This is a genomic window from Alteromonas sp. ABH4_452 (genome assembly GCF_056311825.1).
Genome location: NZ_CM149973.1, coordinates 3,397,199 through 3,512,541 on the forward strand (window position 1 = coordinate 3,397,199; position 115,343 = coordinate 3,512,541).

100 protein-coding genes, 4 tRNA genes and 1 pseudogene (2 of these 105 running past the window's edge) are annotated in these 115,343 nt (G+C 43.1%); 41 read left to right on the forward strand and 64 right to left on the reverse strand.

The genetic code is table 11. The features are described 5' to 3' along the window. A protein-coding gene (locus ACYX4N_RS14585; RefSeq protein WP_476054530.1) for a GNAT family N-acetyltransferase crosses the window boundary here: on the reverse strand, nucleotides 1-158 show its 5' portion. Its footprint begins 370 nt before the window's first position; the window shows 158 of its 528 coding nt (coding positions 1-158); its start codon is at nucleotides 156-158; the stop codon falls past the left edge of the window. A gap of 125 nt (nucleotides 159-283) precedes the next feature. Next, nucleotides 284-1,252 (reverse strand): GTP 3',8-cyclase MoaA, encoded by a 969-nt coding sequence (moaA, locus tag ACYX4N_RS14590; RefSeq protein ID WP_476054531.1) that lies wholly within the window; start codon nucleotides 1,250-1,252, stop codon nucleotides 284-286. A 323-nt stretch (nucleotides 1,253-1,575) separates the two neighbouring features. Between moaA and ACYX4N_RS14595 the strand changes: the two genes are divergently transcribed. From ACYX4N_RS14595 to ACYX4N_RS14605, 3 genes are all read left to right on the forward strand, one after another. Further along, nucleotides 1,576-3,387 carry an ABCB family ABC transporter ATP-binding protein/permease gene (locus ACYX4N_RS14595; protein ID WP_476054532.1) on the forward strand — a complete coding sequence of 604 codons (1,812 nt, stop codon included), beginning with the start codon at nucleotides 1,576-1,578 and terminating at the stop codon, nucleotides 3,385-3,387. A 3-nt stretch (nucleotides 3,388-3,390) separates the two neighbouring features. Continuing rightward, nucleotides 3,391-3,606, forward strand: a complete 216-nt coding sequence (locus ACYX4N_RS14600) for a DUF3820 family protein (RefSeq protein ID WP_025254677.1) — start codon at nucleotides 3,391-3,393, stop codon at nucleotides 3,604-3,606. 246 nt (nucleotides 3,607-3,852) lie between these two features. Beyond that, the gene (locus tag ACYX4N_RS14605; RefSeq protein WP_476054533.1) at nucleotides 3,853-4,170 is read left to right on the forward strand and encodes a hypothetical protein; all 318 of its coding nucleotides are present in this window, start codon (nucleotides 3,853-3,855) and stop codon (nucleotides 4,168-4,170) included. Between the two features lie 56 nt (nucleotides 4,171-4,226). On the opposite strand, the gene ACYX4N_RS14610 is transcribed toward ACYX4N_RS14605, so the two are convergent. The 4 genes from ACYX4N_RS14610 to ACYX4N_RS14625 form a co-directional block, all read right to left on the reverse strand. Further along, nucleotides 4,227-5,570 carry a class II 3-deoxy-7-phosphoheptulonate synthase gene (locus ACYX4N_RS14610; RefSeq protein ID WP_474807783.1) on the reverse strand — a complete coding sequence of 448 codons (1,344 nt, stop codon included), beginning with the start codon at nucleotides 5,568-5,570 and terminating at the stop codon, nucleotides 4,227-4,229. A 176-nt stretch (nucleotides 5,571-5,746) separates the two neighbouring features. Beyond that, nucleotides 5,747-6,508 carry an ATP-binding cassette domain-containing protein gene (locus tag ACYX4N_RS14615; protein ID WP_476056453.1) on the reverse strand — a complete coding sequence of 254 codons (762 nt, stop codon included), beginning with the start codon at nucleotides 6,506-6,508 and terminating at the stop codon, nucleotides 5,747-5,749. A 142-nt stretch (nucleotides 6,509-6,650) separates the two neighbouring features. Continuing rightward, the gene (locus ACYX4N_RS14620; protein WP_476056454.1) at nucleotides 6,651-7,598 is read right to left on the reverse strand and encodes a FecCD family ABC transporter permease; all 948 of its coding nucleotides are present in this window, start codon (nucleotides 7,596-7,598) and stop codon (nucleotides 6,651-6,653) included. 126 nt (nucleotides 7,599-7,724) lie between these two features. Further along, entirely contained in the window at nucleotides 7,725-8,201 is a 477-nt protein-coding gene (locus ACYX4N_RS14625; protein ID WP_476054534.1) for a low molecular weight protein-tyrosine-phosphatase, read from the reverse strand. 93 nt (nucleotides 8,202-8,294) lie between these two features. On the opposite strand from ACYX4N_RS14625, the gene pepE reads away from it, so the two are divergent. Then, nucleotides 8,295-9,017, forward strand: coding sequence for a dipeptidase PepE (pepE, locus tag ACYX4N_RS14630; protein WP_474854436.1), 723 nt, complete (start codon nucleotides 8,295-8,297; stop codon nucleotides 9,015-9,017). Here the strand turns inward: pepE and bioD are convergent. From bioD to bioB, 4 genes are read right to left on the reverse strand one after another with little or no spacing between them, the layout of a single operon-like run. Further along, nucleotides 8,988-9,749, reverse strand: a complete 762-nt coding sequence (bioD, locus tag ACYX4N_RS14635) for a dethiobiotin synthase (RefSeq protein WP_476054535.1) — start codon at nucleotides 9,747-9,749, stop codon at nucleotides 8,988-8,990. The genes pepE and bioD overlap by 30 nt on opposite strands. Then, nucleotides 9,746-10,699 carry a methyltransferase domain-containing protein gene (locus ACYX4N_RS14640; RefSeq protein WP_476054536.1) on the reverse strand — a complete coding sequence of 318 codons (954 nt, stop codon included), beginning with the start codon at nucleotides 10,697-10,699 and terminating at the stop codon, nucleotides 9,746-9,748. The genes bioD and ACYX4N_RS14640 overlap by 4 nt, the downstream gene beginning before the upstream one ends. 56 nt (nucleotides 10,700-10,755) lie before the next feature. After that, nucleotides 10,756-12,144 carry an aminotransferase class I/II-fold pyridoxal phosphate-dependent enzyme gene (locus ACYX4N_RS14645; RefSeq protein ID WP_476054537.1) on the reverse strand — a complete coding sequence of 463 codons (1,389 nt, stop codon included), beginning with the start codon at nucleotides 12,142-12,144 and terminating at the stop codon, nucleotides 10,756-10,758. Next, nucleotides 12,144-13,268, reverse strand: a complete 1,125-nt coding sequence (gene bioB / locus ACYX4N_RS14650; RefSeq protein WP_476054538.1) for a biotin synthase BioB — start codon at nucleotides 13,266-13,268, stop codon at nucleotides 12,144-12,146. Before bioB ends, ACYX4N_RS14645 begins: the two co-directional genes overlap by 1 nt. A gap of 98 nt (nucleotides 13,269-13,366) precedes the next feature. Between bioB and bioA the strand changes: the two genes are divergently transcribed. From bioA to ACYX4N_RS14670, 4 genes are all read left to right on the forward strand, one after another. Further along, nucleotides 13,367-14,632, forward strand: coding sequence for an adenosylmethionine--8-amino-7-oxononanoate transaminase (gene bioA, locus ACYX4N_RS14655; RefSeq protein ID WP_476054539.1), 1,266 nt, complete (start codon nucleotides 13,367-13,369; stop codon nucleotides 14,630-14,632). 164 nt (nucleotides 14,633-14,796) lie between these two features. Beyond that, a complete protein-coding gene (locus tag ACYX4N_RS14660) occupies nucleotides 14,797-15,318 on the forward strand; it encodes a DUF2937 family protein (protein WP_476054540.1) in 522 nt (173 codons plus the stop codon). Between the two features lie 40 nt (nucleotides 15,319-15,358). Further along, nucleotides 15,359-15,577 carry a hypothetical protein gene (locus ACYX4N_RS14665; protein ID WP_476054541.1) on the forward strand — a complete coding sequence of 73 codons (219 nt, stop codon included), beginning with the start codon at nucleotides 15,359-15,361 and terminating at the stop codon, nucleotides 15,575-15,577. A gap of 341 nt (nucleotides 15,578-15,918) precedes the next feature. Next, nucleotides 15,919-16,200 (forward strand): hypothetical protein, encoded by a 282-nt coding sequence (locus ACYX4N_RS14670; RefSeq protein ID WP_474854420.1) that lies wholly within the window; start codon nucleotides 15,919-15,921, stop codon nucleotides 16,198-16,200. Between the two features lie 47 nt (nucleotides 16,201-16,247). Here the strand turns inward: ACYX4N_RS14670 and ACYX4N_RS14675 are convergent, their stop codons facing one another. Beyond that, the gene (locus ACYX4N_RS14675) at nucleotides 16,248-17,522 is read right to left on the reverse strand and encodes a GNAT family N-acetyltransferase/peptidase C39 family protein (RefSeq protein ID WP_476054542.1); all 1,275 of its coding nucleotides are present in this window, start codon (nucleotides 17,520-17,522) and stop codon (nucleotides 16,248-16,250) included. Continuing rightward, nucleotides 17,519-19,006 carry a RimK family protein gene (locus tag ACYX4N_RS14680; protein WP_476054543.1) on the reverse strand — a complete coding sequence of 496 codons (1,488 nt, stop codon included), beginning with the start codon at nucleotides 19,004-19,006 and terminating at the stop codon, nucleotides 17,519-17,521. Before ACYX4N_RS14680 ends, ACYX4N_RS14675 begins: the two co-directional genes overlap by 4 nt. 250 nt (nucleotides 19,007-19,256) lie before the next feature. Here ACYX4N_RS14680 and ACYX4N_RS14685 point away from each other — a divergent pair, with 250 nt between their 5' ends. Next, nucleotides 19,257-20,225: a calcium/sodium antiporter gene (locus ACYX4N_RS14685; RefSeq protein ID WP_476054544.1), complete on the forward strand. Its 969-nt coding sequence runs from the start codon at nucleotides 19,257-19,259 to the stop codon at nucleotides 20,223-20,225. A gap of 122 nt (nucleotides 20,226-20,347) precedes the next feature. Here ACYX4N_RS14685 and ACYX4N_RS14690 read toward each other — a convergent pair whose 3' ends face one another. Beyond that, a complete protein-coding gene (locus tag ACYX4N_RS14690; RefSeq protein ID WP_474854493.1) occupies nucleotides 20,348-20,725 on the reverse strand; it encodes a hypothetical protein in 378 nt (125 codons plus the stop codon). A 456-nt stretch (nucleotides 20,726-21,181) separates the two neighbouring features. Between ACYX4N_RS14690 and asnS the strand changes: the two genes are divergently transcribed. Beyond that, nucleotides 21,182-22,579: an asparagine--tRNA ligase gene (asnS, locus tag ACYX4N_RS14695; protein WP_474807805.1), complete on the forward strand. Its 1,398-nt coding sequence runs from the start codon at nucleotides 21,182-21,184 to the stop codon at nucleotides 22,577-22,579. Between the two features lie 133 nt (nucleotides 22,580-22,712). Here asnS and ACYX4N_RS14700 read toward each other — a convergent pair whose 3' ends face one another. Further along, nucleotides 22,713-23,612 (reverse strand): AraC family transcriptional regulator, encoded by a 900-nt coding sequence (locus ACYX4N_RS14700; RefSeq protein ID WP_476054545.1) that lies wholly within the window; start codon nucleotides 23,610-23,612, stop codon nucleotides 22,713-22,715. A 242-nt stretch (nucleotides 23,613-23,854) separates the two neighbouring features. Between ACYX4N_RS14700 and ACYX4N_RS14705 the strand changes: the two genes are divergently transcribed. Beyond that, a complete protein-coding gene (locus ACYX4N_RS14705) occupies nucleotides 23,855-24,805 on the forward strand; it encodes an SDR family oxidoreductase (RefSeq protein WP_476054546.1) in 951 nt (316 codons plus the stop codon). Between the two features lie 109 nt (nucleotides 24,806-24,914). Further along, nucleotides 24,915-25,052: pseudogene (locus ACYX4N_RS14710) on the forward strand (fibrobacter succinogenes major paralogous domain-containing protein); the annotation flags it as partial. Nucleotides 25,053-25,163: 111 nt separating this feature from the next. Here ACYX4N_RS14710 and ACYX4N_RS14715 read toward each other — a convergent pair. Then, nucleotides 25,164-26,180 (reverse strand): hypothetical protein, encoded by a 1,017-nt coding sequence (locus ACYX4N_RS14715; RefSeq protein ID WP_476054547.1) that lies wholly within the window; start codon nucleotides 26,178-26,180, stop codon nucleotides 25,164-25,166. A 162-nt stretch (nucleotides 26,181-26,342) separates the two neighbouring features. Between ACYX4N_RS14715 and ACYX4N_RS14720 the strand changes: the two genes are divergently transcribed. The 7 genes from ACYX4N_RS14720 (at nucleotide 26,343) to ACYX4N_RS14750 (ending at nucleotide 36,202) form a co-directional block, all read left to right on the forward strand. Continuing rightward, a complete protein-coding gene (locus ACYX4N_RS14720) occupies nucleotides 26,343-27,485 on the forward strand; it encodes a paraquat-inducible protein A (RefSeq protein WP_476054548.1) in 1,143 nt (380 codons plus the stop codon). Beyond that, a complete protein-coding gene (gene pqiB, locus ACYX4N_RS14725) occupies nucleotides 27,482-29,134 on the forward strand; it encodes an intermembrane transport protein PqiB (RefSeq protein WP_476054549.1) in 1,653 nt (550 codons plus the stop codon). Before ACYX4N_RS14720 ends, pqiB begins: the two co-directional genes overlap by 4 nt. 240 nt (nucleotides 29,135-29,374) lie before the next feature. Beyond that, nucleotides 29,375-29,986 carry a PqiC family protein gene (locus ACYX4N_RS14730; RefSeq protein ID WP_476054550.1) on the forward strand — a complete coding sequence of 204 codons (612 nt, stop codon included), beginning with the start codon at nucleotides 29,375-29,377 and terminating at the stop codon, nucleotides 29,984-29,986. Nucleotides 29,987-29,988: 2 nt separating this feature from the next. Then, nucleotides 29,989-31,122, forward strand: coding sequence for a GGDEF domain-containing protein (locus tag ACYX4N_RS14735; protein ID WP_476054551.1), 1,134 nt, complete (start codon nucleotides 29,989-29,991; stop codon nucleotides 31,120-31,122). 119 nt (nucleotides 31,123-31,241) lie between these two features. Further along, entirely contained in the window at nucleotides 31,242-32,390 is a 1,149-nt protein-coding gene (locus tag ACYX4N_RS14740; protein WP_476054552.1) for an efflux RND transporter periplasmic adaptor subunit, read from the forward strand. 9 nt (nucleotides 32,391-32,399) lie between these two features. Further along, nucleotides 32,400-35,579 carry an efflux RND transporter permease subunit gene (locus tag ACYX4N_RS14745; protein WP_476054553.1) on the forward strand — a complete coding sequence of 1,060 codons (3,180 nt, stop codon included), beginning with the start codon at nucleotides 32,400-32,402 and terminating at the stop codon, nucleotides 35,577-35,579. A gap of 134 nt (nucleotides 35,580-35,713) precedes the next feature. Beyond that, nucleotides 35,714-36,202 carry an N-acetyltransferase family protein gene (locus ACYX4N_RS14750; protein WP_474854393.1) on the forward strand — a complete coding sequence of 163 codons (489 nt, stop codon included), beginning with the start codon at nucleotides 35,714-35,716 and terminating at the stop codon, nucleotides 36,200-36,202. A 215-nt stretch (nucleotides 36,203-36,417) separates the two neighbouring features. Here the strand turns inward: ACYX4N_RS14750 and ACYX4N_RS14755 are convergent, their stop codons facing one another. Together ACYX4N_RS14755 and ACYX4N_RS14760 are read right to left on the reverse strand one after the other, a co-directional pair. Next, nucleotides 36,418-38,493: a TonB-dependent receptor gene (locus ACYX4N_RS14755; protein ID WP_476054554.1), complete on the reverse strand. Its 2,076-nt coding sequence runs from the start codon at nucleotides 38,491-38,493 to the stop codon at nucleotides 36,418-36,420. Between the two features lie 760 nt (nucleotides 38,494-39,253). Continuing rightward, entirely contained in the window at nucleotides 39,254-39,868 is a 615-nt protein-coding gene (locus ACYX4N_RS14760; RefSeq protein ID WP_474835146.1) for a TetR/AcrR family transcriptional regulator, read from the reverse strand. 225 nt (nucleotides 39,869-40,093) lie between these two features. On the opposite strand from ACYX4N_RS14760, the gene ACYX4N_RS14765 reads away from it, so the two are divergent. Together ACYX4N_RS14765 and ACYX4N_RS14770 are read left to right on the forward strand one after the other, a co-directional pair. Next, nucleotides 40,094-41,182: an efflux RND transporter periplasmic adaptor subunit gene (locus tag ACYX4N_RS14765; protein ID WP_476054555.1), complete on the forward strand. Its 1,089-nt coding sequence runs from the start codon at nucleotides 40,094-40,096 to the stop codon at nucleotides 41,180-41,182. Nucleotides 41,183-41,185: 3 nt separating this feature from the next. Then, nucleotides 41,186-44,227 carry an efflux RND transporter permease subunit gene (locus ACYX4N_RS14770; protein WP_476054556.1) on the forward strand — a complete coding sequence of 1,014 codons (3,042 nt, stop codon included), beginning with the start codon at nucleotides 41,186-41,188 and terminating at the stop codon, nucleotides 44,225-44,227. Between the two features lie 145 nt (nucleotides 44,228-44,372). On the opposite strand, the gene ACYX4N_RS14775 is transcribed toward ACYX4N_RS14770, so the two are convergent. The 3 genes from ACYX4N_RS14775 to ACYX4N_RS14785 all read right to left on the reverse strand — a co-directional run bounded on the left by ACYX4N_RS14775 (nucleotide 44,373) and on the right by ACYX4N_RS14785 (nucleotide 46,567). Beyond that, the gene (locus tag ACYX4N_RS14775; protein WP_474807835.1) at nucleotides 44,373-44,792 is read right to left on the reverse strand and encodes a CBS domain-containing protein; all 420 of its coding nucleotides are present in this window, start codon (nucleotides 44,790-44,792) and stop codon (nucleotides 44,373-44,375) included. 100 nt (nucleotides 44,793-44,892) lie between these two features. Next, nucleotides 44,893-45,390, reverse strand: a complete 498-nt coding sequence (locus ACYX4N_RS14780) for a M48 metallopeptidase family protein (RefSeq protein WP_476054557.1) — start codon at nucleotides 45,388-45,390, stop codon at nucleotides 44,893-44,895. Between the two features lie 187 nt (nucleotides 45,391-45,577). After that, entirely contained in the window at nucleotides 45,578-46,567 is a 990-nt protein-coding gene (locus ACYX4N_RS14785) for a zinc-dependent alcohol dehydrogenase family protein (protein ID WP_476054558.1), read from the reverse strand. 116 nt (nucleotides 46,568-46,683) lie between these two features. Here ACYX4N_RS14785 and ACYX4N_RS14790 point away from each other — a divergent pair, with 116 nt between their 5' ends. From ACYX4N_RS14790 to ACYX4N_RS14805, 4 genes are all read left to right on the forward strand, one after another. Continuing rightward, nucleotides 46,684-47,598: a LysR family transcriptional regulator gene (locus tag ACYX4N_RS14790; protein WP_476054559.1), complete on the forward strand. Its 915-nt coding sequence runs from the start codon at nucleotides 46,684-46,686 to the stop codon at nucleotides 47,596-47,598. Between the two features lie 170 nt (nucleotides 47,599-47,768). Next, nucleotides 47,769-49,013, forward strand: coding sequence for a hypothetical protein (locus tag ACYX4N_RS14795; RefSeq protein ID WP_476054560.1), 1,245 nt, complete (start codon nucleotides 47,769-47,771; stop codon nucleotides 49,011-49,013). Between the two features lie 9 nt (nucleotides 49,014-49,022). Then, nucleotides 49,023-49,466, forward strand: coding sequence for a hypothetical protein (locus tag ACYX4N_RS14800; RefSeq protein WP_476054561.1), 444 nt, complete (start codon nucleotides 49,023-49,025; stop codon nucleotides 49,464-49,466). Continuing rightward, nucleotides 49,459-51,063, forward strand: coding sequence for a sensor domain-containing diguanylate cyclase (locus tag ACYX4N_RS14805; RefSeq protein WP_476054562.1), 1,605 nt, complete (start codon nucleotides 49,459-49,461; stop codon nucleotides 51,061-51,063). The genes ACYX4N_RS14800 and ACYX4N_RS14805 overlap by 8 nt, the downstream gene beginning before the upstream one ends. Before the next feature lie 16 nt (nucleotides 51,064-51,079). On the opposite strand, the gene ACYX4N_RS14810 is transcribed toward ACYX4N_RS14805, so the two are convergent. Continuing rightward, complete coding sequence (locus ACYX4N_RS14810) at nucleotides 51,080-51,850, reverse strand: CmcJ/NvfI family oxidoreductase (protein WP_476054563.1); 771 nt, start codon at nucleotides 51,848-51,850, stop codon at nucleotides 51,080-51,082. A 299-nt stretch (nucleotides 51,851-52,149) separates the two neighbouring features. On the opposite strand from ACYX4N_RS14810, the gene ACYX4N_RS14815 reads away from it, so the two are divergent. Then, on the forward strand, nucleotides 52,150-53,106 hold the full coding sequence (locus ACYX4N_RS14815) for a 2OG-Fe(II) oxygenase family protein (protein ID WP_476054564.1): 957 nt from the start codon (nucleotides 52,150-52,152) through the stop codon (nucleotides 53,104-53,106). A gap of 104 nt (nucleotides 53,107-53,210) precedes the next feature. Here the strand turns inward: ACYX4N_RS14815 and ACYX4N_RS14820 are convergent, their stop codons facing one another. Next, entirely contained in the window at nucleotides 53,211-53,777 is a 567-nt protein-coding gene (locus ACYX4N_RS14820; protein WP_474835124.1) for a cytochrome b, read from the reverse strand. Nucleotides 53,778-53,984: 207 nt separating this feature from the next. Then, nucleotides 53,985-54,788 (reverse strand): SDR family NAD(P)-dependent oxidoreductase, encoded by an 804-nt coding sequence (locus tag ACYX4N_RS14825; RefSeq protein ID WP_476056455.1) that lies wholly within the window; start codon nucleotides 54,786-54,788, stop codon nucleotides 53,985-53,987. Nucleotides 54,789-55,203: 415 nt separating this feature from the next. On the opposite strand from ACYX4N_RS14825, the gene asd reads away from it, so the two are divergent. Next, entirely contained in the window at nucleotides 55,204-56,328 is a 1,125-nt protein-coding gene (asd, locus tag ACYX4N_RS14830) for an aspartate-semialdehyde dehydrogenase (RefSeq protein WP_476054565.1), read from the forward strand. A 111-nt stretch (nucleotides 56,329-56,439) separates the two neighbouring features. On the opposite strand, the gene ACYX4N_RS14835 is transcribed toward asd, so the two are convergent. After that, nucleotides 56,440-56,799 (reverse strand): VOC family protein, encoded by a 360-nt coding sequence (locus ACYX4N_RS14835; protein ID WP_476054566.1) that lies wholly within the window; start codon nucleotides 56,797-56,799, stop codon nucleotides 56,440-56,442. Nucleotides 56,800-56,916: 117 nt separating this feature from the next. On the opposite strand from ACYX4N_RS14835, the gene ACYX4N_RS14840 reads away from it, so the two are divergent. Continuing rightward, on the forward strand, nucleotides 56,917-59,445 hold the full coding sequence (locus ACYX4N_RS14840; RefSeq protein WP_476054567.1) for an ATP-binding protein: 2,529 nt from the start codon (nucleotides 56,917-56,919) through the stop codon (nucleotides 59,443-59,445). A 61-nt stretch (nucleotides 59,446-59,506) separates the two neighbouring features. Here ACYX4N_RS14840 and ACYX4N_RS14845 read toward each other — a convergent pair whose 3' ends face one another. After that, on the reverse strand, nucleotides 59,507-60,535 hold the full coding sequence (locus ACYX4N_RS14845; protein WP_476056456.1) for a 2-dehydropantoate 2-reductase: 1,029 nt from the start codon (nucleotides 60,533-60,535) through the stop codon (nucleotides 59,507-59,509). A gap of 218 nt (nucleotides 60,536-60,753) precedes the next feature. On the opposite strand from ACYX4N_RS14845, the gene ACYX4N_RS14850 reads away from it, so the two are divergent. Then, the gene (locus tag ACYX4N_RS14850) at nucleotides 60,754-61,908 is read left to right on the forward strand and encodes a patatin-like phospholipase family protein (protein ID WP_476054568.1); all 1,155 of its coding nucleotides are present in this window, start codon (nucleotides 60,754-60,756) and stop codon (nucleotides 61,906-61,908) included. 64 nt (nucleotides 61,909-61,972) lie between these two features. Here the strand turns inward: ACYX4N_RS14850 and ACYX4N_RS14855 are convergent, their stop codons facing one another. Then, nucleotides 61,973-62,620 carry an HAD family hydrolase gene (locus ACYX4N_RS14855; RefSeq protein ID WP_476054569.1) on the reverse strand — a complete coding sequence of 216 codons (648 nt, stop codon included), beginning with the start codon at nucleotides 62,618-62,620 and terminating at the stop codon, nucleotides 61,973-61,975. A 191-nt stretch (nucleotides 62,621-62,811) separates the two neighbouring features. On the opposite strand from ACYX4N_RS14855, the gene ACYX4N_RS14860 reads away from it, so the two are divergent. Further along, nucleotides 62,812-63,246 carry a hypothetical protein gene (locus ACYX4N_RS14860; protein WP_476054570.1) on the forward strand — a complete coding sequence of 145 codons (435 nt, stop codon included), beginning with the start codon at nucleotides 62,812-62,814 and terminating at the stop codon, nucleotides 63,244-63,246. 120 nt (nucleotides 63,247-63,366) lie between these two features. Here the strand turns inward: ACYX4N_RS14860 and ACYX4N_RS14865 are convergent, their stop codons facing one another. The 3 genes from ACYX4N_RS14865 to ACYX4N_RS14875 all read right to left on the reverse strand — a co-directional run bounded on the left by ACYX4N_RS14865 (nucleotide 63,367) and on the right by ACYX4N_RS14875 (nucleotide 69,357). Further along, the gene (locus ACYX4N_RS14865) at nucleotides 63,367-67,620 is read right to left on the reverse strand and encodes a PDC sensor domain-containing protein (RefSeq protein WP_476054571.1); all 4,254 of its coding nucleotides are present in this window, start codon (nucleotides 67,618-67,620) and stop codon (nucleotides 63,367-63,369) included. 217 nt (nucleotides 67,621-67,837) lie between these two features. Next, nucleotides 67,838-68,575, reverse strand: coding sequence for an SDR family oxidoreductase (locus ACYX4N_RS14870; protein ID WP_476054572.1), 738 nt, complete (start codon nucleotides 68,573-68,575; stop codon nucleotides 67,838-67,840). A 161-nt stretch (nucleotides 68,576-68,736) separates the two neighbouring features. Further along, complete coding sequence (locus ACYX4N_RS14875; protein ID WP_476054573.1) at nucleotides 68,737-69,357, reverse strand: NADPH-dependent F420 reductase; 621 nt, start codon at nucleotides 69,355-69,357, stop codon at nucleotides 68,737-68,739. 127 nt (nucleotides 69,358-69,484) lie between these two features. On the opposite strand from ACYX4N_RS14875, the gene ACYX4N_RS14880 reads away from it, so the two are divergent. From ACYX4N_RS14880 to ACYX4N_RS14890, 3 genes are all read left to right on the forward strand, one after another. Continuing rightward, nucleotides 69,485-69,871: a winged helix-turn-helix transcriptional regulator gene (locus ACYX4N_RS14880; RefSeq protein ID WP_476054574.1), complete on the forward strand. Its 387-nt coding sequence runs from the start codon at nucleotides 69,485-69,487 to the stop codon at nucleotides 69,869-69,871. Nucleotides 69,872-70,519: 648 nt separating this feature from the next. Continuing rightward, nucleotides 70,520-70,738 carry an antitoxin Xre/MbcA/ParS toxin-binding domain-containing protein gene (locus ACYX4N_RS14885; protein ID WP_476054575.1) on the forward strand — a complete coding sequence of 73 codons (219 nt, stop codon included), beginning with the start codon at nucleotides 70,520-70,522 and terminating at the stop codon, nucleotides 70,736-70,738. Nucleotides 70,739-71,383: 645 nt separating this feature from the next. Then, complete coding sequence (locus ACYX4N_RS14890; protein WP_476054576.1) at nucleotides 71,384-72,199, forward strand: phospholipase D-like domain-containing protein; 816 nt, start codon at nucleotides 71,384-71,386, stop codon at nucleotides 72,197-72,199. Between the two features lie 486 nt (nucleotides 72,200-72,685). Here the strand turns inward: ACYX4N_RS14890 and ACYX4N_RS14895 are convergent, their stop codons facing one another. From ACYX4N_RS14895 to ACYX4N_RS14925, 7 genes are all read right to left on the reverse strand, one after another. After that, on the reverse strand, nucleotides 72,686-75,793 hold the full coding sequence (locus ACYX4N_RS14895; protein ID WP_476054577.1) for an efflux RND transporter permease subunit: 3,108 nt from the start codon (nucleotides 75,791-75,793) through the stop codon (nucleotides 72,686-72,688). A gap of 60 nt (nucleotides 75,794-75,853) precedes the next feature. Next, nucleotides 75,854-76,783 carry an efflux RND transporter periplasmic adaptor subunit gene (locus ACYX4N_RS14900; protein ID WP_014951216.1) on the reverse strand — a complete coding sequence of 310 codons (930 nt, stop codon included), beginning with the start codon at nucleotides 76,781-76,783 and terminating at the stop codon, nucleotides 75,854-75,856. After that, nucleotides 76,776-78,173 (reverse strand): TolC family protein, encoded by a 1,398-nt coding sequence (locus ACYX4N_RS14905; protein ID WP_014951215.1) that lies wholly within the window; start codon nucleotides 78,171-78,173, stop codon nucleotides 76,776-76,778. The genes ACYX4N_RS14900 and ACYX4N_RS14905 overlap by 8 nt, the downstream gene beginning before the upstream one ends. A 72-nt stretch (nucleotides 78,174-78,245) precedes the next feature. After that, a complete protein-coding gene (locus tag ACYX4N_RS14910) occupies nucleotides 78,246-78,623 on the reverse strand; it encodes a hypothetical protein (protein WP_014951214.1) in 378 nt (125 codons plus the stop codon). A 19-nt stretch (nucleotides 78,624-78,642) separates the two neighbouring features. Next, nucleotides 78,643-79,542 carry a cation diffusion facilitator family transporter gene (locus ACYX4N_RS14915; protein ID WP_014951213.1) on the reverse strand — a complete coding sequence of 300 codons (900 nt, stop codon included), beginning with the start codon at nucleotides 79,540-79,542 and terminating at the stop codon, nucleotides 78,643-78,645. After that, entirely contained in the window at nucleotides 79,529-79,894 is a 366-nt protein-coding gene (locus tag ACYX4N_RS14920) for a DUF3703 domain-containing protein (protein WP_014951212.1), read from the reverse strand. The genes ACYX4N_RS14915 and ACYX4N_RS14920 overlap by 14 nt, the downstream gene beginning before the upstream one ends. Continuing rightward, on the reverse strand, nucleotides 79,891-80,517 hold the full coding sequence (locus ACYX4N_RS14925) for a cation efflux transmembrane domain-containing protein (protein WP_014951211.1): 627 nt from the start codon (nucleotides 80,515-80,517) through the stop codon (nucleotides 79,891-79,893). Before ACYX4N_RS14925 ends, ACYX4N_RS14920 begins: the two co-directional genes overlap by 4 nt. 79 nt (nucleotides 80,518-80,596) lie before the next feature. Here ACYX4N_RS14925 and cadR point away from each other — a divergent pair, with 79 nt between their 5' ends. Beyond that, on the forward strand, nucleotides 80,597-81,019 hold the full coding sequence (cadR, locus tag ACYX4N_RS14930; protein WP_014951210.1) for a Cd(II)/Pb(II)-responsive transcriptional regulator: 423 nt from the start codon (nucleotides 80,597-80,599) through the stop codon (nucleotides 81,017-81,019). Between the two features lie 290 nt (nucleotides 81,020-81,309). On the opposite strand, the gene ACYX4N_RS14935 is transcribed toward cadR, so the two are convergent. Together ACYX4N_RS14935 and ACYX4N_RS14940 are read right to left on the reverse strand one after the other, a co-directional pair. Next, complete coding sequence (locus ACYX4N_RS14935; RefSeq protein ID WP_476054578.1) at nucleotides 81,310-83,280, reverse strand: hypothetical protein; 1,971 nt, start codon at nucleotides 83,278-83,280, stop codon at nucleotides 81,310-81,312. Nucleotides 83,281-83,424: 144 nt separating this feature from the next. Next, the gene (locus ACYX4N_RS14940) at nucleotides 83,425-83,940 is read right to left on the reverse strand and encodes a tyrosine-type recombinase/integrase (RefSeq protein WP_476054579.1); all 516 of its coding nucleotides are present in this window, start codon (nucleotides 83,938-83,940) and stop codon (nucleotides 83,425-83,427) included. 892 nt (nucleotides 83,941-84,832) lie between these two features. Here ACYX4N_RS14940 and ACYX4N_RS14945 point away from each other — a divergent pair. Next, on the forward strand, nucleotides 84,833-85,684 hold the full coding sequence (locus ACYX4N_RS14945) for a recombinase family protein (protein ID WP_476054580.1): 852 nt from the start codon (nucleotides 84,833-84,835) through the stop codon (nucleotides 85,682-85,684). 15 nt (nucleotides 85,685-85,699) lie between these two features. Then, nucleotides 85,700-87,316 (forward strand): recombinase family protein, encoded by a 1,617-nt coding sequence (locus tag ACYX4N_RS14950; protein ID WP_476054581.1) that lies wholly within the window; start codon nucleotides 85,700-85,702, stop codon nucleotides 87,314-87,316. 1,313 nt (nucleotides 87,317-88,629) lie between these two features. Here ACYX4N_RS14950 and ACYX4N_RS14955 read toward each other — a convergent pair. Continuing rightward, nucleotides 88,630-89,424 (reverse strand): hypothetical protein, encoded by a 795-nt coding sequence (locus ACYX4N_RS14955; protein ID WP_476054582.1) that lies wholly within the window; start codon nucleotides 89,422-89,424, stop codon nucleotides 88,630-88,632. Between the two features lie 186 nt (nucleotides 89,425-89,610). Here ACYX4N_RS14955 and ACYX4N_RS14960 point away from each other — a divergent pair, with 186 nt between their 5' ends. Together ACYX4N_RS14960 and ACYX4N_RS14965 are read left to right on the forward strand one after the other, a co-directional pair. Further along, nucleotides 89,611-90,174, forward strand: coding sequence for a recombinase family protein (locus ACYX4N_RS14960; protein WP_476054583.1), 564 nt, complete (start codon nucleotides 89,611-89,613; stop codon nucleotides 90,172-90,174). Between the two features lie 187 nt (nucleotides 90,175-90,361). Then, entirely contained in the window at nucleotides 90,362-90,958 is a 597-nt protein-coding gene (locus tag ACYX4N_RS14965; RefSeq protein ID WP_476054584.1) for a hypothetical protein, read from the forward strand. A gap of 314 nt (nucleotides 90,959-91,272) precedes the next feature. Here the strand turns inward: ACYX4N_RS14965 and ACYX4N_RS14970 are convergent, their stop codons facing one another. From ACYX4N_RS14970 to aspS, 19 genes are all read right to left on the reverse strand, one after another. Beyond that, nucleotides 91,273-92,025, reverse strand: coding sequence for an endonuclease/exonuclease/phosphatase family protein (locus tag ACYX4N_RS14970; protein ID WP_476054585.1), 753 nt, complete (start codon nucleotides 92,023-92,025; stop codon nucleotides 91,273-91,275). Between the two features lie 288 nt (nucleotides 92,026-92,313). After that, nucleotides 92,314-94,047 carry a DUF6538 domain-containing protein gene (locus ACYX4N_RS14975; protein WP_476054586.1) on the reverse strand — a complete coding sequence of 578 codons (1,734 nt, stop codon included), beginning with the start codon at nucleotides 94,045-94,047 and terminating at the stop codon, nucleotides 92,314-92,316. A 94-nt stretch (nucleotides 94,048-94,141) separates the two neighbouring features. Next, nucleotides 94,142-94,232, reverse strand: a tRNA-Ser gene (locus ACYX4N_RS14980). Nucleotides 94,233-94,354: 122 nt separating this feature from the next. Beyond that, on the reverse strand, nucleotides 94,355-95,410 hold the full coding sequence (nadA, locus tag ACYX4N_RS14985) for a quinolinate synthase NadA (protein WP_474807871.1): 1,056 nt from the start codon (nucleotides 95,408-95,410) through the stop codon (nucleotides 94,355-94,357). A gap of 241 nt (nucleotides 95,411-95,651) precedes the next feature. Further along, nucleotides 95,652-95,727: transfer RNA gene (locus tag ACYX4N_RS14990), tRNA-Lys, on the reverse strand. A gap of 38 nt (nucleotides 95,728-95,765) precedes the next feature. Then, nucleotides 95,766-95,841, reverse strand: a tRNA-Lys gene (locus ACYX4N_RS14995). Between the two features lie 24 nt (nucleotides 95,842-95,865). Further along, nucleotides 95,866-95,941, reverse strand: a tRNA-Lys gene (locus ACYX4N_RS15000). A 292-nt stretch (nucleotides 95,942-96,233) separates the two neighbouring features. After that, complete coding sequence (gene ybgF / locus ACYX4N_RS15005; RefSeq protein WP_476054587.1) at nucleotides 96,234-97,028, reverse strand: tol-pal system protein YbgF; 795 nt, start codon at nucleotides 97,026-97,028, stop codon at nucleotides 96,234-96,236. Then, complete coding sequence (gene pal / locus ACYX4N_RS15010) at nucleotides 97,028-97,594, reverse strand: peptidoglycan-associated lipoprotein Pal (RefSeq protein WP_014948870.1); 567 nt, start codon at nucleotides 97,592-97,594, stop codon at nucleotides 97,028-97,030. The genes ybgF and pal overlap by 1 nt, the downstream gene beginning before the upstream one ends. A 40-nt stretch (nucleotides 97,595-97,634) precedes the next feature. Next, nucleotides 97,635-98,990 carry a Tol-Pal system beta propeller repeat protein TolB gene (gene tolB / locus ACYX4N_RS15015; RefSeq protein ID WP_476054588.1) on the reverse strand — a complete coding sequence of 452 codons (1,356 nt, stop codon included), beginning with the start codon at nucleotides 98,988-98,990 and terminating at the stop codon, nucleotides 97,635-97,637. A 4-nt stretch (nucleotides 98,991-98,994) separates the two neighbouring features. Next, on the reverse strand, nucleotides 98,995-99,888 hold the full coding sequence (tolA, locus tag ACYX4N_RS15020) for a cell envelope integrity protein TolA (RefSeq protein ID WP_476054589.1): 894 nt from the start codon (nucleotides 99,886-99,888) through the stop codon (nucleotides 98,995-98,997). 7 nt (nucleotides 99,889-99,895) lie between these two features. Then, nucleotides 99,896-100,315, reverse strand: coding sequence for a protein TolR (tolR, locus tag ACYX4N_RS15025; RefSeq protein WP_061485248.1), 420 nt, complete (start codon nucleotides 100,313-100,315; stop codon nucleotides 99,896-99,898). 29 nt (nucleotides 100,316-100,344) lie between these two features. Next, nucleotides 100,345-101,034, reverse strand: a complete 690-nt coding sequence (gene tolQ / locus ACYX4N_RS15030; protein ID WP_025254600.1) for a protein TolQ — start codon at nucleotides 101,032-101,034, stop codon at nucleotides 100,345-100,347. Further along, nucleotides 101,024-101,422 (reverse strand): tol-pal system-associated acyl-CoA thioesterase, encoded by a 399-nt coding sequence (gene ybgC, locus ACYX4N_RS15035; RefSeq protein WP_024015995.1) that lies wholly within the window; start codon nucleotides 101,420-101,422, stop codon nucleotides 101,024-101,026. Before ybgC ends, tolQ begins: the two co-directional genes overlap by 11 nt. 591 nt (nucleotides 101,423-102,013) lie before the next feature. Next, entirely contained in the window at nucleotides 102,014-103,018 is a 1,005-nt protein-coding gene (gene ruvB / locus ACYX4N_RS15040) for a Holliday junction branch migration DNA helicase RuvB (protein WP_476054590.1), read from the reverse strand. 69 nt (nucleotides 103,019-103,087) lie between these two features. After that, complete coding sequence (gene ruvA, locus ACYX4N_RS15045) at nucleotides 103,088-103,708, reverse strand: Holliday junction branch migration protein RuvA (protein ID WP_269916132.1); 621 nt, start codon at nucleotides 103,706-103,708, stop codon at nucleotides 103,088-103,090. A 36-nt stretch (nucleotides 103,709-103,744) separates the two neighbouring features. After that, nucleotides 103,745-104,263, reverse strand: a complete 519-nt coding sequence (gene ruvC / locus ACYX4N_RS15050) for a crossover junction endodeoxyribonuclease RuvC (RefSeq protein WP_476054591.1) — start codon at nucleotides 104,261-104,263, stop codon at nucleotides 103,745-103,747. Beyond that, on the reverse strand, nucleotides 104,263-104,703 hold the full coding sequence (nudB, locus tag ACYX4N_RS15055; RefSeq protein WP_476054592.1) for a dihydroneopterin triphosphate diphosphatase: 441 nt from the start codon (nucleotides 104,701-104,703) through the stop codon (nucleotides 104,263-104,265). Before nudB ends, ruvC begins: the two co-directional genes overlap by 1 nt. Before the next feature lie 3 nt (nucleotides 104,704-104,706). After that, complete coding sequence (aspS, locus tag ACYX4N_RS15060) at nucleotides 104,707-106,467, reverse strand: aspartate--tRNA ligase (RefSeq protein WP_476054593.1); 1,761 nt, start codon at nucleotides 106,465-106,467, stop codon at nucleotides 104,707-104,709. A 247-nt stretch (nucleotides 106,468-106,714) separates the two neighbouring features. Between aspS and ACYX4N_RS15065 the strand changes: the two genes are divergently transcribed. From ACYX4N_RS15065 to ACYX4N_RS15075, 3 genes are all read left to right on the forward strand, one after another. After that, nucleotides 106,715-107,392: a DUF72 domain-containing protein gene (locus tag ACYX4N_RS15065; protein WP_476054594.1), complete on the forward strand. Its 678-nt coding sequence runs from the start codon at nucleotides 106,715-106,717 to the stop codon at nucleotides 107,390-107,392. After that, the gene (locus ACYX4N_RS15070; RefSeq protein ID WP_476054595.1) at nucleotides 107,389-107,565 is read left to right on the forward strand and encodes a hypothetical protein; all 177 of its coding nucleotides are present in this window, start codon (nucleotides 107,389-107,391) and stop codon (nucleotides 107,563-107,565) included. The genes ACYX4N_RS15065 and ACYX4N_RS15070 overlap by 4 nt, the downstream gene beginning before the upstream one ends. A 98-nt stretch (nucleotides 107,566-107,663) precedes the next feature. Then, nucleotides 107,664-108,140, forward strand: a complete 477-nt coding sequence (locus tag ACYX4N_RS15075; protein ID WP_474807888.1) for a GAF domain-containing protein — start codon at nucleotides 107,664-107,666, stop codon at nucleotides 108,138-108,140. A 34-nt stretch (nucleotides 108,141-108,174) separates the two neighbouring features. Here ACYX4N_RS15075 and ACYX4N_RS15080 read toward each other — a convergent pair whose 3' ends face one another. The 6 genes from ACYX4N_RS15080 to ACYX4N_RS15105 form a co-directional block, all read right to left on the reverse strand. Further along, nucleotides 108,175-109,362, reverse strand: coding sequence for a flagellin N-terminal helical domain-containing protein (locus tag ACYX4N_RS15080; protein WP_476054596.1), 1,188 nt, complete (start codon nucleotides 109,360-109,362; stop codon nucleotides 108,175-108,177). Nucleotides 109,363-109,514: 152 nt separating this feature from the next. Continuing rightward, entirely contained in the window at nucleotides 109,515-110,855 is a 1,341-nt protein-coding gene (locus tag ACYX4N_RS15085) for a sigma 54-interacting transcriptional regulator (protein WP_476054597.1), read from the reverse strand. Further along, nucleotides 110,852-111,436 carry a hypothetical protein gene (locus ACYX4N_RS15090; protein WP_476054598.1) on the reverse strand — a complete coding sequence of 195 codons (585 nt, stop codon included), beginning with the start codon at nucleotides 111,434-111,436 and terminating at the stop codon, nucleotides 110,852-110,854. The genes ACYX4N_RS15085 and ACYX4N_RS15090 overlap by 4 nt, the downstream gene beginning before the upstream one ends. Nucleotide 111,437: 1 nt before the next feature. Further along, entirely contained in the window at nucleotides 111,438-112,835 is a 1,398-nt protein-coding gene (locus tag ACYX4N_RS15095; protein WP_474854330.1) for a sensor histidine kinase, read from the reverse strand. A 62-nt stretch (nucleotides 112,836-112,897) separates the two neighbouring features. Then, nucleotides 112,898-113,179, reverse strand: a complete 282-nt coding sequence (locus ACYX4N_RS15100; RefSeq protein WP_476054599.1) for an EF-hand domain-containing protein — start codon at nucleotides 113,177-113,179, stop codon at nucleotides 112,898-112,900. 300 nt (nucleotides 113,180-113,479) lie between these two features. Continuing rightward, nucleotides 113,480-115,343 carry the 3' portion of an EAL domain-containing protein gene (locus ACYX4N_RS15105; RefSeq protein WP_476054600.1) on the reverse strand. It continues 206 nt past the right edge of the window, so only the last 1,864 of its 2,070 coding nucleotides appear in the window; its start codon lies off the right edge, out of view; it ends in the stop codon at nucleotides 113,480-113,482.

Sequence of the window (115,343 nt, forward strand, 5' to 3'; positions counted from 1 at the left end):
CGAGGAACAAAAATATCGCGAATGTCTTCTTTAGAGGATTTTTTACCACCATTGATATACTTCATGACAAGCTCGTCTTGGTCGAGCTCCCATAAAAAATCGGCGTCTTTATCGGTGATATAGTGGTAGGAGAGACGCGCACTGTCCTTGATATGCATATACTTCCTTTATCATTATTATTTTTAATATACTTTCATCGCTGAATATAGCTTATTCTTACAACAAACCAAACTTATTCGATGCTTTTAATTTTGCCTACATTTTCCCTTAATGTAGGAATTTTCTAGCCTCCTAGCATAGCCAGATGCTTTGTGGCCCCTGTTTTTCCTTCATGTAGATAATGGGTTTCGTGCTTTTGTCCCAGTACATCTTGTAGGAAAGCCACCACTTCATCTACATTACCATTTGCAAGGAGATGCCTCATATCTATACCGTTTTCACTGAACAAGCACAGATGTAACTTACCTGGCGCGGAGACACGAAGACGATTGCAAGTTTTACAAAAGTCCTTGCTGTACGGCATAATCAAACCAATCTTGCCCGCATAGTCTGGGTGATAGAACTCTTGCGCTGGTCCAGCATCCTTCCTACGCAATAACGGCTGCCACCCCATATCTAACAGGGTAGTTTTTAATGGTGAACCGCTTTGATGTTGTTTATTGAAAAATTGGTTTAAATCGCCCGTTTCCATTAACTCGATAAAACGGAGCGTCACCGGCATATCTTTAAGCCAAGCAAGGAATCGATGTAGACGGCTATCAGAAAAGTCGTTAAGTAAAACAGAGTTAACTTTTACATCAAGGTCAGCATCAATGGCTGCATCCAACCCTCGCAGTACAGCTTTTAGCTTGTCCTGCCCTGTTATAGCGGCGAATTGCCGTGGGTCTAAACTGTCGATACTGACGTTTACTTGATCTAAGCCTGCATCTTTCCACTGGTGGGCAAATTTTTCCATTCGCGCACCGTGTGTCGTCATCGCAACACGCTCTATACCCGGGGTATTACTGGTTAGTTGTAAGATATCAAGAAAGTCTCTTCGCAGCGTTGGCTCACCACCTGTTAGACGCACTTTTGAAGTACCTAGCTGAGCAAACGCTTTTAGCAAGGTATCAATTTCACTTATTGTCATAAACTGATCGCTCGACGGGCCTTCGTACCCATCTGGCAAACAGTACTGACAGCGAAAGTTGCACGCTTCGGTCACTGACAAACGTAAATAGTGAAACTGTCTACCGAAACTATCTTCTAACAAACTAACTCCTTAATCCTTTGCTGCTTTATAAATCGCTACAGCAATTTTTAGACGTTACAAAACCCAGTAAATCATTGAGTAAATAACAAGGTAACTAAATTAAACTACCCTAGTGTACGCGGGGTGAAATTAAAATTAAACACATTCGTTGCTATAAATAAGACCATTTTAATCTCTAGCCTATTTCAAAACGTATCACAAAAGGCGAGAATAATAATATATGGGCAAGCTTGTTCAATTCCTAATAAAAGGTTTACGCCAAATTATTTTCTAAACCTTCCCGCTCTTAGTACAGTAAACCAAACAATAAAGCACACTATAAAATGAGAAAAAACCGTTTTCCTACCAATGTCGACGAACCTGTTAAATGGCACGTTCTCTCACAGCTTTGGCCTTATCTTCTCGAGTTTAAGCAACGCGTATTTTTAGCGCTGCTGTGCCTAGTAGCAGCGAAGCTTGCCAGTATTGGCCTGCCCTACGTGCTGAAGTACACCGTTGATAGCTTAAATGGCGATTTAACCACGCTAGCTTTGGCGGTTCCTATTAGCTTAATCGTTGCCTATGGAACGCTGCGCTTACTGAATGTTTTACTCGGCGAAGTGCGAGATACGCTATTTGGTCGCGTTACTGAGCGTGCCATGCGCCGTCTAGGGCTTAAGGTTTTCAAGCATCTACACAATCTAGACTTAGGCTTTCATCTGAATCGACGCACAGGCGGATTGTCCCGAGATATCGAGCGCGGCACCAATGGCGTCAGCTTTTTAATGCGCTTTATGGTGTTTAATATTGTCCCTACTCTATTAGAAATCGCCCTTGTAGTTGGATTGCTTCTATTCCAGTTCGGCGTGTCTTTCGCGCTGATTATTGTGCTCAGCGTTGTGGCCTATATTGGTTTTTCGATGAAAGCGACAGATTGGCGCACACGCTTTGTCACACAAATGAATGAAGCAGACTCAACCACTAACTCAAGGGCGGTAGACAGCCTGCTTAACTTTGAGACTGTAAAATATTTCAATAACGAATCCTTTGAGGCCAATCGCTACGACACAGACTTAGCAGCATGGGAAAAAGCGCGACGGAAGAACCGCTTATCGCTATTTGCATTAAACGGTGGACAAGCCGCCATCATTGCCATTGCCATGACTTCAATGATGGCAAACGCTGCCTTTGGGGTTATGAATGGCGAAATGACCATTGGCGACTTTGTACTTATCAACGCCTTCACTATGCAGATTTTTATGCCCTTGAACTTTTTGGGTTTTGTATACCGTGAAATTCGTGGCAGCCTTGCCAATATCGATAAGTTATTCGACCTTCTATCCCAAGCTCCAGCTATCAAAGATGCAGACAACGCCACCGAATTAACCTGTTCCAACCCGGCACTACGCTTTGATAATGTGCATTTCGCCTATAACGAAAATAGGAAAATATTAAACGGGTTGAGCTTTGACGTCCCGCCTGGCGCCAAGGTAGCCGTGGTAGGTGAAAGCGGCGCGGGAAAATCTACGCTAATGAAGTTGCTTTTCCGTTTTTACGACCCTCAACAGGGCAGCATTACTATAGACGGAAATAATATTGCCTCGCTTACGCAACAAAGTCTGCGCTCACATATCGGTATAGTCCCCCAGGATACGGTACTGTTTAACACCACGTTGCTAGAAAATATTCGCTACGGTAACCCCGATGCCAGCGATGAAGATATTAAACAAGTGATTAAGCTTGCACACCTTAAAACCTTTGTAGAAAGTCTGCCTGATAAGCTAGAAACAACCGTAGGTGAGCGAGGACTAAAGCTTTCTGGCGGCGAAAAGCAGCGCGTATCTATCGCACGAGCCTTACTTAAAGGTGCGCCCATTATGATCTTTGACGAGGCCACCAGCTCATTAGACAGCACGTCAGAAAGGGCAATTTTGTCAGCCCTTCGCGATGCAGCCAAGGGACATACTAGCTTGGTGATAGCCCATAGACTGTCCACTATTGTCGATGCCGATAAGATCCTCGTACTTAAAAACGGTACTATAGTAGAGGAAGGGACACACACTTACTTGCTGGAACAAGGCGGTGAATACGCAACCCTATGGCAAGCTCAACAGCGTGAAGATGAAGATACAGATAAAGATGTAGAAGGTAGTTAATAGATGGACCCAACGCTTATAAAAGCCGCCATTAATCAAGTAATGCCGTTCGGAAAATATGCTGGAAGACGCCTTTTTCATTTGCCAGAGCCTTATTTGGTTTGGTTTCACAAACAGGGCTTCCCTGAAAACAAGTTAGGTGAGCAGCTCGCTTTAATGTATGAAATAAAGTTAAACGGCTTAGAGTCTGTAGTAGAGCCCCTTTTAGATGATGACTAGCAACTGCCTTATGACGATAACTGCTTTATAACGAGCATTGCCTTATTGCCTAAGTTTTTATGCAGATCGCCTACTTACATCGATGGTGATAACAATCTTAAGTTCTGTTACTCCCTGCCTTTGTGGTTGGTTCACCCGCTTACATAAGACAAGAAGTAAGATAAAAAACGCTATAAACAGATAGCTCAACGCCCTATTTTTACTTAAAACTCTGGTGTTAGACACACCAAAACAGCAAGAAGATTTATGTTTGTAAGACCCAGAAAACAACGTCGAAGTGACGTAAACGAACGCATCAAAAAAATTCACAGCGCCATAGCTGAAAAATTGATATCGCACCCCGAGCTTTTTGAGCAAGCCGAACACACTTTAGAAACCCGATATCAAAACAAAATGATGCGTTATGGTAGCTACCTGCTATGGAAGGGTATTATAGAAGCACGCAATGAACCCGATGTATTTAAAGCGTTATTGTTAGCCGATGACGAACGCACCGCTAATTTAAGAAGAGAAACCATCTTCACCGGAATTTTAAGTGAAGAAGAAAGAGAACAGCTGCTATAAAAAACGGGCAGCGTTCGCTTCGCTGCCCGTTTATAAGTCTTACTGCGGTTAACGCATTACGCATTACGCAAATGATCAGCTACCAAGAATGCCATTTCAAGCACTTGGTCTGCATTTAAGCGCGGATCGCACTGGGTTTTATAAGCCTGGGCTAAATCATCATCGCTAATTTGATAAGCACCACCCGTACATTCCGTTACGTGCTGACCGGTCATTTCAAGGTGAATACCACCAGCGTGAGTACCTTCTGCTTCATGCGCTTGGAAGAACTGTTTAATTTCTTTCAAAATTGCATCGAAGTTACGGGTTTTATAGCCGCTAGACGCCGAGAATGTGTTGCCGTGCATCGGGTCAGAACTCCACACGACATGTCTGCCTTCCGCTTTTACTTTGCGCAGTAGTCGTGGCAGGTTGTCAGCTAAGTTATCAGCTCCCATGCGAGTAATAAGCGTTAATCGACCCGGATCGTTTAGCGGGTTAAGCGCATCAATTAAACGAATAAGCTCGTCTTCCTGCATGCTCGGCCCCACTTTCACACCAATTGGGTTGTGAATGCCTCGGAAAAACTCCACGTGCGCATGATCAAGTTGACGAGTACGTTCACCAATCCACACCATATGCGCGGAACAGTCGTAAGGCTTGCCGGTAAGGGTATCGATACGCGTAAGCGCCTGTTCGTAGTTTAATAGCAAGGCTTCGTGCGACGTAAACAGCGAGGTTTCATGTAGCGTAGAGCTAGTTTGTGCGTTAATGCCAATAACATCCATAAACTCAAGGGTGTCTTGAATACGGTTGGCCATATCAGAGTAACGCTCTTTAAGCGGGCTGTTTTCAACAAACGCCATGTTCCAACGGTTCACTTCGTGAAGGTCGGCCAAACCACCTTGCGCAAATGCGCGAAGAAGGTTCAAGGTTGAAGCACTGCGGTGGTACGCTTCTAACAAGCGATCAGGGTCAGGTCGACGTGCTGCTTCAGTAAACTCAAAGTTATTAATAATATCGCCGCGATAGCTTGGCAAGGTCACGTCACCACGGGTTTCAAAATCTGATGAACGCGGCTTAGCATACTGCCCAGCCATACGTGCAACCTTAGTCACCGGGCAGCGACCGGCAAAGGTAAGCACAATCGCCATTTGAAGGATAACTTTAAAGGTATCGCGAATTTTAGGTGCGTTAAACTCGTCAAACGACTCAGCGCAGTCGCCGCCTTGTAAAAGAAAGCCTTTACCCAGGCTCACTTCACCTAGCTGACGTCTAAGTTCACGGGCTTCAGCAGCGAACACGAGTGGAGGATAAGAACTTAGTGTTTGCTCTACTTCATTTAAACGTACTTTGTCGTCGTACTCTGGTTGCTGAAGAATAGGTTTATTTCTCCAACTGTCTACTTGCCAATTACTCAACGGTGTTCTCCTGAATAAAAAACGTAGGGCAAACGTTTTACTGAAAATAGTTATTGAAACTTAATGCTTCGAATAGTAAGACTGTAGCGCGCTTCACAGTATGCCTGTAACGCATTTTTATAATCAGCCTAATGTGAAAATATGAATCTAAAAAATGTGGTGACACTTTACCACATTTAATCTAAGGAAATAGGTGCGCAAACTTGAATTTCTAGAAAGTTATCGTGCTTGCTTATAGCAAAATGGCATTCAAATACCTTCTCAAGGTTTGCCTGAGTTGCTACATCTTTAGGCTCACCCAATGCGACCATACGACCTTCGTGCATTAACCATAGACTATTGCAGTAGTTAGCGCTAAGCGTGATATCGTGAGACGTCATTAGTATGGTGTTACCTTTATTGCAAAGGAATTTTACTAAACTAGCCAGCGCATATTGGTGCCTTATATCAAGTCCTTGCAATGGCTCATCTAAAAACGCTAACCCCTCTCCCCGCTCTAACTGGGGCCAAATTTGTAAGAGCGCTCGACAAATTTCTACGCGCTGGCGTTCTCCGCCAGAAAGCTGGGTAAGGATTTTGTTTAAGAATCCCGACACTTCAAGGGCTTTTTCTAAAACCGAAGGAATTAGTTCACCTTGCTGTGCTGTTGCGTAAAAGCTTAAATATTCCTTCACCGACAAGTGAAAACCATTTTCACTTTGCTGAGCTAACAAAGTACGTACGCTAGCAAGCGTGGCAAGAGACCAACTCCCCATTGGCTTGCCATGCAGTATTACTTTACCTTCATCAGCGTCAATCAGTCCTGCTAGTGTAAGTAGCAGCGTTGACTTCCCTGCCCCGTTTGGCCCTATGATATGGATACATTCGCCCTTTTTCGCGCTTAAGTCTTCCACCCATAGCCGTGACCCAATGCGCACATTTTGCAGGCTTAAAATCATTGAGGCATCCGAAACGCTTTCGCGACTTTTGATGCAAGGCGCTCTGTTGTAGCTGACTGCATGACGTTCACCAGTGCTTTGCTCTTCATTACGATAAGAATCAGGTTGCTTTTGCGTAAAAGGATTCGGGGACGTCATTTCATCAGCCTTTGAACTGGCCTTTTGCCAGCGCCCAAATAAGTAACGGGCCACCTAACGTTGCTGTAACCATAGAGACAGGAAGTGTAATAGCGCGAGTCATTTCAGAGCATAGCGCTACCAACATTAAAAGGCTTGCACCGCTTAACGCACTTAACGGCAATAAATAGCGATTGTTATGCCCGATGATCAAACGCAAAATATGAGGCACTAATAAGCCCACAAAAGCGATAGACCCGGCCATCGACACCGCCGTACCCACCGCGATAGCACAAACGATGAGGGCACGTTCGGTAAGTTTTTCCACATCCACACCGCTACTTTTTGCCGCAAGTTCTCCGGCGTATAGCTTGTTTAAATCACCCGCGTAAAAAAGCTGTAAACCTACAGCTATAACGATCAACGGGCCTCCAACCGATAAAATTAACCAGTTAGTTTGATATAAGCTGCCCATTAGCCAAAAAGTAAGGTTGCGAAGGGCATCAGCGTCGCTGAACATATAAAGCCAGGCAATAACAGCGCCACTGAGCGTCGATATGGCAATACCAGCAAGAATTACCGCAGTGGAGGAGCCTAGCAATTTTCTGGCTAAACGATAAATAACAAAAGTAGATAACAAGGCACCCACAAAGCACCCAAAAGGCAGTAAGTAATGCAGGTAGGCTGTAGCCCATTGCGGCGTTAACAGTAGCAATAGTGCGGCAACTAAACTCGCTCCGCTGGTGATACCTATGATTCCTGGGTCGGCTAGCGGGTTTCGAAGTACCACCTGTAAGGTTGCGCCACTTACGGAAAGCGCCGCCCCTACTAAGCATGCGGTAAGTATAAGCGGTATTTGAAGCTGAACGATAATATGCTGCTTTAAGTCAGCAGCCGTGTTAGCAAACCCTGTCACGCCAATGACACCCACCACGCCAACGGCTAACAAACAAAGTAGCGTTATTACAACCAAAGAAAGGGCTGGGCGTTTAGTTTCAATGGTTTTCAAAATCGGCTCTCAAAATCGGTTCTTAATATGCGTTCTAGATTTGGTTCGCAATGCCGCTTCTCAGTTATGGCTTGTGGATAAAGCTTCTGATTATAGTTGTTGGGTTTGCTTAATGTGCGCAATCAAACCGTCCGATGCTTCTTCAATTAAATCTAACACCAACTCAAAGCCGCGCTTCCCTCCGTAGTATGGGTCAGGCACTTCTTTGTCTTCTACATTTGCAAAGTCCAGAAATAGCTTAATTTTTTCCTGGTACTGGCTTGGCGACATACCATGCAAATTTGCAAGGTTGCTATTATCCATAGCTAAAATATAGTCGAAGCGCTCAAAGTCACTGTCATCAACACGACGACATTTAAGCCCCTTAAAGCTGTAACCTCGCTCTACCCCAGCCGCCTGTGAACGCTTATCTGCAGGTTTCCCGATGTGGTAACCATGGGTCCCCGCAGAATCAATTTCAATATTTAACCCGGCTTGTGCAGCTTTGTGCTTGAACACGGCTTCTGCTGTTGGAGAGCGGCAAATATTGCCCAAACACACGAACAACACCGATGTAGATTGTTTCATTCAAAATCCTATTTAAACGCAGTGACGGAGCGCGACTAAACTTTGTGCCCAGTTTCGCGTATGATACGCCGTCAGAAAAATTGTGGAGTTAGTATGACCGCACATGTACTTATGCTAAGTAGCTCTCGTCAAGGCGACGAGGCTTACCTAGAGCACGCTAGAGAACTTATTTTTGCACACTTAGGCGAAATTCGCGACCTCCTATTTGTTCCTTACGCCGCTGTAACTCAAACGTACGACAGCTATGTAGATGCTGTTGCTACTGCCCTGCCAGAATGTAATGTTACTGGGTTACACACAGTAGAAGACCCCGTGGCCGCCGTAAACAATGCGAAGAAAAATGGCCAAGCTATTGTGGTAGGTGGAGGAAACACCTTTCACCTGCTTTCAACACTTTATGCGAACGCGCTTATTGTGCCAATAAAGCACGCCATCGCCGATTGCACGCCTTATATTGGATGGAGCGCGGGCTCGAATATCTGTGGCGAATCAATTAGAACCACTAATGACATGCCTATTATTGAGCCGCCTAGTTTTGATGCGCTTGATATCGTGCCGTTTCAGTTGAACCCGCACTACACCGATTATCAGCCTCCTGGCCATAATGGTGAAACCCGCGATCAGCGATTGGCCGAGTTTACAACGCTAAACCCAACCACGCCGGTAGTGGCTATCCGTGAAGGCACGGCGTTACGCCTTTGTGATAACCAACTTACTTTAGTCGGTGAAAAAGACGGCTTCATCTTTTTAGGTGAAGAAAAAAAGCCAATTAATTCAGGTGATGATTTAACTTATTTGCTTGATAGCGGCGAATAGCGCCTCTTCATCAGGCTCACGCTGGTAGGGAATTTCTGCCAGCAGCGGCTCGGGTAACATGGCTTTTAGAGAATGCAGGTTTTCCTGGTATCGCGTCATGTTACCTGTGATGTCGTTGGCTACCCACCCTTTGATTTTTAGCCCATCTGCGCGTATCGCTTCTGCGGTTAATAGCGCATGGTTTAAGCAGCCTAGACGCATACCCACAACGAAAATTACGTCCATGTTGAGCGTTTTCACAACATCGGATAGATAATACGTAGGCGTATACTCATCGCCCACGATTAAGGGTAATCGCCACCCTCCTGCACCTTCCATCAACAGTAGATCTGGCTGATAAGCTTGCAGTTTATCAAGGCCTTGCGCAATTTTTTCAAAGCTTAACGCCACGCCTTCTTCAAGTGCAGCAATATGTGGCGCAATGGGCGGCCTTAATGCGATAGGGTTTATTTGATGTAAAGGAAGTGTCTGTCCATTTTCTTCGCTTGCGCTTTTTAGCTCGCTATTATCTATAGCTTTAATGGCTTTGTTTTCGCGTATTTTGGAGCATGCTTTTTGTATATTTAGCGCATCATCGTTAACCCACTCACCGTTAACCTGCTCACAACCAGCTGCAATAGGTTTATAGCCGATGCCGGTAAGCGATGCTTTTTGCGCTGCTTTTAGTAATTGGCAAGTGACATAGGTTTTCCCGACCTCTGTGTCGGTACCGGTAACGAAATACTGCTTCATCGTTTTTCCAATCTAAAATGACTCACACGGTAGGTAAGCGGTAACTTACTTTCTACACCACTCATATTACTGTACGCCATGGCTAATTTTTTAATATCTCGACGGGTAAGCGGAGGTTGTTTTTGGCCAGTCTCACCCGCTCCTACACCTTTCACCGAGTGCAGTAGCGACATAATATCTTGGTGAGTATCAACATAGTCTTTGGTAATAACTCGTTGTAAGCGGAGCCCTGATTGCTTAAACCCGCTTTCCCACTGCGCGGTTGTCGGCAGATGAGTTTCGGCTTGCGAAAGCTGCGCCACTTTGCGGGCCGTTCTAAGTTCACTAAAAGAGCCCGACACCATAATAGCCAGCTCAGCGATACCATCCTGTTTAAGCACTCGCGAGATCTCGCTAGCAACAAGGCTTGTGTCGCTTGCCCACTGTAGCGCCATGGACGAAAACACCGTTGAAAACGTGTCTTCAGAGAAGGGTAAATCAACAGCACTACCTTCTACGAAAATGGGGTCAGAGTACTTTTTTCGTGCCTGCGCCAACATACCCTCAGCAATGTCTACACCAGTTGCAACAGCACCTTTTTTTGAAAGTGCCTGTGTATGAATGCCCGTTCCACAGCCTATATCGAGGGCCTCGCCCTGCAAAGCCTCTGGCAAGTTTGCTAACCCCTGCTCGGCAATATTACGCTGAATACACGCAATACTGTCGTACTTTACTGCCGCTTTTGAGAAACGGTGTGCGATGCTCTGTTCAGTAATTTCTTGTGCAGTAACCGCTTTGTTAGCTTTGCCGGTACCGTCGGCTGATTCGGCAACAGTGGAATTACAACACTCTGCTAAGAAAGCGTCTTCATTATTAGGAAGCACTTTTGCTGTATCACTTGCCGCATTACCTTCAAAAGGTTTCAAGGGCTCTGTCAATGACGCTGATTTCGCAGCTGGGCTTGCCGACATTTTTACATCTCTTTCTGGTTTGACGAACTTAGGGCGGTTACGGCATTCATCGTACTTTATGCTTCCCTTTTCGCAGAAGGCTCACTTAACCCATCGCGCGATAGTTCCTTCAAACCATTGAGCGACAATTCAAGCGCATCAATTAACACATCGATATCTTGAGTCGTATGATTTGCGGTTAAGGTTATACGCAGCCTGTCTTGATTTTTCGGTACGGTTGGTTGCCGGATAGCGGCTGCCCAAATCCCCCGTTGTTTTAAACCTTCACTTAATGCAACTGCATGCTCTGGGCTGCCGACAATAACGGGTTGAATAGCGCTTTGCGAGGCTCCTAAGGTGATAGTTCCTAAGGTGATAGCTCCCAAGGTGATATGGTCTGAATTATCGCTTTCCTTGTCCGCATTGAGTGTCTGTCCAAAACGTTTTTGGAACGCCTCTCTGAAATAGGAAATATTGTTAGTAAGCAATTCGCGACGAGCGGTATCACTAGCGATATGTGTGAGTGAGTATAAGGTCGCCACCGCTTGTGCTGGCGGCATGGCGGTGGAATACACATAGTGCTTAGAAAAATTCACTAGGTAGTCAATAAGGGGGTGGCTTCCGGCAATAAATGCGCCTGCTGTGCCTACCGCTTTGCCGAATGTTCCCATAACAACCGGAACCTGTTGCTGGCTTAAGTTTAGCGCTTCTACACTGCCAAAGCCGTTTGCACCCAAAACGCCCATACCATGTGCATCGTCTAACATAAACCATGCATTATATTTCGCAGCGATATCGGCTATATCTTTGCAAAGCGCGGCATCACCGTCCATGCTAAACACACCTTCACTGGCAATAAGAATATCTTGGTCGCTTGATTTTAAATTAGCGTCAGCATTAATTTCGCTATGCTCATCCGTAGCAAGCATAGGGGTACTGTAAACACCTGAAAGCATGCTTTCTAAATGATTGAGATCGTTATGCTTAAAGCGGCGAAGCCTAGCGCGCTCGGATACACATTGTGCCCCCTCTAAAAACGAAGCGTGCATGAGCTTGTCAGCAATAATGTGTCCAGGCGCCCCGCTACTGCCAGCATGAGAAATGTGAGGAAAAAGTGCCATACACAAAGCTTGGTTAGCTGCAAAGCCAGAGTTAAACAACAGTGCTGCTTCACGGTTTAAACCATCGGCAATGTAAGCTTCAAGCGCTAAATGAGCCTGTGTGTGCCCAGTTACCAAAGGCGATGCGCCGCTGCCCCCACCAAATTGCGCCAATCCTTCAACCCAACTTTGCAATACGCCTTCATGCTGGCGCATGCCTAAATAATCGTTGCTCGAAAAATTAAGGTAGTGCTCACCATTAATGCAAATAATGCTGTCTTTTTCGTATTGTTGGCAGTTGCGCTGGCGCAGCAAGCCTTGCTCAGCACGTGCGCCCAGCGAATCGTCTAACCAGTGAAAGGCCATTACGCCTCCGTTAATTGCTGTTTCTTTGGCGCTACCTTAGGCTTGGTTGCATCAATAAACAAGTCGTTACTGTCGTCGGCTTGTTCTTGCTGCTGGGCAATTTCTTCTTCCAAGACCTGTTGGTGTGCTTCGTCTGAGTAATCTCTTGTACGCTCAGTATTAATACCAAGCTTTTTGAACAGCATAACATCTTCATGGGTATCTGGATTTGACGTAGTTAACAGCTTGCAGCCATAGAAAATGGAATTCGCGCCTGCCATAAAACACAGCGCCTGCATTTGCTCATTCATGGCTTCGCGGCCTGCCGACAAGCGCACATGTGACTTGGGCATCATGATACGAGCAACAGCAATAGTGCGGATAAACTCGAAATAGTCCAAGTCTTCTACGCTATCGAGTGGTGTACCTTTAACTTTTACTAACATATTAATAGGCACACTTTGCGGCTGTTCGGGAAGGTTTGCTAGCTGCACCAGCATACTGGCGCGGTCGCTCACCGTTTCTCCCATGCCCACAATGCCACCTGAGCAAACGTTCATACCTGCAGCACGCACGTTCTCTAACGTATTCAATCGGTCTTGATAGGTACGTGTAGTAATAATATCGCCGTAGTATTCCGGTGAGGTATCTAAGTTGTGGTTATAGTAATCCAAGCCCGCTTGTTTTAGCGCGACTGCTTGATCACGTGTTAGCATACCCAGCGTCATGCAGGTTTCTAGCCCCAAACTTTTCACCTCTTCAACCATTTTCAGAATGTAAGGCATATCTCTGTCGCGGGGATTTCGCCATGCGGCTCCCATACAAAAACGGGTAGAACCCACTTGCTTCGCTTCTTTTGCGCGCTGGATAACCTTTTCAATTTCCAACAGGCGCTCTTTTTCAAGACCTGTATCATAACGGGCACTTTGTGGGCAGTACTTACAGTCTTCAGGACATGCACCAGTTTTAATCGACAAAAGCGTGCTAACCTGCACTTCGTTAGGATTAAAATGCTGTCTATGCACCACTTGGGCATCAAACAGTAAATCATTAAATGGCATGGCGAACAAAGCTTCGACTTCAGCTTTGGTCCAATCGTTTCGAATAGTTGTCGTTTGCGCAGAAGGCGCACTAGCCAGCGTCATTGACTGTCCTTTACTAATTATTATTGCTGGCTTAGTCTATGCCCCAATATCGAGTTGTCAACTCTGACCAATTCAAAACCCTTACTAATGGTTAATTTGTGAACAATATAGAATTTGATAAACAACACATTTGGCACCCCTATACCTCGGCGGTTAACCCCCTTCCCTGTTACGAAGTAGTTGGTGCAAAAGGCGCCGAGCTCACCTTGGCCACCGGTGAAGTATTAGTAGACGGCATGTCTAGCTGGTGGGCTGCTATTCACGGCTACAACCACCCCGTACTCAACGATGCAGCGCACAAGCAAATTGATGCTTTTTCTCACGTTATGTTTGGCGGTATCACCCACCAGCCAGCTGTGGATTTGTGTAAAACTTTACTCAGTATGGTTCCAGCTGGTTTAGAGAGAGTGTTTTTAGCTGACTCTGGTTCAGTGTCCGTTGAAGTGGCTATAAAAATGGCAATTCAGTATTGGGCATGCCAAGGGCGTACAGAAAAGTCACGTATTGTCGCACCGCGCAACGGTTATCATGGCGATACGTTCGCCGCTATGAGTGTGTGCGACCCAGTAAACGGCATGCACAGTTTGTTTGAGGGTGTATTAAGCAAACAAATTTTTGCGCCTGCGCCACAAACTCGCTTTGGTCAAACCTTTAGTGAAGACGATATTCTTCCGCTTGAAGAGATTTTCGAGAAACATCACCACACCATGGCGGCGTTAATTCTAGAGCCTATTGTTCAAGGTGCAGGTGGCATGCGTATTTACCATCCTGAATACTTAAAACGTTGTCGCCAACTGTGTGACTCCTATGATGTACTTTTAATTTGCGATGAGATTGCTACTGGATTTGGTCGTACAGGTAAGCTCTTCGCTTGTGAACATGCCGGTATCTCGCCTGATATTTTGTGCTTGGGCAAGGCGATTACTGGCGGCTATATGACGTTAGCCGCTACTTTGTGTACCGAAGATGTCGCGTTAGGGGTTTGCCAAGGTGAGCCTGGTGTTTTTATGCACGGCCCAACTTATATGGGTAACCCGTTAGCTTGCGCAGTGGCCAATGCTAGTTTATCTGTCATTAATGAAAACCATTGGCAGCAACAAATTCCCGCCATTGAGAAACAATTACAAACCGAGTTGGCAAAATGTGCAGACTTACCCCGCGTTGCTGATATAAGAGTGCTGGGCGCTATTGGGGTGGTTGAGACAGTAAACCCGGTCAATGTTGCCGAAATTCAGCGTCATTTCGTCGAAGAAGGCGTGTGGATAAGGCCCTTTGGTAAACTGGTATACATTATGCCTCCCTATATCATATCTTCCGAGCAATTAAGTAAGTTAACCCATGCGATTTATACAGCCTTGAAATAGCGTGAGAGGTTGTTACGCTTAGCACTTACTTTTTGTTACATGAGATGAGTTCAATGTCGAGAGCCCCTAGCGTTAAAAGGCTTCTATAAACGAATGTCAGAAGTCAACGATTAGGCGGGTCACTAATGAGTCGACAATACTGATTATTTTATAGCGAGTTTTTAATGGTAGTGCGTGTTCTTGATAAAGTGGTCTTTGCAGTTTTATTCATTATTACACTGCAGGTACCTATTTTAGCGAACCACTACCGCCAATATTTGAATGGCTACTATGACGCACTAAGAGATGAAGTATCCAGTTCCTCTGTACTCGCTAAACAGCATGGTTTTTCTTCTGTAGAGGCCATGCTCGACAGTTTACAGAAAAATAGCGAGCCGGTAGTGCGTGAAAATGCGTCAATGAAAGCGAGCCGCTTTGCCCAGATCACCACACTGGAGCAGGGTATGAGAAAACTTGAGCACGGCCACTATTTCGAAAAGCTGGTGTTTATGGCCTCACCTTCTCAGTACGGCACGCTAAATCGAGTACTCGACAATTTTAGTCCATCCGTACCGCTAACCCCCTCCTCAATCGTCTTTAGCCTTATTACCGCTATTTTGCTTAATTTATTAATTTGGACACCGCACTTTTGCTACTGCCAAGTTAAGAAAATCAAAGACAAGCCCAAACGCTATTCTTATAAATAGCGCGCCAATCAGAACTGCGGTTCTCGTAAAACGACCAAAGTTGAATAGGCACAGGAACAAACTTACTAAAGAAGCTTATTCAGCACTTTCTGAAGCAGACGGCTTTTCACAATTTTTCGATTGTGATGCTGAGGAAACCTTTGCTTCAGAAATAATGCCAATTCTCGATGAGTTTTTTATAAATGGCGACAGTCACCACGCCACCAGCCTAAGACTAGAACAGGTTCGACAAAAATATTTTCCTCCGAAGTTCCGATAATTTTTTCTGGGTTAACATCTCCTCTTAAATTCGGTTAAGAGAATAAAGCCCTTGTTTTAGCTCTCTGTCGAAATCTATTTATTCAGCATTTTGAAATTATAAAGATGCTTTGCTCATGTCTTTTAAGAGCACAGTTTAAGAGCTGAGACGGTATTTCCAAACTTACAAGCGCGCAGAAAAAGGATTCTCACCTTTTTATTGAACGTGGCATCAATAATGCAAACTTTAATTTAACGGGTTAGAAGCGAAATATCGGTTTATCGTTTTTCTTGTAACAAAGAGACTTGTAAACAACCGAATATCAGCAACTTACCTCATGAAATTGAAACGGAGATACTATTATGCCTACAGATGCTCAATTACTGATCGGGAAAGTGTTGCAAATAAAAGACAAAATTGTTGCAAAACGTCATTGCATTCCGAGCGACTTAGAAGCCGAATGGAACGCGTTAAATAAGCAAACTGCATGCTTTGAAAGTGAAGCGCTTTATCAAAGTGCAGTGAAAGGCCAGGAAATGAATAAGCACATTGATTATTCAGGTTCGGTGAAAGAGTTGTCTCAATTGGTAACACAGCTCAAAACACTTAATAGAAAGGTTAACGTTACACAAGTGCATCACTAAGGCTTGGGGCATTTAACTTTGCCTCAAACCTTAGCTTGATATTGGCGTTACTTTTTATTTTTTAGGAGCACCAATGTTCTTACTTTACGCGTGCCATAGCTGGCAAGCCTTAGAAAGTCTTCACGGGCAACCGGAATGTGTTGATACTCGACAGGCTGCCCCTCACTCGCATCTGGATCGTGCAGATAATAGCAGTGAGAATCGCAGCTAGTCACCGCAACCCAATGGGGAACTTTTTTCTTATCAAACGCATATGTGCTGATTAAGCACAATACTGCCCCGCCAGCTTTAAGGGTTTGGTCGATAACATCCATAGGCCAGTCAGAAATTTCAATGGAAATGCCTTTTTTCCGTGCTTCTTCCATAAACTGAGATTCAACGTTTTCAACGATCGCTTTCTTATTAACATCTCTAACGCCATCAACAAAAAGCGGAACGTCTTGGTTAATAACCACTTTCGCCGCATAACCTTCATTCACTGCAGCTAGTGCTAACCCCACCGGGTGACAGCCACCATGCCCTGACATCATGAATATTGTGGTAGCTGTGCGCCACAACGTTAATTCTTTTTCTTGCGTCATTTCATAGCGATTGTTTAATGCACACATCGCCATCATCAATGCCGACGGACCGCAGGTGAAATCAGTTGTTTGCTGATACCACGGGTAAACCTCTGGCTTAACCGACTTACTCGGCACCAATACTTTTTGCATACGCAATGCATCAGTGTGATCGTCGTAGTAATCGGTATACATACCGAACTGACTAAACCCTAACTTTTTATAAAGAGCAATGGCACCAGCATTACCTACTGCCACTTCCAGGCGCATAAATCGCTTTCCCCGCAAAAGCGCCCGCTCCCCCAAGCTACTTATAAGCTTCTCAGCAACGCCAAGCCCTCGAGCCTCGGGCAAAACCGCAATAGAATACAGCCTAGTAAGTTGTGTTCCGCGTCGAAGCAGTAACAGTCCGTAGCCTACTATGCTATTGCAATCCGGCTTATTTGTATCGAGGTTCAAGCCTGAATTTAACGGCGCACGCTCGGCCACGATTAGCTCTGCGTGCTGTGCATCAATGTAAAACTTGAAACGACTTTTACTTAGTCTGTCGGTTGTAAAGCAGGTTTGCTCAATATGCTGAAGCGAAGCAAGATCGTTTAATGTCGCAACACGCAGCACTACACTCGACTGCGTTGAAGGCGCACGGGCACCTTGTGCCGACTTAGTATTCGACGCGCCTTCTGCTAGGCCATATGCACGATTTGCGCTTTCCTGTGGACTTGCATTATTCACTTCAATTACTCGCTCAGCCGATGTAATCATCGCCCTCTTTGCTCCAACCTATCAGCAAATTCCTGCATAATTAATTCGTACAGTTCTTTGCCTAAATATTTATCTTCAACGCCCGAGTCGATACTTGGGTTGTCGTTCACTTCAATAACATAAACCGCATTTCCGGTTTGCTTAATATCTACGCCATAAAGACCGTTGCCCACTGCTTTTGCGGCTTTAATAGCGGCTTGTAATACCGGCTTAGGTACTTCAAACGTTGGCATTGTTGTAAATCCACCCGAGGAGAATCTATCGCCCTGATGGTTATAAATCTGCCAATGGTTGCGCACCATGAAGTACTGACAAGCGTAAATCGGCTTGCCGCCTAACACTCCAATTCGCCAATCAAATTCAGTAAAAATATATTCTTGAACTAGCACTAGCGCCGATTCAGTTAGCATTTGTTCTAAGCGCGCTTTTAACGCTTCTTTATTTTCAGCTTTATGCACACCCCGTGAAAACGAGCTTTCTGGCAGCTTTAATACCAACGGCAAGCCAAAGTCGGCAATGAGTTTTTCGCATACATCATCAGTAGCGCTTGATACAAAGGTCGCTTGTGGCGCAGGCACTTTTTGGTATGCAAACGCATCTTGCAAGTACACCTTGTTACAGCAGCGCAAAATTGACTGCGTGTCGTCCATTACCACAATACCCTCGCGCTCTGCAGCACGGGCTAGACGATAGGTATGGTGGTCAATTGCTGTGGTTTCACGAATAAACAGTGCGTCATAGTGACCTAGCTCTTCTTGCGACAAGCGACTGACTACATTAGCTCGAAAGCCTACTTTTTCAGCCGCTTTTACAAAGTTTTTAATGGCTCGCTCATCACTAGGAGGCGTACTTTCTTCTGGATTAACCAAAATCGCCATATCCCAGCGCGTGCGCTTGCTCGTTTTACTCGCTTTCCACTGTATTTTTGCCTGTTTCTCAAGTTGCTCGATAAAGCGTGCTTGTTGCGCTGCATCTAAATCTTTAAACGCTTTAGCTTGCAACGTTGCAAAGCCTTCAATTTGCACTTTATTCGTAGCTTTGGGCAATTCGTTGGTATCGGTAACCATGAGGCTTAGTACCAATACCGGATAAGAATATTTTTCAAACGCTTGGCGGGCCAAGCGCTTAAAGCGCTGATCTTTCACTTCACCGAAAAGTACTAATAAAGGCTCATCGGTAATTTCAGTATTATCTTGAGATACCGACAAGGAAAAAGCGATGCGATCGATACTTTTCTCTTCAGCCATACGCAAATCATTGATGGTATTTACTGAAGGCAACACAGAATGGTTACGAGCCTGAGCCAACAACGAACAGTAATAGCCCTCGCTTAAATATCGCGTGGTATCGCAAATATTAATAACCCGGGTTTTGGGTTCGTTTAGCTTTGGGAACTCAGCAAGGTATTCTTGAAAAGTAAGTACAGTTAATGAAGAGTTACGAAAAGGGATAACATCGTCAGTAACAATCAAGGTTTTGTGCATTAATGTCGCTTCTAAAAGATGGTAGGTAAGTTAAAACGTAAACGGCGGTGCTCAAATAGCATACACAGTTATTTAGTCGCGAAGTTTACGCCTAACTTCAATTTTGCATAGCACAATCTGCACGGCTTTTTTTCATCGAAATGACAATAAAAACTGATGTACAATTAAATCTATTGATAGAGCTTTTGTTTATTAATTTTGTCTATAAATAGAGATAGACAAAACGACACAAATGGTTTGAGGAGTAAGTATGTTACTAGCCAGTGTGGCTATTTTGATCGGGTTACCCGTACTGCTTTGGAGTGCAGGAAAGTTTGTAGGTGGTGCCGCATCAGTCGCTAATCATTATGGTGTATCGCCCCTCCTAATAGGTATGCTTATTATTGGGTTTGGTACGTCCGCTCCTGAAATTATCGTTTCTATTTTCGCCGCGTACCAAGGTAACTCGGGCATTGCGCTGGGTAACGCCTACGGCTCGAATATCGCCAACATTTTGTTAATTTTAGGTTTGACCGCCGTTATTAGCCCTATTGCGGTTAGATCGGAAATTATCAAAAAAGAATTGCCCGTACTACTGGGCATCACTTTTTTTGCTGTGTGGCAGGTATGGGACTTAACGGTTTCCAAAGATGACGCGTTTTCTTTGCTAGGGCTATTTGTACTGTTGATTTCATGGAGTATCTATCACGCAATGAAAGGCGATAAAGACGCCCTTGCCGATGAATACGATGAGGAAATCAATAGTAACGAAGGCACCGTTAAAACCCACGTTATGTGGTTAATTGCGGGTTTACTGTTACTTGTTGCAAGCTCTCGGATGCTGGTTTGGGGCGCGGTTGAATACGCCACCTTCTTTGGTGTAAGCGATACGATAATCGGCCTTACCGTTATCGCAATTGGTACATCACTACCCGAACTCGCGTCGTCATTAATGGCCGTTAAAAAAGGCGAGCATGATTTAGCAATTGGCAATGTTATTGGCTCTAATATGTTTAATACCCTAGCCGTTGTGGGTATTGCAGGGACGATACAGCCTATGACAGTAGATGCTGAGTTCCTTTACCGCGATGCCATGGTGATGTTCGCCTCTACCGTGGCACTTTTCATTTTCTGTATCGGTATTAAACGTCAAGGTCGCCTTAACCGCCTTGAAGGTGGCGCATTTGTGCTAGCTTATGCTGCTTATACCTATTGGCTAATTCAGGCAGCGTTTATATAGGCTGCAGAATTGTACAAAGAGTAAAAATAGTTGGCTGACAACAAAAAGCTTGGCTGCTCTACTGACGTAAAGTGCCAAGCTTTTTTGATTTTCTCGCCATTAATTTCGTTGGTTAACCTGTGCTATAACCCCAACGTAGTCGCAAGAGTTATTAAACTAATTGCCGCAATAGCAAACAAGATTATAAGGTTTACGCCGAAGGAGTCTGTGCGTCGACGATTGCGTCTTGCACGCATGACAATGCTGACAAGGCTTACTATTAAGCATACCTGCAGCATAATAGTCATGGCAGACAAATGACCTTCAGACCAAGATGAGTCCCCTTCTATTCCCCAATACTGCTGAACGCCACTGATGAAGTCGGGCCGAGCGTAGTGAAACAATATAAGAACCACCACCATTCCCACCCAACCGAACACGTTGAGGCCAAGCATTACCTTATAAAAGGGAGTTTTTGAGCGTGGCGTCGAACGCCGTTCAGCTAATTGCTCATAGGTCATAGAACGCCTGTCAATATCGCCTGTTGCAGAGGATTGTGACGCGCGTTGAGATTCCCCCTGCGTTTGCTGCTGGTTATGTACCGACGTGCCTGAATCATTTTTATTTCCCATTTGTCACTCTGTTCTCTGGCATCCCGCTTTATGTTGGGTATACTAGCGTGCTATTGGATTGTATTTCATTGGTTATTTTTACATCGCCGAAGCGAATTCCGTTCGGTGTATCTCGTTATTTATACTTATTTCTATAATTCGCGATACATAAATGTCATAAAGAAGTTAACCATAACTTCAATATGCAATTTACCGGCATTAAAGACTTATCGGCACAGCAATCCAAAACATTGACCATAAAGCAAATTTTAGTGCAATTTTTCATGCATAGTTTAATGCACTAGGTTGATACGCTCGATGTGTATTCGAGCAACAACATAAGATCAGTAAGACGGAGAAATTAACATGACGCATGCGCCCGTAGTTGACGTGCTTAAAGGTAAGTACGCCGTTGGCGAATCGGTAACCGTTAAGGGTTGGGTAAGAACACGCCGCGACTCTAAAGCGGGGTTATCATTTATTGCACTACACGATGGTAGTTGCTTCGATCCTGTACAAGTTATTGCGCTAAATTCTCTGTCAAATTACGCCGATATCCAGCGCCTTACTGCTGGTTGTTCATTGTCGGTAACCGGTACAGTGAAAGAATCGCAAGGCCAAGGGCAATCACTAGAAATTGATGCGACCGAGGTAGAGATTGTAGGTTTGGTTGAAAACCCTGATACCTACCCAATGGCGGCAAAGCGCCATAGTATTGAATACCTACGTGAATACGCACACCTGCGCCCGCGTACCAATGTTATTGGTGCGGTTACTCGTGTACGTAACTGTTTGTCTCAGGCTATCCACCGTTTCTTCCACGAAAAGGGTTACTATTGGATTTCTACGCCAATTCTAACGGCTAGCGATACAGAAGGTGCTGGTGAAATGTTCCGCGTATCAACCCTTGATATGATGAACCTTCCGCTAGACGATAAAGGCAATGTTGATTACTCAGAAGATTTCTTCGGTAAAGAAACCTACCTAACCGTATCGGGTCAGCTTAACGTTGAAACTTACTGTACAGCTATGTCTAAGGTATACACCTTCGGACCTACGTTCCGCGCAGAAAACTCAAATACGTCTCGTCACCTTGCCGAGTTCTGGATGATTGAGCCTGAAGTGGCATTTGCTGAATTGAAAGATGTCGCACAGCTTGCTGAAGACATGCTTAAGTATGTGTGTAAAGCGGTATTAGAAGAGCTACCTGATGATATGGCATTCTTCGCCCAGCGCATCAAGAAAGATGCGGTTGAGCGTTTAGAAAAGCTAGTTAGCTCTGACTTCGTGCGCATGGATTACACTGACGCTATTGAAATTCTGCAAAACTGCGGTAAAGAATTCGAATTCCCTGTTGAATGGGGTATCGATTTATCTTCTGAGCACGAACGTTACCTTGCCGAAGAGCATGTTGGTGCACCAATCATCATGCAGAACTATCCAAAAGACATTAAAGCGTTCTATATGCGCATTAACGACGACGGCAAAACCGTTGCAGCAATGGACGTACTAGCGCCAGGCATCGGTGAAATTATCGGTGGTTCTCAGCGTGAAGAACGATTAGATGTTTTCGATGCTCGTCTTGAAGAAATGGGGCTATCGAAGGAAGACTACGCATGGTATCGCGACCTACGCCGCTACGGCACTGTACCTCACTCAGGTTTCGGTCTAGGTTTCGAACGTCTTGTAGCTTACGTAACCGGCATGCAAAACGTACGTGACGTTATCCCATTCCCACGTACACCGGGTAACGCTAGCTTCTAAGCTGTTGTTCACTATATTTAGAAGCCCGCTGCAGCTATGCTGTAGCGGGCTTTTTTATCAATTCCGCATAAAGTTAAGCCGCAAAGCTCAGTCTCAAGCCTTTATTTCCTTACATCCACCACTATAACCACACCTACTGCAACATAGTCGCGACTTTAGCCTTGTTTTCTTTTTCCCACTGCTTTGGCGATAAGCCATACATTCGCTTAAAATCTCGGCTAAATTGGGATGAACTGATATACCCAACATCCATAGCAGCAACACTTACATTTGTACCTTCTGCTATGCGTTTTGCTGCGTTGTTCAACCTCATAGACTTTACGAATTGAATAGGCGACATATTAGTGGCTTGCTTAAACTTGCGGTGAAATGCGGCCCGGCTCATACCCACTTTGTTTGCCATATCGTCTATGGTAATACTTTCATTGACGTGGGAAGCCAAGTACTCGATAGCTCGTACAATACCGTTACCCACACCAAAGCTTTGGCGCACTGCTCCACCCGCTTCGCCTTTTAGAACAGCGTAATACACTTCGCGTAACCGATTACTCGCCAACATGGCAATATCTGTTGGTCTGTCAGTTAGCAAAAGTAAGCGATATAGGGCACCTTCAAAGTCAACGCTCCACTGCGCTGAAGCAATGCCAGAAACTGCACTTTCTGCTGACGACGTTTTTAAACTTCCTGACACGCTTTCAAACTCAATTGCTAAGTCAGTCATCATCCTGCTGTTTAAAGAGATATAAACGCCAAGTAATGGATTAGTCTCAGAAGCGTCGGGAATTCCTGCCTCAACCGGCATAGACATAGTGCAACACGTATATTTACTTGTACTAAACGTGTGTTTTTCACCGTTTAAGATGGCCTCTTTCCCGCCATAAACAATGGCGGTCAGAGACGGTTCATATACCACGGGGGCGCAATCGATAGGTGCTGTTATTTTAAAAAGCTGAACACCTTCTATTCCGGTGTCGTAAAGCCCGCTTTGCGTCACCTTGTCTTCAATAAGTTGCTTTATTAATGATTTACTCATTTAGAGATCAACACCGTTCAGTTAATTTTGGCTTGTAAAGCTGTCGACTTTTTAATATCGCATTGCACAAAAAGCCTTGGCAAAGTCAACTTTTCAAGTTTACTTAAATTAGCACCCAACCACCTCTTTAACAACGAAGTGATACAAATAGGCAACTTTTAAAGACCATTACGCCTACTTTTAAAACCTCATGGTTACTATATTACAAATATAATTTTTTAGTAATTAAAAGGTAAGCGAACATGGCTAACTCTAATCAGTTTGGAAAAGACGGCTGGACGCCAGCACAAATAGAAAACACTGAAGGCAAAACGTTTTTAATAACTGGGGCGAATACAGGGGCAGGCTTTGAAGCATCGCGCATTTTGCTATCGAAAGGCGCCAAAGTAGTCATGCTGAACCGAAGCCCGAGCAAGTCCCATGACGCTATTGCCAAGTTAAAACAAGAGTTTGGTGAAACCGCTAATGTCAGCTATATCCGTTTAGATCTTGGCAGCCTTGCTTCTGTGCGACAGTCATCTAAAGAAATATTAGAACAAGTACCTGTTATCGACGCGCTGATTTGTAATGCCGCTATCGCACAAATTTCGACTCAACAATTCACTGAAGATGGCTTTGAAAGCCAATTAGGTGTTAACCACTACGGGCACTTTTTGCTTTGTGGACTGTTGTTTGATCGCATTAATGAATCGAAAGGACGCATTGTAGTGGTTGCCAGTGAAGGTCACAAAATGGGTCTTAGAACCATGCAGTTTGACGACATGAACTGGGACAGAAATTACAACCCGAATAAGGTATACAGCCAAAGTAAGCTTGCTCAAATGATGTTTGCATACGAACTGCAAGACAAAGTAAAAGCACATAATAAACACGTGAAGGTGTTTGTTTGTCACCCCGGTGCGTCGAATACTACCCTTATCAGGGAAAGTGCTAACTTCTTAACCCGTATCTCTTGGTCTTTTATGGTGAAAATTGGGCTAGCCCAGTCTGCAGAAAAAGGCGCATACCCAGAAGTTATGTGCGCCACCGAAGAAAACCTTAAACAACGTGCCTACTACGGCCCAACAGGGCTAATGAATTTTGGCGGTCCAGTTGGAGAATGCAAGCTAGAAGACTTTGCAGTAGATAAACAGGTATTGACGAAACTATGGGCGCTGTCAGAAGAACAAACGGGCTTTTCTTGGCAATTCTGATTAACTGGTTTGGACGTATTGAGAGTGTAATGAAATGAAAAGCGCCCTTTTCTTATTAGGAATATTAGCAATGTTATCAACATACGCGAACACGGCTTCTACTGACAAAACTAGCGCCACTGATAAAGAGGCATACGCCCGCACCCTCGCCTATTCGTGGTGGAACTCACATAAAGGCGAAATTAGAAGGGCAAAGCTTAACAAAGACTATATGTTTAGCGTTAGGTGTGTACGAGATGCCAAGTAGCTTTATACGCATGGCAGATACTGTAAAAGCGTTTTCAAGGTATCGCCATTCGTACATTTAATCTAAACCTGCGATGGCCCTGCAAATTATGAACGAAAAAAGCGGAGCGTTTTAATCGAGCCCAATAGCAGCTGAACGACAGGGCTCTACTGTATACGTATAGCCAATTTCATTCTCAGGCGTTTGCGCTATTTGTAATATCTCGTAATCATTAAGCTCGATGACGCGCGTTCCTTCAGGGTGGGCACAGCGGGAACGTGAATCTGCCTCAAATTCATAGATAAAACTAGCTAGTGCTTGGCGTTGTATCTTTTTATAACGAATACTTTTTTGCTTAGCATCGGTGAGAAGCGCAGTTAAATCTTCTTCTAGCTCAGAAGTATCTTCCGCTTGTTCCTCAGTAAGTGGTACCTCACTGTTTTCAATCGACGTTTCAGTCTCGTTTTCGATTGTGATCAGCTGGCTTGTACTTTCAGCACTAAACTCGGAGAGTAACCCCACCTGCCCCGCTAACACACTAAGCTGGAGCGCTACACCTAATGTCCAAACAAACCGCGCTACAGCGGTAGAAAGTACATAGCGATAACCAGGCTTATGCCACAGTTTTTGCACACCAAAAGGCTTGAGTAGTAGTAGAAAAAATAGATAAATAAAGATAACTAGCATTCCGCCAACGAGTGCCATTAACGTGGTGACAAAGAACCAGCTTGGCACCATAAGTATGAGCGCGAAATTGTGGCTGTAGGGCAGCGCACCAGCCGAAACGCCGGTTATGCTATTTACTAACCCGCTAGCAGAAGCGAGCGCAAAATTCGCGATAACGGCATAGACAAACAAAATTGCCGCTTTACCCGGTAAACTATTCCAAAGCGCCATAAACCTTGGCCAAGTTTCATTAACAATACCACTAAGGGCAAAGCCAAACATGACCGTTTCAAATAAGCCACTTTTAACATCAAAAAAAAGCTGTAATAAAAGCATTGCAGTTGCCAGAAAGTAGCACCGCTGAGCAAAAGTGATACTCCCCCAAAAGCGCAAAAAGCCGATACGCCTTTTTAGCAATAAACGATTCCCTTGTTTTTTAACTTTTCTGTAAGTACCGCGAATTTCGTTTGTTATTTCCATCATTTACTCGTCAATTATTGTTGTTATGTTTCTAAGCACGAATGACTTTACTTCCCGATGTGGCCGCAATACGCTATTCTGTTGAATTCAAAAAACAACGAGTTATTTCATTAGGCTGCTCTCTATCATACATCCAGTGTGTAAAAAGTGGCGCAATAAAACTTTATGGCTGAATCTAATACGTTATCTATAGTTTGTGAGCAATGCCATACTAAGGTTCACATACCGGCGCTAGCGCACAGACAAAGAGCAGTTTGTCCTGTTTGCAGCCACACGTTAGTTTCGTATCGCGTCGGTGCCAGCGAAAAATTACTCGCTTATGCTTTCAGCGCGCTTATTTTTTTATTGCTCTCGTTACCCTTTAACTTTTTGACATTTAAAGCGAGCGGGCAAAAGCACAGTATCGACCTGCCAACGGGCATTACCGTGCTCATTGAAAATGATTACTTATCTCTTGCGATAATAACTAGTTTAGCCACGCTTTTGCTACCCGGAATGGTCCTTGCTGGCCTGTTATTGCTTTCATTAGCGCAAATTCAAAACCGCCGCCCCTTTTACTTGGGTAGACTATATAAGCTGGTTAAAGCGCTTTTGCCATGGAGCATGGCTGAAATATTTCTGGTGGGCACCTTGGTAAGTCTTATCAAGATTACAGAGTTAGCCGACGTATCTATAGGGCTGTCGTTTTATGCGTTTGTCGGCTTTTCAGCATTTACTGTCCTTTGTATATATCAATTCGACACGACAAGCTTTGCCTTATGGATGTCACAAGGCCAACCCCCTCAACCCAAACCCCTATGCGAAAAACAAGCGCAAGTGAGTATTCAGCGCACATGGGCATTATTGTTAACCGCTTGTATTTTATATATTCCTGCTAATATGCTGCCAATTATGTATACTGAATTCTTTGGTCAAGAAACACCAAATACCATTATTGGCGGTGTTATTTCACTTTGGGAATCTGGCTCGTATCCGGTTGCGATAATCATCTTAATTGCCAGTGTGGTTGTTCCGGTTGCGAAAATATTAATTCTTGCTTGGCTTAATTTTTCCGTACAGCGAGAGAAAACCACTTCAAAACAATTACGTATACGTTACTACCGCATTACCGAAGCGATAGGTCGCTGGTCGATGATAGACGTTTTTGTTGTAGCAGTACTGGTGTCTCTTATACAGATGGGAAACACTATGTCGATTTATCCGGGCCAAGCGGCACTCGCCTTTTGCGCCGTAGTATTTGTAACAATGATAGCCGCGATGACATTTGATTCGAGGCTTATTTGGCAGCAGTGGAAACAATTACCATGACCACAAACGATCCCAACATTAACGAGGCAAAAGTTAAGCCCACTTCATCGGTCTCTCGCATTTGGATTATTCCAATTCTTGTGATTGTCATTGGTGGCTGGATGGTTTATTACCAATGGAAAAACCAGGGCCCACTTATCACTATTGAACTGCAATCAGCTACCGGAATTGAAGTAAACAAAACCCCAATAAAAGTGCGTGACTTAGACATTGGTCAGGTTAAGAAAATAACACTGAAACCCGATTTAAACGGTGTGCTTGTTACGGCAAGAATTGATGCCAGTGCGACCCATCTGCTCAACGAAAATGCAAAGTTTTGGGTGGTAGCCCCGCGTATTAGTTTTTCGGAAGTATCTGGGCTCAATACCCTTTTATCTGGTAGTTACATTGCCATGTCTGCTGACGACAAAGGCAAAGAACAACTGCATTTCACTGCGCTTGAGCGCCCACCTGTTACGCCGCCCGGTACTCCTGGCCTTCACGTTATGCTAAAAAGCGACGACGAATTTGCTTATAAACCTGGCGACCCTATCATTTACAAGGGCTTTAAAGTGGGTGAGTTTGAAGATGCCACATTCAATATTGAAGAACGTGTAGTGTATTACGATGCCTTCATTGAAGCGCCCTATCACAAGCTAATTACTAACACGACCCGCTTTTGGGACGTCAGTGGCGTAAAACTTCTACTTGAATCAAATGGGGTCAGTGTAGAAACCGGAAGCTTAGAAACCTTATTAGCCAATGGCATTACCTTTGGCATTCCTGAAGGCGTACCAAAGGGTGAACAGGTATTAGACAACGCCTTTTTCACTATTTACGGCGACAGTACTTCTGCCTCAGATGCCCGTTATAAAGTAGCCGCTGAATACCTGTTACTTATCGATGAAAGTGTACGAGGGCTCACCGTCGGCGCGCCCGTTGAATACCGAGGCATTGAGATTGGTAACGTCACTGCAATCAACTCCTTCCCTGCGGTTGAAGGAAACATTCTAGAAAGGGACTACCCTATTCCGGTGCTCATCAACATCTACCCGGGTAAAGCGCGACAACCTGATACAGAAGAAGGACTGAGTGCCATAAAGCAAACCATCAGAAACTGGTTGCACCGAGATCTTAGAGCCTCACTTCGAATGGGCAATGTTTTGACCGGTGGTCTCTACGTAGATTTACAGCATATTCCTGATGCCGACGCCGGCAACGAGATCGCCGTCATTAACGGTTATGAGGTAATTCCTACCGTAAGTAACGAGTTTACTCAGTTAACGCAAAAAGCTGATGCGATCCTAGATAAAATAAATCAGCTCCCCCTTAAAGAAATGGTTGAGAACGTACAGTTGGCCGTTGAAGATATGCGTCTAGCGGCAGAATCAGTAGAAACAGCAAGTGATGACTTCGATTTACTTATCGCCGACATTGATGCAAAAGCCCTCAACAGTAACCTTAATCAGGTTCTTGTGAGCCTTGATAGCCTACTGAAGAATTACAGTGAGGGTGGCTTTAATCAATCTGAAATTAAAGAAACCGTTGATGCCTTGCAAGAAACCATGCGTAATATTCAGCCTTTGCTTTTGAAATTAAATCAGTCTCCGAACAGCTTAATATTTTCCAAGGATATTGAGGCAGATATTCAGCCCAAGGCAAAAAAATGAAGTAGCTATTTAAAATTCTGTTCAATAAAAATCACTGTACATAAATTATTCATTTTGGCGCAAAAAATGAATACAAATGAATGTAAACGAATAAAGGTGTATGAGTCTGTAAACAGATGAGATATGCCTCAATTCGACTAATTGGGCATATACCCTAAACTTTATTTTTGGAAAGATCGCAAAACCTACCCGATACTCGAGGCAGCGTACCCGTGAACAGGGAAGAAAGGATTAAATTATATGATAACGCAGGTTAAGACTTTTTCTTTCAACAAGGATAATAAATCGCTAAAAAGCATTATTTTAGCTGCAGTTTTTTCTTTTTTATCTGCATGCAGTAGCGCTCCTAATACACTGACTTATTACTTACTTCACGCAACGAACGGGGAACCTGTTTTAGAACGCGTCGCGAAACAAAGTATCGTTTTAGATAAAGTAACATTGCCAGAGTATCTAAAGCATAGAGGATTGGTGTATCAAACAAGTGACACTAATCTTCACATTTCTACGAGCCACTTATGGGCTGAGCCTGTAGATGAAGGACTGACTAAAGCGCTCGCTAGTGCTCTAGGTTCGAGTAATGTAGCGCTTGTTCGCCCCGACCATTATGCAAGTGAAGAAACACCGCACTTATCTTTATATCTCAATGACTTTGTCAGTACATATGAAGGTGAAGTAATACTTTCTGGACAATACGCAATTACGCGCGCTTCAGAAGAAGCCAGTATCCACTCATTTAGGTTCAAGGCTCCGCTTAGCAATGATGGCTTTGCATCTAGCATAAAAGCCATGAGGTCAGCGATTAAAAAGCTGGCTCAAGATATTAACATAACGATTAACCAACAAAGCTAATTATGCTCAGTCGGTTTAAGCAATACGTCTTCAGTGGCGTAAAAAGCCACCAAAAAGACGAAACTAACAGGCGCATTATTGTGGTTAACCTGTTTGCCGCCGTTGGTATGTCTATTACGTTTTTGCTGGGTACTCGTGCTTTTATCGACGCTGAATATCCACTCTCTACAACGCTGTTTATTGCGAGTGTTGTTTTTGCTGTCTCGCAGCAGTTACAAGTACGCTTTTCTTCACCTCGCGCTCGCACCTGGTCAATCACGCTGCTGATCAGCTGCCTGATGGTATTAACATTACTGTTGATTATCACGGGTGGTAAGGATAACACTGGCCCACTTTGGATTTACCTCGTTCCGCCTGTGACCATGTTTTTTGCCGGATTTGTTCGCGGGCTACTGGCGCTCATCGCCTTTACGATTACCTGCGCAATTCTCCTATTCGGATTTAACGATGCAGCCTTCGTTGCTAACTACACCTATGCGTTTAAAACTCGCCTACTCTACTCTTTTCTAACCGTTTCTTTTCTATCTGCTTTTTACGAATATAGCAGACAGAAAAGTTACGACACCGCACTCTATCTCAGTGAACAATTTGAGAGACAAGCGAAACACGACCATTTAACAAATTTGCTAAATCGACGTGGTGCTCAGCAGTGTCTAGATAGAGAATACGCAAGAATGCTGCGCAGTAAACGTCCCTTCTCTGTTGCCATTGCCGATGTAGATAGATTTAAAAGTATAAACGATACCCTCGGTCACGAAAAAGGTGACGAGGTGCTTAGGCAAATCGCTAAGTTATTTAGCTCTCGGCTTCGCGGGCAAGATATTCTCGCGCGGTGGGGAGGTGAAGAATTTATGTTTATCTTTGCCGATACCAATGAGACCGGTGCGGTGCAGGCATTAGAAAGTATTAAAGAATTACTCAGTAAAGCCCCATTAGATATAAATGGTAAAAAAATACATGTAACGAGTAGCTTTGGCGTGAGTGAGGTCAGCGCTGATACCGATGTTTCAAGTGCTATACGCCGTGCAGATAAAGCGCTCTATTTCGCAAAAGATAATGGGCGCAATCGTGTATGCGCCTCTTCATTTATAAGCTCGTCACCTCTATCTGGCTCATCCTCTTTAAAAGTACAGTAATCAATAATTTTGTGTCCTTTACACAAAATTGACTCATGTTTCGTTACATTTGCGCTGTATTCCTGAAACACTTTAGCGCTACACTATGTAAAGTATTCGCTATAAAAGTAGATTTAGCCATGAAATGGATGAAAGTTGCATTACCTATTGGTGTCTTACTAGTAGGCTATTTAGGTATGAAAGGAATCGAAGCTTCTGCTTCCGACAACGCTATAACAGAGGAAGTTGATACTCGCCCTACCGTCACTATTGAAGCGTTATCGCCAGAGGATGTGCGCGTACAACTCACTTCCTATGGCGAAATCATGCCTCTTGAAACCACAAATCTTGCTGCGCAAGTATCTGGGGAGGTTGAGAGTTGGAACCCGAAATTTGTAAGCGGCGGTCTAATACGACGTGGTGAAGTCCTTTTTGAAATAGAAGCTGATGCATATGAAGCTGCACTTCTATTGGCAGAAGCAAACTTAGCTAGTGCACAAGCTCAGTTAATTCAAGAAGAAGCGCAAGCAGATGTGGCGGCAAAGGAAGCGAAAACAATGCCTAATGCACGGGTTACCGATTTGTACCTTCGCAAACCACAAGTAATGAGCGCAAAGGCAGCGCTTAAATCTGCAGAAGCTCAACTAAAAATAGCAAAGCGCGATTTAGATAACTGTAAAGTAAAAGCCCCATACGATGCGCTTATTGTCTCAAGAGACATCAGCACAGGTGACTATGTGACTCAGGGTTCACCTGTCGCAGTCCTTAATAACATAGAGTATGCCGAAGTCACTTTCCCTATTGCCGGGTTCGACCGCGTTTTTCTTTCAGATAGTACAATAGGAAGTGAAATTGCCATCGAAGTCGATGACATTCAGGGCGCTACGGTAAAAGGCACCATTCACCGAGATACTGGCGTCGTAGACAACACCACGCGCATGAGTTATTTCGTGGCACGCATTGAAGACCCCTATGCAATTAACTCATCTAAACCTATCGTTAAATTTGGTTCGTACAGCACGATAGCTTTTGAAGGTAAAACGTTAAGTGACGTATACCGTGTACCACAGGAGTTGGTAACCAATCGCATGCTGTGGACCCTTGACGATGAAGACCGATTGAAATCTCATAAGGTTGAGGTTGTCCGTGAAGAAAATGGCGACTTCCTCATTCAGGGTGACTTCAATGCAAAAAAGGTAGTAATGAGTTTGCCTGAATACCCGCAAAACGGCATGCCGGTAAAAGTTATTGAGACCACGGCTGAAATCGTGACAGCACAAGCTAACTAAGGAGCTGTCATGGAAAATCACAAGGATACACAAAGCGGCATTATTTCTTGGTTTGCAAGAAACTCTGTAGCGGCCAACCTTTTAATGTTTTTCATTATTGTAATGGGTATTGCCAGCTACTTTACTATTCAGCGGCAGATGTTTCCTAACATCGAGATTAATTACATTACCGTTGAAGCCAACTACCCTGGCGCTTCTCCACAAGAAATTGAAGAAAGTATCTTCATCAAAGTAGAAGAAGCGGTGAAAGACATCACTGAAATCAAGCGTACTGTATCTAGAGCATTTCGTGGTGGCGGCGCAGTCACCTTAGAAATTGATACTAAAGCTGAGCTTACTGATGTTCTAGACAAGGTCAAACTTCGCGTAGACAGCATTGCAACCTTTCCAGCTGGCATGGAGCCAGTAAACGTTTCGCAAGTAGAGTTCCAGCAGCAAGTGATAGAAATGCCCATTGTTGGCGACTTACCTTTATCCGAGCTTAAAGTACTGGCAAAAGAAGTTGAAGATGAACTACTTCAACTTGGCTCTATATCTTTGGTGGAAGCCAATACACCCGATGATGAAATTGCTATCGAAATAAAGCCCGATACGCTAAGAAAGTACGGCTTAACTATTGCCGATGTGACGCAGGCTATTAATAGTTATTCAGCGAATATCTCTGCAGGCCAGCTTAGAACTAATTCTGGCATAGTGTCAGTTCGCGTTGAAAATCAATACTACAGCGGCGACGAGTTCAAACAAATCCCCATTAAAATTGGCTCAGGTGGCGCTAAAGTTACCCTAGGTGATGTTGCCTATATTAATGACGGGTTTGTCGAAGGCGAACGCTACTTTAAGTACAACGGCATGAACGCCATTTATATTGCCGTAAAAGCTACTAAAACCCAAAACACTATTCCTGTAGCTGAGACTGTAAAAGCCTATATCGACCAGAGAAATGAGACCCTTCCTCAGGGTGTCAGCTTGGAAGTTTTAGTGGATATGACCTACTACCTTAACGCGCGTTTAGACATGATGCTGTCAAACCTTGTTCAAGGGTCTGTACTCGTCGCGTTTATGCTTACCCTTTTCTTGCGCTTTCGTTTGGCACTGTGGGTTATGGTCGGTCTGCCGGTATGTTTCTTAGGCGCCATGATGTTAATGCCAGTTTTCGGCGTAAGTATTAATATTCTTTCGCTCTTTGCGTTCATCATGGTGCTGGGCATTGTGGTTGACGACGCCATTGTTATTGGGGAAAGTGCTTACACCGAAATTGAAAGCAAGGGCGGCGGCGTAGATAACGTGGTTCGCGGCGCTAAACGCGTGGCAACCCCTGCTACCTTCGGTGTATTAACTACTATCGCGGTATTTGCTCCATTTACACTAAGCAGCGGCCCTGAAGGTGCATTTTTCTATAACATCGCTGTAGTAGTTATTTTGTGTTTGGCGTTTAGTTTAATTGAGTCAAAATTAATCTTACCCGCGCATTTAGCCCACACTAAGTTCTCTCCGGTGCGACAGGACAGCTGGCGTGCACGCTTTAACCGAGGATTCTTTGCGTTCGTGAATGGTCCATACAAGCGTACAGTTACAAAAGCGATTGAGTGGCGCTGGGCAGTACTTATGATGTTCGTGGCTATGCTAATGTTGAGCATGGGCCTGATTGGCGCGAACTATGTGCGCATGGTGCCAAACCCTAAAGTGCCACACGACTTTCCTAGCGTAAAAATAGAGATGAACGAAAACGTCTCTGATCTTGCAACCATCAATGCACTTAAAATTGTTGAGCAAACCATTCTAGATGTTGAAGAACAAATCATTGATGAGTTTGGGCAAGGCATGATTCGCGATCGGCTCGCCTTTAACGAAGACAGCAATGAAGGGCGCATTCTTACGCCACTGGTTAATGAAGAAGACCGCCCTATCGACACTTTCGAGCTTGCTCGACGCTGGCGCGAAGCCATTCCCGAAATTTCCGGGATGAAGTCTTTTACTGTGGTTGATGATGTAAACGGTGATGGTGACGACGGTGAATTTGGGTATCTACTATTTGGCCCAGACATTAACACCTTAAACGCGGCTGGCCTTAAGTTCATTGAAATGCTGCAGCAGCAAGAAGGCCTGTTTGACGTAAGCTCAACTATTGACCCGCCGAGCAAAGAAGTGCAAATGACGTTACTTCCCGTTGCCTACGATTTAGGACTTACTCTTTCTAATATCGCCTCGCAGGTTGGTGCAGGCTTTTACGGCGGTGAAGCACAGCGTGTTATTCGCAACGGTGAAGAAGTTAGGGTCATGGTTCGCTATCCTGAACTTACCCGCGAACGTTTTGCTGACTTGAAGTACTCTTTAATCAAAACGCCTAACGGTCAAGAAGTCATGCTTGGTGACGTGGTTGCATTAGAAGAGAAGCCAGGTATTAGCTACATTCGCCGAGAAGGTGGTTACCGCAGCGTTTATATCTGGGGCAACATTGATGAAGAAAAAGTTGAACCTAATGAGGTCGTTACTGAAATTCAGGACAAGCTACTGCCTCAACTTAAAGAGTCGTTCCCATCGGTGATGACTGAGCTTGGCGGTGATATTGAAGAGCAGCAAGCACAACAAAACGAGCAAATACTCTTCTTCTTAGCGGCCATGATCATGGTGTATATCCTTTTAGCTGTTCCGCTAAAAAGTTATGGGCAACCGCTTATCATTATGTCGGTTATTCCATTTAGCTTTACAGGTGCAGTGTTCGGCCACTTTGTACTAGGCTTAGACCTATCTATGATGTCTAACTTTGGCCTTATTGCAGCAGCTGGGGTTGTTATCAACGACTCGCTAGTTATGACGGACTTTGTTAACCAGCGCCGTGCACAAGGCTACAGTATTAAAGAAGCAGTAACTGAGGCCGGTACCGCGCGCTTTAGGGCAATTACGTTAACCTCAATCACGACGTTTGTGGGCGTACTGCCAATTATGTTTGAAACCAGCCTGCAAGCGGCATTTGTGGTACCTATGGCGGCCGCGCTTGGTTTTGCGGTGCTTTACGCGACTTTAGTAACACTCATTTTGGTACCTTGTTTGTACTTGATACTGCTAGATTTGCGTGGTCCTTTCTCGTTCATAAAAAGAAAAGTATTACGTAGAAAGTCTAGTAGCGAAGTCGAAAGTAATAGCGCGAATCAAGCACATACACCTCAGCCTGCGGGCCCACTTGACTAGCAGTTAACTAACAACCGACTAGTGGATAGCCTCACTATATAGCCGTTCACTAGTTAGTGTTAGAAACGCACTCAACTTTTAAAAATGAGCCTTCGAGGCTCATTTTTTTTCAAGCCTATTGAAAGGAAAACACTATGAACAATGCAATTTCAATAAGACCAGCAACGCCTAGCGATATTTCACAAATTCGCCAGTTCATCCTGGAACTTGCCATTTATGAAAAAGCCGAGCATGAAGTAGAGGCCTCTGAAGAAGCGCTTCTAAAAACACTATTTGGCGAAGGTGCCACTGCTCATTGCGTTATTTGCGAGAATAACGATGCCCCTATTGGCTTTGCCGTGTACTTCTTTAATTATTCCACTTGGCAAGGTCGCAACGGACTTTATCTTGAAGATCTTTATGTTTCACCGAAATCTCGAGGCTTAGGTGCGGGTAAAGCGCTGCTGCAACATTTAGCAAAAACAGCGGTAGAAAACGACTGTGGCCGTTTTGAGTGGAGTGTTTTAGATTGGAATAAGCCTGCTATCGATTTTTATGAGTCCCTTGGCGCTAAACCAAAGAGTGAATGGCTAGGCTATCGCATGGATGGTCAGACACTTATCGACTTCGCAAAACAGGCTTAACGCTGACTTGCTGACTTACTGACTTGCTGACTTGCTGACTTGCTGACTTGCTGACTTGCTGACTTGCTGACTTAGTCAGTATGAAGGTACAACAATATTAGCTGCAAATACGCTTATAACACCAAGGGCGCTTGGAACAACTTTTCTGCAAAATAAAAAAGCCATTCGCTTTCACGAATGGCTTTCAAATTCTATGGATAATCTTTCAGTTTTACTTAGAAAGAACCAATCAAAGATAAACGCGCGTTAATTGGTGCGCCAACTGTAACCTGATGCGTAGAGTGTGCATTAGGGAAGTAAAGCGTATCAGTTAAGTTTTCTACGTTTAGCTGAAGACGTGTCTTGTCGCTAAGTGTGTAGTACGCTGATGCATCAACACGGGTATAGCTTGGCAGTACAGGTGACGTAGCACTTGTCGATACCTTGCTTTCGTCTTGGTATGTTGCGCCAATGCCGAAGCCAAATACTTCGTTCACTTCATAAGTTGTCCATACCGACATGGTGTTTTCAGGTAGCTCACGAAGCTCCACACCGCTTGCATTCTCGCCGTCTAGGTTACTGTAGTTAGCAGTAGCGTACCACTTGTCAGTGATATAGCCTTGCAACTGAAGCTCAAAACCAGATACATCTGAATCAACTTCCACGAAGCTCTCTGCATCGTTAGGGTCGTTATCAAGTGACGTTTGCTCATTTTCAAAGATAGCAGCCGTAAAGCTCATACTGTCACTGAAGTCCCACTTAATACCAATTTCTTGGTTAGTGAAAGTATCTGGGTCAAGCGCGTCTGCATCACCGTTGATATTCGCATACTGCTCGCCACTGCGTGGTAGAAACGACTCGCTGTAGCTCGCATAAATTGAGATATTCTCTTGAGGCTTGTAAACAAGGCCCGCACGTGGTGAAACTTCTTCGTCTTTTCTGCTGCGTGTTTCTGCTGCAACAACGTTAAACACTTCAATATCGAAGCTATCAAAACGTGCGCCTAGCACTAGGTCGAAGTTTTCTGATAGTGCAATTTCGTCTTGCACGTAGAACGAGTAAACATCAAGGTCTACGTGTGTATCGTCGTTTACATCAGAGAATGTCGCCGTAACTGTTTCGCCAACTGAGTTGGTACCAGTTAGGCCTCTGAAACTAAGTGGGCGAGATACATTAAACGCTTCTCTATCGCCATCTGTAGAATCAAAAACAGGGTTATAGCGGTCTTGATTCGACTTGGTATTAATAACCTCACCACCAAAGATAACCGTATGCTCAATGCCGCCCGTAGCGAACTCGCCTACTAAGTTTGAAGACAAAATAAGGTTTTCACGCTGCGTAGTATCTACATAACCGTCAAGGGTTACCACTTCAGCGTCGGCGTCATAAGCCGCTGCGTAAAAGTTTGAGTAAACTTTGTCGTAGTCACCGTAAAAGGCGTTGAAGTTACCTTTTAAGCTGTCAGAAAACGTGTGTTCAACGTTTGCGCGAAATACGTCGGCACCTAGAGTTTGGTAGTTATTTTCTGGGTCACCAAATACGATTTCTTCAAATGCTTCTACAGGTTCGCCGTTTGCCGTTGGCACACCACGGTCAATGAAGCGCTCATGATCGATATATTCGTATGACACATCAACAATGGTATCGTCGCTAACTTCAAAGCGTGCAGTTGGGTTAAAGCCATAGCGATCGCCATAGTAGAAGTCACGATGATTATCTAAGCTTTCGTACATAGCGTTGATACGAAGTGCAGATTTCTCGCCTGTATCAACGTTTGTGTCTAATTGAAGATTGTAAGCACCAAAGGTATTAGCAGAAACGTTATAGTTTACGAATTTTTCGCCCGTTTTCGCCTTTTTAGATACACGATTTAAAATACCGCCTGTACCGCCTCGGCCGAATAGCAATGCATTCGGTCCACGAAGAATTTCTACTTGTTCAACGTTGTATAGCGCACGGTAGTATTGAACGTCGTCGCGATTACCATCTAGGTAGAAGTCGGCTGTTGAACGTACGCCACGAAATACCACTGCATCACGGTGACCTTCACCTTGAGAAGTATTAACACCTGGCGTGTAATCAATAATTTGACCAACGCTAGTAATACCGCGAGCCGTAATTTCTTCAGCGGTTATAATTGACAAGCTTTGCGGCACGTCGATGATAGGCGTAGGGCTCTTGATAGAGTTAGACTGGTTAACCGAAAGGTATTTACCTTCTACCGTCAGCCTTTCAATGTCTTCCATATCAGCAGCAAGTACAGCTGGGCTTAACATTATCGCAGTGGCAATACTCGTAAGTTTGAATTTCAAAATTACTCTCCAAGTGTTCTTCAAAGTGTTGTGTGTTTGTTGGCAACCAAGAACCTTATTATTCGGCAATACTTTTTTAAGTCGCTAGCGTTTCCGAACCGCTTAACTTTTCATTCGTTTTGCAATTGCAAATAATAATAGTTGCTATTTGTGGTCTGGATAATATAGAAAAAATGTCAAAATGACGAGAGCAAATACATCAAAATTTAAAAACTCTTTATAAATTTTCTTAATCTTTAGTATAAAAAAGCGCTAAACAGAACACTTTTAGAACACAAGAACTAAAAGCTATCGTTTTTTGTCTCAAAATGTTTAAGAAAAAGTTAATTCTGAGAAATGTTAAAAGCCCGCTTCGTGTAGTTTACGGTTCGGCATTTTTAAGCTGCTATTTGAGCTTCACTACCTTCCAGTATTTAAATCTAAGAGCAGCTGCTGTGTTGCAAAAACAGGTTGTCCTTCTAACGCTTATTCAAAGTTGTTTATCTAGCCAACTAAATGACTGACATAAAATCTCTCGAGCCTGATGTACTGATGACGCCATTTAAAGGGGGCGTTGAAATAATGGGATACTGCGCACGTAAAAGGATAGTGATATGACGCTTTTGAGGTATGGTCTGATTGAGTATTACGCTGTAACGGAAGTCAGTTGTACAGATATTAAAATGGGCAGGTAATAGATTGGAGACACACTCGGGTAATGTATTAAGTTCGTATTCAGAGCCCGAGCTAATTTTACTTAGTTTAAAATAGAAACTAGCCGCTATGCCGTAGCATAACGGCTTAGGATTAGCGCGACTGTATTCTTCGCTACATTTTTTTTGTCATTACCGCTCAGGGTATCTTCAATTTTAAAAAGCTGTGGCCAAAAGCACTGACCTTTTACAAGGCTCTCAATTTCATCGACAACTCGACTTAGATCATCAAACTCTATTTTATTATCTGCTTTCGCGGCTTTTAACCAGCGATGCAAAGCTGTCTCTTGCGCTTTTAATTGAGCAACTTCGTCTTTCAGCTTGTCAGGGTCATAAAAAAAGTGCCCTATTGCAACCCTTGCAATATCTAAATGTTCTTCAGTAACGGTAAATTCTATGTCTTGAAGAATTAACTCACATAGCTGTTCGGATAAATCACGAGACGAGTCGTATTCCACCGTTATACTTAGTTTGGCGTCTTCAAATTGCTTGGTAACCAAGTGCATCACCAACTCTTCCTTAGTAGAAAAGTGGTTATACACAGTGCGCTTTGACACGTTCGCCAATTCAGCCAGCTTATCCATACTGGTGCCGTTTACGCCAAACTCTTGGAACGCCTGTGTAGCCGCCTGAATGATGGCTTCGCGTTTTATATCACTACGCGTTCTTGTATTGCCTACCATGTTGAAAGTCTCAAAATAAATCCCCTATGCTTTGCCCGTCATTTCGCGAGCTCGCTAGCTTAGCATTTTACACCGAACAGTTTACTTTTCAATGCGATCGCACTAAAATGCACTCACCAGTTTACTTTAGGTAATAACTGCTTATTAGCTCTTGTGCTGAAGCATTATTACTTGACGTTCTCATGTCTATACTTTATTTACCCTGACAATGGATTACACACACCTATGTCCATAATGCGATTTTCTCACATTCTATTTTTAAGCGTTTTATCGGTTTCAACCCTGACTGCATGTTCTCAAAAAGAGTCCGCTGAACAACAATCAAGCGCAACTCCTCGCTACGTGAAGCTTGCTACGGTAAGCAGCATTCCCGACTTTGACGAATTCACCTTCCCTGCCGTTGTTTCTGCGGTTAAGACTGTAGATTTAAGCTTTGAAGTGTCTGGTCGCCTTATTCAAACTGATTTGGTGACAGGTAGCGACATTGAGAAAGGAAAGTTACTGGCCACTATCGACCGTAAACCGTTTGAGCGTCGTGTTGAAGAGTCGAAGACACGTCTAGACCAAGCAAAACGTGAACTAGATAGAATTGAAAAGATGTTCGCACAAAAATTGCTAGCGCAAAGCGCTCTAGATACCGCTAAAACATCATACGAACTGGCGGTTATTGACCTAAAAAATGCCGAGCAGGACTTAAGCTACACACAACTTTATGCCCCTTTTGATGCCAAAGTGTCTCAACGTCTTGTTGAAAACAACAGCTTTGTTGCTGCAGGCACCCCCATTGCTCGCCTGCAGGATGTTTCTAAAATTTACTTCAACATTAATGTACCCGAGCGTTTGCTAACCGCCAATATCGGTCGTGGTATCAAACAGGCAAGCGCCACGTTAGCCACCAATCGCAGTCAGTGGTATCCCGTAAATTATGTAGAGCACTCCACGCAACCCGACCCCGTTTCGCAAACTTATGAAGTGGTATTTGCTATGGAGCCTCGTGAAGAACTCCCGCTTACACCCGGCGCCCGCGCTGTGGTTAAAGTAAGCTTACAAGGTAGCATGTATCCTGAAGGCTTTGTTGTGCCAGTAAAATCCCTTGTTGGTAACAAAAGCTCAGGATTTGCGGTATGGGTATATAACGACGAAACGAGTTCGGTGACAAAAACACCTGTTGACGTTAAGCATATTGAAAATGAGCTAGCAATTATCGAGAGTAATAGCCAAAGCGAAATCACACTTGGCCAGCAAGTAGTTGCTGCTGGAGCAACACAAATGCGTGCAGACATGAAAGTGCTTCCTTACCAAGGAGAGAAGTAATTTATGGATATCGCACGCTATTCAATTGATAAGCCCGTCAACATTTGGCTAATGGTAGTCATCCTGCTTTTAGGCGGCATTTTGGCTATGAGCAAAATTGGTCGCTTGGAAGACCCTGCGTTTACCATCAAACAAGTAAAGGTATACACAAACTATCCTGGAGCCAGTGCTGAAAAAGTAGAACGTGAAGTCACTGAACGCTTGGAAATTGCCATTCAGCAAATGCCGCAGTTAAAAGAAGTGACGTCAGTTTCCTCACCGGGCCTATCTGAAATTACCGTTGAAGTTAAGAGTACTTACGACAGTAACCTCTTGCCACAGATATGGGATGAATTAAGAAAGCGCCTTCGGGACACTGACAGTTCACTACCCACCGGCGCACAAGCCCCCATAGTGTTCGACGATTTTGGCGATGTATACGGCCTGTATTACGCGCTAAGCGCGCCGGATTTTGATACACGAGAACTTCGCGAGTTTGCACGCATTATACGCCGCGACCTGCTTACTACAGAGGGCGTAGCTAAGGTTAATGTGACAGGCGTTCAAAAAGAACAAATTGTGGCGTATATAAACCCCTACCAACTAGCAGGCTTAGGCATTTCCTTTCCTGATCTCGCCGCTCTTTTTGAAGATAACTTACGGCCCTTTAACGGCGGCCGTATTAAAGTAGACGAGAAAAACGTACGTTTAATTGTAGAGCGCGCACCAGATAGGCTTGAAGAAATCTCAAACCTTTCTGTGGTAGTGCCGGGCACTAACCGTTCACTTAGAGTAGCCGATATTGCTACATTGAAATTAGAGCCCGCGGACATACAACCTGTTCATGTGCGCTACAATGGCGAAGAAGCGTTAACACTTTCTGTCTCAGCCTTGACTGATGTAAATATTGTTGACGTAGGCGAGCGCGTTAACGCAAAAGTGGAGAAGCTGCTTCAAGAGCTACCTGTTGGTATTACGCTTACGCCCATATACGACCAAGCTTCTGTGGTCGATGAATCTGTAACAGGTTTTATTAATAACCTAGTGATGTCGGTAGCCGTTGTTACTTTAACCTTATGCTTATTTATGGGGTGGCGCTCAGGTGTAGTCGTTGGTTCAGTCCTTCTTGTTACCGTGCTAGGTACTATTCTTGTGATGTGGCTCATGGATATTCAGCTTCAGCGAATTTCGCTAGGTGCTATGGTTATCGCCATGGGTATGCTAGTAGATAACGCTATTGTGGTTGCTGAAGGTATGATGCTTCGCATGGCCACTGGCTCAACCGCTAAAGAATCAGCAAGCTTTATTGTTAAACGTACTCAGTGGCCGCTACTGGGCGCAACCGTTATTGGTATTGCGGCGTTTTCCGGCATAGGTCTTTCAAACGATGCCACAGGCGAGTTTCTTTACTCGTTATTTGCCGTAGTCTTAGTTTCACTAATGATCAGCTGGGTATTAGCAGTAACTTTAGTGCCTGTTCTCGGCGCGTATTTCTACCGAAAAGGTATGGGTCAGACTGCAGGCAACGAACTCTCAGCATCGCAGCGCTGGTTCAAGCGCACGTTGTTAGGCGCACTTAAACTTCGTTGGGTAACTATTGGTGCATTATTTGTTATTACTATCGTGGCTTATGGAAGCTTTGGTATGGTAAAACAAGGTTTCTTCCCACCATCAAATGCCCCGCTATTCTTTGTACATTATTGGGGCCCACAAGACAGAGACATAAGAGCCACTGAAGTCATTGCCAAAGAAGCTGAATCACGCATTTTAGCAATGGAAAACGTGACGGCTGTAACTACCTTTATTGGCCAGGGCGCAGATCGCTTTACCCTCACTTATGCACCTAAAAGCGCTAACGAAAACTATGCTTTTTTCATGGTTCGGGCGAATGAACTGGATAACATCCCAGCCATTCAAGAGAAGCTTAGAAACAAGCTTACTGACTTAGATTTCGACGCCAATTTCTATATGGAGCGCATGCAGTTTGGCCCCGGCTCTGGTGCAAAACTTGAGGCCCGTTTTTCAGGCCCAGATACTGAAATACTTCGCGAACTGGCGGATAAAGCCAAAGCACTGCTTTTTGCTGACGGACAAGTAAAAGACGTACGCCATAACTGGCGTGAAAAAGGCTTTGCCATCAACACGCAGTTTGACAACTACAACGCAGGTATTGCTGGCGTATCGCATAGTGACTTTAGCCAGACCATACAGTATGCAAGTAGCGGCGTTCAGCTAGGTACGGTGCAAGACGGTGATTATGCTTACAACATTATTGCAAAGATGGGTAAGGCTGAAGATACCGAGCTTCAATCAATACGTGAATCACAAGTATGGTCTACGCAACAGCGCCAATATGTGCCTTTCACTCAGGTATCGCAAGGCTTGGAGTTAATGACCGAAGAAATGCGTATTCACCGTCGCGACCGCGTTCGCACCATTACGGTAGAAGCTGAGCCGGGTGACGATGAAACTGCAGCCAAAGCGTTAGCGAGAATCCGCCCACTTATTGAAGACATAGAACTTCCAGCTGGATATTCATTAGAATGGGGCGGCGAATTTGAAAGCTCTAGCGATGCACAAAAAGCGCTGGGCGCGGGCTTGCCTGCTGGCTTCCTAGTCATGTTTATTATCTCAGTATTGCTATTCGGTCATGCTCGTCAGCCGCTGATTATCTGGCTTGTAGTACCTATGGCCATTGTTGGTGTAGTCTCTGGTTTATTAGGTACAGATATGCCCTTTGGCTTTATGTCACTACTCGGCTTCTTAAGCTTGTTTGGAATGCTTATTAAGAATGCCATAGTGCTTATTGAAGAAATTGACCTTCAGATAGAAGAAGGGTTGGCCATTCGACAAGCGATAGTCGATGCCACAATAAGCCGCGTACGTCCTGTGTCATTGGCGGCAGTTACTACCATACTAGGTATGGCACCGCTGCTATTCGACGCCTTCTTTGCTGACATGGCTGTGACGATTATGGGCGGCTTGGCGTTCGCCACGGTACTTACGCTTATCGCTGTGCCCGTGCTTTATAGCCTGCTGTTTAAAGTTAGCTATCGCAAAAGCTAACAAATCATCGTTGGCCTTTCTACCGAAAAGCTTTTTTTGCTCTGGTGGAAGGGCTTCTATGCCTAAAGGTTGCAGGGCATCGTTAAATTAATACCACTAACCCAAGTCAAACAAATAGTACAAAGTAGGGCTAAATAGATCAGAGCTAGCGCTTTGCCTCTACCCTACTTTGCATAAACTTCATTACATCTCGCCACGACACCATGCCAACTGGGTGCTTATCTTTATCAATGATGGGAATGCAGGAAATTTTATGCGTATTGAAAAGCTCAATGGCCGCGAATACTGAATCAGTGGGATTTAGCGTTATCACTTCACGGGTCATAATTTGATGGGCGCGTTTATCCAGCGTTGCACGATCAAGCATACGCTCACTTAACGTGTCGACGAAAGGGCTAACCGATTTCATTAAGTCTCTATCAGATATAATGCCCTGAAGTTTATTATCGTGAACCACAACCAAATGATGAAACCCTGTTGCCGCAAATAGCTCTCTTAATGACTGCAAGCTGTCGTCCATATGCACACTGACTACACGAGTAGACATAATTTTAGCAATGCTCATCAATACTCCTTATTCACTTAACATCTTTCACTTTAACCGCTATACCGCCGTATTAGCGGCACTACAATTATAGACGTCCCCTAAGATCAAGGCATAAGTACTACCCATAAGGATTCTCTCCCATCGCAACGGCTACGCAGAATAACCGCAAGTCTAGCTCAAGCTGATGGTAATCAGGCTCCATGTAGCAACAAAGGTTATAGAAAGCTTTGTTGTGGTCCTTTTCTTTAAAGTGCGCCAACTCGTGCACTACTAAGGCTTTTAATAAAGGCTCAGGTGCACGCAGCAAATCACTATTAATGGCTAAGTCGTGTTTGCGCGTTTTACCTTGCATACGGTAGGTATGCGTACCTAACGCATTGGTAACCATATCTCCCTGTTTCTTAAACGCGGCGCGCCCAAATGGGGGCGCATTTTTTAAGTACTGCTTTTTAAAATTCGTCGCGTACTGGTAAAGCAGCTTATCTGTAGTTATATCATGGGCTTTAGGATATTTTTTCAACAAGTAGCTTTTTAGCCGATTGTCCGAAATTAGCTGTACGGCTTGTTCTACAATAGTTGAAGGGTAGCCATTAAAATACCGAGCATATTCATTCACGTTTAGTTCTCCTTTGCACAGAGAATTATAAAACATTTGAACTGTGTAGATAGCACAGACTTTTGCCAAACGGCGCTTTTAAATAAAAGATACAAATAAAAAAGCCGCAGTAAAGATTACTGCGGCGAAGGGTGTGCTAAGGGAAGCACTACGGGAAGTTTGTTTACCTTAACTTCAAAGGATAAAACTAGTCTACGGTAACGACGACTTTGCCTACTGCTTTACCGCTTGCCAAACGATCGTGAGCCTGTGCGATTTGCTCGAATGTATAGTCTTCGGCATCAATAATCGGTTTTAGTGCGCCTGCATCTACAATGGTCGCCAGCTGTTTAAGTATTTCGCCATGCGCTTCGCGGCCCACGTTGTGGATCATAGGCAATAACATAAACACGACGTTCAGGCTTAGTCCTCTAAAATGAACAGGCGACAAGTCGGTTTCTAGTAAAGATAAAGTAGTCGAAACCTGACCGTTTAATTTTGCAGCAGCGAATGAATTTTGAAGGTTATTACCGCCAACCGTATCGAAAATCACGTCAAAGCCGTTACCATCAGTGTATTTACTTACGTAGTCTTCAACTGATTCACTACGGAAATCGATGTAGGTTGCACCTAAAGATTCAATAATTTCTTTTTGCTCATTAGAGCCACCCGTCGCAAATACGGTAGCCTTCATATGCTTGGCAAGCTGTACTGCTATATGCCCTACTCCACCAGCACCGCCATGAACGAGTACTTTTTGCCCCTCACTGGTGAGTGCGCGAGTTAGCCCCTCAAACGCGGTAATACCTACAAGAGGAATGGCTGCCGCTTCTTTCATAGAAAGAGACGAAGGTTTGTGAGCGATAAGGCGAACATCGGCCAGCATTTTTTCTGCAAGTGAGCCTTGTAAGTCGCCAAGACCACCGGCACAGCCGTAAACTTCATCACCTACTTTATAGTCTGTAACGCCTTCACCAACAGCTTCAACAGTGCCTGCGAAGTCCATACCTAGAACGCCTGGTAGTTGTGGAGCAAAGGGTAAGTCGGCACCCGATTGACGAATCATCATGTCGATTGTGTTAACGCTGCTTGCTGCAATACGCACAATTACGTGGCCAGCCTTTACAGAAGGTTCTGCAATATCGTTTTGAGTAAATTGTTCTGAACCGCCAAATTCGTTTATTACCATCGCTTTCATGATTAAGCTCCTTTAAAGCCTGTTGTTTGGGTACGGAACTAATCATAAGCACTAGAACTCCAGATGATAATTAGTGTATAAAGGCAAACAGTTTTTAGATTTTATTGATAATCCAAATGAACATAGAACACCTTAAGCTTTTTGTGCGTATTGCGAGCACAGCCAATATTAGTTTGGCTGGGCGTGAACTTAATATTTCACCTGCTGTGGCGAGCGCCCATATTGGCAAACTGGAAGAAACGCTAGGTGTTAGACTTATTCATCGAACCACCCGAAAAGTGTCACTTACCGATGATGGAAAGCTTTTTCTGCCCCATGCGCAAGAAGTGTTAGACAGTATTGAAACTGCGCAAGCCGCTGTTGGCAGCGGCGCGCAAACACCGCAAGGTACATTACGCGTCACTGCTCCCGCTTCATTTGGTCGAATGCATTTAGTACCTGCGATCCCTGAATTTTTAGAACAATACCCACAGCTAAATATCGATTTCAGGTTCAGCGACAGTATTTTGGATGTGGTAGAAGGTGGCTTTGATGTTGCCATTCGCGATGCCGAATTGAAAGACAGTAATTTACACGCGAAAAAACTCGCTGATGACAAACGTATTATTGTCGCCGCCAAAAGCTATATAGATAAATACGGCGCTCCAGAAACACCATCCGACTTAAAAAACCACAAGATAGTAAACCTAACAGGGCTAGAGGTGTGGGACTTTAAGGGAGCCCATGGGGTTACATCAGTGAAAACGCCTAATCATTTACGTATGGATAATGGTGAAGCGGTGCGCGATGCCTGTATTCAAGGCTGTGGTATCACCCTTACTGCTACCTGGTGTAGCTACCCTCAGTTAGAAAGTGGCGAGCTAGTTCAATTACTGCAAGATTATCCTTTAGCCACAGATTGTGCACTATGGGCGGTGTATCCCAGCAATCGTTTACTGGCCCCCAAGGTTCGCGCTTTCATCGATTTCTTAGCTGAACGCTTTAGCGGCACACCTTATTGGGATGAAAAGCTAAGCGGATTAGTCGTTTAAAGCTACTGAAATTTTAAAGGACTGGCTTCCTCACACTTTTTGACACTTAAAACAAAACACCAATTTTTCAGTAGCTTCTCCGTTTCTCTACTATGCTTGTACTAAAGTAAAATTGTCGAAACAATGCTTTTTCGGCAACATTTAACGCAGACGTCAAATTGGGTAATACAATGATGAAAAAGCCGTACTTGTTCTTCACGGCCATCTTCAGCCTGCTGCTAGCTAACGTTGCAGCAGCAGAACAAAGCAAACTTAAGATTAGCGGTTTTGGCACCTTAGCAACCGCTACCGCTGATACCAACAAGTATCAATTTCGAAACGACCGGGCTCAAGCCGAATTTGCCAAAAAAGATGGCTTTGCATTTAAGCCTTTAAGTCTTATTGGCGTGCAGCTCGATTACAGCCTTTCAAACAACCTCGACTTCGTAGGGCAATTTGTTTATAGAGAGCAAGATGAGCAGGACATAGACTCAATAACGCAGATGGCTTTTTTGCGCTATAACCTAACGCCTTCGTGGCAGGTTAGAGCCGGAAGACTTGCAGCCGATATCTTCCATTTTAGTGATACGAGGGATGTATCTATTGCCTACCCTTGGGTGAAAGTGCCTACAGAAGTTTACGGCATTGTCCCGGCTAGAAGCCTTGATGGCGCTGATATCAGTTACTTGAAACGTTATGAAAACTTCAACTTATCAGTTAAAGGATTTTGGGGTAAAGGAGAAAGCGACTTTTCAAGTAAAGATTTCGAACCTATCACCTTTGAAAATTTACGCACGCTTGGCATTGAATTAACCGCTTTTGATTGGAGCGTAGCGTTAAAACACACACGCACCGAAGCTGATAACGATAATTTCGATATAGCACAAGTCACCTCCGCTGTAGAGTTATTACAACCTTTTTGGAGCGGCGCGGCTGACTTTTCGGATTCACTGCGACTGCGCGACGCGACTATTCAATATACTTCTCTTTATGCCAACCGTTATTTAGGCGACTGGGAAGTATCCGGTGAACTTTCGCATATTGATTCAGAATCTGTTGCATTAAGGCCCTCTTTTAACGGTTTTCTAAATATTAGTTACCTTTATGGTGCGCATACCTTTTACGGTCTATTTTCTTTTGCAGAAACCGATACCTACTTTCTAAGCGAAGAGCAGCCTGAATTTCCCATCATTCCTGCTACAGCTGAACTCGCTATGTTTGTAGAAGAGGTAGCCAGCACACTGGCTCACCGGCAGAAGACATTCTCTGTGGGCTGGCGCTGGGACCTACGAGAAAACCTAGCGTTTAAGGCACAAGTTGAACGAACCAACGTTAAAGCAAGAGGTACCGGCCTTCGTGCCCGCGATGGTTTAGTCGTTGACGATGAAGGCGGTATAGCACACACCCTATTCCTCGCCTTAAGTTTTAGCTTTTAAGGGGGGAGTATGTATTTATTAAAACCCATCCCCTTGATAACTGTTATAACACTACTAACGCTAAGCATTTTTTCTATGGCGCAAGCGCAAGAAAAAATTGTCGTTGTCACTAACCCTAACAACGAGGTGCAGGTATTGGATAAAAAAGGCTTAATCGATTTATTTATGGGTAAATACTCGGCGTTCCCAAATGGAAAAGAAGCCACGCCTATTGATGTAGAACTAGATTCCGAATTGAAAAGTCAGTTTTACAAGTCTTTAGTGGGCCTTCCTCTTGCGAGGGTTAATGCCTATTGGTCGCGACTAAAATTCTCAGGCCGTGTTAAACCTCCCGCGGTAGAGCAGACCATCGACGATGTTAAGGTGCGGCTTGAGGAAGACGAATCGGCACTGGCCTATGTTTATGAGTCGACGGTCACCAGCAACATGAAGGTAGTTTATCGTTTTGATTAACGTACAAGGTCTAGGTTTTCGTTTTTCGCTGTTTTTAGTTGCAGCGGCAATGTTAGTGGTACTTACTACCGCTGAATTTTTTTATCGCGTGACTTATGAAAACGAAATAAACGAAGCTAACAGGGATATCGAAGAGCTTTATCAAACCGTTGGTGCAACCGCATCCATCGCGGCTTTTTTAGAAGATGAAGACTTAGCAAAAGAAGCCATAAATGGTTTGGTTAAAACTGACAAAATTCTAGCGGCCTCTATAAAAAGCGAGGCCCTTTACTACCAGACGAATGTAACTGAAGCTATCAATAAAAGCATTGAACCTCGGGTGTTTGTGGTTAGGCACCCTTTTATGCCAGAAGAATCGCTTGCTGAGGTGAATGTCTACCCTAATTTCGAATACATTATTCACCAAGCAGAAAAAACCAGTATCGACAACAGCTACTCACTGTACGCTGAAGCCTTGGTAGTTGGTATAGTGGCGTTGATAATCACCTACTACATTATCATTTCCCCTATGTTACGAGTAGGCCGCTCTTTACACCAAATCACGCCTGGAACATCTCAGAGGATCCCAACGCCTAAATATCACTCGCGCAGTGAAATAGGCAAACTCGTTTACGACACTAACCAACTGCTGAACAAAGTCGAAGAGCAATTTACCCAAGAACGACAATTAAGAGAAGAAATCGAATTTCTTGAAAAACGATTTAGAATGCTGTTTGAGAACGCCAAAACTGCAACTGTGTTGATGGCTGAGAATGGCACTATAGCGCTTCGAAACGACGCGTTTAATGATTTAGTAGAGAAAACGGAGCTTGGAATAAAGCAAGGCTATGGCGAACTGTTGGACGAACTATTCGAAACACCAGAAGCAATGAAAGCAGCACTTCAAGAAGCCTTTGCACGAAACGAGTTTGCGACAGGAGAGTACAAGCTAAAAAGTAGCGCAAATGACAATGCCATTTGGGTTCAACTTATTGCTAGCCCATTATTGACAGAAGAAGGTGAACGTTACTACCAGCTTACGTTAAATGACATTTCGAGTCGTAGACAAGAGTTACAAAAGCTTGCGCTACAAGCAGATTTTGACGCTTTAACGGGTATCTACAATCGAAATGGCGGTGAAAAGCTCATAACCAAACTCATGAGAAAGGAACACCAGTTCGCGTTGGCACTGATCGACCTTAACGGTTTTAAAGCGGTAAATGATATTTACGGTCACGATGCGGGTGACGAGGTTCTCATTTTTGTTGCTGAGCAATTGAAAGAAAAAATACGCAAAAACGATGTCGCGATACGATGGGGCGGCGATGAATTTATGTTGTTACTGCAAGCGGATGATGAAGCGTCGGTTCAGAAAGTGGTAGATAAAGTGAATGCTGGCGTTAAACAACCTTTTTATTTTAACAACGATAGTAAGCCAACGGTGGTTTCTATGAGCGTCGGCGTTGCCTTTTACCCTCAAACAAGTCGTAATTTGCATGCACTGATTAAGCTGGCCGATATTGCTATGTATAAAGCGAAACAAAATAAAGTATCGGCGCCAGACGACTACCTTATCTTTGCTAACCAGTGCAGGCTAGATGATGAAGATATGAGTTAGCGCTCTTCACGCCATCCTAATATTTTACCAGCATTCTACTTTCAATACTCTTACGCGTTGTACTTTTAGCGCCTTCTTCGTTCATGTCCAATGCACTGTGCGCTAAATGGGGGATCCCACTGTTATCGTAAATATTAAAAATAATACCTTCATCCACGCGCATTTTAGATTTATAGAACCAGCGATGTTGAGGGTTAGGCGCTACGCCTAAAATCTCCCCTTTGCGGTCTGGATACCAAAGCTCGATGTTTATCCAGTCTTCGACATCCATGGAGTCAGGGCAGATAAAACCTAAGGGGGAAGACATGATGGTGTTTTCAACGGGTCTCCACAGGTTTACGAAACCAAAGTGCCCTTTGTGATATTCAGCGGCTTTTTCTTCTCCAACTAAATCAATAAGACGCTTTTGAATGCCTTTTTCACTGTAATCATTGTGCACGTTTCTCGCAGGTCTGCGCGACGCATTTTCATCATCGATACGTACAGTATGATCAAATACCAAGACTTCTTCCGCACCAATTTGTGATTGAAGCAGTTCCACTATTTTACGATTATATAATGCTTCTTCATCTTCATTGAATGGGTAAGGAACCACCTTAAGCCCTTCTAAAAAAGTAATTCCATGGGTTTTGAAACCAATATTCACGTCGCTATTTCGTATGTCGAAGACATTAACATTGGTCGTTAAAAGTTCGGGCGATATCAAGTTGCCATCAATACCATCTACATCAAACTCAAATGCCTGTGTAAAAGGCTTTCTTACGTGGTAATTAACTGAAGCATTCATTTTATCTCCCCCCATTAAAAAGTTGCACACTATTCGTTTTTTAAGACGAAGCGTTAATTAGGTCGAGCACTATACCTACAGCAATTTGAATGAAAAACACCATAAGTACTGAAGCAGTATTTAGTTTTTATTGATAATTTATTGGCATACTTCAATTTTCAACAAAATCTATATTCTGACTCTATAAATAACGCATTTTTAAATTTTAAAAAGTGCAATATTCTTTTGCCATCGACGCACTGTCATCAATGCAAACGAGTAACCTGCGCCGATACAGTGCATTTAAACGGAGAATATTTATGACCCTTTCAAAAACGCAAACAGCAACTATAGATAACGTTGAAGCAACAAACGGAGCCTTGCAACAAGCACGCTCGCTAGCCCTTCCTAGTCGCGATGAAATGTTAAAACGAGCGCCGTCGGTTCAGCGCTTTTGGGACAGCAACCGCTTATTACTTGAGAGCGCATGGCAGGAATGGGATGAGCAAAACGAGCAATTAGCTGAGTGGGTAACAGAAAACTTGATAAGCGAACCGCTTCGCAATGCTGTTACGCTAGCGTGGGAAGACCCAGCTAAAGAACAAGCTGTAGCAAATTTATGGGAAGAGGTTCTGCCAGGTGTATATCAAGCACAGCTATTTGATGTTGAAAAACTTCATCTTCTGCGCGCTTATTTAGACGGTGTAGCCGATGCCGGCATACCCCTTCGCCCTCCTTACGGTATTGCGCTAAATCGCAACGGGGGTATGTTGGATGCACGTTCTGAAGGTTACTTGGCCGCACCTACGTTCCAAACGTTTTATAACCTAATCATGGACAAGTACATGCGCCCTATTTCACGTTTGCTATTTCCTGAAGTAATGGGGTTCGATAGCCAGACGTTCGGGTTTTCAATTCAATATCAGGAAGGCATGGACACATCGCTTAGACCGCACACTGACGCGTCTGCTGCGACATTGAATATCAACCTAAATGTGCCAGGGGAAACCTTTAAAGGGTCGGAAGTTGACTTCTTTAATCAGGAAACGGGCAAGGTAACACGTACAGTGTTTGCACCAGGTGTTGCTATGCTGCACAGAGGCAGTGTACCTCACGCCGCCCAGCCAATTACTGGTGGCAGCAGAACTAACATGGTGCTATGGCTTTATGGCGATAGTATGCAAATTCCGCGGGGCGTTTTACCAACGTCAAAAGCTGATGCTAAATCGAGATGGACGGTTCCCAACGCGCCAAAAGATAGTTTTGCGCCTTTCTAATATACAAAAGCCGAGTTATTAGATAACTCGGCTTTCTTTTTCATCTTAGTGCTATTACTCACTCAATGGTACATCTAGATAGATGTATTTAAGTGCGTCACACTTTATTCACTAATTGTTTTACCCAGCATACGCTTTAACGTACCGTCCTTATCAATGATGTGATGCTTAAGCGCGCCAGCAATGTGTAGCGATAAAGCGACAATTACCGTGTATCCTAAATAGAAGTGAATCGCTCCACCCAGCTTAGACAGCTCGTAATTGATAGGCAGTGTTTTTTCTGGGTCTTCCACACTAAAGTTTTGGGCAAATACTTCCAACCCGAAAACGGATAGGCCGTGCCCTCCAAGTACCGAGGCCATTAAACCTGATATAGGCATCATTAATGTTGCAATAATCAGAACCCAATGCACCACTGTGGCTAACTTGTGTTCAATGGGTTTGTAGTTAGCAGCTGCACTGGGCCAGCCGTTCTTCATACGCCATATTACGCGGGCTAACGCGACAAATAAGATGATAAAACCAATGGCCTTGTGCCATGGATAAAGCGCATAAACACCATTTTCTGACATGTAAATGCCGGTAGCGAGTAACCCGATAATGGTTAACCCCACCAGCCAGTGTAAAAATACGGTTGTCGTAGCAAATTTGTTGTGGCTATCGTACTGCATGCTTTCCTCACTTTTTGTCCATGTTAAGAACTACATTATTCGTCTAACGTATCTCAACATTTTATAATCCCTCACACATTGTGAGGGATTACTAATAAGGTTTAAAGCAATTTGTAGGCCTATTTTTCACTAGCAAGGTGTTTGAAGTTTTGTCTATTTAATCAGAGCATAAAATAGAGAAGCTAATTTTACAGCGTATCAAAAACGTTAATGCGCCGCGATGATGGCGTCTAATTCGGCAATTAACATCTTAATATGAGAAGGATCATTAGCAAACGGATGTGGTGCAGCAAAGGTATTGTGGTCATTATCAAAGTAATCTCCTGCAACATCGGCAAACCGGTCAGAGAAAGCGGCATCCATAAAAATTTGTGCGCCAAGCTTCAGGTCGCCCCCAGCAATACCGTAAGCGCTTTTCACCATTTTGCTGCCCAAAAGCGACTTCGGATTTACAGATACCGTTTTAGGGCCATTATTTTTGTATTTACTGCCCAAGTTCATGGTCCACATGGTAATCGCTAGCTTGCTTTGCGCGTAGGCAGCACCATCTGAGAGCTGAATTTCACCGCGTAACGCGCTCCAATTAATAGGAGCCTGTGCAGCCGATGACACATTTATCACTCTACTTTGTGCATCCATTACATCGATTAACCCTAAAGTGAGCATATAAGGCGCTATGGTGTTCACCATAAATCTGGCATCTAGGCCTGCGCTTGTGACGGGGTTATCCATTGTAAATACGCCGGCATTATTTATTAATACATCTAGATGTTTATTTTTGGCTTTTACTGCAATTGCGAGCTGCCTTACATCATCGAACGAAGATAAATCGGCTTGAACAGTATCAAACGTACTTCCTGGAAATTGAGCCTCTAGCGCACCTTTTATATTCTCCAGTTTCGCGTTATTTCTACCGTGTAAAATTACGTTGTGACCTTCTTTGCCCAACATCTTTACCGTTTCTAGACCAATGCCGTCAGTGGCACCTGTTATCAATACTGTTTTCATTATTGCTCTCTACCCGTTAATCTTCTCAAAAAATTCTGGCTCAATCTTTCTTTTAATTAATTGCCTGACATTAAGTTATCAATAATGCCTAAACTCGATAAGCGCAGGTTTCGTTAAAGCAGTTTCAAGGTAATCTATATAATAAACAGCTTACATTTTCATCGTGTTTAAAATGCTTATATCAGCAATAGATTATTTATAAAAACCATCTAGCCAGCGCGCCAAATAACACTTAGACTGCGGAGATAAAAATAAAAACGACAGGTATTGCGCCAGTGCGCTAGGCACGCGGCGTTCGACATCACTTTTATGTTTTTCCAATACACGCCAATTTATAAAAAGGCTAGAGTATTGGCCAATTGCTACAAACATAAGTGATGAAGTACTTTTCATTTTAGTAACAAGGGTTCTCAGTTTAATGTCACAACAAAAAGTAGGTTTAGTGGGCTGGCGCGGTATGGTTGGCTCAGTTTTAATGCAGCGAATGCAAGAAGAGCAAGATTTCGCGCACATTGAGCCCACCTTTTTTACCACCTCTCAAAAGGGTATTGCAGCGCCAAACTTTGCTGGCAAAGATGCAGGTGTTTTAGAAGATGCGCACGACATCGAGGCGCTATCAAAACAAGATATTATTATTACTTGTCAGGGCGGCGACTACACGAAAGCCGTTTATGATGACCTTCGTGCGTCTGGCTGGAATGGCTATTGGATTGACGCAGCGTCTGCCCTTCGCATGAAAGATGATGCGGTTATTGTACTAGACCCAGTGAACCGTAAAGAAATTGATAGTGGCATTGAAAAAGGTATTCGCACATACGTGGGTGGAAACTGTACCGTTTCCCTTATGCTGCTTGCGCTAGGAGGTCTATTTGAAAAAGACCTTGTTGAGTGGGCATCTCCAATGACTTACCAAGCGGCTTCAGGCTCAGGCGCTAAGCATATGCGTGAACTTATTAGCCAAATGGGCGCTATTCACAGCAATGTAAAAGATAAAGTAGCAGATCCGGCTACCGCAATTTTAGATATCGATCAGCAAGTGTCCGAGTTTATTCGAAGCGCAGATTACCCAAGTGAACAGTTTGGTGTACCGCTTGCGGGTAGCTTAATCCCTTATATCGATTCGCAACTACCTTCAGGTCAAAGCCGTGAAGAGTGGAAGGCCCAAGCTGAAGCAAACAAAATTCTAGGCATAAAAGGCGGCGAAGTACCTATCGACGGTATTTGCGTACGGGTAGGTGCCATGCGCTGTCACAGCCAAGCGATTACGCTTAAATTGAAGAAAGATCTGCCGGTTAGCGAGATTGAAGAAATCTTAGCAAAACACAATGACTGGGTAAAAGTCGTGCCTGATGATCGTGAAGTGACTATGCAGGAACTCACGCCAGCCAAGGTAACCGGTACGCTGTCTATTCCAGTAGGTCGTATCCGCAAGCTTAACATGGGCCCTGAGTATATCTCAGCGTTCACCGTTGGCGATCAGCTTTTATGGGGAGCTGCAGAGCCGCTTCGCAGAATGCTGCGTATTGTGCTTGAGCAAAACTAAAACTTAATTTTACTCAGTAAAACCTAAAACGCCTTACCATTAACTGGTAAGGCGTTTTTTATTTCTAGTATTCCTCGTAATGTACGTAAAACATTAGAAAAGAGTATGATACTAGTTAGCCGACTCAGACCAAACAGCAAGTTCATTGCCGCCAGGCTCTACAAAATGAAAACGGCACCCACCGGGAAAATCAAATAATGGTTTGGTAATTGTTCCGCCCGCGCTTTCTACATTACGTTGTGCTCTAGCAATGTTACTAGCATAAAGTACTAACAAGGGCGCCCCGCTCTCTGCTTTTGAAACCCGTTCCGCTGCAAAGATGCCGCCATCTAACCCTGAATTTCTAAAGGCACTATACTCACTACCGTAGTCAGTAAAGCTCCAGTTAAACGCAGATTCAAAAAACGTTTTAGATGCGTTTAAGTGTAAGGACCCAAACTCTACGTAGTTGAGTTTAATACTCTCATTCATTTTCTCTTCTCCTTGAAATGTTGTCGTACCTTCGAATAGTTTAGACTTATTGACTAAGTTATAAACTACCTTAATCGTTTAATATAGAGGGTGCATTCGCATGGGAGGCGCCTGACTTTGACCCGTTTTTTTTGTTCTACATTATTATTTGTGTTTGCAATAAGTTTTGCTGCGTTTGATGTTCACGCTTCGATAGCTGACCGGGTTAACGAAATCAGTCGGCAAGTAGAAACTGTCTCGCCCACGCCAATAGGCGCTGCAATTGATGAGTTAGAAACGCTTTTGCTATCGGATACATTAATAGTAGACGAAAAAAGAACGGTCGCCGCTTTATACGCTCGCTACCAATTGTTAATCCATCAGCGACCGAATGACAATATTTTACGCGAATTAAAAGAGCTAGAAGATAAATCCAGAGATGGCCTCATTATCGCAGCAGGAATAGCGAGAATGTATGGCATAAGTGCAGACTACACAGAAGCTTACAAACGTTTTGACGCGATAATTTCTACGCCATCCCTTCCCGCTGATGTCAAAGCCTATGCCCTAATCTACCAAATTCTTACTTATAGTGAGGGGCAGGTTTTCGCTCCTAATGCAGAGCTTATTAATACGGTTAATGATTTGCTGATCACTCATGAACTTTCTTACCTCAGGCCTCTCTACGATTCTATCGTGGCAGATTACTATCAGTCGGTAAGGGCTTACGAGCTTGCATTGCGCTTTTATGAAAAGTCACTAGCTGGCGCCCAAGCAGCCAATCAACGGATTTTAGAAAGCGACAACCTTTATGCCATTGGTATTTTATATCGAAATTTAGGTGATTATGATAACGCCATTGGCTACTTCGAACGCGCCGTTGAACACGATAGAAAAATTGATATTAACTATTCAGAATTTCTAGCAACCTACGGGATAGCAACCACTTACTATCGTGCTGGAGAATTAAAAGCTGCAATAGCGCTATCTGAAAAAGTACTAGCCCATCCCCTTTCTTCATCTTTTTACAATAGTGAAATTTATCGCTTGAAAGCAGAAGCACACCTTACTTTAGGCGAGTTAGATGAGGCCTATCAGTCGCTAGCGCTTGCACGCGAGCTTTATGATGAAAATCGGGAGGATGAACAAACGACATGGCGTGCCCAGTTAGACAAAACTGCGGCTTATATCACCGCAGCAAAAGGTGATTATAAATTAGCGTTCGAACAGTTTGAGGTGTTTCACGAAGCATATTTACAAGCGAAAAAGTACGAAGATTTAGAACTAATTGAAAGCGCTAACTTGGTTCAACAAATTACCCAAGAAAAAGAAAGAGCGAACTTACTTGAGAATGAGAACAAAGCTTTTGAAGAAGCGTTAAAGTTGAAAAACCAAGCGCAACAGACACAAGAGTTATTCTCAATGCTACTTTCTGTATTGGTCGCATTAACGATGGTTACTATAGTAATCATTTTAATTCTGCTAAAAAAATCAAGACAGGCGAATGCACTGTACTCAACGGCAAAAGACAAAGCCGAACTACACAGCCGTATTAAGTCAGAGTTTATATCAAATATTAGCCATGAGATCCGCACGCCTTTGAATGCCATAATTGGATTTGGTCAAACCGTAGCTAAACGTTCATCTGATTTAGAAACGAAAGATTTAACAAAGAAAATCGTCACTGCGTCGGAAATGCTTCTGCAACTTATCAATGACCTATTGGACTTTTCGAAAATAGAAGCCGGCAAACTAACGTTAGCTATCGGGCCGCATCACGTAAAATCGAGTATAAGTACATTAATTGACATTTTTTCTGACCAAGCGCAGCGCAAAGACCTGAACCTAGTGCTAAATGTTGATGAAAACCTCAAAGATGAACTGATGTTCGATGAACTTAGATTTAAGCAAATTATGGCTAATTTGCTCAGTAACGCCATCAAGTTTTCTAAAGAAGGCATTGTCGAAATAGGTGTTCGCGTTACTGAAGCTTGCGATAGTCATTACACCCTTCATTGTTGGGTTAAAGATACTGGTATTGGCATCTCTAAAGAAAACCAGGCAAAGCTGTTTACGCCTTTTACGCAAGCGGAAAGTTCTATCGCGCGAAAATACGGCGGTACAGGATTGGGGCTTAATATTACCAACAACCTGCTTAAATTAATGGGCTCTTCTTTAACCGTTGAAAGCGAACTTGGCAAGGGAACCACATTTTCATTTGACGTAAGCTTTGCTATAGCTGCTGACACAGACGGTATGTCTCCTGCAGCTAACGAAGAAGATTCTCACTATTTATTGGCTGGAAAGCGGGTGTTATTAGCCGAGGACAATGATATTAATGTAGAGGTAATGAAGGCGTTATTGGAAGAGTTTAAATTGGATCTGCATTATGCGTCTAACGGACAAGAGGCCATTGATGCAATGGCAAAACAAGAATTCGACTTAGTTCTTATGGATGTCCAGATGCCGCAGGTGGACGGCATAAGCGCGACACGACACATCCGCCAAATCCTTAAGAAAAATACGCCGATCGTGGCGTTGACTGCAAATGCAATGCAGCAAGATATCGACGAATGCCTAGCCGCAGGCATGAATGCTCACGTTGGTAAACCGGTTGATAAAGTGCACTTGGTGAATACACTTCAAAAATTCCTTTTTCACAATTAATCGCTATTAATTTTGCTGCACAAAAATAAATAGCTAATCAGTTTTTTGCAGACGGTAAGTTTTACTGATGCTTTTCAGTAGGTAGCAAAGCGCCTGCCGACAGACACGGGCTTCCTTTTTGTTTTTGCTCATTCTGTTTAACTAGTTCAACAATATAGGCGTTGACCGGTGTCGCGATATGATGCTTTTTGCCCAACCTGACTATCTCACCGTTTAAGTAATCTATTTCAGTACGCCTTCCTAGTACCAAATCCTCATACATGGAGGAGCGTGCTTCGGGGTCGATTTTAAGCGTTGATGCAGCAACCGCCTTGAACAAAAAGTTAGGCAGCTTCATAATTTTTGGCATCAGCTTGGGAATGACCTTACCGGTTCTTGCTGGAGTAATTCCTTCCGCTTCTAATACCCTCAATGCTTCAAACAATACTTTAGCCATAACCAACCTGTATTGCCTATCCCCTAGTTGAGATTTAAGCGGTATACCAGACAATGCATTGACCGCGTTATTCAAGTTCATAATGAGCTTGCCATACTGCACCGCTGCCATATCTCTATAAATCGTCACCGGCAGGGAAGCGTTTTCAAGCGCCTCAACTAATTTTGTACAATGATTGTCGGGATCTTCTAAAGCTAAATTCCCCTCTGTACCACAATGGAAGTGCCCCTTTCCTTTGTAAAAAACGTTGAAAGGCACCATGCCCGCAATAACAACTTGTTCTAAATGTTGTCGTAATAGATCAGCGTTGCCCACACCGTTTTGCAGACTGATAACAAGCGCTTGAGGCTTCGCAAACTGATTAATTATGCTGGCAGCACTCTCGGTATCTTGGCTTTTAACACATAGTAGAATGATCTCTGCATTAGCTAAGCTATCGTTATTTAATGAAAAACTGACGTGATGAGCGTCGCTCATTTGATTGCGGCCCTGCCAGTCTGTCACTTTCAAGCCATTTGCTACGATGTCGTTGCATAATCGCTGTCGACCAATAAGTGTAAGCGTATTAGACCCATTAAGCGCAAAGCCGGACGCCAACAAACAACCTGCAACATAACAACCAATACTACCCGCGCCTAACACCACGATATTCATTGATACTTTTCCTATCATGCCTAACTTTCTGTTATTTATTCAGACTGCTTCGTAACGATCGAAATGTAAACATAAAAATCACACAGTAATAACAAAAAACGTTTTGTATCAGTTATTTCCTATTAATGTGATTCAATCTTTCAATTTTCCCCTAACACGTGATCTCCTTACAATTAGACCAAGTAGTCAACTTATATATGGTCAAATAGAGGGTCATCATGTTCGGTCAACAATCTGCATCAACTAATACTCGTAATGCTGGAAATTCTGCTAATAGCAAAGTTGCTTTAGTCGCAGAAGGTGGCGGTCAGCGCGGTATTTTCACAGCAGGTGTACTTGATACATGGCTAGATGCAGGGCATGACCCCTTCGATATCCTTATTGGCACGTCGGCAGGCTCGCAAAACTTAACAAGTTTTGTTGCACGTCAAAAAGGGTATGCAAAACGCCTTATTCGCGGCTTAACACGACATAAGCGTTTCTTTCAGATGGGCCGTGGTTTAGTGGGCAAACATATTGTCGATTTAGACTGGTACTTTGATAAAACCCAAGAAGCTAACCGTTTATTAGATTTAGATACGGCTAAAAACAATGTGGCAGATAGAGAAATACTGTTTACAGCCACGAACTCTAGAGACAGAAAAGCATATTTTCTAAACCCAATGAAAAGCCAAAACAACTGGGTTGAATTGATTAAAGCATCGAGCGCACTGCCCTTGTTATACAAACAAGGCGTTCCGCTTCACACTGAAATTGAAGCCCAGCGAGCTGCTAATACCGATTTTTACTTAGATGGTGGTTTAGCCGCGCCTTTACCTGTAACTGAGGCCTATAACCGTGGTGCTACAAAAATTGTAGTGATTAGAACAGTGGACGAGGGCTTTCAAGCTCAATCACCCTGGCTACAAAAGCTAAGCGCAGTTATGTGTGCAACGGGTACCTGCCCAAAAACTATCGACTATTTGCTACAACACGAACATGCGTATCAAAAAGAATTAGCGTTTATCGAAAATCCACCTGAAGGAGTTGAGGTAATTCAAATTTTTGCACCTAACAAACTTCAAAGTAAGCTGTTAGGCAGTACTGATGCGCAGCTTCGTCACGATTACAACCTTGGCAAAAAGGCAGGTATTGCTTTTCTAGAGGCAGAAAGCGTTTCAAAAGGTCAGTTTGAAAGCGAAGCTGTTGCGGTAATTCCCAAAGAGAACGAAGCGGAAACGTTGGGCAGCGATAATATTCGTATTGCGAAGAATATTGAAGAGGTTAAAGATAAAGAAGCGAAGGCAAAGCGCCCCTTACTCACATTACCTTTCCCCGCGCGCTTTAAACAGAATATGAATTCGCAGAAAGACGATAAGCGAATGACGGCATAATCGCTGCTCTATTTACTTTAGGGCAGCGATGCTCTCCCTACCTCTGGGGTAGCGAAGCTACTCCTCACCTTTGGGGCAGCGAAGCTGCCCAGCCATAAAGACTTTCAAAAACGCCTGCCGCTTTAGAAAAATCATGATTAGCTGACAAGGGTGTGGGTATAGCCACTGTTTCAATTCCTGCACTAACGGCAGCTTGCAAACCAAATTCAGTATCTTCAACTGCCATAACTTCATGGGGTGCCAACTGCATTTGGGATAGGGCTGCTAAATAGCAATCAGGTGACGGTTTACCTTTAACTACATCATCAGAAGAAACAATACACTCAACAATATCTTCTAAATCATAGAAAGACACTGTTTTTTCAACCGCTAAACGAGCGCCCCCCGTTACTATAGCTACGCGCAAGTTATGAGATTTACAGAGCATAAGGGCTTCTTTTGCGCCAGGCATTAACGGAAATGCTTGGCGCTGTAAAAATTGAAGTGTCAGCGCCCTTCTCTTCTTGAAGAGCTCTTGGGGCGTTAGAGCAAGTGAGAAATCCCGAATGATATCACTAGCATTGTTCATTACCGAGATACCAGCCATACGCGTGTGGTAATACTCGAAAGTTAGTTCTTTGCCCATACCTGCAAGCATGGTTTTCCATAACTCGAAATGCGTCACTTCAGAGTCGATAAGTGTACCGTCGTGGTCGAAGAAAATGGCTTTCACGGTACACACCGTAAAACTAACTTAAATGACATTAAAAATAACCTAGTGTATGACTGTAAACGGTTTTACCGCACGAAAAAGCGTAAGTAATTGATAGGTATAGAAAATAAATGCGTCTAAAAACTAACCACCTTGACAGCAAATAGAAAAGTATTTATAAAACGCTTTTTCACTATTTCATCAAGTAAATCATGTCAGAATTATCAACACCTGTAAAAAAAACCGAAGCACACAAACTTATTGAAGGCCTATTGAAATCTAGCGATCCAACTGCCGAGCTAGATAAAATTTCTGAAGAGTACAACATCGCAAATTGGGGTCAAACTAATGCTGTTTCTGCCGACCTTTACGATGCCGTACGCGACTTACTTGGCAAAGGTGTAGTTACAGGTAACGACCTTGTTGCGGGCAAAGACACCATGGATCCAATTGTACATAAAGTACAAGCGGAAACAGAAACGCTTATCGCTAATCCAAGCGAAGCAGATGCTGACCGAGTTCAAACTTTTGTACTTGGCTTCCTACGCACTTTCGTAAGCCAACTACTTCACCCAGGTACTAAGAAAGCAATTTACGCGAAAAAGCTTCCTGACCTAATCAAACTTCACCAGCAGGTTGCTAAGTAATCTGCGGCTATATCAGAAGATGTTGGCTTTAACCATTTCAACATCGTGATAGAATGACTAAAGAAACCCGTTTTTAAGCGGGTTTCTTTATTAAGATTTTCTAACATTTATACGCAGCCATCATTCAATATCAGTTGCCGTCCCTCCCCGCAAAAGACTTATATTTTTGATTAAAAGGGGAATTAAGCCCAAAGTCGCGGTAGCGATACCCAAAAACGTATCTAGTGAGCTTCCGCTGGAATAAACAAAAACGGCAACCAATACCAAGAGTAGTGCAAAAATTGGAACTCTTAATACCGTCCACATTCCCACATCCGTATTATCTAGCCATTCTTTCATAGTTGCTTCAGACTCTGCTGTAAGTATAAACTGCCTGAAGCTTTCATTTATCAAGCTCCAACCTTTATCTCGATACAGGTAGCAACGTCTCATTAGTCGCTCTATGGTAGTTGTACTTTCAGGGTTAATCGATGCGCCATTTGCGATTCTCCACAGAATTACTTTTTCATTGATAGTACACTCTTCCCATTTACGCCTGTAAATGGGCCCAGCATGCACCAACATATATTCTATAACCTGTTCAGGCTCGCGAAGTAAGCAACTGTCATACTTATCTTTTAATGCACGCATTTCCGGCCAAGCCTTGACTTCATAGTCATATAAATCTTTCGGAGCAAATGGGTTATCAAGTCTTTTTTTGCATACAGGTGACCATGCGTAATATTTATCAAATTCAGAATACAATTTCGTCCAACTAGTTTTTTCATCTATGTCTACTGAAATATTTGAGTTTGGTTGGTAAGCCTTTGGAGTAAGAATACGATACAAGGGTGCAGTTTCAGCTATGATTACTAATCTAATTTTAGGATCTTTATGGATTTCATAAAGAAGCTCTAATGCATCCTTCCTCAAAGAATTGTCTAGGCTTATCTGTTCCAACGCTGAAATAGCAACGATAATTCGTTTATTTTTATTTGCATTAAGGAAAGCTCTAAGCTTTTTTAAAAAGAAAAATGTTTCAAGATGCTCTTCAGAAGAATAAAACTTGTCTAAACAATCCATAATTCTGAATACTTGTTGTTGATAGAGAATTATCTCTTTATTTTTAGCAATTTCGTTAAGCTCTACCTCTGCCAATGCTCTAGTAGTATTAAGTATAAGCTGTGAGCGTCTATTACTAACGTCGTCCAGTTTTGTTAAGTCGGGAAAACTAGTAGCATAATAGTCGATTTTTTCACTTTTGGTCCTAACTCTGTATTGATCCTGTAAATGCTCCCCCATTAACCGGCGAACAATCAATTGTCTAACTGTTACAAAAATAACTAGAAGAAATAAGAACATACACAATATGACTACTCTACTCCTTGGGTCAGATAAGGCTGAAACCATGAAATTATCAGCTCGGTAATGAAAAGCGTCACTACGGCGCTTACCTTCGGTTAGCGTGAGTTTTGCTTCGTATGTCAGATGACTAACAAAATCAGTCCCATCGAATGTAGAGTTAAAAAGCAAGTCAAAAAGCTTATCTGTCGAAGACGAGTGATCACTGTCAAAAATAAACCAATTCCAGTCATCCACCTCTTTAATATTAGTGCTTTCCTCTTTACTTCTGGGAGCCGTTTCTAAAACGAAAGATGCTGTTAAAGACTCATAATCACTGGGAAAAGCGAAGGGCACTTCTATATCTTCTTTTTCAGAAATAAAGCGCATGTACCTCAGAAGATCATCTGACTTAGCTCTAAAGCTATGCCTTAAATAGTCTTCTTCAAAATTTGCTTGCCGCTCCAACAAATATTCATGAGCACTGTATGTAATAATGGTTGCAGGTGTAGCGGCGGCTAAAAAAACAAGCGCGGCTAAATAGGCGGGGTAATTGTTAGGGAAGCGGTATCGCTGTTTATTTGTTCTCTGTCTAGAATGAGTATCCGCCTTAGGGCTGAATAGGGGTTTACCTTTATCTTCGCTGTTCCAAAACTGAAGCCTATACAAAATGAACACTGAAACCGCTAAAAGTGTAATTCCTCCTAGAATAGCACTTTGCCAGTTTAACAAGATAATGTCGTAGTTAAGTCTCCAATCCACACAAATAGTAAGCAAAAAAAATGGTATAACTATCAACGATGCTATTATTTTAGGGCGATACCAGCCAAAATAAGCGGAATAATTTAGTCGCCACAGTGAGCATAAAACAAACATCATTGCAACGCAGGCCAGCCCCCACAGCGTCAACCTCGCTAAAAGACTATGCACAATACCCATTAAACTAATTACACAACTCACCATCGAGACTGCAAAAACAGTGAATAATGTATAATAACGAGTGTCTATTTCAACGTCATAATAACAAATGTCCTGCCAAAACTTTTGGACCAACAAATATCGACACACTAAAAAGGAAGGAATAATTAATAAGAGATAAAGTAGTACAGCAACAAATACCAAGATCATATTGTTTGTATGCACTTCACTTGGGTCAAAAAACACGACCAAGTTCCATGGGACTGTAGAGCTTTCGTCAGAATCAAACAGAGGACCTACCGCTATTTTATGAGGCGCGCCTTTATAATTCACATCAAAGCTTATCACTTCACCTTGCCGATGATTGCTTGCAATAATCGCAAGCGGATCTTGGTTAATTTCAGTATAAAAGTTTTCTACCAAACTCAATGAGTCTGTGCTGTGATAAATCACATCGCCTTGCGAATCGATAACTGCAAACCCAAAGTTCTTTGGTAAAACTCTATCAACCAGCGAAGATATCCTCGCGCCGACTACTTTTAATTTTGTACTTTTATCTTCGTCGTTTGTTGGATTTTTACTCGAAGTTTTTGTTTCTTTCGCGCTTTTTGCTGGATATGCAATAACTGAATTCAATCGCCCATCTTCAATATTAAAAATACGCTGTAAAAATAGTTTGTTATTACCAAAACTCCAGAACTCATTCTTCTTCCCCCGCTTAAAATACTCGCGGTGTGACAAGTCTGTATCTTTGCCAAGCTCTAATCTGGATGATGCGTACATAGGTTTTTCACCCAGCTCGTCAACCTGAATTTTTCCATTCCCATCTAAATATATTGCTGTTTCTAGAAAGGTTCTTGTTTCGATAGGTTGTATATTAACTATGTTATCTTGCCACCCACTATCAATGATGTATTGGATTGAACAGTCACCAAGCTCAGGTTTACATTCATAGGGGACTTTTATATCGTAGACTTCAAACCTATTGTCTTTCCCTACTTTATCTGCGCGGTTTGGGTCAGTAGCGGTAATAATGCGAACTAATTCACTCTTCGCATCATTTACAATAGACTTATGAATGTTTTTTAGCTGTTCTTCTTTTACGGATACTAGATAACCTTGAAACAGTTGTTGAGATAGTCCTATAGATAGAATACCTACCGCAATAATAAGCCCTAGTATTATTTGGCTTTTATCCCCCCTTTGTATGGCATAGGTTGCACTAACAAACCGTAATTTTAGCAATGGCGTACATGCTATGAATAACAATAGAGCTAATATAAGCCACATGAGGACTTCAGAAGGCAACTTGAGTTTTTCAGTTACTATTAACTGTTTATTCACCAGGCCAACTAAGAAGTACTCTTTTTTATCGGCGCTCAAGCCTCTACTTACTATCGGGTGAACATAGACACGGTAGTTGTTTCTATCGAGGGTTATGTCCTCAAAATGTGTCCCGTAAAGCGAAATACTATCACCTAACTTCGCGGTATTTTGGGAAAAAACCTTAGAAGATATCTTTCTAAGATAAAGCTCTGGCTCTTTGGTTAGCATAGCCCTGTTGTTAACTATTGATTGCACCAGGCCATTACTTTCCACTAACGCTACTGTTTGAAAACGGTTTACTCCTTGAGAAAGGACCATATCAATACTTGCGCTTAATCTTAGGGTTCCTTTGTATCCATCGTCCAAGCACTTCGTTTTGGTAAATTCGACCGAATTGAAATCGTCTATGTTCAGGGAAAACGATTCTTTTCCTTTTTTACAGTAACCGTAGGTAAACTCCGGAGAATGTAGTTTTATGTCGTTAAGCTCTTGCGCTGAACTTGCTAGATCCTCGAAGTTTTGCTTTGCTTTATCCTCAAAGCTTTTCTCTGCTTGATCAAAAACTTTGCTTTTTTTATCTTTCCCTTCACGCCAAGACGACAATGCATAGCTGCCGGTTTTATTCACTTTTTCTATGCTACGCTGTATTCCATTCTCTATCTGCTGTAATTCTCTAAAATAAAGAGTGTTCAATATATCTTCGCTTCGTTCCATTTTAAAAAAATAAACAAAGCCAAAAATGGTAGCGCTAAGAAAAAGCACAAGGAAAAAGATAAAAAATCTAGTGAGGTTTCGTTTCAGAGGTGTCATTAAAGCGTCCTTGCTAAAATAACGTTATATCCAATCGATATCGTACTTCAGTAACAACAAACGTTATAGGCCACAGCCATATTTGTACATTTATTAACCAAAAAATATATATTAATATTTGAATGATTTCAATAATGATGAACTCATCACTTAGACTGCTTTTTAGCATAACTAACTGCTACTACGTTCAATAGCGCGTTACATTTTATGCAAATCTTCAAACAATCCCACCATTAGCCTGTATAACTTGACCATTTATCCAGATGCCGTCTTCGCTGCATAGGAAGGCAACGACATTAGCAATATCCTTTGGCGTACCCAAACGTTCTAACGGCGCCATGTTTTTTAACTTCTCAACAAAGTCTTCCGACTTGCCTTTCATAAATAGTTCAGTATCAGTGGGGCCTGGTGCAATAGCGTTTACAGTAATGTCTTTTCCACGCAGTTCTTTAGACGTAATGGCAGTTAAGGTTTCAACGCCAGCTTTTGTTGCCGCGTAAACGCCATATTTTTCTAGCTTAAGACCAACTATGGAGGTAGATATATTTACGATCCGCCCCCCATTGTTCAATCGATTTACCGCTTGCTGAGTGGTGAAGATTACGCCTTTTAGATTAATATCCACATGTTGATGAATAGTATCTTCACTCACATCTGCTAATGCATCCATAGATAAAACACCAGCATTATTAACGAGTATATCGACCGAACCAAATTGCTTTTCAGTCTCATCGAATAGACGTTTCACATCACTGATATCAGATACATCGGCTTGAATGGCGCAAGCTATACCGCCGTCCTTCTCGATATCATGCACCACACCTCGCGCTTGCTCTTCACTCCCTGAGTAATTCACAACAATCTGAAAGCCATCTTTACTCAGCTTTTTGGCAATTTCGGCACCTATTCCCCTTGATGCTCCTGTAACTATCGCTGTATGTTTAAAAGTTGTCATAGCGCACTCCTTGTTTAAAACGTTACTCTTATTACGTTACTGTAAAAGTAATAGATTGCGATTTATGCTTACTTAGCGAGGAATTTGGTTGAAATGAATTTAGTTGCGTTTATGACTAGTAAAAAAGCCCGCATTGCTGCGAGCTTCTTTCCTATATTTAACTATTTGTCTTGGTAGTAGCAAAATACCGCTTTTGTACCACCTCGTTGATTAACCGCAATTTCGATATTTAAATTGGCCATTGCTTCAAGATAGCGTGCGCTTTTCAAAGCCCCCACATCTAACGCTGCAAAACCGACATTATCGACAAGTCGCATAACCATTTCTTTCGCTACCGCATCATCACCTGCTACAAAACCCGTTGTCGGTGTACCGCTAATATTATGGTACTGAGGTGACATAACATCAGCAAAAATTGTGTTAAACGCTTTCACTACATGTGCGGATGGCGCTCGTTTTGCTATTTCCTCAGCAGCAGAAGTACTTTCACCCAGTAGCAAGGGTGACCAGTCATCGTTAAGTGGATTTGTGCAATCGATGATTATTTTGTCTGCTAGAGATTCCGCTTGTTCCTCAACTAAAGCCAATGCCGCTTTATAAGGTAAAGCTAAAGCAACTGCGTCGACTTCTTTAAAGCCATGCCCAATGAGCTGAGTATCATAAACAGTCCCACCTGCATCGCCTGTGGTGGAGTAAACCGTCACTTTATAATTAGCGCGGTTAAAAAGATGCGCTAAGTTTTTACCCACGTTTCCGAACCCTACTACCGCAATATTATTCATTTCTTAACCCTTTAGTTGATGTTAATTGGAGAAATCAGTACATTTAGAATACCGGTATCCAATGGATACCGAAAACCAATTTAAAGACTAAAGACGTTGCCTTCAATTAGGCACTTTGAGGTAACTAGTGATTACGGAAGAAAACGAACTCTCACCTAATGTTTACGCAAAAATTTGCCCTTCCAGGCAGGTATTAGCGATGATTGGAGAAAAATGGGTGGCATTAGTGGTAGTTGCACTCGATGGCAATACGCTTCGATTTGGCGAACTTAAACGCCAATGTGAGGGGATTTCACAGAAAATGCTCACACAAACACTAAGAAAACTAGAAAGAGATGGATTAGTAAGTCGAGCGAACTATACGGACGAGATGGTACTTCGAGTGGAATATAAACTGACTGAGCTTGGAGAAACGTTAGTGCCAGTAATAAAAACAGCCATTGAGTGGGCTCAAAATAATTTACTTGAAATTGAACGTGAGCGAGTTAAGACACTAACACAGCATTCTGAGTAATTGTTAAGCTAAATAACAGCGTTTAAAACAAAAAACCGGCGTAAAGCCGGTTCTTTGTATTTGGCGGGCCGAGTGGGACGAGTATGGGCACTGGACTATAGTTATCAAGCGCTAACTAAGCGAGCTGTATCTAGTGAATTTATTCATTTATATCAGTAAGATAAAACCTAGGCACTTTAATATAATAACTAAAAAAGCATTGATAGATATAGAACCATCGTAGATTTAGGCTAAGCGAAACCAAGGCTTAGCCTCCTTACGTACAACAAAGGCGTTTTAGATAAATCATGGCGTCACTATTCAAAAGCCGATCTGTGCAGACGGAACAATCATCCCCAAACGGCTCATAAAAACCATAATCATGAAATGATTACCATATGGACATGCCCACTGGAACTCAACAAATTATTCGCTTGAGACAAATCATCAGATAAGTGAACAAGCGCCTATGAACAAAGTTCGCCAACCTAATATCTGTATCAGTAATCAAATATTGTTTACTAACAGTAACCACTCCTTGCTAAAAAATAAATGTTTACTAGCGGTAAACAGTTTGTGTTTACCGCATTCAATGTGGCTAACTCATTGAGCAGAATACCCTAGATTATCCGCTATACTTAAGCGACACGATCATTAAGAGATTAAGACATGTCAGCAGAATCAGAAAATGTAGAAATCACAGTCGAAAAATTGCAGCAAGAGTTCAGGGTTTCCTTCGGCAATGATGATGCAACCATGAACGAATGGCTCGACTTGCCTTTGCCAATTCTGAGTGGTGAATGTCCCCGAAACATGCTTAATACACTTGAGGGACGTCAGCGGCTATATCAAATATTAGAAGAAATGAAGTTTGGCGAAATGGCTTAAGGTAAATGGCTATAAGTTTAACCATTTCAGTTATGAGAATATGCTTGAAGCCCGTCAGAGCGGACAGGTAACAAAAAGCCCACGAGTGCAGCGCTTTGATTGGATTCAAATCGGCACATTCACAACTTAGGCTTATGGTCCTCCTAGAGTAAGCTTCAGCAATTGATAATGCCAGACCTGACAGGCCGTTTTAGACAAGGAGCAGACCTTTAGGGGTTAGGCTTTAAACTTAAGAATTGTGCCAATAGCAGTCATTAGGTACATCACAATTAATCACACTTACCAGTATTATCGACTACAGTGACGTTACTCCAGCACGCATCTCAATAATTTCCGGTAATTTTTGCGGTTAAATATTAAGCATCTTTGCGTGCGTTAGTTATATTGAGCATGCATATTCGTCAAACAAGGAAGTGAGATGTACATATCAATTAGCGTACTTGCAAGACAAATGTTCTGCCTGACTATTGTTATCGCAATTGCAACGATGCTCTTTGGCTGCGCATCTAATCCCAAAGCTACTCCCAGCCATTCATCTCTCCACATCAAACTAAGAGAAATAATATAGGCGAAATTAATTATTCCAAGTCCATGATTCGCAAACATTATATAGTATGATTAAGGCTGAAACATGAAGGAATAAAAATGACTCACGATAATTTAAATGCAATGACGATCCCTGCTGCAATGGGTACCTCAGGAACTCAAGTAGACAATTCGGTTATTTCTAAGGATGAGAATATAGAAGTTTACTTTAAAAATATTCAAGAAAACTTGGTGAGCAAGATTGCAAAGGCGGATGTCATTTTAGGGTGTGTAGCTTGGCTCACAAGTTTTACTGTTCTAAGGGAGCTTGCTAAAAAGAAAGGGGTTTCGATAATAGTTCAGAAGGAAGATTTCTTAAGACCTGATGCAAAATTTAGTGACAGAAAATATAGAGAATGGCAAGAAGAATTAGTCAAGCTTTACAAGGAACTCCCGTTAGAGTTAACACGATATCAAATTGGTGGCTTATTGAGTGAAATGATAAGTCAAAGATATACTTCTAAGCAGCATGAACTTTATGTTGAATGGTTTAATGACGATACTATGGATGCAATACGGTGTTTTGGCTCTCAAAGTAAAGATAGAGCCATGCCGAGAATGCACAATAAGTTTCTCGTGTTTTGTTCGTTTGAAAATGGTTTTCTCACTCCAAATGCAGTTTGGACAGGCTCCTTCAATATATCTTCAAATGCAAACAAATCATTCGAAAATGCAGTTTATTTGAAAGATCCCCAAATAGTAGAAGCATACATGAGAGAATATCAGCAGATAGCTTCTTTATCTGAACCGTTGTCATGGAAATCACGCATACCAAGTCCTGAGTGGTGGAATGGGAACGGACCATATTATCAAAACTTTGATCCTTTAGGAGGTTGTCACGATTATGGGACTCCCAATTATTATGATGAAGATTAGCTTTATTAGATATATAATCAACCAAGGCGAAATAGTGTGATTACGTCATATTCGCTTGGTAGTTAGACCGTGAAGTTCCCTTGATAATCACACTAGTACATTTTAATTGTAGTAGCTCATATCTAGTCTGACACTTATGATCGAGAGTTATGACCTAACCTGACAGGCTGCAAAAGACAAACAGCAGACGTTCAGGGCTCTCTGCTCTTGATTCCGATATTTACCATAAGCGGAAGTTAATATGCTTTATTCTGACTGACTCTTCAGTGGCATAAAGCAGTTATTCAGACCACAATAGTCCACAGGATGCGCCTCCAAAAGCCGAATGTTGAATATTACAATTGATAACCAACCCTACAACTCCAAATTTTTATTACAAAGCGATTTACGAGCCACCTCCCCATTTTGTCAAAAGAAGTCGAATGATCGTCATGGGGGTAAGTAAATCCGGGGCATTGATTTATAAACCCAAATGCCCCAGTGCTGCTAATTCACCTTATAGTGAACGAGTCTATAGAGTACAGGTAGTACAACCAGAGTTAACAAGGTAGAGGATATGATCCCACCAATGACCACCGTTGCCAGAGGTCGCTGCACCTCTGCGCCAGTACCTACGTTAAGCGCCATGGGCACGAAACCAAGACTCGCCACTAACGCTGTCATCAGCACTGGCCGCAAGCGAGTCATTGCACCATCAATAATCGAGTTTACCAACTCGCCAGTCTCTTCCATCCTCTGCCTGATAAAAGACAGCATTACCAGACCATTCAATACAGCAATACCAGAGAGCGCGATAAAACCAATCCCTGCCGATATTGAAAGAGGCATATCTCTGATCCAAAGAGCAAAGATGCCGCCAGTTAATGCCAAAGGGACGCCTGTGAAAATTATCAAGGCGTCTTTGACTGAGCCAAATGCAATCACAAGTAATGCAAGGATCAGGAAAAGCGTTGCGGGCACAACCAAGCTCAGTCGTTGACTTGCACTTTCCAATTGCTCAAACGTTCCACCATAACTTATCCAATAACCACTCGGCAGTGCCACATTGGCTGCGATTTGCTCTTTAGCATCATTGACAAAAGAGCCTAAATCACGATCTCTCACATTTGCTGTGACGACGATACGGCGTTTTGCGTTTTCTCGACTTATTTGACTGGGTATATTGGTATATTCAAGCTCAGCCACCTCGGCGATTGGCACATACTCACCATCATTGGTCATGATGGGTATATTTCCCAGCGCTTCTAAATCATTGCGAATCTCTTCAGGATAACGAACAACAATCTCAAAGCGTCTGTCGCCTTCAAATACCAAACCAGCTTCTTTGCCGCCAACTGATGCACTTAACCACGTTTGCAAGTCAGTTACGTCTAAGTTGTAACGCGCCAGCGCATAAGGCTTCGGGTTCACCGTGAAGATGGGGATCTCATCTACTTGTTCTACTCGTGCATCAGCAGCGCCCGGAATATCTTGTAATACGGATAAAACATCACCAGCTGAATCCCGCAGCTTATCCAGATCATCACCATATATCTTGATCCCTAAATCTGCCCTAACGCCACTAATTAATTCGTTAAAGCGCATCTGTATAGGTTGCGTAAACTCATAGTTATTGCCGGGTACATTTTGAAGATCCCTCTCCAATTGCTCGACAAATTCCGTTTTCGATAATGCAGGGTTTGGCCATTCATCAATTGGTTTTAGCATTACAAAAGTGTCAGTGACGTTGGGTGGCATAGCATCAGTAGCCACCTCAGCAGTACCCGTTTTAGCAAATACGGTGTTTACCTGTGGGTATTGCATAATGACCTGTTCAAGCCGTTTTTGCATATCGACAGCTTGTTCAATTCCTGTGCCGGGCACTCTCATTGCATGAAGGGCTATGTCACCCTCATCTAGTTGCGGCACAAATTCAGAACCTAGGCGCATCCCAAACCAAACACTGATAACTACGAGTAATGTTGCTGCACCTACTACCAACCATCGTAATTTTAATGCCCACTCCAGTACAGGGCGGTAAACTGATTTAGCCCCAGTGATTATTGGACTCGCTTTTTCACTGACTTTGCCTGACATAAACATAGCAACAGCTGCGGGCACAATGGTGATTGAAAATACCATTGCCGCTAGCAATGCCAATATTACGGTAGCCGCCATTGGGTGAAACATCTTCCCTTCGACACCTGTTAAGCTAAAGATAGGAATGTACACAATCGTGATTATCATCACGCCAAATAGACTTGGGCGTATCACCTCATTCGTTGCCTCAAATACGACTTCCAGCCGTTCTTTAAGAGGCAGTATTGCACCCGTTCGCCGCTGCGATTCACTTAATCGCCTAATACAGTTCTCGACGATAATAACCGCTCCGTCAACAATCAGTCCAAAGTCTAACGCACCTAAGCTCATTAGGTTCGCGCTAACGCCCGTTTGTACCATGCCTATTATTGTGGCAAGCATGGCAAGTGGGATGACAGCGGCGGTGATAATTGCTGCCCGTATATTGCCCAGCAATAAAAATAAGACAACAATAACGAGTAGTGCGCCTTCAACAAGGTTTTTTTGTACTGTATTGATGGCTTTATCCACGAGCGTAGTGCGATCGTATACACTTTGGATAATTACGCCCTCTGGCAGGCTTGCTTGGATTTCATCCACTTTATCAGCCACGTCTAGCGCAACAGCTCGGCTATTTTCGCCTATTAGCATCATAGCTGTGCCCAACACCGTCTCTTGACCTTCTCGTGTTGCAGCGCCCGTTCTAAGCTCCTTACCGATGGCGACCTCTGCAATGTCACTTACCGTGACGGGAGATCGGTTTGTAAGCGTTACCACCACGTTACCGATGTCCTCAACGCTCGAAAGTCTCGCTTGTGAACGTACTAGTATTTGCTGGCCGTTGCGTTCAATGTACCCAGCGCCCTGATTAGCGTTATTTCGATTTAATGCCCGCAATAAATCGTCAGTACTAACGCCGTAATTAAGCATAAGTTGAGGATTAGGCTTCACATGATACTGTTTGGTAAACCCCCCAATAGCATTAACCTCTGTTACCCCTTTCACCAAGGCCAGTTGAGGTTTCACCACCCATTCGTGTAACTCTCGAAGCGCCATTGCATCAAATTTTCTGCCATCGACAGTTACTGTGCCGGGCTTCGCGCTAAGCGTGTACATGTAAATTTCACCCAAACCTGTGGCAATCGGCCCCATCTTAGGCTCAATACCATCGGGCAATTGGCTTTTGATAATGCCTAGCCGTTCGTTTATGAGGTTTCTGGCAAAATAGAGATCCGTGCCTTCTTCAAAAACGGCCGTCACTTGTGATAAGCCATAGCGCGATAGTGAACGTGTGTAGTCCAAGTTTGGTAATCCTGCCAAAGCGTTTTCTACCAAAAAGGTGATACGTTGTTCAGTTTCAAGCGGTGAATAACCTTCTGCTTGTGTGTTGATTTGTACCTGAACGTTGGTGATATCGGGTACGGCATCAATAGGCAGCTTTTGATAACTGAATAGGCCTAATCCAATCACCAAAAAGGAAAGCATCAGAAAAATACCGCGCTTTTCGATTGCGGTACGAATAATGGAAACTAGCATCTTAAACCTCCCTTAGAACTACACGCCATTTGACAGGGAAATATCAGTTGTAGTGAGGCATTAATGATCATGGCCTGCCTCCGATTTTTCCAAATCTGCTTTAATTATGTAGCTATTGGAAGCCACGACGCGTTCGCCTGCTTCAAGGCCACTGATAACCTCGATATAGTGACCATCTGAGACACCAAGCTCTACCGCTCTGGGCGCATACTCATCACCCTCAACCACAAAAACAACTTGTTTGGCTTCATACTCTTGCACAGAAGATAGAGGAACCGAATGACTTACTGACTTAGTTGACGTCGTAACTTGTGCTTTGACCAGCGTACCGAGTGGCCAATATCCAGTACTATTATCGACAGCTACATTGGCAAGAGAGTGTGGATTGCCATCAGCTGAAGGCGTAATATATGCAATCTTGGAGGTTTGGTTGAAACCTGCGTGGCTTAGTTCAACTGACTGTCCAACCTTGATGCTGCTAAGCATTTGTGAAAAAACGGTCAGCTGTGCCCATACGTTTTTATAGTTAGCTAACGAAAAAAGTACTTGCCCGTTTGATAACTCACCATTATTCGCATGTCGCGCAATCACATTGCCATCAAAAGGTGACGTGATGGAATAACTTTTTAAACTCTCATTGGACTCAACAACCGCTAAAATATCACCTTTCTTAACGGAATCGCCAATGTTGACTTTTACATCTTTAATAACACCGTCAAACCGTGCTCTTATATGACTTAATGAGGCGGGGTCTGCACTAATTCGCCCATAAAGCGTACTCGTTAACGCAATATCGCGTGCGAGCACGGGAGTTGCAGAAATACCATTCTGAATTGCTGTTTCATTGCTCATTCTTACGACTTCACCTGCGTGATTGTCTTGATCGCTGGAACTTACATCACTGTGTTTACCTCCTGCGATTGCGGTTAGGCTATAAAGGCTAAGGGTGAAGATAGAAATAAGTACTTTTTGTATTGTGAATTTATTCATAATCATGACTTCTTATCGAAATGTTAGATGACTGCTGCCAATTGCTTTTGTGACTTGGGTGAAATGAGTCATCATTGTGCTCATTCGTCAGCGCGAGACCTGTGAGTGTTTCAATTTCTGTTTTGCTTAAGTGAACTTGAGACGCTGCCTCTATTAATGTCAGCCGGGTTGTCAGAAATTCTTGTCGAGTAGTTACCCATTCCAAGTAGCTGAAACGGCCCTCCAAATAGGCGTTCTCGACTAAATCTAACGCGCCCTTTAACGGAGGAATCACCTTGCGCTGAAGTGTGTCAATCTCTAGCAATGCTCGTGTATGTTCGCCTAACGCTTGATTAACTGAATGTAATAGGCTTCGAACGTTGCTTTGTCTTTGCTGCTCTATTGCGTCAAGACGTGCCCTGTTTGCTTCATATTCACCAAGGTTTCGTTCTTTTTGAAACAATGGAACGCTTACTCCGGCAACCAGTGCTGTTTCATCAATACCTTGCATTCTGCGAAGCCCCGCTGACCACTCAATATCAGCGCGGTTATTCGCTTGCACTAAACGAAGCTGCGCCGCTTGCACACGGCTTTGTTTAGCGTATAGGTCAATGTGAGGGCTATTTTGGATTGCGACTGCCAGCGCATCAAACGACTCAATCTTATTAAAAGCAAAAAGATCGCCTTCCACACGCTTAAAGCTCGGTACCTGCTCCCCCCACATGATGGATAAACTGCGCAAGGCAAACGTTAGGTCCTGTTGAGCTAGATTAACATCGAGCTTTGCTTGGGCCAGCGCAGCTTGGGCACGTTTTTGTTCTAACAAGGGGGACGCGCCTGCTTCAACGCGTTTCGTTACGGCATTCAATGTATAAAGTGCAAGTGCCTCTGCATCTTTTATGACGTCTAAGTTCGCCTGCAATACGAGTACTTTGATGTAACGACGATTAAGCTCACCGAGGATATCTAAGGTGAGTATTCGCTTTTCAACATCTTGCTGTATTCTTCGTTCAGAGAGTACATTCAACCTTGCTGCTGGCTTATCATTGAGCTGTAACACTGATGATAATGTCAAGGTAACTTCAAGCTCTTTGAGACCTGATACCTCGCCAGTTCCCAAAAAGTTCTCTAATTCAACCCCTGCATTCAATGCGGGTTTAAGCGCCGCCGTTTTTGACTCTCCGTCTATAACACGTTGTTTAAATTTAAACTCATACAGACTTGGATTATTGGCAAGTGTTAGTCTAATAGCGTCCTCAAGAGTCAGCGTTTCTCGTATGGGCGCTTGGACACTTTTGTCTACAAATCTGTTGGTTTTCGCCGCATGAGCGGTCGGTGGACTGAGTAATAAGCCCAGTATGCAACTGCACACAATGGCAGATGCATGCCCGAAAATAGGAAACATTTTCATTGGAATATCCTAATAATTTATCAATATTTAGCATCGCGAGTGTTATCAGCGCGGTGCTATCGAAAAAACGTACTAGGAAGTAATTTTGGGGGGGCGAAGTAAGCGGTTAATAGGTGCGTCAATTACCGCATCTAAATAGTTGAAATTGTGGACTGAAACCACTGTTTTCAGACTGTTGATATGACTCTGACTGACCCATTGTGCATGTGTGCCATGGCAGTGGCCGCAATGGTGACAATCAGCAGGATTGTGGTGCTCTGTACTTACTTTATCACTGGTTTCATTGGCAGACAGCTCAGACTGCACTTGCTCGTGCTCAGAATGCTTATGCTCGTGTTGCAAGTGCTGAATGTCTATTGCATGAAAATCTAACGAATTCGCCACAGCAGAAAACGACTGAAAGAGTATCAGCGAGATCACGATGTAACTTATGCGTTTTAGATTTTTCATGTATGAAAGGTTACCAAGCCTAATTCACTTCGTCACGACATTGTTCATTAGCAAACTCCAGCTCAACTGTCGTATGTTCAAATTTATACTTTTCTAACGAACTGTGTATGTTTTCTTTGAGTGATTGGAGGTGCTCAAGACTGACATCTTCATCAAGAACAAGATGGACCGTCATTACGTTACGCTCACCGTCTAGAGACCAAATATGAAAATGATGAAGATCACTTACCTTATCGTTTGCCAGTAAATCGCTTCGAATCTTTGAAAGCTGTTCTTCATCGGGCGTTGCTTGCAAAAACAGCATTAGGGTTTCTTTGAGATTGCGGAACACATTGAAAAGGATGAACAAAGTAAAGCCAATGGATAAGATTGGATCTAAAATAGGCCAAGGCTTAAACATTAAGACGATGGACACGATAAATACTGCTACCCAACCAAGCACATCTTCCAGCAAATGCCAGTTGAGGACTCGCTCATTTAATGAGTCTCCCTCACTCAGTTTATAAGCCGCAAAGCCGTTTACTGCCATCCCAAAGATAGACAATAAAACCATCCCTTCAACTTGGGGCATTTCAGGCTCAGCCAAACGAGGTATCGCTTCAAGCAATATCCAAATGGAGCCTACCGTCAGCACAATACCGTTAATCAATGCACCGAGTAAGGAAAATCTTTTGTAGCCGTATGAGAATGTTTGATTAGAATCTTTATCGCTAAGCTTGTTTAATCCCCACGCTGTACCAATGGAAAGACTATCACCCAAATCGTGCACTGCGTCAGCCATAATAGCGGTGCTGTTGGTAAGCCATCCACCAATGAATTCAATAACAGTGAACACCACATTTAAGAAAAACGCCCATCCAATACGTTTAGACGCGTCGGTTGAATTCTCTTGCGAGTGTGAATGGTTATGACTGTGCATTTCTAATTTTTTCCAATATGGCTTTGTTTTCGGGTGAAATAGACATTGACTTGAATGGACTCACGTTTGCCCCACCAGTATTGCCCTCAGGCAATAAGCCAATTGGAGTTTTAGTCAGCGCACCTAGCATTCTAAAAATTTGTCCAAATATCTCTTTAAGGTCGCGGCGTTCTATTCCAAATTTAAGCATTTCATAATGCACTCGTGTGTGGTGGTATGTTGAGTGCTGACCGATGACATGAGCATCCTCTAAGGCCTTAAATCCTGCTTTATTGTCATTGTTCGAAAGGGATTGATGCGCGGCGCTCAGTTTTTGAAGTATGTAAGGTTTTGCTGCTTGAGTGAAATTCATACGATCTCTCCATTCGTCGAGCTGTTTTCACGGAATTCCTGTCTGGCGTCTTTTAGAATTAAGACTGCGCCTCGTAACACAACGATAGACACAATAAAACCTATGACCAAATCAGGCCAACGAGTATCGAATAGATAAACCATCACACCCGCCAATATCACTCCTATGTTTGCAATGACGTCGTTTGCCGAGAATATCCAACTTGCTCGCATATGCACCTCGCCATTTTTTTGTTTTCTGATTATCGCCAAACATATAACGTTAGCGATAAGTGCAACACCGCCCATGCCCATCATAAGCATAGATTCAGGCCCACTTCCAAAGGTTGCGCGACGAGCTATGTCAAATAAAATTAATAGGCCTAATGCCAATTGAAAATATCCACTTACCTTTGCAGCATTGGCTTTGTGAACAATTGTTTTCCCTACTGCATATATACCAACACCGTAAACGACTGCGTCAGCCAACATATCAAGGGAGTCTGCAATAAGTGCTGTTGAGTCAGCGAGTAACCCTACACTCATTTCAATGATAAACATCACAGCATTGATGCCCAATAGCCAGTAGAGAACTGCCTTTTGTTCTTGGTCTTTTATCTCAATTTCGCACCCACAACCACTCATAAAAACACTCGCTTTACTCACCTATAACGCGAGTGTAAACTCTATACTTGGTATAGAGTCAAGCTTTAGGCAAGTTAAAATGAAAATTGGGCTTCTGGCAGCTAAGACAGGGTTAAGTATTCAGACAATTCGTTTTTATGAGCGTAAATCACTATTGGCTGCACCTGAGCGAACGGCATCGAATTATCGAAGCTACTCTGAAGATGCACTGAAGCAGTTATTGTTTATAAAGCAATGTCGCGCATTAGATATGACAATCGAGGAAATTAAATTAGTACTGGAAACCCGAGCAAACCCAGAGAATAGCTGCGAAAACGTTAATACTACAATAGATAAGCATGTTGACGATATCGAACATCGGATAGCTGAATTAAAAGTACTACAAGAAACACTGATTTCAATTCGTTCTGCTTGCGATCATGATAAGAAGGTTAAAGAGTGCGGGGTATTGCATCAATTAGATAGCATTGCAGAAGTGTGTTCTTCTAGTACGGAGAATTAGTCTCGAATTATCAGTTTTATGTTGGAGCTTTGTCATAGGTATTCGGCTAAAGCAGCCATTCAATTTTTATTAGTAGCATGACCGTTGATTACCTCATTCGTGTCATTAAAATCTTAATGAGCCAAGGTCTGCTTCACGTACAAAGCAGCCGCCGAGTGATGAAGTATCCAAAACAGCCATTGGCACGCAAAGCCCCCTGACTCACCTCACCCGCCCGATAGGAAGCTTTGGTTGGATCATAGTATCGTGCCTGCATATAAATTAGTACGAACTACAATCCTTCCTAACTGTTATTCTTCTTCCGCCTTAAGCTTTTTATAAATAAAAAGATCATCTTCTATTTTAAAAATAACTAAGATTAAAAGCTTTAAGTAAAGTAAATAGGAATTTTCATGTAGATGAATTTCTGTTGGATTTGCCTGTGTGCCATGTAAATAACTATTTCTTAAGTCGTGCCCGTTTGTAAACTCACTTTTGTTTAAATAGTAATTGAAGTAATTTTGCTCAGGCATTGCGAAAAGTGAACTTCCAAAAAACACTATTCCATCATTACTCATATGTATAACCTCGTCTTGAATATCGGCTGGATAATGATGTAACGAGGCGACTTCATTTTCAAAAACATCTCTTAAAATTAAAATTCGGTTCCAATTTGTAACTTGAACGCAATTATTTTCATCTACAGATATATAATTGTTATCTATCAAATAGTTTAAATATTCATGCTGATGTTCTTCATAATTTCCGAAATTGATTTCTTCTTCACTCACCAATAAATCAACAAAGTTTATATATGGCTTGTCTTTGAACGGATCAACATAAGTCAACAGAGTTTGATCCGAAAATAGCAGATAAGTTAGAAAATTAACTCCTTGGTCATCCTTATTAATATATATGTACTTATTGCTATTTAAGCTTGGAATGTCTTTGATGGCTATAGGGCCAGATGACATTTGTAGAAGTTCAAAATCAATATGTCCATTTTCTACAAATAATTTGTATTGCTTCAATATCGACTCGAACTCAGGTGCGATTGTTCTTATTTTCTCTAAAGCAGAAGCATTTTGAGTAGGAATTGTAAAATTGGCGTTACTAGGTAAGTCAAATAATTCCGGTAGAGTATTAGTGAAAACTGTTTTTAGAATATCTTCTAATGAATACCCAAGCCCTTTTAGTACGTTGGAATATGTGTAAATTTGGCCCATAGATGCCATTTCTAATTGTGTGAACGCTACACCAAAAACGTATTCAGTTTTTGATCTAACACCTAAAGTTCTTTCTAAAACTCCAAGCTGATTTTCTTTGCTGGTTAGAGCTACAATATTCTGTTCATCCACGTACTCAAAAAGTGTCTCGAAGTTTCTGTACAGAATATATGGGTGATTATTTTCTTTAATGTAATCTAAGCTAAATTCATAATGGACTGTACCCTGTTCAATCCAAGCATGTTTAATTTTAGAAGCATTTTCGGGATAACTGATAGCTACCCCGTATTTAAATGTTGAACTAGAACCACTATCGAAAAACTCTTTAACAGACTGTTGGTATTTTCTCTTAGCTGCTAATTTAGTTTTATCTGAGATTCGGAAGTCACTATGTTTTTTAGCATTTTGTATTATTGGCAGGTAGTTAGTATTGCAATGCTCTGAGTCGATGTACGAAACAATTATGCTTTCTTTATCTTGAATAGTTAAACAACTAGGTAGGTACAACTTCGTTTTATTAAAACTATTTTCGACTTCATATATAGAAAGCAGGATCTCTGCACTTTGCTGGTCACTTTTTAAAAACTCACAGAGAACAAGCTTATATTTATCCACCAAATTTTTATGACTCAACAAGTGCCTCACTTGATGGGGGGAGTTATTTAAAACTTCTTCTATTTGAGAAGGCGATATCTTTTTATATTGTTGATAGTTATTTATTAATAACCAGAAACTATCATAGTAACCGTAATCTATATTTTCAAAATATGACTGAAAGTTACTATCATCAATACTTTTTATGAATTTCCTAATTAAATTTTTAAACGTATTAACTTTTTCTTTGTAATAAACAATATCTGTATCTGACCAACTTTTAAGGTATATGCCGTTTTCGAAAAACAGCGATATATTGTACAGTTCAAGTATATCGTTTATATCGTCTAAATCGTTTGCTATTTCGCTATTCAATAACAGCTCTGCTTTTGATAAGTAATGACCACTCGACATGTCATGTATCGAGTGAAATACAACCCTATCTCTATCTGGCTTGTTCATAACAAACATTAACCTTGTAATTTCGTATCATTATCCCTTTTACTAAGGTATCGATTTTATATTTTTATTACAAATACTTATTAGCATGTATCACTTTGATAGATGTCCTGTATTCTTTAAAGTTTGGTTGCTGATATTTATGGATTAAAACAACCCACTACCACCTTCAGCCGAAGGATGAGTTGCTTCATAAACTTCGGATAATTTTTTACGGCTAACATGCGTGTAAAGTTGGGTTGTGAGGATACTGGCATGGCCCAGCATTTCTTGAATGTGGCGAAGATCAGCGCCATTGTCTAACATTGTTGTCGCAGTGTTGTGTCGGTAAAGGTGACACGCGCCACTACGATCAAACCCCGCTAGTTTCACGTACTGTGATGCCATATCAGACAACTTACCCGGCACATAGCGTTTGCCATTGTTAGCCAGAAACAGCGCCTTTCCTGAGCCAATGAAGGCAAACATTGGTCTGATCTTACCAATGTAGAAAGCGAACCACTCACATCCTCGTAAACTTATTGGCACCAAACGTTCTTTCTTACCTTTGCCATCAATATTCAGCTTAACTAATTCACCTCTTCTGATGTCTATAGCAAAGAAGATTTCAAAAATAACGCTATCAGATAAGCTCTCAATGCTGAACAGAAGTAGTCGCTTCATAGTCAGTTCTATTTCTTACGTGGCGTGATGATACAGGCTCTTTGGATGATTTCGGGTGGAGAGTGTTTATTGGCAATCTTTCCGCACTCGGCTCGGTTCTAGGCGATGATTGGGATAACCGTGATACCTAAAAGTTGAAAAGCGCCCACATTCTTATCTCCGGCCACAGGTACTATTTGCTCAACACTCTCGTAAAGTGGTCGCCAATAGACTCCGACAAGTGACCCCAGCCTTATTGATCGTCTATTTCTGGCGCTCTGCGGTCAGACGATAAGCTGTTTTCTCTTTAAAATAGTGATAAGCGACCTAGCTCAAGGTCAATCATTCATCACTCCCAGTGTCGCCCAATGAGAGAATTGGTAACAAAATAGCCTAAGTCAGTACCTATAAATACAAATTCATTCCTGTTTAAGACGCTATTTAAACAATTTTTTAAAAGAATACTTTAATCTTTTGAGTACACTTGTTATTTCTTTTTAATATATAAAAACATTTAAAAAATTATCTTTTAAAAGTTACTTATTTAAGATATTAAAAATTTCAAAAATATAGAAAGATATTAAAGTATCTATCATTTTCAATACTATAAAAAGATATCAGGATTCTTTATGCCCGAGTATTTTTTGGATTTGACAATTTAACAGTTGCTTATTATTTGTTCTCATATTGATTCGCTACCGGACGAGATAAAGATGAGAACCGTCAAAACAAAGAATACAACAGTTTCAATTAAGCCCCTCGATAAATCTGAAAGCACCCGTGTAATCAGAACCATCGCCAATATCATTGTTAAAAAAATATCATCATCAGATCATTATAGTTTTTTTTCTAAACAAACGAGAAACAACGATGAAGCAGTTAACCCTAGAAGTAATTCAGACAGGAAATGATAATGATTACCAGAGCAGCGATATACATCAGAGTGCCTCCGAGCATGCAAGCATCTGAAAGCAACAACTTGAATGCGCAAAGAGCCAAGATACAGGGTTATGCGCGAATACATAGTTATCAAATCGTCGCAGAGTATTACGATCTAGCAATAAGCTCTGCCCAGATTTTACCGGGGCTACAACAGTTGGAGATGGACTTATCTACTGAACGGCGCAAAATTGACGTAGTCCTTATTTATAAGTTTTCAGGGTTTTCACAAGAAATTGAAAAAGCAGGAGATAGATGCAAAGCATTTTTTAAAAAAGCATCTGGCTTGATATTTATTACTAAGGACATTTGGGCAACAGAACGTGCCCAGCATTTTTACAAAGCTACTATTGGATTAATGGAGGAGAACTATAGTAAGCAAAAGGGCCAAATTACTCGAAACCGATTACAAGAAATTGCCAAACAAGGATTCTATACAGGAGGGCGACCTCCATATGGCTACAAGTCAGTTGAAGTAATAATTCCTGAATCAGATAGACGAAGATTTAAACTCGAAATACATGATGAAGAAATTAACATTGTAAAATTGATATTCGATTTTGCGAGTCTTGGTTTAAACAGTAAATGGCTAGCCTCATATTTGAACAGCAATGAGATTAGATATCGAAATGGTAATCTTTTTAACGTTAGGAAAATCAACCAAATTCTTAAAAACACTTGTTACAAAGGAGAGTATAGATTCAACAGTTACTCGGAAAACTCTAAAAAAATTGTAATTATTGTACCTGTTCCTAAAGCAGTTTCGACAGAAAATTTCGATCTTATTCAACGAGATTTGAATGAAAATGATAAAACAGTCAACTAAAGGAGTAGATGAACAATGAAAATTAAAGCAGCAATGTATATAAGGGTGAGTTCAAGTAGACAAGCAAAAGAGAGTGACAGTTTTGATGGACAAAGACTAAGAATACAGGAGTACGCTGAAAGAAATGGCTATAAAATTGTCGCTGAATATTGCGATACCGCCTCAGGGTATAAAGAAGGTGTATCTCGACCGGGTTTAGATCAGCTAATGAATGATGCGGCTTACAAGCGCTACGGATTCCAAGTCCTGCTTGTTTACAAATTATCAAGATTTTCACGGTCTGTTAGTGATCAAGAACTAAGAATAAAAGAACTTTTGAAATCAGGTGTGATCTTGATTTCAACTTCCGAGCAACTTCCAGAGCCAGATAGTGGTGGTAAGTTAGTGAGAGTAGTCTTGGCCGCTATTAACGAGAATCATAGTGAGCAAAACAGCCAAACCGTCCGTGATAGATTGGAAGAGACTGCAAAGAAAGGCTTTTACACTGGCGGGCGAGTACCATACGGTTATAAATCAATCAAAGTTGTAGACCCTAATTCTACCAAACAGCGATTTAAGCTAGCGATTAATGAAGATGAAATCTCGGTTGTAAGAACGATATTTTCTTTAGCTGAGATAGGTCTAAATGGCAAACCTATGGGCGTGAAGGCGATAGCTGCGCACTTAAACGAACATGGAACCAAAAATAGAAACGCTAAACCCTTTAACCGCAACATCATAAATAGAATACTTAGGAATACTTGTTATAAGGGGGAGTATAGATTTAAAAGTCACTCGGACTGTCCTGAATCCGATGTAATCATAGTACCTGTACCTAGGGTAATATCACCAGAGCGTTTCGATCTAATTCAAAATGGGCTAGAAGAACGACAACTTAAAAATAGGGACACGAAGAGAAAGCGCTCAGCGCACCTGTTAACCGGTATGTTAAAATGCGCCTCGTGCAACGGACCAATGAACTACATGAGAGCTAAAGGCGGTCGTTATCACTACTATCGTTGCGCTAAGCAAGTTAGAGAGAGCGCTAACGCTTGCAATGAGTCAAACATAAGGGAAGAAGTCGCTGACACAATAGTTAAAAATGAGATTATCCCATTAATATTTAAACGCGATTTTATTTGTAAAGTGCTGCAAGAAGTTCAAACTATGATAGCCGATATCAATAAAAAGAAAGGCCATAACAAACTACAACTTACTAAAAAGATTTCTGAGCGTAAAGCACAACTTCACATACTCTACGAGAGATTGACCGAAGCTGAATTTGAAGTTGACGAATATTTCAATACTTACAGAGAGTCATTGACAACAGAATTGCGAGCACTTGAATTTTCTTTGGACGAATACAATCAACTAACGTCACTTCCTTTCTGGAACTTTGGAGAAAAACAAGCTGACCAGTTTTTAGAAGTAGTCGAGGAGATAATAGTAGATGGTTCGACAGAAACACTTAAGTGTCTGCTACTGTCAGTCGTCGATGAAATAGTAATTCGAAAAGACGTTGTTACAGCAACTGGAAAGAGAATTGCTTTGCTGGGAGAGGTCTCAAAAAAGCGAAAAAAGGGCCCTGAAAAGCAGGTGCCCTCTTTCGGCACTATTTGGCGGAGAGAGAGGGATTCGAACCCTCGAATGTAACCAACAATAAAATTATCAATTTAATTCAATACGTTACAAGAAGCCTTGCATTCAACTTTGTACCACATGCTAGTACGCTACGACAAGTAGAAATCTAGAAGACCAACGACTCTATAAACGATGCCCTTACTTAAATATGTTGACGTTATGACACACTTAGACAATCTTATTTAGTGCAAGCAAGGTGCGATGCGTAGCCTAAGAATTTTCATGAGTCCTTTGAACTACAAGAACGATACAGCTAAGAAAAGGGTTTTTAATGGCTAAGCTATCATTGGGTATTGTTGTAGGCATGTTTAAAGAGTTGTAATTTGACAAGAACCGTTGGCTTAACAAAGAACAAAGGCATTGCTACTTCAATAATAATGAGGTTAAGAACATTATGCGGTCACTGGAATATTTCCCAAGACCTGTATCACAGACTATTGAGTGCAATAGACCTTCGTATGCTAAAGCAACTTAATTTTGTCTGTTAAGTCACATAGATGTGATAATTTCTCGTGAAAGGTAGATGCATGCAGTGATACTAAGCGCCCAAGGCAAATACCATAGACTTATGAAGGGATGTCTTATAAAACTAATTAGTAACAATAGTATGGTGAGAGGCCATTTCGTTCTATCTGAAACTTCCTGACGAGTATTATTGCCATAGTTGTTTTTGCATACTACATAAAGATTATTCGTAGTTAGCTCTAAATAGAAGTTATGCCAAAAGCGCTCGTCTCCTTTTACTTGGTCTGGAGCACTGTTCATCAATTCATGTGTACCTCTAAGTCTGGAGACTATTTTTTCAGGAACAGAAGCTGTGTTAGCGGCAGCTCGTAAAGCATGTATCCAATTCTGTGATTTCGCGAGAGTTGATGCGCGTGCATCATCACTAAATGGAGTTTGCCTGAAGATTAACCAATATCTAAAGTTAAACCAGAGAAAAATAACGAGATAAACAGCTAAAGCGCTATTCGTATCATGGAGAACAATATTTACGAATGGGATTTGGATTCCATCCCCTGATATTTCCCCATCTGCTAAGAAATATGTAATGGTCACCAGACTTATGAGAGTTAAGTTCCTTCTCTCAGGATTACTGTCCATTATATTCAAGTTATTTCTCCATTGAGTAACCATATTCTAACTAACATATTACAGCTTAAAGGGCTGTTCAATTAATCATAATCATGCTTAAAGTGTATTGGGTAACTTTCAGAGAGTAGAGCTGGTAATAAGTCACTGCGTACAAAAAGCGAGTTCATCTAGTAAGCTACCAATTGACAAAGTCACCAAGGTTATTAATGCTCTCTGCTCTCAACCTTGCTTTAATAATTCTCGCAGAATTCCACAAGCTCTACGAAGCTGGGGTTAATTTTTGTAAGATTGCTCTTATAGGTTGGGCTACATCTTTTACTCTTATAATAATCTGAAATCGTGTCATCCACAGCGTCTAGGACATCCTTGGCCCTCCACCGTGGGCAGCCCAACTGCTTAAGTAACATCACTGTTTCCCGCATAGTTTTCGTTGCAGCCTCTAGTAATTCACTCTGGTCTTCAAGAGTACGTTGTTGAATACGATCTATTCTAGTGAAGTCTCGCAAATGAACTATGTAGCCCTCTCGTTCAACTTCTTCAAACAATGCTTCATTAGAAAGCACTGCGAATAAGCTAAAATTATGCTCTTGATAAGATGTTTCTGACACTTCTGGCACTGTTATTGACTCATCATTTAAAGTCTCAGTGAAGGTTTTTATAGCTAGATTTAGGTCTGATGTTTGACTAGATGATTCTTGTAGCAAGAACATGTAATGGTGCATATTTAACGAGGACGTGTGAACCTCTCTAGTAAGCTCCATCTCTACAACTACCTGACCGAGCTCTCTTCTTTGAAAATATAACGAGCCAATTAATAGCGCTACAGTAAGCAATGAAAAGATAGGGTTTAAAAGGCCACCTATAAAGTCACCAAACCAAGCGAACTTTTCCTGATCTCCCCAACTCCCGTTAAAGTGATAAAAATATAGCCCCAAAACCACTATGACGCCTAGTACAGCCAATAAACCCACAACTACCATAGTGACCAAAAAACCAGTCATCTTTTTTTTATTCTCATCACCCATCTATCTATTCCCTTATTAGACAGCCTCAACATTATAATGGTTTTTTGACCGTGGCTAGAAATATGTTCATTTGGTATACCCAAACAGGTATAGTCATTTAATTACTATAACGTACCCATTTACATTGACTTTTATTTATGGGTACTTCATTATCCGCCACCTCTTAGAATCAAACAGGTACAGGAAGTGGCTGATTTAGCATACATTAGGGTTTCTACTACAGACCAAAACACAGACCGTCAGTTGTCTGACTGTGGACTCTCTTTCAAGAAGCAATTCATTGACCGCTGTAGTGGTGGTACTACTAACCGTCCAGCACTAGAAGACCTTAAGGATTATGCTAGAGAGGGTGATACCGTCCATGTGCATAGTATTGATAGGCTCGCTAGAAACCTTGTAGACCTCAAGGCACTCGTAACCCAATGGAACTCAGAAGGTATTAACGTAAAGTTCCACAGAGAGGGTCTGTGCTTCAATGCTGGTGGGTCTGATGCTATGTCTGACTTAATGCTGAGCATGTTAGGAGCTGTTGCCCAGTTCGAGCTTTCAATGATTCAAGAGAGACGTCAGGAAGGTATAGAAAAAGCCAAGCAAGCTGGTAAGTACCGTGGGCGTCCAGTTAATCAATCCAACCACCAGCGCATTCACACACTGCGCTCAGAAGGTGTATCGCTTCGTAAGATTGCCTCTGAGGTAGGTGTGTCATTATCAACAGTACAACGGGCTCTAGCAGCCTCTGAGAAACCTTAAGAATCCATCAATGAGTAAAGCGTTAACACCAAGAAAATGTAGTGAATGTGGTAAGCGTAGAAAACCAGCTAAGCGGTCAAACGGGAGAGCAAGTACCAAGTGTAAGGAGTGTTTTGGAGGTCAGTTCTGGCTTTCTGAATTTGGACGATGGTTTGCAGAGGCAGCCAAAAGACAGTCATCCGTTAGTATGCCTCTAGATGAAGACGATATTGTAGGGATCTATGACTTATGGGTAGCACGTAAACACGCTTCAGGCTATAAGCTTGGATATGGACAACTAAAGCACGTGTATGACTACCACATTAGTCATAGAGATCCTGCTACGGGAGGTGGTTTCCAAGGGCGCTTCACTACTGGAAATCTAATAATAGCAACCGCTGTAGCTAATAAAAAGGCATACAACCAAGCGCCAATTGACCATGGGTTTAGAGTCTATACGGATAAAAAACCTTTTGGAACAGCTGCAAAGGTAAGAGAGTGGTGTGGAGGTCAATATGACCTTCTAGGGCTCGTGAATGAATTAGGTCTTAAAAAGTACACACCTAAAAAGACTAACATTACAAATATCAATCCAGATTTCCTTCCAAAAGGAATCCCACCACGGATAATGTTTGAGTCTCAATTAAGAAGGTTTGAAGGTGGTGGCACTCATCCGTGGAGGCACACTATATATAGCCCTACGGAAGGTTTTACAGCAGCCCTTGTCTATGGAATTGGCCTTGGTAGTGGTGTACTTAAAGAGGCAAGTGAAGACCCTCAAGAACCTCAAACGTGGGATTTTTAGTACACGTCAGAGTCTATAATTTTACCACGAGAAACACTCCATGAATCTCTTCGAAAGCCACGTATTACAAGGGGTTAATGGAGGTGGTCGAGACACCTTGATGCACGACCTGACGATACAGTAGCACTTTTTCAACCAGTAACAAATTATTGTGTTTTGTTTTAGTAATCCTTTTATTAATGGAGGCATCAATGTGCATTGAGGAAGTCAACCCCATTTACTAGCCTGAGTAAAAAACATGTATACACTAGAGAAGTCTTTTGTATATACATAACAGAATCAAATGGAATGAAGGGGGACCACTTAAGCTCTTGCTAAATACTCAAATCGATACGGAGCGGCATATGATCACTTAAGCCAATCCAGTCTTTACGCTTACCAACGGATAGCTTCGATTTGCAAAGAATGTCACTAGAAACAAATGCATAATCAATGTGATATGGCTTTTCTTCTCTTCTATGCAAGTAAAATGTGGGTGAGCTCTCTTCACCTTGCCTCTCGTTAAACTGTTCGTGGTATAAGCTTGTAATTCCTATCTCTTTTAACTCAGCAATGACGTCACTATGGCTCCACCAACGGTCCCCTTTATCCCAGATTGCGTTACTATTAAAATCTCCAATGACCACAGTTTTTTCACTCTTTAGTTCGTTTCTATGAATTTGAAGATATTTCCAGAATTGCCCCATATAACCAAAAACTTGAGAATCTTTACCTTTTGTCCAAACTGCAAGGACTGTCATTTCATCGTTAATGGAAAAAGGTAAAAACAAGTTTAAATCTGATGTTCTCCAAGTAAGCGAAGGGCTTTTAGTCAACAAACCTTCAATCTTAAACTGTCCATTCCAATTTAATGCGTTAACTGTGTGCCCATTTTTTGGAAATATTCCAATACCCTTATTTTTAGAAGTGCCAACCCACAAGTAATCTCCTGCCCAATCACGATATTGCTGTGTTGATTTGGACGGGTCTTCACATTCCTGTACGATTAAAATGTCAGCATTCAGGGAGTCGATTCCATGAGTCTTCCTCCTTAGTGCACCATTGCAGTTCCACGTCACTATCTTCATGATTAATTGTAATTAGTTGTATAATTCTGATACTTCATCCTATCACCTGTTTAAGGTAAGCAAACGTACTTTATATTTTAATAAAGAGAGTAAGACCCTATTTAATTTAAGCTGATATGAATAAAACGTGGGGCTTCTTCACCTGCTATTAAGCGGCAAAAATCAACACAATGCATGACTAAAAACTCACCACAAAAATGAGCAAAAAATAACCTACGTTTTTCTTTAAAATCATGAAACGGTGCAATCGCTATTAGAAGAAGTACCTCGCCCCCTCCCCCCCTGTACCTACCAGATGCGTTGAAGATCTAGTCTTGGTAATTTGTCTATTGCGACCTTCTTAACTTCAAGTGTAACAGTGCCATACCTTCCACCCTCTGTTGTAGCGGCATGACCTGTAATAGCGTCACTGACACTATCCTCAATAAAGAGACCTCTCATCTGAGTCTTGAAGGAGTGACGAAAAGCATGTGAGGGCTGAGCTATAGCAATGTTTTTGCTTCTTACTCGCTTTCCCCACCATTGGCCAATTTTAAGGCCTTTATCACCGTACATATTTGTAGGAAGTTTTGGGAACAACCATTCAGTGGTCGATGCGACATAATCCAAGAAGCCTAGCTCTTTTATGTGTTCAGGAATGGGAATTTCACGAACTGAACTTACTGTTTTGACGTTTTGTTCTTCACCTTGCCTAATGTATAAATAATCAATGCCACTCTCAGATTTACACACGTCTACCTTGCGTAACTGCGCAATCTCATTGATACGAGCGCCAGTGTATCTGCAGATTAAAGGAATCCAGTAACACGCCATGTCATAGATTTTTGGAGCGTCTTCTACATGGAAAACTTCATCTTTAAAGATTAACTGAATATCGCTTTCTGTATAACCTTTAGCAGCTTTAACTTGAGACTTATCTGCAGCGCTTTTTACCGTGACTCCATTCACAGGATTAGTCTCTATAAAGCCTCTATCAATAGCATGACTGAACACTCTGGACAGGAGTTTGAGATCTTTAATTACAGTATTGGCAGCATAACGGTCCATTTTCTTTTCTTCACAAATGCGAATCTGCTCTGCTACGGGCTTAGCTAATAAAGCTTTGTCACTTGTTTTAGGAATTAAACAAAGTATGTCTCGCAGCTGTACGATATCGCTACGCTTGAATTTAGCAACATCATGGTCTCCCAAGAATGATATCAGTTTTGAGATTCTTGATTGCGTCTCGTCCAAGGTTTTAGACCTTGCACTTTTAGCATTGACCTTTGCTTTCTCAACAACAATGAAGTCTTCTAGAACGGCTGAAATCGCTTGCGTCTTAACACTGGTGATAGACTGAGTATTTGACATTAGTGGAGCTGCTTTAACTTCACTGCGAACAGAGAGCTCTTTGTCTGCAAGTTCGCAGTTAAGAGGCTGATAGGTCCAGTCATCCTTGTATCTCGCTCTACACAGAGATTCGAGTCTAATTACATACGGATAAAAAGCCCTTCCAAGTTGAATAAAGTTAGCACTGCTAAAAGGGACAGCTATTCCCTCTATATCAAGCTGACTCTCTATATGCTCCCTCAAGTCCTCAGCCAACTCTCTTAACTGGCTTTCCGTAGCTCTCACAATCTCAGAGCCAGAAATTGGCAACGTGTCAGACAAGCCAAACTCATGAAATTGATACTCACCACCACACCATTGTGCATCACGAACAAGTATCTCTGTGAAGTCTCCACTAGCCTCCATACGGTCTCTTACACGTATGTACCAGCGCTCAGCTAGAATGACACAATCCCTTACTGTGAGGTTTACAGAAGGCTCATCACTTAGTTTAAGTTTTGCTAGCTCTATTTCTCTGTGAGCTTCTTCGAGATAGCTAGGGAATATCCGTTTAGCTTCATTTAAGCTTTTGGTCTTTAGGGATGTTTTGAATGCTGTTTTACCTATGATAGGAACTAGGTCTTTTGGCACAGCCATTCTGAAGTAATAAACCCCTGATTTAGGGTCTTTGTGAGGTGTAGCCATTCTACTCATTTTACCACCACTTTGTACAAGTTGATGGTTACACTAGGATCTCTGCAGGCCTTTAAGAACAAAGCCCCTAGAGAATTAGGGGCCTGTAGGTATTTGGCGGAGAGAGAGGGATTCGAACCCTCGATACGCTATAAACGTATACACACTTTCCAGGCGTGCGCCTTCAGCCACTCAGCCATCTCTCCAAATTTTGTATCAAGAAGAATTCAACTACGAAAACCCTCGAGCGCGCGTATAGTAGGTAAAGCCGCGCGCTTAATCAAGAACTTGCTGGAAAATATTCAACAAGTGCTTATAAAACGTGCGCTTATAGCCCGCCTTTCGCTTTTAACTCGGCTGAGAAGTTAAGCATGCGATCAAGTGGAATAAGTGCACCTTTACGCAATTCATCATCAACAAAGATTTCGTGCCCATCAGTTTCGCCCGTTAAAGACGCCTTAATCGCTTCTAAGCCGTTCATTGCCATCCAAGGACAGTGAGCACAGCTTTTACACGTAGCGCCGTTACCGCCTGTTGGAGCCTCTATAAACGTCTTCTCTGGCGTAAGCTGTTGCATCTTGTAAAAGATGCCTTTATCGGTAGCAACAATAAAGGTGTCGTTATCCATGGTTTGCGATGCTTTTATCAGCTGGCTGGTTGAGCCAACCGCATCAGCCATGTCTACCACGCTGGCTGGTGATTCAGGGTGAACCAGTACTGCAGCGTTAGGGTATAGCGCCTTCATGTCGGCAAGTTTTTGCGCAGAGAACTCATCGTGAACAATACACTCGCCCTGCCACATCAACATGTCAGCACCGGTTTGCTTTGCGATGTAAGAGCCTAGGTGTCTGTCAGGGCCCCAAATGATCTTTTTGCCCTGGCTGTCTAAGTGCTCAACGATTTCAAGCGCGATGCTCGACGTCACTACCCAATCTGCGCGCGCTTTCACAGCGGCCGAAGTATTCGCGTAAACCACAACGGTGTGATCAGGATGTTGGTCACAAAACTCGCTGAACTCTTTTACCGGGCAACCGATATCAAGGGAACAGGTCGCTTCAAGGGTAGGCATTAGCACCGTCTTTTCTGGACTAAGAATTTTTGCCGTTTCGCCCATAAAGCGAACGCCAGCAACAATTAACGTTTGCTCTGCTACATCTCTACCAAATCGCGCCATTTCTAAAGAGTCAGCTACACAACCGCCAGTTTCTTCAGCAAGCGCCTGAATTTCATGATCGGTGTAATAGTGTGCGACAAGCACAGCGTTGCGAGCCTTAAGTAAGGCTTTGATCTCTGCCTTTAACTCAGCTTTACGTGCTTCTGATAATGGCTGTGGTTTTGCTGGGAACGGGTACTCTACCTGATCCACTCGAAATGCTACTGACATTAACCTACATCTCTGTTGCGACAAGGGTGCGGATTATACCGAACTGTCATAAAAATTACATACTACCTATTCAACATAAGCGTAATTAAATAGTCGTATTTGTACTTACCTTTCTACTACATGGGGTTAAGTTAACCAGATCAAAGTAAAAATGAGATAAGTGACAGTGCAAAGAGAAATAAAAGTTGGATTTCAGAAAGTGCGATTTGAGTAGTGTTGTTTGAACATTAAGAAGACTTGATGGTGGGTCGTGCTGGATTCGAACCAGCGACCAATTGATTAAAAGTCAACTGCTCTACCAACTGAGCTAACGACCCATCAAGTGACACAAAGATAAGTTTAGCAATTCAAATGATGGTGGGTCGTGCTGGATTCGAACCAGCGACCAATTGATTAAAAGTCAACTGCTCTACCAACTGAGCTAACGACCCATCATTTGATGCTAGGAGAGAAAGTGGTGGGTCGTGCTGGATTCGAACCAGCGACCAATTGATTAAAAGTCAACTGCTCTACCAACTGAGCTAACGACCCTTTCTTTCCTGTTCTTGCCTGTGTCTTGGCAACGGCGGCATATAATACTCAGATTTTTATTCGACGCAACCCATAACGTCCTTTTATTTTCATTTTTCTGTCAAATTACGACTAAACGGTCAAAATGAAAACAAATCGCTGGGTATTTATACCAGTACTAAATGAGTTTAGTCAGGTTTCTACGAAATACAGTGAAATTTAGTGCAGAAGTTTTATGCACTCTAAATGGAATTTTCTGAAAAAAACTTTTCTCTAACTCATAAAAAAGCCTCTTTAAAAGAGGCTTTGTTCATTACAAGTTATTTAACCGAGATTCAGCGAGGCGTTTTGCCGAAGAATCAGGGTAATCATTTACAACTTGTTGGAACAGTTGACGTGCTGTTGAACTGTCTCCCGTTCGCTCAGCAATGACACCTAATTTTAATAAGGCATCAGGACGCTTAGCAGAATCGGTAAAGCGATTAGCTACAATATTAAACTGCTCACTTGCTTCGCTCCACTGCTGCTTATTAAACAGCAGTTGCCCTAACCAATAGTGCGCATTTGGTGCGTAACCACTGTTGGGAAAGCGTGAAATGAACGATTGAAACGCAGGAATGGCTTTATCGTACTCACGAGACTTAAGGATCAAATTCACCGCATTTTCATAGGCTTCATCTTCACCTGCTTGCGGCGCTTGCGTTGGCGTAGATGCTGTTGGAGAGCTCACAGAGCCCGAATCAACACCTGCACTTGGCATAGCACTGCCTTGTAGCGCACCACTTTGCTTAAGGGCTTCTACGCGCTTATCTATTTCAAGGTAAAGCTCACGCTGGCGCTCAAGTACTTTTTGAAGTTCGTTGGTATTAACTTCAACCGCACCACGCAGCTGGTCGACTTCCATTTGCATATTGTCTAGTTGCGTTTGAAGCCTGTGCTGCATTTCAGTTCGGCTCTTAACAATACGCTCAAGCACGACAATACGCTGCTCTAATTCACTGCCGCCATTGGCGTCTACTACAGGCGCTTGCGCAAATGCGGTAGAAACTGCAAGGGCGGCACATAACGTGACGCCCATTTTTAATGTCTTATTCGTTAGAATAGTCATTAGCGGTAAACAACCACTCCGCGACGGTTTTGAGCAAATGCATACTCAGTAGAACCCATCACTGCTGGTTTTTCTTCACCGTATGAAACTACTGTTACTTGGCTGCTGCTTACGCCAGCATTAAGTAGGTAAGTTTCAACAGACTGCGCACGACGTTCGCCTAGTGCAATGTTGTACTCTGGCGTACCACGGCTGTCAGTGTGACCTTCAATAGTCACTTTAGTGCTTGGGTTTTTCACCAAGAACGCCGCGTGCTTGTCTAGAATACGCTGAAACTCTGGCTTGATGCTTGAGCGGTCGAAGTCAAAGTAAACGGTTTGTTCGTTCTTCAGCGCTTCCATTTCTTGCTGAACCATTTCTTCTTGACGCTTCATACGCTGTGCAGCTTCTGCTTTAACACGCTGTGCTTCTGCTTCGCGTGCTTCCGCTTCCGCAGCCGCTTGTTCTTGCGCAAGACGGTTACGCTCTGCTGCCAATTCTTCTTCGCTAGGGCCTGAAGAACATGCCATCATTGTCACTACTGGCAATGCGATAATGAAGCTCTTCATCACTTTATTCATTTGCATCCTACTAATCCTTAAATTTTATTGTTTAGTCGTTAAATTGTTAGAACAAAAATGGTGACCAACTTGGCGATTTAACTTGCCCATTGGCTGCTGGTAACCTAGCTTTAAAACGCCCATCTAAAGAGACCAGTGATAGTACTTGAGTCCCCTCGTGAAGGGTGCTGTAAATAATCATGCTACCGTTCGGCGCAACACTTGGTGATTCATCTAAGTACGTCCGTGTCAGTACTTGAGGTGATCCACCATCCAAAGACTGCTTAGCAATGTGATAGTTCCCATTAGTTTGGTTAACCATAATCATTTGCTTGCCGTCAGGGGTTAGCGTACCGCCAAGGTTTTGCTCACCTACGAAGGTAACGCGCCTTACTTTCCCAGAATTTAAATTTACGCTATATATCTGGGGTTTACCACCCCGTTCCGAGCTAAATATTAAACCGCTGCCATCGGGTAGCCACGCAGGCTCCGTATCAATCGCTCTATTGCGTGTAACTCGGCGAAGATTTTTCGTCGCTAAGTCCATCACATAGAGTTCAGGGTTTCCATCTTTCGATAAAACCATAGCAAGTTGCTTGCCATCTGGTGAAAACGTAGGGCTACTATTTATTCCCGGAAAATCAGTAATGCGCTTACGCTCACTGGTGTAAATATCCTGAATGAATATTTGTGGTCTACGATTTTCAAAACTCACGTAGGCAAGCTTCTCTCCATCAGGCGACCACACTGGCGACATAAGCGGTTCGGGAGAAGACAGCAAGCGCGTTTCATTTTCACCATCGTAGTCTGCAATCACTAATTGATAAGGTTTTTCAACCGTATCGCGGTCGCGAACAATGACGTAAGCAATTTTCGTTAAAAATGCACCGCGAACACCGGTCAGTTTTTCATACACAATGTCGCTAATTCGATGCGCATACTGGCGAAAATCTCGGCCGTTGATCACTGCCTGACGGGCAGCTAGTACGTGGTCATTACTCGATACTAAATTGCCGTCTTTGAGTACTTTAGCCTGCCCATTGTCAACCTGCCCTTTAAGTACATCAATCAACTCATAAGATACAAGGTAGCGGTCGCCACCTTGTGGCTCAATACTTCCCACTAATACGGTATCAACACCAAGCGTTGCCCATGCGGTAAAAGACACTTGCTCCGCTGTCTCTGGGTACTGTGGCATTTTATCGACAGATACCGGGTTAAACTTACCACTGCGCATCAAATCGGCCATTACTACTTTAGACAGTTCGCCAGGCATACTGCCCTGACCTTTCCATTTAAATGGCACAACCCCGATTGGACGTGCACTATCTACGCCCTCGGTTATCACAATTTCTAAGGATGCAAACACTTTGGCACTGAATGCCATCGTAATAAGCGCTATCCATAAACCTAGTTTTTTCATACCACTATAATTCCACTTTTAAAGTAATGTCTTTTAACTGCTCGTAAACGTCTGGCGCATCAGATACCGGTAACTTTTCAGCCCTGCGAACCGCGCTTTCAGCCGCTCTACACAGCGCGTCATTGCCGCCGAGTACGCGAATACTCGTCACAAACCCTGTCGTTGCTAACCGAATATTCAATCGACAGGTTTTACCTTGATAGCTGTCGTCTGAATACAAGTTGCGTTTAATGGTTTGCTGAATAAGCGCGGTGTAGCGCTCTACTTCAGTAAGTACCTGTTTTCGCCTACGTTCTTGCTGTGCAGCTCGCTCTTGCGCTAACTGCTCTTGCATGATCCTTTCCATCTCTGCACGTTCAGCGGCTTCTTTTTTCTTCCGCTCGGCCTCGGCTTTCGCTTTTGCTTCGCGCTCCTTACGCTCTTGTTCCTTTTGCGCCGCTAAGCGCTCCAAGTCTTTTTGACGTTTCGCTTCAGCAGCTTCTGCTTCACGCTTTTCTTTCGCACGCTTTGCTGCTAGCTGTTGCTGACGTTTTTTCTCTGCTGCCGCTTCTGCTTTTCTTTGCCTTTCTTGCTCTTCGGCTCTTGCTTGAGCTTCAGCTTGTGCCTGCTCCCTTTTTTGATCCGCAATCGCTTGCGCATCAATAAATGTTGCTTCTATCACAGGTGCGTTGGACGGCATACTTGGCAAAGGGTCAGGAGAGAAACTGACGCTAATTAGCAACAGCGCAGCAATAAAAAGATGCAAACCTATGGATTTGTACAAGCCTAGTTGTTCTGGGCTTATACTGCTGGCTTGCTTGGCACTTTTGCCGTTCTTTTTATCACCACTTACACCGTTACTCGCGTTGTTTGAGTGACTAGCGGTTGACGTGCTTTTCGACACTTCAGGTTTTGACATATCTATATTACTCAACCGGATCCGTCATTAACCCCACTGAAGGCACACCCGCTTGCTGTAATAACACCATTAGCTGTATCACTTCGTTATACGCTACTTGTCCATCGCCTTTAACCACTACAGGCGTGTTAGGCTCTTTGGTCAATTGTGCTTTTACAATAGCGCCAAGCTCATCTTCGCTAATTGGCGATTCTTGGTCTTCTCCTACATTAAGAAAGTAGCGACCTTTAACATCCACTGACGCAATAATTGGCGGTGTATCTTCTTGCTCTATCGGGTTGGCACTTGCTTTAGGCAAATCTACCTTTACCCCTTGAGAAATAAGCGGCGCCGTTACCATAAAGATTATAAGCAATACCAACATCACGTCGATGTAGGGCACTACGTTTATCTCTGATACGGGCCTACGGCGTTTTCTTACATACATAACAAGTCCTCCGTTTGGAATGTAAACGCTTAGGCTTGTTGTTGTGCTTGCGCAGCAACGGCTTGGCGGTGAAGAATTGCAGAGAACTCTTCCATAAAGTTGCCGTAGCTATTTTCTAGCTTCTCAACTTGGTGGCTGAAACGGTTGTATGCGATTACAGCTGGGATTGCTGCGAATAGACCAATAGCGGTTGCGATTAGTGCTTCTGCGATACCAGGTGCAACCATTGCCAGGGTAGCTTGCTGCACTTCACCTAGTGCGATGAAGGCATTCATGATCCCCCACACAGTGCCGAATAGACCGATGTAAGGGCTAATTGAGCCCGCCGTAGCTAAAAAGGGTAAACGACTTTCTAATTCTTCGACTTGGCGAGACATAGAAACACGCATGGCACGATATGTACCGTCAACAATGCCATTGGTGGCGGTGTTAGATTTGCGTAGGCGAACAAACTCTTTAAAGCCTGAGCAAAAGATGCTGCCCATGCCTGTTAAGTTAGTTCTGGCGGAAAGTTCTTGATAAAGACGATTCAGGTCAGCACCTGACCAAAACTTATCTTCAAACTGACGCATTTCGTTACGCGCCGCCGACAGAGCTTTACTTCGTTGAAATATAAATGTCCAAGACGCGACTGAAACGCTTAATAGTAGAAGCATAACAAGTTGAACAATAAAGCTTGCTTGTAAAAACAAGCCAATAAAAGTGAGATCAGATGACACGCGAAATTTCCCCTAACAAAGTACGTGGTAGTCTTTTTGGCTTCATTACAGCCAAATCGACGCAGGCAACCTTAATATTTCCAGATACTAAGGTAACGCCTTGTTCATTTTTAATATTTTGTTGAAACGTCATACTAGCGCCTTTCAATTCTACAACGCGAGTTTCAATACTCAATAGTTGATTGAACCGTGCAGGCGCATAGTTATGCATTTCAACGTGTTTGACGACGAAAGCGATAGATTGTTCCATCAGCGTGTCTTGCTCAAAACCTAGCTCGCGAAGCCACTCTGTGCGGGCTCGCTCCATAAACTTTAGGTAATTCGCATAATAGACGATACCGCCTGCGTCAGTATCTTCGTAATACACTCTTACCTGATGTAAATGCATAACTATTCCTTCACCAAAAAATATAATAATCCAAAACAAAGTTAAAATAACTAATTAGCACGATAAGATGCAGAACAAAACCACGCCACAGAGCGCATAAAAGCTAACATTTAATCAAAATTAAACCAACCCGAAACACCCAGTTAACACATTAGTTTTTCTAATCCAAATCAACAATTTTACTCAATTGTAGTTTTTTCTGCTCTCCCTATAATGCACAGCATCAGTCGTACAGAGCGTGATGGTGCTTAGCACGGTCATGCAAGAGTTATTCTCCTGTTAGACATGAGTTCCCTGGATTTATTTCCTTCAACACTTGTTGTTTTAGCCCGCTCAATGAGCGGGCTTTTTTTTGCCTGTAATTTAGCATCTGTACAACACAAAATATTAGCGGCCCATGCTTAACAAGCGCATTTCAACAATTCGCCATTTACTTTCAAACACTCTTCACTGGCGGCCCTGAACTTGCCACCTTCCCCTATACAAGCGCTTACTTCTAATATTTGAAGCCTTCGGCCTTACCCAAAAAAGCCCAGCATTTCAGCTAGGCCTTAAAAACGAATCTAAACCTTCTTACAAAAGGGTTACAAACTATTCTGACGGAGTGAAGCCAAAGTGCAGATAGGCGCGCTGCGACACAATACGCCCCCGTGGCGTGCGCTGTAAGAAGCCCTGCTGAATAAGGAAGGGTTCAATTACATCTTCTATGGTCTCTTTCTCTTCGCCTATGGCAGCGGCCAAATTGTCTAAGCCTACTGGCCCACCATCAAACTTTTCAATAATAGCCGTAAGCAATTTGCGGTCCATGTAATCAAAGCCTTCTTTGTCTACATCAAGCATATCGAGGGCTTTAGCAGCGACATCAGCGCCAACAGTGCCGTCAGATTTAATTTCGGCATAATCCCGTACACGGCGTAACAAACGGTTGGCGATACGCGGTGTACCTCTAGAGCGACGTGCCACTTCTTGAGCGCCTTCCTCATTCATGAATAAATTAAGATAGCTCGCGCTTCTTGCCACAATACTGGTGAGATCTTTTACGTTGTAAAACTCTAAGCGCTGCACAATGCCGAAACGGTCCCGTAATGGCGACGTCAACGAGCCTGCACGGGTTGTGGCGCCCACTAAGGTAAATGGAGGGAGATCTAATTTAATAGAACGGGCGGCAGGCCCCTCACCTATCATAATATCAAGCTGATAGTCTTCCATAGCAGGGTAAAGAATTTCTTCTACTACTGGGCTTAAGCGATGTATTTCATCGATAAACAATACATCGTTACGTTCAAGGTTGGTAAGCAGTGCGGCCAAATCCCCGGCTTTTTCTAGCACAGGACCTGAAGTGGTTTTGATGTTTACGCCCATCTCGTTAGCCACAATATTCGCCAAGGTTGTTTTACCTAAACCAGGCGGGCCAAAGATAAGTAGATGGTCGAGCGCATCATCGCGATTACGTGCCGCCTGAATAAATATTTCCATTTGCTCACAAACGTGAGGCTGCCCCGTATAGTCTTCCAGCATTTTAGGGCGAATGGCGCGGTCGATGACCTCATCTTCGGTGCTGGCGTCAGGCGTAATCAGTCTGTCTGCTTCAATCATGATAGTTCTACTTTAGGGAATAACACGAAGACAGCATAACGACATTATCGCTGCCTTCACTACGGGCTATTATATAGCGGCTTTTAAGGCATCGCGAATTACCGCTTCGCTTTCCATACCTTCAGTGTATACACTTTCAACCAGCTTACTGGCCTGTGCTGGCTTATAGCCTAATGCGATAAGTGCGCTTTGTGCCTCTTCACGGGCGTCGTTTACTTCAACAATTGTGTTATTCGATAACAGGTCACTGCTAGGCGGTGGCATCACAATGCTTTGCGCTTTACCAAACTTGGCCAGCCTGTCTTTGAGTTCGACCACTAAACGTTCGGCGGTTTTCTTACCTATACCCGGTAAACTTACTAATGCTGAAACGTCTTCATTTTGCACACTTGCCAAAAACTGCCCAGCCGACATACCTGATAAAATAGCTAAGCCCAGTTTAGGGCCTACACCGTTCGCTTTTATTAACTCGCGAAATAAGCCTCTTTCCATTTTATCAGCAAAACCAAACAGCAACTGGGCGTCTTCACGAACCACAAAGTGTGTATATACCACCACTTCCTCACCGACTGCTGGCAGCTGGTAAAAACTGGTCATGGGCATATGAATTTCGTAGCCAACACCGGCTACATCTACAAGAATTTCTGGAGGCTGCTTTTCAGCCAACGTACCGCGAATTCGTCCTATCATGAATAATCTCTGTAAAAGCGTTAGCTTTGAGCAGGATTAGCGCAAGCGTCCGCGTACAGTTTTGCGAGCTTGTCCTGCCATATTTATTAGGCTCTGTTCGGTGTGTGCATGACACAAGGCAACGGCTAAGGCGTCAGCAGCATCGGCCTGTGGCGTGCCGCTTAAATTCAACAGGTGTTTTACCATGTGCTGAACTTGCGTTTTATCTGCGCCACCTTTTCCAACTACCGACTGCTTAATTTGCCTTGCGCTGTATTCGCCAACAGGAAGTTGCGCTTGGGTGGCTGCCACAATAGCGGCACCTCTGGCCTGACCAAGCTTTAACGCTGAATCAGGATTTTTCGCCATAAATACTTGCTCAATAGCAAACTGGTCGGGTTTATATTGACGAATAATATCGCCAACCCCGGTAAAGATATTAGCAAGACGAGAGGGCAAATCTGCCGTTCCAACGCGAATGCATCCGCTTGCTACATACACCAGTTTACCTTGCTTGCGTGCAATTAAACCGTAGCCTGTGATCCGAGAACCTGGATCTATACCCAGTATAACCATTAAGGCACACTCGGTACAAACAAAGATACCGCTTCTTTATTAGAAGGAGACCATAAACGCGCGAGCGCTTCGTCTTTCGTCACCCATTCGTACTGCAAGTGCTCTGTTAAGACAATGGGTAAATCGCTGTTTATTTGAAGGGAAAATACGTGCTCTGTGTTGTGCACAGTACCAGGAGGATAGCGATGTAGCCAGCGGCTACGAATTTCATACTGGTTCTGCTTATCGTGGTCGTTAACCACAAAGCCGTGCGCTTTGGCATCGATGCCAATTTCTTCACACACTTCACGATATGCCGTTTCTACAGGTAACTCCCCCTCTTCTAACGCGCCGGTTACCGACTGCCAAAAGGTGGGGTCGTCTTGTCGTTGCAAAAGCAGCACTCGGTAGTGTTGGTCATACAACACTACCAGTGCAGATTCAGGCTTCTTATACGCCATAAATTACGATTGCTTTTTCACCGTTGCAATAGCGAGCTCTTCAAGCTGCTGTGGGTTTGCAGGGCTAGGCGCCGATGTTAGCGGACATGCCGCTGTGGTCGTTTTAGGGAATGCCATCACATCACGAATAGACGTCGCGCCAGTCATAAGCATTACCAAACGGTCTAGACCAAACGCAAGACCTGCATGCGGCGGCGCACCAAAGCGCAGCGCGTCAAGCAAGAAGCCAAACTTGTTCTTCGCTTCTTCATCGTCAATGCCAAGAATATTGAATACCGTAGACTGCATGTCTTCATTGTGAATACGTACAGAACCACCGCCTAATTCAACACCGTTCAATACCATATCGTAAGCGTCAGATAAGGCTTCAGCTGGGTTAGCTTTAAGTTCTTCTGGCGTTAAACCACGTGGCGCGGTAAACGGGTGGTGAATAGCGTGAAGCTGACCGTCAAACTCTTCAAACATTGGGAAGTCAACAACCCAAAGTGGCTTCCACTCGCCTTCAAGAAGCTCAAAGTCTTCACCAAGCTTCAGACGAAGTGCGCCCATCGCTTCGGTAACCACAGTGTAGCTGTCTGCACCGAACAATAGAATATCGCCACTTTGTGCGCCAGTGCGCTCTAGCATGGCGTTAGTGATGTCTTCCGTTAGGAATTTGAGGATTGGCGACTGTAGGCCTTCAAGACCAGCGCCAGCATCGTTAACTTTAATCCAAGCTAGGCCTTTCGCGCCGTAAATACCTACAAATTTAGTGTATTCGTCAATTTGCTTGCGCGAAAGTGACGCACCGCCAGGTACACGGATAGCCGCGACGCGACCTTTCGGATCGTTGGCTGGGCCGCTGAATACTTTAAAGTCAACGTTAGCAAGCAAGTCTGCAACGTCTGTTAACTCAAGCGGATTACGTAGGTCTGGCTTGTCGCTACCAAAGCGCTTCATCGCTTCTTTGTACGTCATACGCGGGAAGTCGCCAAGATCAACATCTAGCATTTTGTTGAACAAGTCGCGGATCATGCGCTCGGTAATAGACATTACGCCATCGGCATCTAAGAACGTGGTCTCAATATCGATTTGGGTAAATTCTGGCTGACGGTCGGCACGTAAGTCTTCGTCGCGGAAGCACTTAACAATTTGATAGTAACGGTCCATGCCCGACATCATCAGAAGCTGTTTGAAAAGCTGTGGCGATTGCGGAAGTGCAAAGAACTCACCTTTGTGCGTGCGGCTTGGCACTAGGTAGTCACGTGCACCTTCTGGCGTTGCCTTAGTAAGAATAGGGGTTTCAATATCAAGGAAACCTTCTTCTTCTAGGAAGCGACGTACAGCACCGGTTACTTTTGCACGGAATTGTAAACGTTGGCTCATTACAGGACGGCGAAGGTCTAGATAACGATAGCGAAGGCGCTGTTCTTCTGAGTTTTCTTGGTTCCAGTCCAGTGGAAGTACGTCAGATTTGTTGATCACTTCAAGGCCTGTGCCTAGGATCTCAATCTCACCTGTGCGCATGTCTTTATTTACTTGGCCTTCAGGGCGCGCACGTACTTTACCCGTTAGCTTTACGCAGAATTCGCTACGTAACGTGTTAGCTACCGATAGCACGTCTGGTAAATCTGGGTCGAACACCACTTGTACGATACCTTCGCGGTCGCGTAAGTCGATGAAGATTACACCGCCTAAATCGCGACGCTTATTAACCCACCCGCAAAGGGTAACTTCTTGTCCAATGTATGATGAATCGATATTCCCACAGTAATCTGTGCGCATGGTCCTTGACCCCTGATGTTTTTTCTTGCTTCGCATGCAGTGAATTGGCGTTCAAAACCGCTTATTTTTGGGCTTAAGACTTTGCCAAAAATCGCGTAAACTTGCTGGCCAATTAGCTGGCCCGCCCACAACATGCATAATGTAATGATTTAAAGGCCGCATAGTATAAACAAATGCTTGATAAAGCCCAATGACAAATATGCACAAATCAGCCATATCACAAGGAAATCTCTATATTGGATTACCAATGTGGCAACACAGCCATTGGCCAAGCACGTGGTTTGCTAATTATCCCAAGTCTGATAATGGATTGTCGCTGTATGCCAAGGAGTGTAATACGGTGGAGGGAAATACAACGTTTTACTCACTTCCTCACCAAGACGCTGTAGCGAGATGGTGCGATTCAGTACCCGACCACTTCAGGTTTACTTTCAAGTTTCACCAGAACATTACTCATGTACATCAATTGCAACATTGTGATGAAGAGGTTGCCCAACAGCTTTCATTGTTAAGCCCGCTTGAAGAAAAGCTAGGCGTCATGATGCTGCAACTGCCCGCTTCTTTCGGGCCAGAAAAGCTGCCCGTTCTGGACACCTTTTTAGCGAGGTTACCTCAAGAATTAAACATAGCGGTTGAAGTGCGCCACCTGGCATTTTTTGCAAAGGGGGATGATGAAAAGGCGCTTAACCAACTTTTGATCCGCCACGGTGTGAATAGAATCATTATGGACACCCGAGCTTTATTTAGCGGGCCTTTAAATGCAGGCGGGGCAGATAAGCAGGCTATGCTAGAAGAAGTCAGGCTGAAAAAGCCCCGTGTACCGGTAAACGTTATCGCTACAGGACATACCCCCATTGTGCGTTTTGTCGGTAACGATGTAGACGATGACAACCAACGCTGTTTGTTACCTTGGGTGAAAAAGTGAAGATTTGGCAAAGAGAAGGAAAGGACGTGTACTTTTTTTGTCACCGCCCTGACAACAAAGACGCACCATGGCTGGCACAACAGTTTATTGATTTGTACAACGCTGAAGAGATAGCCCACCGGTTAGACAACCTTTCAATTAGAAATCAACCAGCTCAAAACGCCTTGTTTTAGACAATAACTCCTTAATAGATAGTATTTTTCTGATTTAAAGGTAAACTACGGCGGTTATTAGTTTTTGTGTTAAACCACTTTTTATCGTGACCCCCTAAATGAATCATGAATACGAAAAAGCACGTCTGGCTGCTTTGGAATCGTTAGATATATTAGACACCTCCCCCAGCGAACAACTTGATGCGCTTACTAAAAAAGTCCAGGAAGAATTTAATGCAAAGACCTGCTTAGTAAGCCTGGTTGCTGAAGACCGCCAATGGTTTAAGTCGCGTCAGTGCATGGACGCTACAGAAACACCGCGTAACATCTCATTTTGCACCTATGCGATTGCAGAAGAGGAATATTTAATAGTACCTGATGCAAAAGCTGACAAAGTTTTCGCTAATAACCCGTTGGTAACAGGCAAGCCATATATTCGTGCGTATGCGGGGGCAATCTTACGTAATAAAGAGGGCTATGAACTAGGTACCTTATGCCTCCTGTTTGATGAACCAAGAGACTTTACAGAAACTGAAATAGCGAGCTTAAAAAACTATGCTCGCACAGTGGAAATAATTATTTTTTCAGAACATTAAGCTCGTCATCCCACCCAATACTTCGAGTGTAGGTTTAATTTAACAGGAACAGAACATTCTGTGGCATTTGATTAGCCATAGCTAAGACACTGACATTGGCCTTTTGGAGAATAGAAAAACGCGTTTCTTCGGCGGTAACGCTAGCAAAATCCGACTGAGTTATTTGGGCATTGGCACGCTGTAAATTTACGCTTGTGCTCGACATACTTTTGAGCGCTGAAGAAAAGCGGTTTGACGTTGCCCCCATATCTGTACGCAAATTACCTATAATTTCTATGGCGTTATCAACAATGTCTAATGCACTTCCATTTTGCTGCGCACTTTGCGCATCGTACTGACCGACTTTGCTGTTCAAACTCGACGATATTTGAAACTCGCCTGTCGGGGTAGCCACACGGATATCTGCATTAGTTTGATTAAGGATTACATCCCCTGTTACCAAATTAGTACTTGTTGCATTGAGCCCTAAAATTTCGTTGGCCGTAGTGCTAATTAGCGCCGCATTAACGCCTTGGTTTTCCACTAACTGTACAGCCCGTTCTACAAACGTTAACCCGCTATCGGTTGAAACACTCAATCTTTTTTCTCCGGGGATATCCTGCGCTTGAAGTATCACTTCGCCCGCATTCAATGCGCTCGCTCCAGATACACTCTGCCCGGACAAGCTTTGAGGTTGTTGACCAGACGCTGTTACTGAAAACCCCGTCAAACCCAGTCCGGTAAGGCCAACCCCATCGCCACCATGCGTTAAGTCGACACGAATACTGCTGCTGCCGTTCGCGCTTACTGCAAAATCGCGAATAAAGTTACCGTCAAAAAGTTTCTCGCCTGCAAAAGTAGTAGAATCTGCAATACGTGCTATTTCGTTGAGGTGCGCCTGAACTTCTTGATTTATAGAAGCTAGGTCGCTTTTACTGTAGATGCCGTTTTGTGAAGCTATTGACAGCGTGCGAATGTCATTCAAATGACGAGTGACTTCACCTAAGCTACCATCAACGACTTGTAACAGCGCTTGCCCGCTATTAGCGTTTTCGACGGCTTGATTGAGTCCGAATGTTTGACTGCTAAGACGCTCAGAAATTTGGAGGCCCGCCGCATCATCACTCGCTTTGTTGATACGAAGCCCTGAACTGAGCTGTTCGAAGGAACGACTCAGGCCTTTGTTTACACCGAACAGGGTGTTTGTAGCCTGTTGTGTGGCTACATTGGTATGCAAAAACATAGTGTATCACCATATACATAACACCTAATATAAAGATAGTAGAATGTAAGTGGCTTACACCGTTTCCGTTCGAAAAATAAACTAAAGAATAGTGCAGAAATAAAAACAGGGGCTTTTAGCCCCTGTTAGTTCAGTCACAATTTAAAACTGACTTATCTAAAATCTGCGGCATCTAAATCATGCTTTTTCATAAGTTTGTGCATGTCCGTGCGGTTTCTACCTGCAAGCTCAGCAGCGCGCGTTACATTACCGTCGGTCATCTTAAGTAGTTTGTGCAAGTATTGCTGTTCAAAGGCATCGCGCGCTTCTGTAAGCGTAGGCCAGCTTTGCTTGGTTGCTGAAAGAGCCTGCTCTACTAAATGTAGAGGGATGACAGGTGTTTGCGTTAAAGCTACGCACTGCTCAACCACGTTTACAAGTTGACGTACGTTACCCGGCCAAGATGAAGTCACTAACTGCTGCATTGCATCGTCAGAGAACTGACTTACATTAACACCATGACGCTGTGCGCTTTGCTGCAGCAGCGAGCGAGCCAGAAGTGGAATATCTTCACTACGCGATTTCAGAGATGGAAGCTTAAGATTGACGACATTCAACCGGTAATACAAGTCTTCGCGGAAGGTGCCCTCTTCCATTTCTTTATGCAAATCTTTGTGCGTGGCAGAAATAATACGTACATCAATATCTACATGTTTGCTGCTACCAACTGGACGAATTTGGCGCTCTTGTAATGCACGCAGTAGTTTTACCTGCAGCGTCATTGGCATATCGCCAATTTCGTCTAGAAATAGCGTACCACCGTCGGCTTCCCTAAATAAGCCAGGGTGAGCTGCTACAGCACCGGTAAACGCGCCTTTAGCATGACCGAACAATTCAGATTCGAGTAAGTTTTCAGGTAGCGCGCCACAGTTAATGGCTACAAATGGTTTATCGCTGCGATTACTGGCTTTATGAATAGCATTCGCCAACAGTTCTTTACCTGTACCGCTGGCGCCACTGATAAGCACAGACACTTCACGCTGAGCAATGCGAAACGCTTGGTCAAGGACATTAAGCATTTCTGGTGAACGGGTGATTATGTCTTTTGCCCAATCCCCCGGCTGCGCAGCTTGAGATTGACTCAATGCTTTTTGTAATAATGCGCGCAATTCATCGTGATCAACAGGTTTCGGTAAGAAACCAAAGACACCGCGCTGAGTGGCAGCAACCGCATCTGCAATAGTGCCATGCGCCGTCATCAAGATAACAGGAATGTCTTTTCTAATTCCCATTATCTCTTCAAATAGGCTCAAACCGTCTAAGCCCGGCATGCGTAGGTCGCTTAATACAACATCATAGTTATCGTTCTGAAGTTTTCTCAACGCCGATTGACCGTCTTCCACTGCGGTCACTGTGTATCCCTCGCCTTCAAGGCGAATGGTCAACAAGCGCAATAAGCTTTTATCATCATCAACCAACAATAAGTTAGGGTTACTACTCGCCTTTTCGCTCACTGTTGTGTACTCCTGTTTTTGTCCATCAGTGTTGCTTCTATTTGCAACAGTTCTTCTAATTTTTTACGCAGGTTAACGGCTTCTTGTTCTAGCGCCTTAACCTTCTCTCCACGAGATGTATTTTCTTGTTCCAACACCACCATTGCAGACTCAAGCTGCATTATCTGATTGTTTTGCGAAGCAGCAATAACATTAACTACTTCTTGGGCTTCTGCCGTGAATGTGCCCGCGATATCATTTAGTGCTAGTTGTGCGCGCAACCTGTCTTGATAAGGGGTATCAGTGGGTAGCGTTAAAATATAAGCATGGATGGTGTCAAACGCTGAATCCCCTAATGCTTTTAAAGCCTGTTTGCGCTCTAACCAAGGTTGATTAGCTGCTGCAATCCACGTATTGAGCCAATAGGCTGCATCACAATTGTGTTCGAAAACTGGGGGCGGCTCGTTAAACAAACAGATACCACGTTCTATTTTTGTTACAGGTGTCACTTTTTCTGGCTCACCTGTGTTGCTGCTGTTTCTAGTTAAACTCTGACATCCTGTCAGTACCAGTAAGGCAACAATTAAACCACTTATTCTCATTTTATTTTTCCTGTTGCGGAATGGTCACTCTAAAGCAAACATCGGCATAGTCTACATCTACCACTTTTACATCACCATGCATTAGTCGAGCGCAATCGGCAACAATTGATAATCCTAACCCCGTTCCGATAACATTGTCGTTTCTCGGCTCGGTCCCGCGGATAAAAGGTTCAAACAGCGTGTGTACTGATTCCGGCGCTATGCGTTTTCCTCTGTTGGCGACATCCAGTACAAGGTTATCATTTTTGTTATAAAGGCTAATATTTATCGGTCGTCCAACTGCTCCGTGTGCTACAGCATTGGACACTAGATTATCAAGTATTCTTCTGAATAATTCCTCGTCTACATGTATTGAAGGTGAGGAAATATTTACATCTACCTCTCTATCTTGAATGGCAAGGGCGTAATCCTCTAAACAGGCATCAACTAATTTATTTGCATTACTTTCTACAATTTTAGGCTGTGCTTGTTGTAGTAGCAGATTGTAGTCGAGTAGTTTCTCAACCAAAGTATTGAGACGCTGGGTACTTGCAGTAAGTAATGACAAAACTTCTCGTTGAGCGTTATTCAATTCGCCTACCACGTTCTCTGACAACAAACTGCAGCCTTCTTTAATGCTTGCTAGGGGGGTTTTTAGTTCGTGTGCGGCATGTCTTAAAAGTGCGGTTCTGATGTGCTCCAGCTGCTGCAAACGCTCATAAAGCCAATGCAAATCTTTTTCTACATCAATAAGTTCCCTAGGTGCCTGCTTAGACAATGGCGGAAGCTGACCATCGCTATGTGCCATGATCCGAATAATTTTTTTGAGGTTATTAACGGGGTTTACAATCAGTTGGCTTCCCATCAATATGAGGAGTAGCGACACACTAACCAGCATTGCGGTAGACCATGCCTGTTTCGCCTGCATGGCGTTTAAGTCGTCTTGTTGTACTTTAACCCGTTCTGTAATGGCCGCTTCTACATCGTCGCGCAGCTGGTCGACACTATCTCCTACTGATGCTAAATACGCATTGAGCAGCAGCTGATCTTCAATGGCACGGTATTCAGCGAGTTGATTAAGCTGCTCAGATAAACGGGAACAGGTTGCTGGCACGGAAAGCGCCTGACACAAGTTATCGGCCGCCACAGCAAACTGGTCTATGGCATTATCAGAGAGCTGCGCCACCCTGTCGTTACGTAAAACGGCAAACTGTCTGATGCTGCGCTCAACATCGACCACTGCATTGTCCAGACGTTGCATATCACTTACGACATCCACTACAAAGCGTGTTTCAAGGGTAGTCATTTGACCTACCTTGGCTAAGTCGCTTTGGCTTTGCCAAAGAAGCGCAATAAGGGGAATAAGGGCCAGTACAAAACTTCCTAACGTTAACTGCCTTAGTGAACCAAGTTGTACCAAGCGCTCACCAAACGATACCTTGTTTATCAGAACCCTACCCTCATTGATGTTGATATTCTTATCTACTCACTCGCGGTGAGCTTTTTGTTACCTGGCGTAAGCTTGCTCTTTGCCAACTCGGCTTCAGAAAGCTTACCGTCTTCATTGTCGTCAATCAGCCCAAAGTTTCGCAGTAGTTCTGTGTGTCTTACTGCTTCCTTAAGTGAAATAAGACCATCTTTGTCTATATCTAATTTCTGCATAAGCGTGCGCGCTGGTGTAGCATGCGCATCGGCTACTGAAATAGCCTGTACAGCTGCAACGGCACAAAGTGCTAAGAAAACTTTTTCGAGACGTTTCATCATGAATCCTCCGCTAAACGCTTTTCAAAATCCTTCTCAATTCACCAATGTCTATCCTATGGATTCTTCCACCAAAGAATAGTTAAGGCATATGGATATTACCATTAGTCTTCGATTAACCACATCATTAGTACATCGAAACTTGCTATGCGATTTTCAGGCCACAATAAAAAACCATTTCAAATCACACCTTTAAGAGAAAGTCGAACTTTTAATGTGGGTAACTCATGGACAGGTGTTGCAATAAAGAAACACTGGTAGTAAGTGCATGTCGGCAACAATACCGACATACATATTTTAGCATCAGCTAAACTGTTCAGCTTTAAAATGGCAAGGAGAAGTAACAAGGTCATTGATGGGAATAGGTTTGCTGAACATGAACCCCTGAACATTGTCACAACCGTGTTCTATCAGATAGCGCCATTGATCAAGGTTTTCTATCCCCTCAGCGCAAACAGAAAGTGATAGGCGTTTTGCCAAATCGATTATAGCGCCTGTTACTAGTCGGCTGCGTTCTGAAGATTGAAGCTCCAACACAAACTGCCTGTCTACTTTGAGGGTATCTATATTAATTTGAGTGAGATAACTCAAAGATGAATAACCGGTACCAAAGTCATCAAGCGCAATCGCACACCCCATATTACTAATGCGCCTGAAAAACTTATTGGAAAGGGAGAAGTTTTCAAGATAAGCACTTTCGGTAACTTCAAATTCGATATTCTCGGGGTTTACGTCATAGAGCGCAAAAGTATTGTAGATATAATCGAACAGTTGATTGCTTCTCAAATCATGACCGGATAGATTAATAGAAGCCCTAAAAGCTCCCTTTGCCCAGCGCATGAGGTCAGGCATATCCATGCAAACACGACTGATAACCCATTGCGTAATGGCAGTGATCTTCCCGCCTTGCTCTGCGATAGGAATAAACTCGTTTGGCATGACAAGGCCAAACTCAGGATGCTTCCAACGAATCAATGCTTCAACGCCAATTACGTTACCGTTGTTGTTTACTTTTACTTGGTAATAAACAACAAACTCATCGTTGGTTATACCTTGTTCAATACCATTGGCTAGATGCAGTTTACGCTTGTGAGATTCCACCATATCCGGCGTAAATAATGTGTAACTTCCCCTTCCCTTTGCTTTTGAACGATACATGGCTAAGTCAGCGTTACTCATAAGTTCACTTAAATCATATCCTGCATCAGACGCAGTAGCCACGCCAACACTCAACCCCACGGTAAGCGAGAGTCCCCTGAGTTCAAAGGGCTCGTTGAACGCTGTAATTAGTCGCGTAGCTAAACTCTTTGCTTGTTCTGCAGTCGCATCTCTATCTGGGAGGACTAAAAACTCGTCGCCGCCTAAACGAGCAAATAAGTCACCGTCTCTAAGTAAACACTGCACGCGATCTGCAACTTCTATTAAAATAAGGTCGCCGGTTTCGTGCCCTAACGAATCATTTATCCCTTTGAAGCCGTCGAGATCGAAAAATAGCAACAATAGATCTTCGTCATTTCTTTTTGCTCGGGCTAATTCCAGTCTCAAATTATCAAGAACAAACTGCCTGTTAGGTAACCCTGTCAAACTATCGAAATTTGCAAGGCGAGACATCGTCTCTTGCTGGTCGACCAAGGTTTGTTTTTGTTCAAAGTTCACCAGTAACTCAACTTCGATAGCATCTAATAAGCTATTAATATTAGTGGCAACCTTGCCTATCTCATTAGATGAGTTTATTGAGCTTCGTAGCGCGTAATCTTTGGTTTCAAACACGTCTTGTGTAAACCGGCCTAACGAGGCCAAAGGTGAAATTAGTCGGGATACTATGAAAATACATACGCCAGTACACAATAGCCAAAGTGCTATAAAAACTGGTATTTGTTCTAAAAACTGCCGAGCACTATTTGTTGTTTGAACCTTGGTGGTGTCAGCGTAAATAACAATGTGCCCCATGGGATAAAGGCTACTACCAACAATTTGATGGGCAACAATGACACCTTCGTATTGGTTTATACCATAAGGAACACTTTGAGGTGTTTTGGGCACCGCAGGGTCGCTTATTCCAAGCACTCTTTCGGGTTGAATTGCAGAAATAACATTATAGTTATTGTCGTAAACGGCTGCCGATAAAACATTTTCATGTTCTTTTGCGGGTTGAAACAGCGAAGAG

Coding starts and splice junctions, on each gene's coding strand:
- ACYX4N_RS14870 (WP_476054572.1), bottom strand. CDS start 68,575: ATGACAACTTTTAAACATACAGCGATAGTTACAGGAGCATCAAGGGGA.
- ACYX4N_RS14835 (WP_476054566.1), bottom strand. CDS start 56,799: ATGAATGAGAGTATTAAACTCAACTACGTAGAGTTTGGGTCCTTACAC.
- ACYX4N_RS14945 (WP_476054580.1), top strand. CDS start 84,833: ATGATTACCAGAGCAGCGATATACATCAGAGTGCCTCCGAGCATGCAA.
- ruvB (WP_476054590.1), bottom strand. CDS start 103,018: ATGATTGAAGCAGACAGACTGATTACGCCTGACGCCAGCACCGAAGAT.
- ACYX4N_RS14735 (WP_476054551.1), top strand. CDS start 29,989: ATGCTCAGTCGGTTTAAGCAATACGTCTTCAGTGGCGTAAAAAGCCAC.
- ACYX4N_RS14815 (WP_476054564.1), top strand. CDS start 52,150: ATGACCCTTTCAAAAACGCAAACAGCAACTATAGATAACGTTGAAGCA.
- ACYX4N_RS14910 (WP_014951214.1), bottom strand. CDS start 78,623: ATGAAAAATCTAAAACGCATAAGTTACATCGTGATCTCGCTGATACTC.
- ACYX4N_RS14700 (WP_476054545.1), bottom strand. CDS start 23,612: ATGAGTAAATCATTAATAAAGCAACTTATTGAAGACAAGGTGACGCAA.
- ACYX4N_RS14925 (WP_014951211.1), bottom strand. CDS start 80,517: ATGAGTGGTTGTGGGTGCGAAATTGAGATAAAAGACCAAGAACAAAAG.
- ACYX4N_RS14760 (WP_474835146.1), bottom strand. CDS start 39,868: ATGGTAGGCAATACAAGAACGCGTAGTGATATAAAACGCGAAGCCATC.
- ACYX4N_RS14740 (WP_476054552.1), top strand. CDS start 31,242: ATGAAATGGATGAAAGTTGCATTACCTATTGGTGTCTTACTAGTAGGC.
- ACYX4N_RS14785 (WP_476054558.1), bottom strand. CDS start 46,567: ATGAAAGCGATGGTAATAAACGAATTTGGCGGTTCAGAACAATTTACT.
- ACYX4N_RS15080 (WP_476054596.1), bottom strand. CDS start 109,362: ATGTTTTTGCATACCAATGTAGCCACACAACAGGCTACAAACACCCTG.
- ACYX4N_RS15075 (WP_474807888.1), top strand. CDS start 107,664: ATGAATCATGAATACGAAAAAGCACGTCTGGCTGCTTTGGAATCGTTA.
- ACYX4N_RS14730 (WP_476054550.1), top strand. CDS start 29,375: ATGATAACGCAGGTTAAGACTTTTTCTTTCAACAAGGATAATAAATCG.
- ACYX4N_RS14615 (WP_476056453.1), bottom strand. CDS start 6,508: ATGATTTTAAGCCTGCAAAATGTGCGCATTGGGTCACGGCTATGGGTG.
- ACYX4N_RS14680 (WP_476054543.1), bottom strand. CDS start 19,006: ATGCACAAAACCTTGATTGTTACTGACGATGTTATCCCTTTTCGTAAC.
- ACYX4N_RS14890 (WP_476054576.1), top strand. CDS start 71,384: ATGACTCACGATAATTTAAATGCAATGACGATCCCTGCTGCAATGGGT.
- ACYX4N_RS14860 (WP_476054570.1), top strand. CDS start 62,812: ATGTCAGAATTATCAACACCTGTAAAAAAAACCGAAGCACACAAACTT.
- pal (WP_014948870.1), bottom strand. CDS start 97,594: ATGCAAATGAATAAAGTGATGAAGAGCTTCATTATCGCATTGCCAGTA.
- tolA (WP_476054589.1), bottom strand. CDS start 99,888: ATGTCAAAACCTGAAGTGTCGAAAAGCACGTCAACCGCTAGTCACTCA.
- ACYX4N_RS14790 (WP_476054559.1), top strand. CDS start 46,684: ATGAACATAGAACACCTTAAGCTTTTTGTGCGTATTGCGAGCACAGCC.
- bioD (WP_476054535.1), bottom strand. CDS start 9,749: ATGAAGCAGTATTTCGTTACCGGTACCGACACAGAGGTCGGGAAAACC.
- ACYX4N_RS14800 (WP_476054561.1), top strand. CDS start 49,023: ATGTATTTATTAAAACCCATCCCCTTGATAACTGTTATAACACTACTA.
- ACYX4N_RS14675 (WP_476054542.1), bottom strand. CDS start 17,522: ATGATTACATCGGCTGAGCGAGTAATTGAAGTGAATAATGCAAGTCCA.
- ACYX4N_RS14765 (WP_476054555.1), top strand. CDS start 40,094: ATGTCCATAATGCGATTTTCTCACATTCTATTTTTAAGCGTTTTATCG.
- ACYX4N_RS14600 (WP_025254677.1), top strand. CDS start 3,391: ATGGACCCAACGCTTATAAAAGCCGCCATTAATCAAGTAATGCCGTTC.
- ACYX4N_RS14770 (WP_476054556.1), top strand. CDS start 41,186: ATGGATATCGCACGCTATTCAATTGATAAGCCCGTCAACATTTGGCTA.
- ACYX4N_RS14595 (WP_476054532.1), top strand. CDS start 1,576: ATGAGAAAAAACCGTTTTCCTACCAATGTCGACGAACCTGTTAAATGG.
- ACYX4N_RS14915 (WP_014951213.1), bottom strand. CDS start 79,542: ATGCACAGTCATAACCATTCACACTCGCAAGAGAATTCAACCGACGCG.
- ACYX4N_RS14865 (WP_476054571.1), bottom strand. CDS start 67,620: ATGACACCTCTGAAACGAAACCTCACTAGATTTTTTATCTTTTTCCTT.
- ACYX4N_RS14905 (WP_014951215.1), bottom strand. CDS start 78,173: ATGAAAATGTTTCCTATTTTCGGGCATGCATCTGCCATTGTGTGCAGT.
- ACYX4N_RS14965 (WP_476054584.1), top strand. CDS start 90,362: ATGCCTCTAGATGAAGACGATATTGTAGGGATCTATGACTTATGGGTA.
- ACYX4N_RS14920 (WP_014951212.1), bottom strand. CDS start 79,894: ATGAATTTCACTCAAGCAGCAAAACCTTACATACTTCAAAAACTGAGC.
- ACYX4N_RS14895 (WP_476054577.1), bottom strand. CDS start 75,793: ATGCTAGTTTCCATTATTCGTACCGCAATCGAAAAGCGCGGTATTTTT.
- ACYX4N_RS14705 (WP_476054546.1), top strand. CDS start 23,855: ATGGCTAACTCTAATCAGTTTGGAAAAGACGGCTGGACGCCAGCACAA.
- ruvA (WP_269916132.1), bottom strand. CDS start 103,708: ATGATAGGACGAATTCGCGGTACGTTGGCTGAAAAGCAGCCTCCAGAA.
- ybgF (WP_476054587.1), bottom strand. CDS start 97,028: ATGACTATTCTAACGAATAAGACATTAAAAATGGGCGTCACGTTATGT.
- ACYX4N_RS14670 (WP_474854420.1), top strand. CDS start 15,919: ATGCCTACAGATGCTCAATTACTGATCGGGAAAGTGTTGCAAATAAAA.
- ACYX4N_RS14795 (WP_476054560.1), top strand. CDS start 47,769: ATGATGAAAAAGCCGTACTTGTTCTTCACGGCCATCTTCAGCCTGCTG.
- ACYX4N_RS15065 (WP_476054594.1), top strand. CDS start 106,715: ATGTGGCAACACAGCCATTGGCCAAGCACGTGGTTTGCTAATTATCCC.
- ACYX4N_RS14900 (WP_014951216.1), bottom strand. CDS start 76,783: ATGAATAAATTCACAATACAAAAAGTACTTATTTCTATCTTCACCCTT.
- ACYX4N_RS15090 (WP_476054598.1), bottom strand. CDS start 111,436: ATGAGAATAAGTGGTTTAATTGTTGCCTTACTGGTACTGACAGGATGT.
- ACYX4N_RS15100 (WP_476054599.1), bottom strand. CDS start 113,179: ATGATGAAACGTCTCGAAAAAGTTTTCTTAGCACTTTGTGCCGTTGCA.
- ACYX4N_RS14845 (WP_476056456.1), bottom strand. CDS start 60,535: ATGAATATCGTGGTGTTAGGCGCGGGTAGTATTGGTTGTTATGTTGCA.
- ACYX4N_RS14875 (WP_476054573.1), bottom strand. CDS start 69,357: ATGAATAATATTGCGGTAGTAGGGTTCGGAAACGTGGGTAAAAACTTA.
- tolB (WP_476054588.1), bottom strand. CDS start 98,990: ATGAAAAAACTAGGTTTATGGATAGCGCTTATTACGATGGCATTCAGT.
- ACYX4N_RS14645 (WP_476054537.1), bottom strand. CDS start 12,144: ATGGCCTTTCACTGGTTAGACGATTCGCTGGGCGCACGTGCTGAGCAA.
- ACYX4N_RS14950 (WP_476054581.1), top strand. CDS start 85,700: ATGAAAATTAAAGCAGCAATGTATATAAGGGTGAGTTCAAGTAGACAA.
- ACYX4N_RS14715 (WP_476054547.1), bottom strand. CDS start 26,180: ATGATGGAAATAACAAACGAAATTCGCGGTACTTACAGAAAAGTTAAA.
- cadR (WP_014951210.1), top strand. CDS start 80,597: ATGAAAATTGGGCTTCTGGCAGCTAAGACAGGGTTAAGTATTCAGACA.
- ACYX4N_RS14745 (WP_476054553.1), top strand. CDS start 32,400: ATGGAAAATCACAAGGATACACAAAGCGGCATTATTTCTTGGTTTGCA.
- ACYX4N_RS14750 (WP_474854393.1), top strand. CDS start 35,714: ATGAACAATGCAATTTCAATAAGACCAGCAACGCCTAGCGATATTTCA.
- ybgC (WP_024015995.1), bottom strand. CDS start 101,422: ATGCATTTACATCAGGTAAGAGTGTATTACGAAGATACTGACGCAGGC.
- bioB (WP_476054538.1), bottom strand. CDS start 13,268: ATGACGCTGGCTAGTGCGCCTTCTGCGCAAACGACAACTATTCGAAAC.
- ACYX4N_RS14935 (WP_476054578.1), bottom strand. CDS start 83,280: ATGAACAAGCCAGATAGAGATAGGGTTGTATTTCACTCGATACATGAC.
- ACYX4N_RS14660 (WP_476054540.1), top strand. CDS start 14,797: ATGGTAGTGCGTGTTCTTGATAAAGTGGTCTTTGCAGTTTTATTCATT.
- ACYX4N_RS14625 (WP_476054534.1), bottom strand. CDS start 8,201: ATGAAACAATCTACATCGGTGTTGTTCGTGTGTTTGGGCAATATTTGC.
- ACYX4N_RS14720 (WP_476054548.1), top strand. CDS start 26,343: ATGGCTGAATCTAATACGTTATCTATAGTTTGTGAGCAATGCCATACT.
- ACYX4N_RS14975 (WP_476054586.1), bottom strand. CDS start 94,047: ATGAGTAGAATGGCTACACCTCACAAAGACCCTAAATCAGGGGTTTAT.
- ACYX4N_RS14940 (WP_476054579.1), bottom strand. CDS start 83,940: ATGAAGCGACTACTTCTGTTCAGCATTGAGAGCTTATCTGATAGCGTT.
- ACYX4N_RS14810 (WP_476054563.1), bottom strand. CDS start 51,850: ATGAATGCTTCAGTTAATTACCACGTAAGAAAGCCTTTTACACAGGCA.
- nadA (WP_474807871.1), bottom strand. CDS start 95,410: ATGTCAGTAGCATTTCGAGTGGATCAGGTAGAGTACCCGTTCCCAGCA.
- ACYX4N_RS14850 (WP_476054568.1), top strand. CDS start 60,754: ATGTTCGGTCAACAATCTGCATCAACTAATACTCGTAATGCTGGAAAT.
- ACYX4N_RS14775 (WP_474807835.1), bottom strand. CDS start 44,792: ATGAGCATTGCTAAAATTATGTCTACTCGTGTAGTCAGTGTGCATATG.
- ruvC (WP_476054591.1), bottom strand. CDS start 104,263: ATGGTTATACTGGGTATAGATCCAGGTTCTCGGATCACAGGCTACGGT.
- ACYX4N_RS14685 (WP_476054544.1), top strand. CDS start 19,257: ATGTTACTAGCCAGTGTGGCTATTTTGATCGGGTTACCCGTACTGCTT.
- ACYX4N_RS14955 (WP_476054582.1), bottom strand. CDS start 89,424: ATGGGTGATGAGAATAAAAAAAAGATGACTGGTTTTTTGGTCACTATG.
- tolR (WP_061485248.1), bottom strand. CDS start 100,315: ATGTATGTAAGAAAACGCCGTAGGCCCGTATCAGAGATAAACGTAGTG.
- ACYX4N_RS14970 (WP_476054585.1), bottom strand. CDS start 92,025: ATGAAGATAGTGACGTGGAACTGCAATGGTGCACTAAGGAGGAAGACT.
- ACYX4N_RS14605 (WP_476054533.1), top strand. CDS start 3,853: ATGTTTGTAAGACCCAGAAAACAACGTCGAAGTGACGTAAACGAACGC.
- aspS (WP_476054593.1), bottom strand. CDS start 106,467: ATGCGCACAGATTACTGTGGGAATATCGATTCATCATACATTGGACAA.
- pqiB (WP_476054549.1), top strand. CDS start 27,482: ATGACCACAAACGATCCCAACATTAACGAGGCAAAAGTTAAGCCCACT.
- ACYX4N_RS14640 (WP_476054536.1), bottom strand. CDS start 10,699: ATGTCGGCAAGCCCAGCTGCGAAATCAGCGTCATTGACAGAGCCCTTG.
- asnS (WP_474807805.1), top strand. CDS start 21,182: ATGACGCATGCGCCCGTAGTTGACGTGCTTAAAGGTAAGTACGCCGTT.
- ACYX4N_RS14690 (WP_474854493.1), bottom strand. CDS start 20,725: ATGACCTATGAGCAATTAGCTGAACGGCGTTCGACGCCACGCTCAAAA.
- ACYX4N_RS14820 (WP_474835124.1), bottom strand. CDS start 53,777: ATGCAGTACGATAGCCACAACAAATTTGCTACGACAACCGTATTTTTA.
- asd (WP_476054565.1), top strand. CDS start 55,204: ATGTCACAACAAAAAGTAGGTTTAGTGGGCTGGCGCGGTATGGTTGGC.
- pepE (WP_474854436.1), top strand. CDS start 8,295: ATGACCGCACATGTACTTATGCTAAGTAGCTCTCGTCAAGGCGACGAG.
- ACYX4N_RS14885 (WP_476054575.1), top strand. CDS start 70,520: ATGTCAGCAGAATCAGAAAATGTAGAAATCACAGTCGAAAAATTGCAG.
- nudB (WP_476054592.1), bottom strand. CDS start 104,703: ATGGCGTATAAGAAGCCTGAATCTGCACTGGTAGTGTTGTATGACCAA.